The sequence below is a fragment of the Micromonospora rubida genome, from assembly GCF_009908295.1.
Classification (GTDB): Bacteria; Actinomycetota; Actinomycetes; order Mycobacteriales; family Micromonosporaceae; genus Micromonospora; species Micromonospora rubida.
Map to the genome: position 1 here is coordinate 169,764 of NZ_JAAALO010000004.1, position 115,343 is coordinate 285,106.

98 protein-coding genes and 2 tRNA genes (2 of these 100 cut by a window edge) are annotated in these 115,343 nt (G+C 72.7%); 58 read left to right on the forward strand and 42 right to left on the reverse strand.

What is annotated here, in order from left to right; translation table 11 throughout:
- Positions 1 to 1,238 carry the 3' end of a UvrD-helicase domain-containing protein gene (locus GVV04_RS15120; protein WP_161688688.1) on the forward strand. The gene continues 1,954 nt to the left of window position 1, outside the view, so the window shows 1,238 of its 3,192 coding nt (coding positions 1,955-3,192); the start codon falls outside the window, past its left edge; the stop codon is at positions 1,236 to 1,238.
- A gap of 60 nt (positions 1,239 to 1,298) precedes the next feature.
- Here the strand turns inward: GVV04_RS15120 and GVV04_RS15125 are convergent, their stop codons facing one another.
- A complete protein-coding gene (locus GVV04_RS15125; RefSeq protein WP_161688689.1) occupies positions 1,299 to 1,928 on the reverse strand; it encodes a prepilin peptidase in 630 nt (209 codons plus the stop codon).
- Positions 1,929 to 1,938: 10 nt separating this feature from the next.
- The gene (locus GVV04_RS15130; protein WP_328822400.1) at positions 1,939 to 2,886 is read right to left on the reverse strand and encodes an EamA family transporter; all 948 of its coding nucleotides are present in this window, start codon (positions 2,884 to 2,886) and stop codon (positions 1,939 to 1,941) included.
- A 493-nt stretch (positions 2,887 to 3,379) separates the two neighbouring features.
- On the opposite strand from GVV04_RS15130, the gene GVV04_RS33120 reads away from it, so the two are divergent.
- Both GVV04_RS33120 and GVV04_RS15140 read left to right on the forward strand, forming a co-directional pair.
- The gene (locus tag GVV04_RS33120; RefSeq protein ID WP_328822401.1) at positions 3,380 to 3,973 is read left to right on the forward strand and encodes an LppU/SCO3897 family protein; all 594 of its coding nucleotides are present in this window, start codon (positions 3,380 to 3,382) and stop codon (positions 3,971 to 3,973) included.
- A 176-nt stretch (positions 3,974 to 4,149) separates the two neighbouring features.
- Positions 4,150 to 5,385 (forward strand): AAA family ATPase, encoded by a 1,236-nt coding sequence (locus GVV04_RS15140; protein ID WP_161688692.1) that lies wholly within the window; start codon positions 4,150 to 4,152, stop codon positions 5,383 to 5,385.
- Positions 5,386 to 5,425: 40 nt separating this feature from the next.
- On the opposite strand, the gene GVV04_RS15145 is transcribed toward GVV04_RS15140, so the two are convergent.
- Positions 5,426 to 5,971, reverse strand: coding sequence for a GNAT family N-acetyltransferase (locus GVV04_RS15145; RefSeq protein WP_161689394.1), 546 nt, complete (start codon positions 5,969 to 5,971; stop codon positions 5,426 to 5,428).
- A 156-nt stretch (positions 5,972 to 6,127) separates the two neighbouring features.
- Between GVV04_RS15145 and GVV04_RS15150 the strand changes: the two genes are divergently transcribed.
- Both GVV04_RS15150 and GVV04_RS15155 read left to right on the forward strand, forming a co-directional pair.
- Positions 6,128 to 6,670, forward strand: a complete 543-nt coding sequence (locus GVV04_RS15150) for a DoxX family protein (RefSeq protein WP_161688693.1) — start codon at positions 6,128 to 6,130, stop codon at positions 6,668 to 6,670.
- Between the two features lie 215 nt (positions 6,671 to 6,885).
- On the forward strand, positions 6,886 to 8,340 hold the full coding sequence (locus GVV04_RS15155; protein ID WP_161688694.1) for a glycosyltransferase 87 family protein: 1,455 nt from the start codon (positions 6,886 to 6,888) through the stop codon (positions 8,338 to 8,340).
- 64 nt (positions 8,341 to 8,404) lie between these two features.
- Here the strand turns inward: GVV04_RS15155 and GVV04_RS15160 are convergent, their stop codons facing one another.
- The 4 genes from GVV04_RS15160 to moaC all read right to left on the reverse strand — a co-directional run bounded on the left by GVV04_RS15160 (position 8,405) and on the right by moaC (position 11,135).
- The gene (locus GVV04_RS15160; protein ID WP_161689395.1) at positions 8,405 to 8,833 is read right to left on the reverse strand and encodes a molybdenum cofactor biosynthesis protein MoaE; all 429 of its coding nucleotides are present in this window, start codon (positions 8,831 to 8,833) and stop codon (positions 8,405 to 8,407) included.
- A gap of 2 nt (positions 8,834 to 8,835) precedes the next feature.
- A complete protein-coding gene (locus tag GVV04_RS15165) occupies positions 8,836 to 10,092 on the reverse strand; it encodes a molybdopterin molybdotransferase MoeA (protein ID WP_161688695.1) in 1,257 nt (418 codons plus the stop codon).
- A gap of 84 nt (positions 10,093 to 10,176) precedes the next feature.
- Entirely contained in the window at positions 10,177 to 10,647 is a 471-nt protein-coding gene (locus GVV04_RS15170) for a MogA/MoaB family molybdenum cofactor biosynthesis protein (protein ID WP_161688696.1), read from the reverse strand.
- On the reverse strand, positions 10,644 to 11,135 hold the full coding sequence (gene moaC / locus GVV04_RS15175) for a cyclic pyranopterin monophosphate synthase MoaC (protein WP_161688697.1): 492 nt from the start codon (positions 11,133 to 11,135) through the stop codon (positions 10,644 to 10,646). Before moaC ends, GVV04_RS15170 begins: the two co-directional genes overlap by 4 nt.
- A gap of 799 nt (positions 11,136 to 11,934) precedes the next feature.
- Here moaC and GVV04_RS15180 point away from each other — a divergent pair.
- From GVV04_RS15180 to GVV04_RS15195, 4 genes are read left to right on the forward strand one after another with little or no spacing between them, the layout of a single operon-like run.
- Positions 11,935 to 14,358, forward strand: coding sequence for a putative bifunctional diguanylate cyclase/phosphodiesterase (locus tag GVV04_RS15180; RefSeq protein ID WP_407938814.1), 2,424 nt, complete (start codon positions 11,935 to 11,937; stop codon positions 14,356 to 14,358).
- Positions 14,355 to 15,734, forward strand: coding sequence for a glycosyltransferase 87 family protein (locus tag GVV04_RS15185; protein ID WP_161688698.1), 1,380 nt, complete (start codon positions 14,355 to 14,357; stop codon positions 15,732 to 15,734). The genes GVV04_RS15180 and GVV04_RS15185 overlap by 4 nt, the downstream gene beginning before the upstream one ends.
- Positions 15,731 to 16,366, forward strand: coding sequence for a phosphoribosyltransferase (locus tag GVV04_RS15190; protein WP_161688699.1), 636 nt, complete (start codon positions 15,731 to 15,733; stop codon positions 16,364 to 16,366). Before GVV04_RS15185 ends, GVV04_RS15190 begins: the two co-directional genes overlap by 4 nt.
- A 19-nt stretch (positions 16,367 to 16,385) precedes the next feature.
- The gene (locus tag GVV04_RS15195; RefSeq protein WP_161689397.1) at positions 16,386 to 16,784 is read left to right on the forward strand and encodes a TFIIB-type zinc ribbon-containing protein; all 399 of its coding nucleotides are present in this window, start codon (positions 16,386 to 16,388) and stop codon (positions 16,782 to 16,784) included.
- Positions 16,785 to 16,865: 81 nt separating this feature from the next.
- On the opposite strand, the gene dnaB is transcribed toward GVV04_RS15195, so the two are convergent.
- The 5 genes from dnaB to rpsF all read right to left on the reverse strand — a co-directional run bounded on the left by dnaB (position 16,866) and on the right by rpsF (position 22,144).
- The gene (gene dnaB / locus GVV04_RS15200) at positions 16,866 to 19,598 is read right to left on the reverse strand and encodes a replicative DNA helicase (RefSeq protein WP_161689398.1); all 2,733 of its coding nucleotides are present in this window, start codon (positions 19,596 to 19,598) and stop codon (positions 16,866 to 16,868) included.
- 879 nt (positions 19,599 to 20,477) lie between these two features.
- Positions 20,478 to 20,924 (reverse strand): 50S ribosomal protein L9, encoded by a 447-nt coding sequence (gene rplI, locus GVV04_RS15205; RefSeq protein ID WP_161688700.1) that lies wholly within the window; start codon positions 20,922 to 20,924, stop codon positions 20,478 to 20,480.
- Positions 20,925 to 20,938: 14 nt separating this feature from the next.
- Positions 20,939 to 21,178 (reverse strand): 30S ribosomal protein S18, encoded by a 240-nt coding sequence (gene rpsR / locus GVV04_RS15210; RefSeq protein ID WP_007073789.1) that lies wholly within the window; start codon positions 21,176 to 21,178, stop codon positions 20,939 to 20,941.
- 41 nt (positions 21,179 to 21,219) lie between these two features.
- Positions 21,220 to 21,765, reverse strand: a complete 546-nt coding sequence (locus GVV04_RS15215; protein ID WP_328822406.1) for a single-stranded DNA-binding protein — start codon at positions 21,763 to 21,765, stop codon at positions 21,220 to 21,222.
- 88 nt (positions 21,766 to 21,853) lie between these two features.
- A complete protein-coding gene (gene rpsF / locus GVV04_RS15220) occupies positions 21,854 to 22,144 on the reverse strand; it encodes a 30S ribosomal protein S6 (protein ID WP_120683045.1) in 291 nt (96 codons plus the stop codon).
- A gap of 642 nt (positions 22,145 to 22,786) precedes the next feature.
- Between rpsF and GVV04_RS15225 the strand changes: the two genes are divergently transcribed.
- Together GVV04_RS15225 and GVV04_RS15230 are read left to right on the forward strand one after the other, a co-directional pair.
- Entirely contained in the window at positions 22,787 to 23,578 is a 792-nt protein-coding gene (locus tag GVV04_RS15225; protein ID WP_161688701.1) for a deoxyribonuclease IV, read from the forward strand.
- Positions 23,575 to 25,806, forward strand: coding sequence for a hypothetical protein (locus GVV04_RS15230; protein WP_235966233.1), 2,232 nt, complete (start codon positions 23,575 to 23,577; stop codon positions 25,804 to 25,806). The genes GVV04_RS15225 and GVV04_RS15230 overlap by 4 nt, the downstream gene beginning before the upstream one ends.
- Positions 25,807 to 25,829: 23 nt before the next feature.
- On the opposite strand, the gene GVV04_RS15235 is transcribed toward GVV04_RS15230, so the two are convergent.
- From GVV04_RS15235 to GVV04_RS15245, 3 genes are all read right to left on the reverse strand, one after another.
- A complete protein-coding gene (locus tag GVV04_RS15235) occupies positions 25,830 to 27,344 on the reverse strand; it encodes a glycosyltransferase family 87 protein (protein WP_161688702.1) in 1,515 nt (504 codons plus the stop codon).
- 133 nt (positions 27,345 to 27,477) lie between these two features.
- The gene (locus GVV04_RS15240; protein ID WP_161688703.1) at positions 27,478 to 30,381 is read right to left on the reverse strand and encodes a transglycosylase domain-containing protein; all 2,904 of its coding nucleotides are present in this window, start codon (positions 30,379 to 30,381) and stop codon (positions 27,478 to 27,480) included.
- A gap of 181 nt (positions 30,382 to 30,562) precedes the next feature.
- Positions 30,563 to 31,036, reverse strand: coding sequence for a DUF5318 domain-containing protein (locus GVV04_RS15245; RefSeq protein ID WP_161688704.1), 474 nt, complete (start codon positions 31,034 to 31,036; stop codon positions 30,563 to 30,565).
- Positions 31,037 to 31,210: 174 nt separating this feature from the next.
- Here GVV04_RS15245 and GVV04_RS15250 point away from each other — a divergent pair, with 174 nt between their 5' ends.
- On the forward strand, positions 31,211 to 31,849 hold the full coding sequence (locus GVV04_RS15250; RefSeq protein WP_161688705.1) for a PadR family transcriptional regulator: 639 nt from the start codon (positions 31,211 to 31,213) through the stop codon (positions 31,847 to 31,849).
- A gap of 23 nt (positions 31,850 to 31,872) precedes the next feature.
- Complete coding sequence (locus GVV04_RS15255; protein ID WP_161688706.1) at positions 31,873 to 32,952, forward strand: inositol-3-phosphate synthase; 1,080 nt, start codon at positions 31,873 to 31,875, stop codon at positions 32,950 to 32,952.
- Between the two features lie 61 nt (positions 32,953 to 33,013).
- Here the strand turns inward: GVV04_RS15255 and GVV04_RS15260 are convergent, their stop codons facing one another.
- From GVV04_RS15260 to GVV04_RS15270, 3 genes are all read right to left on the reverse strand, one after another.
- Positions 33,014 to 33,400, reverse strand: coding sequence for a type II toxin-antitoxin system death-on-curing family toxin (locus GVV04_RS15260; RefSeq protein WP_161688707.1), 387 nt, complete (start codon positions 33,398 to 33,400; stop codon positions 33,014 to 33,016).
- Positions 33,397 to 33,603 (reverse strand): ribbon-helix-helix protein, CopG family, encoded by a 207-nt coding sequence (locus tag GVV04_RS15265; protein ID WP_161688708.1) that lies wholly within the window; start codon positions 33,601 to 33,603, stop codon positions 33,397 to 33,399. Before GVV04_RS15265 ends, GVV04_RS15260 begins: the two co-directional genes overlap by 4 nt.
- Positions 33,604 to 34,059: 456 nt before the next feature.
- On the reverse strand, positions 34,060 to 34,332 hold the full coding sequence (locus tag GVV04_RS15270; protein WP_161688709.1) for a hypothetical protein: 273 nt from the start codon (positions 34,330 to 34,332) through the stop codon (positions 34,060 to 34,062).
- A 458-nt stretch (positions 34,333 to 34,790) separates the two neighbouring features.
- On the opposite strand from GVV04_RS15270, the gene GVV04_RS15275 reads away from it, so the two are divergent.
- Both GVV04_RS15275 and GVV04_RS15280 read left to right on the forward strand, forming a co-directional pair.
- Complete coding sequence (locus tag GVV04_RS15275; protein ID WP_161688710.1) at positions 34,791 to 35,645, forward strand: helix-turn-helix domain-containing protein; 855 nt, start codon at positions 34,791 to 34,793, stop codon at positions 35,643 to 35,645.
- A 4-nt stretch (positions 35,646 to 35,649) separates the two neighbouring features.
- Positions 35,650 to 35,877, forward strand: coding sequence for a DUF397 domain-containing protein (locus GVV04_RS15280; RefSeq protein WP_161688711.1), 228 nt, complete (start codon positions 35,650 to 35,652; stop codon positions 35,875 to 35,877).
- Between the two features lie 40 nt (positions 35,878 to 35,917).
- On the opposite strand, the gene GVV04_RS15285 is transcribed toward GVV04_RS15280, so the two are convergent.
- Positions 35,918 to 36,397: a methylated-DNA--[protein]-cysteine S-methyltransferase gene (locus GVV04_RS15285; protein ID WP_161688712.1), complete on the reverse strand. Its 480-nt coding sequence runs from the start codon at positions 36,395 to 36,397 to the stop codon at positions 35,918 to 35,920.
- A 162-nt stretch (positions 36,398 to 36,559) separates the two neighbouring features.
- Here GVV04_RS15285 and GVV04_RS15290 point away from each other — a divergent pair, with 162 nt between their 5' ends.
- Together GVV04_RS15290 and GVV04_RS15295 are read left to right on the forward strand one after the other, a co-directional pair.
- Positions 36,560 to 37,072 (forward strand): NfeD family protein, encoded by a 513-nt coding sequence (locus tag GVV04_RS15290; RefSeq protein WP_161688713.1) that lies wholly within the window; start codon positions 36,560 to 36,562, stop codon positions 37,070 to 37,072.
- A 54-nt stretch (positions 37,073 to 37,126) separates the two neighbouring features.
- Positions 37,127 to 38,623: a flotillin family protein gene (locus GVV04_RS15295; protein ID WP_161688714.1), complete on the forward strand. Its 1,497-nt coding sequence runs from the start codon at positions 37,127 to 37,129 to the stop codon at positions 38,621 to 38,623.
- Between the two features lie 58 nt (positions 38,624 to 38,681).
- Here GVV04_RS15295 and GVV04_RS15300 read toward each other — a convergent pair whose 3' ends face one another.
- Positions 38,682 to 40,145, reverse strand: coding sequence for a CCA tRNA nucleotidyltransferase (locus GVV04_RS15300; protein WP_161688715.1), 1,464 nt, complete (start codon positions 40,143 to 40,145; stop codon positions 38,682 to 38,684).
- Positions 40,146 to 40,271: 126 nt separating this feature from the next.
- On the opposite strand from GVV04_RS15300, the gene murJ reads away from it, so the two are divergent.
- From murJ to GVV04_RS15335, 7 genes are all read left to right on the forward strand, one after another.
- Entirely contained in the window at positions 40,272 to 42,017 is a 1,746-nt protein-coding gene (murJ, locus tag GVV04_RS15305; protein WP_161688716.1) for a murein biosynthesis integral membrane protein MurJ, read from the forward strand.
- Between the two features lie 449 nt (positions 42,018 to 42,466).
- Complete coding sequence (locus GVV04_RS15310) at positions 42,467 to 44,068, forward strand: protein kinase family protein (RefSeq protein WP_161688717.1); 1,602 nt, start codon at positions 42,467 to 42,469, stop codon at positions 44,066 to 44,068.
- Positions 44,069 to 44,111: 43 nt separating this feature from the next.
- Complete coding sequence (gene sigM, locus GVV04_RS15315; protein ID WP_161688718.1) at positions 44,112 to 44,993, forward strand: RNA polymerase sigma factor SigM; 882 nt, start codon at positions 44,112 to 44,114, stop codon at positions 44,991 to 44,993.
- The gene (locus GVV04_RS15320; protein WP_161688719.1) at positions 44,990 to 45,994 is read left to right on the forward strand and encodes a hypothetical protein; all 1,005 of its coding nucleotides are present in this window, start codon (positions 44,990 to 44,992) and stop codon (positions 45,992 to 45,994) included. The genes sigM and GVV04_RS15320 overlap by 4 nt, the downstream gene beginning before the upstream one ends.
- Before the next feature lie 221 nt (positions 45,995 to 46,215).
- Positions 46,216 to 47,169, forward strand: a complete 954-nt coding sequence (trxB, locus tag GVV04_RS15325) for a thioredoxin-disulfide reductase (protein ID WP_161688720.1) — start codon at positions 46,216 to 46,218, stop codon at positions 47,167 to 47,169.
- 71 nt (positions 47,170 to 47,240) lie between these two features.
- Positions 47,241 to 47,564: a thioredoxin gene (gene trxA / locus GVV04_RS15330; RefSeq protein ID WP_161688721.1), complete on the forward strand. Its 324-nt coding sequence runs from the start codon at positions 47,241 to 47,243 to the stop codon at positions 47,562 to 47,564.
- A 220-nt stretch (positions 47,565 to 47,784) separates the two neighbouring features.
- Positions 47,785 to 48,954 (forward strand): N-acetylmuramoyl-L-alanine amidase, encoded by a 1,170-nt coding sequence (locus GVV04_RS15335; RefSeq protein WP_161688722.1) that lies wholly within the window; start codon positions 47,785 to 47,787, stop codon positions 48,952 to 48,954.
- Between the two features lie 89 nt (positions 48,955 to 49,043).
- Here the strand turns inward: GVV04_RS15335 and GVV04_RS15340 are convergent, their stop codons facing one another.
- Positions 49,044 to 49,709 carry a GNAT family N-acetyltransferase gene (locus GVV04_RS15340; protein WP_161688723.1) on the reverse strand — a complete coding sequence of 222 codons (666 nt, stop codon included), beginning with the start codon at positions 49,707 to 49,709 and terminating at the stop codon, positions 49,044 to 49,046.
- Positions 49,710 to 50,008: 299 nt separating this feature from the next.
- Here GVV04_RS15340 and GVV04_RS15345 point away from each other — a divergent pair, with 299 nt between their 5' ends.
- Complete coding sequence (locus GVV04_RS15345) at positions 50,009 to 51,322, forward strand: aminotransferase-like domain-containing protein (protein WP_161688724.1); 1,314 nt, start codon at positions 50,009 to 50,011, stop codon at positions 51,320 to 51,322.
- A gap of 7 nt (positions 51,323 to 51,329) precedes the next feature.
- Positions 51,330 to 52,322 (forward strand): D-alanine--D-alanine ligase family protein, encoded by a 993-nt coding sequence (locus tag GVV04_RS15350; protein WP_161688725.1) that lies wholly within the window; start codon positions 51,330 to 51,332, stop codon positions 52,320 to 52,322.
- A gap of 122 nt (positions 52,323 to 52,444) precedes the next feature.
- Here the strand turns inward: GVV04_RS15350 and GVV04_RS15360 are convergent, their stop codons facing one another.
- From GVV04_RS15360 to rpmH, 9 genes are all read right to left on the reverse strand, one after another.
- Positions 52,445 to 53,191, reverse strand: coding sequence for a hypothetical protein (locus tag GVV04_RS15360; protein ID WP_407938803.1), 747 nt, complete (start codon positions 53,189 to 53,191; stop codon positions 52,445 to 52,447).
- 2,241 nt (positions 53,192 to 55,432) lie between these two features.
- Complete coding sequence (locus tag GVV04_RS15365; protein WP_161688726.1) at positions 55,433 to 56,509, reverse strand: ParB/RepB/Spo0J family partition protein; 1,077 nt, start codon at positions 56,507 to 56,509, stop codon at positions 55,433 to 55,435.
- Positions 56,510 to 56,536: 27 nt separating this feature from the next.
- The gene (locus GVV04_RS34380; protein WP_328822408.1) at positions 56,537 to 57,892 is read right to left on the reverse strand and encodes a ParA family protein; all 1,356 of its coding nucleotides are present in this window, start codon (positions 57,890 to 57,892) and stop codon (positions 56,537 to 56,539) included.
- A 265-nt stretch (positions 57,893 to 58,157) separates the two neighbouring features.
- Positions 58,158 to 59,078, reverse strand: a complete 921-nt coding sequence (gene rsmG, locus GVV04_RS15375) for a 16S rRNA (guanine(527)-N(7))-methyltransferase RsmG (RefSeq protein ID WP_407938804.1) — start codon at positions 59,076 to 59,078, stop codon at positions 58,158 to 58,160.
- 4 nt (positions 59,079 to 59,082) lie between these two features.
- Positions 59,083 to 59,667, reverse strand: a complete 585-nt coding sequence (locus GVV04_RS15380) for a Jag family protein (protein WP_161688727.1) — start codon at positions 59,665 to 59,667, stop codon at positions 59,083 to 59,085.
- Positions 59,668 to 59,887: 220 nt separating this feature from the next.
- Complete coding sequence (yidC, locus tag GVV04_RS15385; RefSeq protein ID WP_161688728.1) at positions 59,888 to 60,883, reverse strand: membrane protein insertase YidC; 996 nt, start codon at positions 60,881 to 60,883, stop codon at positions 59,888 to 59,890.
- A 3-nt stretch (positions 60,884 to 60,886) separates the two neighbouring features.
- Entirely contained in the window at positions 60,887 to 61,174 is a 288-nt protein-coding gene (gene yidD / locus GVV04_RS15390) for a membrane protein insertion efficiency factor YidD (RefSeq protein ID WP_161688729.1), read from the reverse strand.
- Positions 61,171 to 61,587: a ribonuclease P protein component gene (gene rnpA / locus GVV04_RS15395; protein WP_161688730.1), complete on the reverse strand. Its 417-nt coding sequence runs from the start codon at positions 61,585 to 61,587 to the stop codon at positions 61,171 to 61,173. The genes yidD and rnpA overlap by 4 nt, the downstream gene beginning before the upstream one ends.
- A 36-nt stretch (positions 61,588 to 61,623) precedes the next feature.
- Positions 61,624 to 61,761: a 50S ribosomal protein L34 gene (gene rpmH, locus GVV04_RS15400; protein ID WP_088959667.1), complete on the reverse strand. Its 138-nt coding sequence runs from the start codon at positions 61,759 to 61,761 to the stop codon at positions 61,624 to 61,626.
- A 586-nt stretch (positions 61,762 to 62,347) separates the two neighbouring features.
- On the opposite strand from rpmH, the gene dnaA reads away from it, so the two are divergent.
- The 5 genes from dnaA (at position 62,348) to GVV04_RS15425 (ending at position 69,035) form a co-directional block, all read left to right on the forward strand.
- Entirely contained in the window at positions 62,348 to 64,213 is a 1,866-nt protein-coding gene (gene dnaA / locus GVV04_RS15405; RefSeq protein ID WP_161688731.1) for a chromosomal replication initiator protein DnaA, read from the forward strand.
- Between the two features lie 858 nt (positions 64,214 to 65,071).
- The gene (dnaN, locus tag GVV04_RS15410; RefSeq protein WP_161688732.1) at positions 65,072 to 66,205 is read left to right on the forward strand and encodes a DNA polymerase III subunit beta; all 1,134 of its coding nucleotides are present in this window, start codon (positions 65,072 to 65,074) and stop codon (positions 66,203 to 66,205) included.
- A gap of 41 nt (positions 66,206 to 66,246) precedes the next feature.
- Positions 66,247 to 67,119 (forward strand): phosphogluconate dehydrogenase (NAD(+)-dependent, decarboxylating), encoded by an 873-nt coding sequence (gene gnd / locus GVV04_RS15415; protein WP_161688733.1) that lies wholly within the window; start codon positions 66,247 to 66,249, stop codon positions 67,117 to 67,119.
- A 16-nt stretch (positions 67,120 to 67,135) separates the two neighbouring features.
- Entirely contained in the window at positions 67,136 to 68,269 is a 1,134-nt protein-coding gene (gene recF, locus GVV04_RS15420; RefSeq protein ID WP_161688734.1) for a DNA replication/repair protein RecF, read from the forward strand.
- Entirely contained in the window at positions 68,259 to 69,035 is a 777-nt protein-coding gene (locus GVV04_RS15425) for a DUF721 domain-containing protein (protein WP_328822410.1), read from the forward strand. Before recF ends, GVV04_RS15425 begins: the two co-directional genes overlap by 11 nt.
- A 3-nt stretch (positions 69,036 to 69,038) precedes the next feature.
- Here GVV04_RS15425 and GVV04_RS15430 read toward each other — a convergent pair whose 3' ends face one another.
- A complete protein-coding gene (locus GVV04_RS15430; RefSeq protein WP_161688735.1) occupies positions 69,039 to 69,266 on the reverse strand; it encodes a hypothetical protein in 228 nt (75 codons plus the stop codon).
- A 102-nt stretch (positions 69,267 to 69,368) separates the two neighbouring features.
- On the opposite strand from GVV04_RS15430, the gene GVV04_RS15435 reads away from it, so the two are divergent.
- On the forward strand, positions 69,369 to 69,851 hold the full coding sequence (locus GVV04_RS15435; protein WP_161688736.1) for a MarR family winged helix-turn-helix transcriptional regulator: 483 nt from the start codon (positions 69,369 to 69,371) through the stop codon (positions 69,849 to 69,851).
- On the opposite strand, the gene GVV04_RS15440 is transcribed toward GVV04_RS15435, so the two are convergent.
- Entirely contained in the window at positions 69,836 to 70,390 is a 555-nt protein-coding gene (locus tag GVV04_RS15440) for a hypothetical protein (RefSeq protein WP_161688737.1), read from the reverse strand. The genes GVV04_RS15435 and GVV04_RS15440 overlap by 16 nt on opposite strands.
- 530 nt (positions 70,391 to 70,920) lie before the next feature.
- Here GVV04_RS15440 and gyrB point away from each other — a divergent pair.
- From gyrB to GVV04_RS15465, 6 genes are all read left to right on the forward strand, one after another.
- Positions 70,921 to 72,867, forward strand: coding sequence for a DNA topoisomerase (ATP-hydrolyzing) subunit B (gene gyrB, locus GVV04_RS15445; protein WP_161688738.1), 1,947 nt, complete (start codon positions 70,921 to 70,923; stop codon positions 72,865 to 72,867).
- Between the two features lie 129 nt (positions 72,868 to 72,996).
- A complete protein-coding gene (gene gyrA, locus GVV04_RS15450) occupies positions 72,997 to 75,519 on the forward strand; it encodes a DNA gyrase subunit A (protein WP_161688739.1) in 2,523 nt (840 codons plus the stop codon).
- 3 nt (positions 75,520 to 75,522) lie between these two features.
- Complete coding sequence (locus tag GVV04_RS15455; protein WP_161688740.1) at positions 75,523 to 76,452, forward strand: DUF3566 domain-containing protein; 930 nt, start codon at positions 75,523 to 75,525, stop codon at positions 76,450 to 76,452.
- A 153-nt stretch (positions 76,453 to 76,605) separates the two neighbouring features.
- Positions 76,606 to 76,679: transfer RNA gene (locus GVV04_RS15460), tRNA-Ile, on the forward strand.
- Between the two features lie 43 nt (positions 76,680 to 76,722).
- Positions 76,723 to 76,851, forward strand: coding sequence for a DLW-39 family protein (locus tag GVV04_RS33125; protein WP_235966234.1), 129 nt, complete (start codon positions 76,723 to 76,725; stop codon positions 76,849 to 76,851).
- A gap of 43 nt (positions 76,852 to 76,894) precedes the next feature.
- Positions 76,895 to 76,970, forward strand: a tRNA-Ala gene (locus GVV04_RS15465).
- 157 nt (positions 76,971 to 77,127) lie between these two features.
- Here GVV04_RS15465 and GVV04_RS15470 read toward each other — a convergent pair.
- Both GVV04_RS15470 and GVV04_RS15475 read right to left on the reverse strand, forming a co-directional pair.
- Positions 77,128 to 77,460 (reverse strand): hypothetical protein, encoded by a 333-nt coding sequence (locus GVV04_RS15470; protein ID WP_161688741.1) that lies wholly within the window; start codon positions 77,458 to 77,460, stop codon positions 77,128 to 77,130.
- A 1,129-nt stretch (positions 77,461 to 78,589) separates the two neighbouring features.
- A complete protein-coding gene (locus GVV04_RS15475) occupies positions 78,590 to 78,748 on the reverse strand; it encodes a hypothetical protein (protein WP_201753566.1) in 159 nt (52 codons plus the stop codon).
- Positions 78,749 to 78,786: 38 nt separating this feature from the next.
- On the opposite strand from GVV04_RS15475, the gene GVV04_RS15480 reads away from it, so the two are divergent.
- Positions 78,787 to 79,776, forward strand: a complete 990-nt coding sequence (locus tag GVV04_RS15480) for an L-threonylcarbamoyladenylate synthase (RefSeq protein WP_407938805.1) — start codon at positions 78,787 to 78,789, stop codon at positions 79,774 to 79,776.
- 103 nt (positions 79,777 to 79,879) lie between these two features.
- On the opposite strand, the gene GVV04_RS15485 is transcribed toward GVV04_RS15480, so the two are convergent.
- On the reverse strand, positions 79,880 to 84,379 hold the full coding sequence (locus GVV04_RS15485; protein WP_161688742.1) for a cation-translocating P-type ATPase: 4,500 nt from the start codon (positions 84,377 to 84,379) through the stop codon (positions 79,880 to 79,882).
- A 305-nt stretch (positions 84,380 to 84,684) separates the two neighbouring features.
- Between GVV04_RS15485 and GVV04_RS15490 the strand changes: the two genes are divergently transcribed.
- The 3 genes from GVV04_RS15490 (at position 84,685) to GVV04_RS15500 (ending at position 87,151) form a co-directional block, all read left to right on the forward strand.
- A complete protein-coding gene (locus GVV04_RS15490; RefSeq protein WP_328822411.1) occupies positions 84,685 to 86,109 on the forward strand; it encodes an MFS transporter in 1,425 nt (474 codons plus the stop codon).
- 176 nt (positions 86,110 to 86,285) lie between these two features.
- Positions 86,286 to 86,480 carry a hypothetical protein gene (locus tag GVV04_RS15495; protein ID WP_161688743.1) on the forward strand — a complete coding sequence of 65 codons (195 nt, stop codon included), beginning with the start codon at positions 86,286 to 86,288 and terminating at the stop codon, positions 86,478 to 86,480.
- A 122-nt stretch (positions 86,481 to 86,602) separates the two neighbouring features.
- On the forward strand, positions 86,603 to 87,151 hold the full coding sequence (locus tag GVV04_RS15500) for a YbaK/EbsC family protein (RefSeq protein WP_161689405.1): 549 nt from the start codon (positions 86,603 to 86,605) through the stop codon (positions 87,149 to 87,151).
- A gap of 52 nt (positions 87,152 to 87,203) precedes the next feature.
- On the opposite strand, the gene GVV04_RS15505 is transcribed toward GVV04_RS15500, so the two are convergent.
- From GVV04_RS15505 to GVV04_RS15520, 4 genes are all read right to left on the reverse strand, one after another.
- On the reverse strand, positions 87,204 to 87,839 hold the full coding sequence (locus tag GVV04_RS15505; protein WP_161688744.1) for a DsbA family oxidoreductase: 636 nt from the start codon (positions 87,837 to 87,839) through the stop codon (positions 87,204 to 87,206).
- A 100-nt stretch (positions 87,840 to 87,939) separates the two neighbouring features.
- Entirely contained in the window at positions 87,940 to 88,371 is a 432-nt protein-coding gene (locus GVV04_RS15510; protein ID WP_161688745.1) for a SufE family protein, read from the reverse strand.
- Between the two features lie 68 nt (positions 88,372 to 88,439).
- The gene (locus tag GVV04_RS15515) at positions 88,440 to 88,865 is read right to left on the reverse strand and encodes a CBS domain-containing protein (RefSeq protein ID WP_161688746.1); all 426 of its coding nucleotides are present in this window, start codon (positions 88,863 to 88,865) and stop codon (positions 88,440 to 88,442) included.
- Between the two features lie 59 nt (positions 88,866 to 88,924).
- Entirely contained in the window at positions 88,925 to 90,721 is a 1,797-nt protein-coding gene (locus tag GVV04_RS15520) for a proline--tRNA ligase (protein ID WP_161688747.1), read from the reverse strand.
- 195 nt (positions 90,722 to 90,916) lie between these two features.
- Between GVV04_RS15520 and GVV04_RS15525 the strand changes: the two genes are divergently transcribed.
- From GVV04_RS15525 to GVV04_RS15555, 7 genes are all read left to right on the forward strand, one after another.
- Positions 90,917 to 91,684, forward strand: coding sequence for an SGNH/GDSL hydrolase family protein (locus tag GVV04_RS15525; protein ID WP_161688748.1), 768 nt, complete (start codon positions 90,917 to 90,919; stop codon positions 91,682 to 91,684).
- On the forward strand, positions 91,684 to 92,130 hold the full coding sequence (locus GVV04_RS15530; RefSeq protein WP_161688749.1) for an imidazolonepropionase-like domain-containing protein: 447 nt from the start codon (positions 91,684 to 91,686) through the stop codon (positions 92,128 to 92,130). The genes GVV04_RS15525 and GVV04_RS15530 overlap by 1 nt, the downstream gene beginning before the upstream one ends.
- A 52-nt stretch (positions 92,131 to 92,182) precedes the next feature.
- A complete protein-coding gene (locus GVV04_RS15535; protein WP_161688750.1) occupies positions 92,183 to 93,085 on the forward strand; it encodes a sulfurtransferase in 903 nt (300 codons plus the stop codon).
- A gap of 91 nt (positions 93,086 to 93,176) precedes the next feature.
- Entirely contained in the window at positions 93,177 to 94,964 is a 1,788-nt protein-coding gene (locus GVV04_RS15540) for an HSP90 family protein (RefSeq protein WP_161688751.1), read from the forward strand.
- 7 nt (positions 94,965 to 94,971) lie between these two features.
- Positions 94,972 to 97,821 carry a hypothetical protein gene (locus tag GVV04_RS33955; protein WP_161688752.1) on the forward strand — a complete coding sequence of 950 codons (2,850 nt, stop codon included), beginning with the start codon at positions 94,972 to 94,974 and terminating at the stop codon, positions 97,819 to 97,821.
- 71 nt (positions 97,822 to 97,892) lie between these two features.
- Positions 97,893 to 98,516 carry a TetR/AcrR family transcriptional regulator gene (locus tag GVV04_RS15550; RefSeq protein ID WP_161688753.1) on the forward strand — a complete coding sequence of 208 codons (624 nt, stop codon included), beginning with the start codon at positions 97,893 to 97,895 and terminating at the stop codon, positions 98,514 to 98,516.
- Between the two features lie 272 nt (positions 98,517 to 98,788).
- On the forward strand, positions 98,789 to 100,126 hold the full coding sequence (locus GVV04_RS15555) for an acetyl-CoA carboxylase biotin carboxylase subunit (RefSeq protein ID WP_161688754.1): 1,338 nt from the start codon (positions 98,789 to 98,791) through the stop codon (positions 100,124 to 100,126).
- Positions 100,127 to 100,177: 51 nt separating this feature from the next.
- Here GVV04_RS15555 and GVV04_RS15560 read toward each other — a convergent pair whose 3' ends face one another.
- Positions 100,178 to 101,119, reverse strand: a complete 942-nt coding sequence (locus GVV04_RS15560; protein WP_161688755.1) for a hypothetical protein — start codon at positions 101,117 to 101,119, stop codon at positions 100,178 to 100,180.
- Between the two features lie 447 nt (positions 101,120 to 101,566).
- Here GVV04_RS15560 and GVV04_RS33960 point away from each other — a divergent pair, with 447 nt between their 5' ends.
- The 5 genes from GVV04_RS33960 to GVV04_RS15580 all read left to right on the forward strand — a co-directional run bounded on the left by GVV04_RS33960 (position 101,567) and on the right by GVV04_RS15580 (position 108,842).
- Complete coding sequence (locus GVV04_RS33960) at positions 101,567 to 101,701, forward strand: hypothetical protein (RefSeq protein WP_268926281.1); 135 nt, start codon at positions 101,567 to 101,569, stop codon at positions 101,699 to 101,701.
- Positions 101,702 to 102,009: 308 nt separating this feature from the next.
- Complete coding sequence (locus GVV04_RS15565) at positions 102,010 to 102,921, forward strand: hydroxymethylglutaryl-CoA lyase (protein WP_201753567.1); 912 nt, start codon at positions 102,010 to 102,012, stop codon at positions 102,919 to 102,921.
- Between the two features lie 260 nt (positions 102,922 to 103,181).
- Positions 103,182 to 104,714 (forward strand): acyl-CoA carboxylase subunit beta, encoded by a 1,533-nt coding sequence (locus GVV04_RS15570; RefSeq protein WP_161688757.1) that lies wholly within the window; start codon positions 103,182 to 103,184, stop codon positions 104,712 to 104,714.
- Positions 104,715 to 104,804: 90 nt separating this feature from the next.
- Positions 104,805 to 105,959: an acyl-CoA dehydrogenase family protein gene (locus GVV04_RS15575; protein ID WP_161688758.1), complete on the forward strand. Its 1,155-nt coding sequence runs from the start codon at positions 104,805 to 104,807 to the stop codon at positions 105,957 to 105,959.
- 177 nt (positions 105,960 to 106,136) lie between these two features.
- Positions 106,137 to 108,842, forward strand: a complete 2,706-nt coding sequence (locus tag GVV04_RS15580) for an ATP-binding protein (protein ID WP_161688759.1) — start codon at positions 106,137 to 106,139, stop codon at positions 108,840 to 108,842.
- A 239-nt stretch (positions 108,843 to 109,081) separates the two neighbouring features.
- On the opposite strand, the gene GVV04_RS15585 is transcribed toward GVV04_RS15580, so the two are convergent.
- The gene (locus GVV04_RS15585) at positions 109,082 to 109,606 is read right to left on the reverse strand and encodes a MarR family winged helix-turn-helix transcriptional regulator (protein WP_161688760.1); all 525 of its coding nucleotides are present in this window, start codon (positions 109,604 to 109,606) and stop codon (positions 109,082 to 109,084) included.
- 101 nt (positions 109,607 to 109,707) lie between these two features.
- On the opposite strand from GVV04_RS15585, the gene GVV04_RS15590 reads away from it, so the two are divergent.
- On the forward strand, positions 109,708 to 110,289 hold the full coding sequence (locus GVV04_RS15590; RefSeq protein ID WP_161688761.1) for a YceI family protein: 582 nt from the start codon (positions 109,708 to 109,710) through the stop codon (positions 110,287 to 110,289).
- 367 nt (positions 110,290 to 110,656) lie between these two features.
- Positions 110,657 to 112,135 (forward strand): glutamate--cysteine ligase, encoded by a 1,479-nt coding sequence (locus tag GVV04_RS15595; protein WP_161688762.1) that lies wholly within the window; start codon positions 110,657 to 110,659, stop codon positions 112,133 to 112,135.
- 7 nt (positions 112,136 to 112,142) lie between these two features.
- On the opposite strand, the gene GVV04_RS33135 is transcribed toward GVV04_RS15595, so the two are convergent.
- Positions 112,143 to 113,678 carry a hypothetical protein gene (locus GVV04_RS33135; protein WP_235966235.1) on the reverse strand — a complete coding sequence of 512 codons (1,536 nt, stop codon included), beginning with the start codon at positions 113,676 to 113,678 and terminating at the stop codon, positions 112,143 to 112,145.
- 108 nt (positions 113,679 to 113,786) lie between these two features.
- Between GVV04_RS33135 and GVV04_RS15610 the strand changes: the two genes are divergently transcribed.
- Both GVV04_RS15610 and GVV04_RS15615 read left to right on the forward strand, forming a co-directional pair.
- Positions 113,787 to 114,488, forward strand: a complete 702-nt coding sequence (locus GVV04_RS15610; RefSeq protein WP_235966236.1) for a PASTA domain-containing protein — start codon at positions 113,787 to 113,789, stop codon at positions 114,486 to 114,488.
- Between the two features lie 131 nt (positions 114,489 to 114,619).
- Positions 114,620 to 115,343 carry the 5' portion of a PASTA domain-containing protein gene (locus GVV04_RS15615; protein ID WP_161688764.1) on the forward strand. It continues 11 nt past the right edge of the window, so only the first 724 of its 735 coding nucleotides appear in the window; its start codon is at positions 114,620 to 114,622; its stop codon lies beyond the right edge, outside the window.

Here is a 115,343-nt window from a genome sequence, read left to right on the forward strand (position 1 = left end):
TGCTCACCCTGCCGGTGGAGCTGCTGCGCGCCGACAAGAAGCTGGTACGGCGGTACCGGGACCAATGGCAGTGGATCTTCGTCGACGAGTACCAGGACGTCGACGCCGTCCAGTACGAGCTGCTGCGGCTGCTCAGCCCCGCCGACGGCAACCTGTGCGCGATCGGCGACCCGGACCAGGCGATCTACTCGTTCCGGGGCGCGGACGTCGGCTACTTTCTGCGCTTCTCGCAGGACTTCACCGACGCCCGGCTGGTCCGGCTCAACCGCAACTACCGCTCGTCGGCCCCGATCCTGGCCGCCGCCGTGCAGGCCATCGCGCCGTCGTCGCTGGTCCGGGGCCGCCGGCTCGACCCGGCCCGACTCGACCCGGAGGCCCCGCTGGTGGGCCGGTACGCCGCCGCGTCCGTCGCCGACGAGGCCGACTTCCTGGTACGCACCGTCGACGAGCTGGTCGGCGGCCTGTCCCACCGGTCGCTGGACTCGGGCCGGATCGACGGCCGGGCCACGAGCCTGTCGTTCTCCGACATCGCCGTGCTGTACCGGACCGACGCCCAGTCCGCGCCGATCGTGGACGCGCTGGCCCGGGCGAACATCCCGGTGCAGAAGCGCTCGCACGACCGGCTGCGGGACCGCCCCGGGGTGACCGCGATCGCCCGCGAGCTGCGGCACGCCGACGGCCTCGACGGCGACCTGCCGGCCCGGGTCCGACTCGCCGCCCGGGTGGTCGCCGACCGTTTCGCCGCCCCCACCCTCGACGGTTCCGGCTCGGTACGCCCCGAGGAGGCCCTCGCGGCGGCGGATCTGCTCACCCCGCTGGCCCGACGCTGCGGCGACGACCTGGAGCTGTTCCTGTCCCAGCTCGCCACGGGCGCCGAGGTGGACGCCCTCGACCCGCGCGCCGAGGCGGTCACCCTGCTCACCCTGCACGCCGCGAAGGGCCTGGAGTTCCCGGTGGTCTTCCTGGTCGGCTGCGAGGACGGCCTGCTCCCGCTGCGCTGGCCCGGCTCCACCCCGGGCGAGGACGAGGTCGCCGAGGAGCGGCGGCTCTTCTTCGTCGGCCTGACCCGGGCCCAGGACCGCCTCTACGTCAGCCACGCCGCCCGGCGCGCCCGGCACGGGTCGGAGCGGGACTGCCGGCCGTCGCCGTTCCTCGACGTGATCGACCCGGGCCTGTTCGAGCGCCTGGGCGAGACCGAACCCCGCCGGCCCAAGGACCGCCAGCTCCGCCTGCTGTAAGAGGCCCGCCCCGGGGAGGGCTTCAGCGGTAAGAGGCCCGTCGACCCGCCCCCGGGGGCTTCAGCCGAGCAGGGCGGCGAGCCAGGCGCCGGCGAGCAGGGCCGGCCCGAGCGGCAGCAGGGTGTCCCGGTGGACCCGGCGGGCGGCCAGCAGGCCGAGCACGGCCAGCCCGTGCAGCGCGTGCGGCAGGACCAGCCCGGTCAGCAGCGTCGGCCAGCCCAGCCAGCCGAGCGGCAGCCCCAGCACGGCGGCGAGCTTGACGTCGCCGAAGCCGAGCCGTGAGCCGGGCAGCAGGGCCAGCAGCGCGTACCCGGTGAACGACAGCGCCGCCCCCGCCAGCGGGCCGAGGAGCCGGTCCGGCCGGCCGGCGACCGACGCCGCCGCGACCAGACCGACCACTGCGGCGAGCGCCGCCGCGCCCACCAGCGGGTCGGGCAGCCGCAGGCAGGCCAGGTCGACCACGGCGAGCACCAGCCCGAGCGCGGCCACCGCTAGGAACGTCGGCAGCGCCGCCCCGACGCCCGGCGCGACGCCGAGCCCGCCGAAGACGACCGCCCCAACCGCCGCGCAGGCGGCGGGCGGCACGGCGGTCGCCGGCCGGGTGGTGATGAACCGGCCGGCCAGCCACGGTGTGCCGGCGCCGGCCGCCGCGCCGAGCGCCGCGAGCAGGACAGGCAGCCCGGCCGACACCGGCCGGACGTTACCGCCGGGGCACCCGGCCCGCCGCCCCGGTTCGCCGTCCGAGGCGTTCCGTGCTCACCACCAGCGCCACCCCGGCGACGATCACCGCGCCGCCGAGCAGCACCTGGCTGGTCACCGGTTCGGCGGCCAGCAGCGCGCCGAGCGCGACCGCGACCACCGGATTCACGTACGCGTACGTGGACACCAGCGAGATCGGCGCGTGGTGCAGCAGCCAGACGTACGCGGTGAAGGCGACCAGCGAGCCGGCGACCATCAGGTACGCCAGGGCGAGCCAGGACCGGCCGGTGACCTGCCCGGGGTCGAAGTCGCGCAGTTCGCCCCGGGCGGCGGCGACCACGGCCAGCGCCACGGCACCGGCGAGCATCTCGTAGACCGTGGCGACGAAGGGGTCGGTCGGCATCGTCAAGCGGTTGGACAGGAACGACCCCACCGACCAGCAGGTCGCCGCCGCGACGACGGTCAGCGCCCCGACCAGCGGCACGGCCGTCGACCCACCGGTCGGCAGCACCAGCAGGACCAGGCCGAGGAAGCCAAGGCTCACCCCGGCGAAGGTCCAGAAACGCGGCCGGTCCCCGACGGTCGTCCGGAGCAGGACGACCAGCAGCGGGACGGTGGCGACCAGCAGCGCGGCCACGCCCGAGGGCACGGCCGAACCGGGCGGGCCGGACTCGGCGAGCACCACCAGTCCGTTGCCGCCGGCCAGCAGCAGCACCCCGACCAGCGCGGCCGAGCCGAGCTGACGCCGGTCGACGCGCAGGGCACCCGGTCCCCGGCGTACCCGCAGGACGAGCGCGAGCACGGCGGCGGCCGCGGCGAACCGGAGGCCGGCCGAGGTGAGCGCCGGCAGCGACTCCACCGCGACCCGGATGCCGAGGTAGGTGGAGCCCCACAGCACGTAGACCACGGCCAACGCGGTCCAGATCAGGGCCGGTCGGACCGGGGGCACAGCGCTTCCGTGGGGCCCGCCCGGCGCGGCCGAGCCATCCGGTGCGGGCGGACCGGTCGATGTCGTCGCACGCGCAGAAGGTGATGTCATCGGTTGGCCACGCTACGGTGACGACGGCGTCGGCGTCCTGATTGGTGGCCGGCCTCACCGGTCGGGTAGGAGGGTGCACATGTCGAACTACGGACCACCGGGTGAGGGCCCTACAGGGCCGTGGCCCGGAAGACGACCGGGCGACGGGTACGACCCGCCGGGCGAGGCGTGGGCCCCCGACGGGTACGCCAGGTCCTCCGGGCCGCAGGCCGGCGAGGGGCGGGGGGAGTCGCAGCCGGCGTACCCGCCTCGGCAGCCTGGCCGCCACGAGCCTTCCGAGCGGGCCCCCCACCCGGCGGACCGGACGTCCTGGTCGGACGATCCGCGACGGTTCACGCAGCCGTCCGGGGAGCCGCAGCCCGACCCGTGGGACCGTCCCGAATCGTGGCCCCACGAACCCGAGGTGTACCGGCCGGGCGGCGGCGCACCGGGGTACCCGGCTGGCCGTCGGCCCGGCGACCCGTACGCCGCAGGGCCGTATCCGGGGCCCGGCCCGGGTCAGCCGGCGCACTTCGGGGCACCGACGCCGCCGCCGCGCCGAGGGCGCGGCCGGGGGCCGCTGATCGCCGTGCTCGCCACCCTGGTGGTGCTGCTGCTCGGCGGCGGCTCGCTGGTGTGGTACCTGCTCGACCGGGACGAAGCGCCTGAGGGCGCCGGTCAGGCCCGGCCGACCGCCGACGCGACGCCGGAGGAGCAACCGGCATCCCCGACGGCCCCCGCCCCGACCGCCGCGGCCCCCGAGTCGTCGGCCGATCCCCGCTTCGTCAAGGCCGGGCAGTGCGTCCGCAACACGGGGCCGGCGGGTGGCAAGCCCAAGCTGCTGATCGCCTCGTGCGCCCCGAAGACGTACGAGGTGCTGCGTCGATTCGACGGGCGGACCAGCGGCGAGAAGGATGCCGAGGCGAAGTGCGCCAAGGTCACCGGCTACACCAACTGGTACTTCTTCGACAGTCAGCTGGACACCCTCGACTTCGTGCTGTGCCTGAAGGCCCGCTGACGGCCCGCTGTGGCACCAGCCGCCCGCCGGTGGCTACTACCCCGATAGCTGAAACTAGGGCTGTCTAGCGTGCACGCTAGACAGCCCTAGTTTTGTCTCGACGACCGGCGACACGCCGGTAGCGTCCTCTACGGATGTCTAGGTTTCCGGCTAGACAGCCCGATATTGTGCGATTCGTGGATCCGGTCCGCAACCCGTACGCCCCGGGCGCCGGCCAGCGCCCGCCCGAGCTCGCCGGGCGGGGGCGGGAGCTGGACGTCTTCGACGTGGTGCTGGAGCGCATCGCGCGGGGCCGCCCCGAGCGCAGCCTGATGCTCACCGGCCTGCGCGGCGTCGGCAAGACCGTGCTGCTCAACACCCTCCGCTCGGAGGCCATCAACCACCTCTGGGGCAGCGGCAAGATCGAGGCCCGGCCGGACCAGTCGCTGCGCCGCCCGATCGCCGCCGCGCTGCACATGGCGGTCCGTGAGCTCGCGCCCCGGCACCGCGCCCCGGACCGCATCGACACGTTCCTCGGGGTGCTGAAGGCGTTCGCCCAGCGCTCCGCGCCCGCCGGCCGGGCCGGCGCCGCCCCGAAGCTGCGCGACCGCTGGCAGCCCGGCATCGACGTGCCGGCCGCCACCGGCCGGGCCGACTCCGGCGACATCGAGATCGACCTGGTGGAGCTGCTCAGCGACGCCGCCGCCGTGGCCGCCGACGTCGGCACCGGCATCGCGGTCTTCATCGACGAGATGCAGGACGTCGGAGCCGAGGACGTCTCGGCGCTCTGCGCCGCCTGCCACGAGCTGTCCCAGCTCGGGGCACCGCTGATCGTGGTCGGCGCGGGGCTGCCGCACCTGCCGGCGGTGCTGAGCGCCGCCAAGTCGTACTCGGAGCGGCTGTTCCGCTACCAGCGCATCGACCGGCTCGACCGGATCGCCGCCGACCGGGCGCTCTGCGCGCCGGCCGAGCGGGAGGAGGTCGAGTACGAGCCGAAGGCCCTCGACCTCCTCTACGAGAAGTCCGGCGGCTACCCGTACTTCGTCCAGGCGTACGGCAAGGCCACCTGGGACCATGCGCCGCGCTCCCCGATCACCGACGCGGACGTCCGGGTCGCCGCCCCCGAGGCGGAGGCGGAGCTGGCCGTGGGCTTCTTCGGCTCCCGGTTCGAGCGGGCCACCCCGGCCGAACGCGAGTACATGCGGGCGATGGCGACGCTGTCCCTGGTCGAGGGGGACGCCGGCGGCCGGGACGACATGGACGCTGCCGTGCCGACCGCCGAGATCGCCCGCGCGCTCGGTCGCAAGCCGGCCAGCCTCTCCCCGGCGCGGGACGCGCTGATCAAGAAGGGGCTGATCTACTCCGGGGAACGCGGGACGGTCGCCTTCACCGTGCCGCACTTCGGCCGCTACCTGCGCACCCAGCCGGCCTGACCCGGGCGCGAAGGGCGTTGGCCAGGTCTCGGGCCGGCGGTCAGACCCTGGACCAGGGCGGCGGGAAGAACACCTCGCCGTGGGGCACCGGCCCATCCCCGCTGGTGCTGGGCGGCAGGACCAGCGCCTGCCACGGGTCGCCCAGGCCGGACCACGGGCTGGTCAGCCCGATCCGGTCGGCGCGGGTGAAGCCGAACCGCCGGTAGAAGGCCGGGTCGCCGAGCACCACCACCAGCCGCTCGCCCAGCTCGGTGGCGGCGTCCAGGCCGGCCTGGACCACGGCCGTGCCGTGCCCGACCCGCTGTCGGTGCGGCGCGACCGCGACCGGGCCGAGGGCCAGCGCCGGGGCGATGTCGCCGTCGCGGTGGATCCGGACCCGGGTGAACAGGGCGTACCCGACCACCTCGCCGCCGTACTCTGCGACCATGGCCAGCTCGGGAATCCAGGCGTCGGTGTCGCGGAGCTCGTCGACCAGCCCCACCTCGGGCGGGGCCAGCACGTCCGGGCGGGCGAACGCCGCCGCCAGCACCCGGCGGACCGGGCCGGTGTCGGCCGGACCCTCGGGGCGGAGCCGCAGCGTGGTCACCCGGGCGAGATTACCGGCCGGAGCCCGTCCACCAGCGACGGTCGCCCCGATCGGCGTGGCGGTACGGATCATGGGGACGCCTCCGGCGTCCACGTCGGCCGATCGGATCGGGCCGTTGCAGGGGTAGCCGCCGCCGCGACGGGGTATGACTGATCCATGAAACCCGTGCGCTCCCTCGCCCGCGTCATGTTGAGCGGCGTCTTCGTGGTCAGCGGCGTCCGCAACTTTCAGAACCCGGGACGGCTGGTGCCGGCCGCGAAGCCGGTGACCGACCGGGTCGGCCCGCTGATCCAGCAGGTCTCCCCCCGTATCCCCACCGACACCGAGACGCTGGTCCGGATCAACTCGGCCACCCAGTTGATCGGCGGCCTCATGCTGGCCACCGGGAAGTTCACCCGCCCGGCCGCGCTGGTGCTCGCCGGCACGCTACTCCCGACCACCGTCGCCGGCCATCCCTTCTGGAAGGGCGAACCGGCCAAGCGGGCGCAGCACCAGACCCAGTTCATGAAGAATCTCGGCCTCCTCGGCGGGCTGCTGCTCGCCGCCGCCGACACCGAGGGGAAGCCGGGTCTGCGGTGGCGGGCCGGGCACCGGATCGGCCACTCGCGACGGTCGGTGCAGCGGGCCGTCCGGACCGCCCGCCGGGAGGCCCGGATCGCCGTACGCTCGGCCGCCACGGCACGCCGGCTGCCCGGCTGACCTGCGGCGCGACCTTCACCTCCCCCAACTCTTCCCCGCCAAGGCCGCGAATTACCTGAACCGCCCGGTAGGCGTTAACGCGGTGGAAATGTAAAAAATCAGTGTGGGATCGGACACGGTCGCATAACGCGGGAGGCATTAACGTGAGGCGCCGTTCTAGGCTCCGTGCTGGACCTGGACGGGTAGGACGATCTTGGTACGGGGGTGGCCACGCCATGCCGGCGACCGTCGGACGACGGATGGACCGCCTCACGCCGATCCGCCGCGTGACCCGGTTGACCCGTGGGGTCGACCGCAGGACCGCGGTGCGGGTCGGTGTCGTGGCCGCCGTCGCGTACGCCGCGTGGTTCGCCATCGGCGCCTTCGGGCGGCCGTACAACTTCTTCGACATGAAGATCTACCACGGCGCGGTGGCGTGGTGGATGAACGGCAACGAGCTGTACGACTTCATCGCCCCCTCCACGACGCTCGGCTTCACGTACCCACCCTTCGGCGGGCTGATCATGCTCCCGATGGCGTTGGTGCCGGTGCAGGTCGCCGGCTGGTTGAACGCGCTGGCCAGCATCGCCGCCCTCGCCCTCGTCCTGGCTGGCCTGCTGCGGCCGGTCGTGGACCGGCTCGGCTGGCCGCTCTGGTTCACCGTCGGCATCGCGACGCCGCTGGCGGTTGCCCTTGAGCCGGGCCGCGAGACCCTCGGCTACGGCCAGGTCAACCTGCTGCTCTTCGCGCTGATCATGGCCGACCTAATCGGTCTGCGCTGGCGGGCGAGGCGGGGCACCCGGTTCGACCCCGCCGACGGGCCGCTGCGGCGCTTCGTGTTCAGCGGGGCCTGGGCCGGGGTCGGCATCGGCCTGGCCACTGCCGTCAAGCTGACCCCCGCACTGTTCATCGCGTACCTCATGATCACCCGGCAGTGGCGGGCGGCGGCCACGGCGGTCGGCACCACGATCGGGGTCACCCTCGCCGGCTTCGCCCTCGTCGGCACCGAGTCCCGGGCCTACTTCGGCAGCGTGTTGTGGCAGACCGAGCGGGTGGGCGCGGCCGACATGACGCCCAACCAGTCCCTCGCGGGCCTACTGGCCCGGCTCTACGACTCGATCGAGACGCCCGGCCTGCTCTGGTTGTCGTTCTCGGTGCTGATCCTGGCCCTCGGGCTGTCCCGAGCCGTGAGCGCCCGCGCCGACGGCGACGAGCTGACCGCATTCACCCTGGTCGGGCTCACCGCCAACGTGATCAGCCCGATCTCCTGGTCGCACCACCTCGTCTGGGTCATTCCGGCGATCATCGTCCTGGCCGACGCGGCGGTACGCCGCCGGGAGGCAAGCCGGGGGTCGGTGCAGCGCACCGGCCAGGTGTCGTCGTACAGCGGGCTGCCCGGGGTCAACGCGCTGCGCCCACCGATCTGGTACCCGACGCTCACCGGGCTCCGGCACGGCGTGGCGGCGATCGGGCTCTACCTGCTGTTCCTAACCTCGCCGATCTGGCCGTACGAGCACCAGCTCCCCGAGGTGTCGCACTACCAGGACGGCCTGTTCGGGGCGCTGATGGAGAACTCCCTCGCCGTGGCCCTGATCGTGCTGGTCGCCGCGCTGCCGTGGCGGCCCGGTGCCGAGCCGGCCTTCTACGCCGACCGGTTCGGCCGCACCTCCCTGGTCAACGGCCGCCGCTGAGGCTCCGGCGGTCGCCGAGGGCACGGCTGCCCGCTGACCGGGGCACCACACCGGCCCGACGGCGTCAGGGACAGTTGACCCACTCCTCGGTGCCGTCGGCGAACACCTGTCGCTTCCAGATCGGCAGCCGCGCCTTGACCTCGTCCACCAGCCGGGCGCAGGCGGCGAACGCGGCGGCCCGGTGCGCGGTGCTCACCGCCACGACCAGCGCCACGTCGCCGATGTCGAGCGGGCCGACCCGGTGCGACACCGCGACCGCGTACACGTCCGGGTCGGCCGCCACCTCGGCGGCGACCTCCCGGAGCACGGCGACCGCGCTCGGGTGGCCCTCGTACTCCAGGCTGGTCACCACGTGGCCGTGGTCGTGGTCGCGGACCACGCCCTGGAACGACACCACCGCCCCGGCCCGCCGGTCGGCGACCGCCGCCTCGTGCGCAGCCAGGTCCAGCGGCTCCTCGGTGACCGTGCCGAAGACCGTCGACTCCTCGATCATCATCAGGCACGCTCCCCAGGAAGCAGGGGCAGCGGCACGACCGGCACCCGCGCGCCCGACTCGCCCGTGGTGCCGGGGCGGATGACCGCGAACCCGTCCGCGCCGGCCAGCCCGCGCAGCATCGCCGACCCGACGTGCCGGACCGGCTGGGCGGTGCCCGCCGCCCCGTCCAGCCGGACCAGGGCCAGGTGGGTGTGGTCGCCGCGACCGGGCACCGGCTCGACGAGCGTGGCGTGCGGCAGCGCCGGCATCGGCCGGCCCCGCAGCCCGGCGAGCAGCGGCGCGACCAGCGAGACCAGGGCGACGATCGCCGACTGCGGGTTGCCGGGCAGACCGGCGATGAAGCGCGCCCGGCCGTCCGGGCCGGTGAGCCGGGCCAGCAGCATCGGGAAGCCGGGGCGGACCGCGACCGTGTTCACCACGTAGTCCGCGCCGAGGGCCTCCAGGGCCGGGTGCAGGTGGTCGACGGGGCCGCGCATCGTCCCGCCCGTCGTGCAGACCAGGTCGGCGGTGGCCAGCGCCGCGCGCAGGGCCGCCACGTGCGCCGGCAGGGTGTCGGCCACCGGGCCGACCACGTCGGCCGGGCGCACCTGGCAGCCGTACCGGCGCAGCCAGGCCGGCACGGCCGGGCCGAGGGCGTCGCGGACCCGGCCGTCGGCCGGCGGGCCTGAGGTCAGCAGCTCGTCGCCGAAGACCAGCAGCGCGGCGCGGGGCGGGCGGCGCACCCGCAGGGCGTCGTGCCCGCAGGAGGCGGCCAGGCCGATCACCGCCGGGTCGACCGGGGTGCCGGCGGGGAGCAGTTCCTCCCCCGCGTACGCCTCCTCGCCCGGGCGGCGCCACTCCGGGCTCGGTCGGGGGGTGCCGGCGACCCGGCCGTCGGCCGTGCGGGTGGACTCCTCGACCCGCACGATCGCGGTGACGCCCTCGGGCACCATCGCGCCGGTGGCGATCTCGACGGTGGTGCCGTCCTCGGCCAACGGGGGCGGGTTGCCGCCGGCCAGCACCCGACCGACGATCCGCCACGGCCCGCCCCCGCGCACCGCCCAGCCGTCCACGCTGGAGGTGGGGAAGGCCGGCAGGTCGGTGCGGGTGGCCAACGGCTCGGCGAGGGTGTGCCCGTCGGCGTCGGCGAGCGGGCGGCTCACGGCGGGCAGCGCGGCGGCCAGGCCGACGGCGTACACCCGGGAGCGGGCCTCCTCCCAGCCCGCCGGCGGCGGTACGGCGACCTGCTCGGCGGCGGACGCGGTTTCCGTGCTCACCGGCCGAGCCTATCCCCGGGCGGTCCGGCCCGTCCCATCAGTGGCCCGGCCCTACGGGGCGGAACCACCCGGCCCGCCGGACCGTCAGTGGTCGCCGCCGCGCACCTGGTCGACGGCGTGGGCCAGGATCGGGCCGAGCACCGCGAGGCCGTCGCGGGCGCCGCCGGTGGAGCCGGGCAGGTTGACCACCAGCATCCGGCCGACCACCCCGGCGACGCCCCGGGAGAGCACCGCCGTGGGCACCTTGTCCCGGCTGTGTGCGCGGATCGCCTCGGCGATGCCGGGGATCTCGTGGTCGAGCAGCGCGCGGGTCACGTCCGGCGTCCGGTCGGTGGGGGTGATCCCGGTGCCGCCGCTGGTCAGCACGACGTCGACCCCGGCGGCCAGGGCGGCCCGCAGCGCCTCGCCGACCGGCTCGCCGTCGGGGACCACCACCGGGTCGTCCACCTGGCAGCCCAGCTCGCGCAGCCCGGCGGCGAGCAACGGGCCGCTGGTGTCGGCGTACACCCCGGCCGAGGCACGGTTGGACGCGACGACGACCCGGGCGCGGATCACGGCCGGCCCTCCGGCCGCAGCCACTGGCCGGTCTTGCCGCCCTCCTTGCGCAGGACCCGCACCGCGTCGACCGACGCCGCCGGGTCAACGGCCTTGACCATGTCGACCAGGGCGAGGCCGGCGACCGCGACCGCGGTCAGCGCCTCCATCTCCACGCCGGTGCGGTCGGCGGTCCGCGCCGTGGCGGTGATCTCGACGGTGTCGTCGGTCACGGTGAGGTCGACCGTCACCCCGTGCAGCGCGATCGGATGACAGAGCGGAATCAGGTCGGGGGTCCGTTTCGCACCCATGATGCCGGCGAGCCGGCCCACGGCGAGCGCGTCGCCCTTGGGCAGCCCGTCGCGGCGCAGCAACTCGACCACCTCGGGGGTGGTCCGCAGCCGGCCGGCGGCCACCGCGAGCCGGCCGGTCACCGCCTTGCCGGAGACATCGACCATGCGGGCCGCGCCCGCCGCGTCGACGTGGGTGAGCTGCGCGGGATCGGTCACGGTCGCGAGCCTAGCGTCCGGTACGCCCCGGGGCCCGGCCGAGGGCCGGGCCGCGCCGGCGGTCGGGCGTCGTCGGGGGATCGGTCGGGCGCCGACGAACCGGACCCGAACAGGCCGGGCACCGTTCTCGCGGGAGTGGGGTGCCGTCGCGGACCGGCCGAATGGGCAGGCCCGAGAATTGATTGCTGCGGCATTCGGCCGCGCATATGTATACAAACTTAAACAAAACCTTACAAAAGCGCGTCGAACCTCATACGCCGAACGGACACCGGACCGTCACCACAATTCACCGCCCCACTGAACGACCGCACCAGGGGGTACCAACACCAGCGCAAACGGCTGGACGGACCGGGGAGAGACGGGAAGGAAGCCCGCTCCGATAATTATGCCGAGAAACTCTCAGGAGTTACGCTGTGGGTTTTCGCGCCAGGACGGTGAGTGACCGGAACGGCACTCATTAGCGCATTCTGCGCATATGGACACGCAATACCACGAAGGCCCATCAAACGTCATAAGATTCTGCGTGTCAGCCAAGCCCGGGCAGGCATCGGTCGACGAAGTTTCTTGAGACGAAAGGCGGGACCATGAAGGCTCACGACTGGCTCTGATCGAACTCTTCACCCGAGACCTGACCGGCCGTAAAGTCCGAGATACGCACTGCCAGGAATCATCGGCGGCAGAGGGACTGGACGTGGCCGGGAGCGCAAGACGCGACAGTGAGACCGATCGGCGGCTTCTGCTGCTTGTCGGTCTCGTCGTGCTGTGTGCCGCCACCGCAGTCGTGCTCAGCCTGCGCGACATCGGGTTCGACGGCCCCCCGAGCGCCCGGGAGCTCACCGGCGCCGCGACCGTGGCCTTCCTCGTGGCGGTGGGCGCCACCGTGAACGTGCGAATCCGCATCCGGGCGACGACCCACGGCGTCTCCTGGACCGAGGTCGCTGTGCTCGTCGGGCTCGCGGTGGCACCCCTGCCCTGGGTGATCCTCGCGACCGGCCTGGGCGTCGGATTCGTCCGGGGCATCCTCCGGGTGGCGCCCCTCAAGCTGGCGTTCGGCGTGGCGAAGGACATGGTCACCGCAGCCGTCGGCGGGATGGTGCTGCTGACGGCCGGCTGGAGCTGGCCCATCGGCGGGTCCGTCGGCCGGTCGATCTGGGCGCTCGTCGCCGCGTATCTCGTGGTCGTCGTCCTCGACGAGGCGCTGACGTTCCCGGTCATCGCCCTCGCCACCCGCACCCGGGTCCGCGACCTGTTCCGCGAGCACTACGACCTGCGCATCGCCAGCGCCGCCGCCCGGTTCGCCGTCATCGTCTCCACCCTGCTGATCCTCAACAGCAACCCCAGCTTCCTGATCGTCGTGCCGCCGCTGGTGCTGAGCCTGCACCTTGCCTACTCCAGCCGGGTCCGCAACCGGGCGGAACGCGACGCCTGGCAGCGGCTCGCCCGGACCACCGACGCGCTCAACGTCGTCGACCTCGACAAGGTGCTCACCACCGCCGTCACCCAGGCCGCCGAACTGTTCTCCGCGGACGAGGTGGAGATCGCCCTGCGCGAGGGCACCCGGACCGTCCGGGGCGCCGCCGGCACCCTCACCTACGACGGGCCCGCCAATCAGGCCCCCGCAGTGGACGGGTCGGCCATCGAGGTGCCCCTCGAAGGGTCCGACCGGGCCGTCGACATCGGCGCGCTGCGGCTGCGGTTCCGGGGCCCGGTCCGGCTCTCCGAACGCGAGCAGTACACCCTGCGCACCTTCGCCTCCGCGCTGTGCACCGCCCTGCGCAACGCCCAGGCGTACGCCGAGTTGGCCCGCGTCGCCGACGAGCACGCGTATGCGGCGACCCACGACGCGCTGACCGGCCTGGCCAACCGGCGGCACCTGCTGGAGCAGGGCACCGAGCAGCTCAACGCCCGGCACGCCGGCGGGGTGACCGCGCTGGTGCTGATCGACCTCAACCACTTCAAGGAGGTCAACGACACCCTCGGCCACGCCGCCGGCGACCGGGTGCTCATGCAGGTCGCCGGCCGGCTGCGCGGGGCCGCCCACGGCGACGACCTGGTGGCCCGCCTCGGCGGCGACGAGTTCGCCGTGCTCCTGCGCGGCCTGCCCGCCCCGGCGGTGGCCGCCCACCGGGCGGAGGCGCTGCTCGCCGCGCTGCACGAGCCGCTCGACCTGGACGGCATGCGGATCAGCGTCGAGGCCAGCGGCGGCATCGCCGTCGCACCGGCCAGCGGCGGGGTCGCCGAGTTGCTGCGCCGCGCCGACGTGGCGATGTACCAGGCGAAGCGCGCCGGCCAGCGGATCTCCACGTACGCCCCGGCCCGGGACACCGCCGACCTCGGCCGGCTCACCCTCGGCGGGGAACTGCCCCGCGCGGTCGCCGACCACGAGTTCACCGTCAACTTCCAGCCGATCGTCGACCTCGGCACCGGCGAGGTGACCAGCGCCGAGGCCCTGGCCCGGTGGCACCACCCGGTGCACGGCATGATCGACCCGCTGCGCTTCCTGGAGGCGGTGGAACGCTCCGGGCTGCTCCCGGCGTTCGCCGAGGCGATCCTCGACCAGGCGCTGATCGCCGCCGACAGCTGGCGGGCGGCCGGCTTCGACCTGCCGGTAGCGGTCAACGTGTCGCCGCGCAGCCTGCTCGACGCCCGCTTCCCCGGCTCCGTGCTGGCCCGGCTGCGCGCCCACGACCTGCCGCCGGACCGGCTGGTCTTGGAGCTGACCGAGACGCTGACCCTCAGCCAGCTCGACGTGGTCGACCGGGTGCTCACCCGGCTGCGCGACGAGGGCGTCCGGCTGGCCCTGGACGACTTCGGCACCGGCTACTCCTCGCTCTCCCTGCTCTCCCGGATCCCGGTCCACGAGCTGAAGATCGACCGCAGCTTCGTGTCGGTCATGGAGGCGTCGGCGGAGGCCGTCGCCGTCATCCGGTCCACCCTCGACCTGGGCCGCAACCTCGGGCTCACCGTGGTCGCCGAGGGGGTGGAGAGCGAGCCGCAGCGCCGCGCGCTCTGGGAGCTGGGCTGCACCGCCGGGCAGGGCCACCTGTTCGGTCGGCCGGTGCCGGCCGGGACGCTGCTCTCCACGCTGCACCGGGGGTTCGGCGGTCGCCCCGGCATCCTCGCCCCGCCACTGCACGACGCGGGAGCCGTGCTCCGGCTCCCCTCCGGCCGCCGGCAGGGCGGCCGGGGCCGAGGGGAGCGTCTGCCACACTTGCCCGCGTGACCGCCGCCGACCGGACCACCCGCACCTCAGCGAGCTGGCGGAGGGTCGACCGGGCCGCCGGCGGCCTCGCCCTCGACATCGGCCTGTACGCCGTCTCCGCCGCGTTCGCGGCGGTCACCGCAGCCACCTCCACCCTGCCGCCGCACCGGGCCTGGGGAACCGTCGCCGCGTTCGGATACCTGCTCGCCGCCGTCGCCGTCGCAGGTCAGCTGGCCGCCCGGCGGCGGGACGCCGCCTCGTCCCTGGCCGGCCTACCCGGTCGGTGGGCGATCACCGGCCTCGCCTGGGCCGCCACCACCGTGCTGCCGCTGGTCCAGCAGGGTGTGCAGCGGGCGGGCGGGCGGGCCGACCGGGCACAGGAGGAGGTGGTGGTCGTCGAACACGCCGGCGCCCGCCTCGCCGAGACCGGCACCCCCTACCTCGGGCACGACGCGATCGCCGCGCTTCCCGCCGACGAGCGGCTGCTCGGCTACACCCCGTACCAGCCGGGAATGGCTCTGTTCGGCCTGCCCCGCGCGGTCGCGGACGGCTGGTGGACCGATGCCCGACTGTGGTTCGCGGTCGCCACCGTGCTGGCCCTCGCCCTGGCGGTGCGCGTCCTACGACAGACCGACCGAGGCATCCCGACCGACCGGGCCAACCCGAACGACCGGACCGGCCGGGCAGCGGCGGTGCTGCGGGGCGTCCAGGCGGCCACCGTGCTGCCGATCTGCGCGCTCACCCTGGCCACCGGCGGCGACGACCTGCCCGTCCTCGCCCTCTGCCTGCTGGCCCTCGCCCTCGCCGCCGCCGACCGGCCGGGCCGCGCGGGCCTGGCCGTCGGGCTGGCCGGCGCGCTGAAGCTCTTCGCCTGGCCGGTCGCCCTCGTCCTGATCGCCTGGGCCGCGACCCGGCGCTCCGCCGGGCGGCTCGCCGTCGGCGCGCTCGGCGTCCCGGCGCTCGCCCTGCTCCCCGCGCTGCTGGTCGACCGGGACGCGCTGGTCGAGAACGTGCTGCGCTTCCCGCTCGGCCACGGCCTGGTCACCAGCCCGGCGCAGTCCCCGTTCCCCGGGCAGTTGATCGCGACCGCCCTGCCCGCCGGCCGGGTGGTCGCCGCCGCCCTGCTGGTCGCGGTCGGCCTCGGGATCGCCGTCCGGCTGCTGCGCCGCCCGCCCCGCACGGCCGCCACCACCGCCCTCATCTGCGGGTACGGGCTGCTCGCCGCGATCCTGCTGATGCCGTCCACCCGCTTCGGGTACCTGCTCTACCCGGCCGCCCTGCTGGTCTGGGCACCCGCCCTCGCCCGCCCCGAGCCGGACGGTCTCCGCCTTCCGACCGGTCGTTCTCGCCGGACTGCCGGCGCGGGCCGGCCGGCAGGGCGTACACCTGAGGAATGACGACGACCTACCGCGACCGAGAGGACGCCGGCCGGGTCCTCGCCGACCGGCTCGCCGGGCTGGCCGACCGGCCCGATGTCACCGTGCTCGGGCTGGTCCGGGGCGGGGTGCCGGTGGCCCGGGTGGTCGCCGACCGGCTCCACGCACCCCTCGACGTGCTGGTGGTGCGCAAGCTCGGCATGCCGATGGCGCCCGAGGTCGCCTTCGGCGCGCTCGGCCCGAACGGGGTGCGGGTGCTCAACGAAGCGGTGGCCGCCCGGGTCGACCCGGGGGACGTCGCCGAGGTGCAGCGCCACGAACAGGTGGAACTGGAACGCCGGGAACGCCGCTACCGGGCCGGGCGACCCCCGCTCGACCTGACCGGGCGGACCGCCGTCATCGTCGACGACGGCCTGGCCACCGGGGCCACCGCCCGCGCCGCCGTCCAGGTGGCCCGGCGGCTCGACGCCCGCCGGGTGGTCGTCGCGATTCCGGTCGGCGCCGAGGAGGCGTACGAGATGCTGGCCGCCGAGGCCGACGAGGTGGTCTGCGTCCGGCGGCCCGCCGGCTTCGGCTCGGTCAGCAGCTACTACGAGGACTTCCACGAGGTCTCCGACGACGAAGTGACCGACATGCTCACGGCAATCGGATGACCTCACCAGGTACCTTCGGATAATGCAGCTCACCTGTCCCAAATGTCACGGAGACATGCGTCAGTACGAACGCAGCGGAGTCGTCATCGACCAGTGCGGCGAGTGCCGGGGAATCTTCCTCGACCGCGGCGAACTGGAGAAGCTGTTCGAGGCCGAGGCGAACTGGAACCGCCAGCAGACGCCGGGCGCCCCGAACCCGGCACAGCGCCCCCAGACGCCCGGTGCCTACCCGCCGCCCGCGCACCAGCCACAGCAGCCGGGGTACGGCGCGGTTCCCCCGCCGCCCCCGCCGCCCGTGCACGGCTACCCGCCGGCGGCCCCGGCCTACGGCGGGCACGGCCAGCAGCACTACGGCTACCACGGCCACTACCACCGCAAGAAGAAGCACGGCGGCTTCCTCGGCGAACTCTTCGACTAGAGCGGACTGCCGTTCACCCGTGGGCCGGGCCGGTTCCGTCACCGGTCCGGCCCACGGTCCGTCCCGCTCGCCGGCAGGGCTTCAAACGATCGCCATGTCCACGAAGCGGGAGAGGTGGAGCTGGGCGGCCACCGTGATGCTGTCGGTGGGGCCATTCCGGTGCTTGGCAACGATGAAGTCCGCCTCGCCCGCGCGTGGCGACTCCTTGTCGTAGTAGTCGTCTCGGTGCAAAAGGATCACAACGTCCGCATCCTGCTCGATTGAGCCAGACTCACGCAAATCGGACAGTTGGGGTCGCTTGTCGGTGCGCTGCTCCGGGCCACGGTTCAGCTGGCTGACCGCGATCACCGGGCACTCGACCTCCTTGGCGAGCAGCTTCAGGCCACGGGACAGGTCCGCGACCTCCTGCTGCCGGCTCTCGGTGCGCTTCGGCGAGGTCATCAGCTGGAGATAGTCGACCACGATCATCTTCAGGTCGTGCTTCTGCTTGAGCCGGCGCGCCTTCGCCCGGATCTCCATCAGGTTCATGCTCGGCGTGTCGTCGACGAAGAGCGGGGCCTCGCTGATCTCACCCATACACCGGGCCAGCTTGGTCCAGTCGTCGTCGGAGAGCTGGCCGCTGCGCAGCACGTGCAGCGGGACGCGGGCCTCGGCCGAGAGCAGTCGCATGACGATCTCGACCTTGCTCATCTCCAGCGAGAAGATCGCCGCAGCCTGGTTGGCCCGGATAGCCGCATGACGGGCAAAGTCCATGCTAGCGGTGCTGTTGTGCGTCGGGATCATGGACCGGCCGGCCAGGTAGAGGTGGTCCGGGTTGTCCACCGTCACGCAGCGGACAGGGACGCTCGGCACCGGCCGCACATCGACAATGAACCGGCTGTCAGTCCGAACGGTACTCTCGCTGCGCCTGCGTAGGCGATGAGTCTCCTGCTTCCGAGGTAGGTGGAACACCTCGTCAGTGGTCGTGAAGTTGAGGTTGTACGCGATGGAGGTTTCCGGCCTGCGACCCTTCACCACCTTGCGGCTGATTGAACAGCGATACCCGAGACTGACGACCAGTTCGTAGGCACCCTCGGCAAGCCTCGCCGAGGTTGTAGTGAGCTGAACAGTGCCAGCGTTGGTGATGGTGCCGTCGGTGTCGAGCAGGCCCGCGAGCAGCGCCCGGCGCTGCGTCTGCGATGCCCGCAGGTACGACTGCGGCACATGCTTGTTACCGAGCACGCCGATTGCCCGCAGCGACTGCGTCAGCGACGACGGAGAACTGGCGCAGAGGACGCAGCCCCTGCGGCCACGGCCACACATGGGGCATTCCGGAGGCCGGATTGAGTACAGCGTCGGCTCTGTCGCTGACTTTTTCGTCTCGAAGCCGTCCGCCTCGATCCGCCGCAGGATATCCGGGTCAACGGTGGTGAGCCGGTTACCGGCGCTGTGTCCGTCACCAAGCCAGGCGCCCAGCGTGTACGGGGGCACCGGCAGGTCCGCCTCCGGCAGTTGCAGTGCTTCGGCGTTTCGTACCGCGTGGTTCAACCTGCGGTCGGCGGTGGCGGTTCGCAGCGTTGCTCGGATCTCTTCGGTCGTAACGACATCGGAGTACCGGGCGGCGTCAACCGTATCCTGCCAGGCGCTTTCGCGATCCAGAAGGCGCCTGTAGACGGCGCGGGCCGGGTAGACACGGGCACGCGGGCCCCCGCGCCGCCCCTGCGCCAGCGGAGCAAATTGGTACGGGAGGTCTCGCACGACGCGGCGGGCGGTGTGGACGAACTCGTCGCCGATCACCGACGCCAGTTCAGCAACGCTGACATCCTCGGATGCCTCAGACGCCACCCGTCGCAGCCGCTCCACCGCAGAGGGGGACCAAGCGACCTCCCGGCGAACCGCGCCGGCACGCCGGGAAGCGCGTGTAGTCGTCTTCCACAGGTGCTCGGCATCCGCAACGATCACACTGCCGTCGGAGAACTCGACTTCGTAGCAGGGTCGACCCTCCATCACATCAAATGCGTGGGTGACCGTCGTCGGGCACCCGTCAGCACCGATAAGTTGGTCGCCGGCCTTAACTTCGCCCATCGTCGCCCAGCCGTTGGGCGTGGGCAGCGGGGTGTCGAGGGCGAGTGCCTTGCCGAGGCCGGGCCGCCCCGCCACGATGATGAGCTGCCCGGCGTGCAAACCGTTGAGCAGCCGGTCCAGGTCGGTAAAGCCGGTCGGCACGCCGGTCATCATGCCGCCCTGGGCGCCGACCGCCTCGATCTCGTCGAGCGTCGGCTGGAGCATGTCGGCCAGGACGGCGAAGTCCTCGTTGACCCGACGCTCGGTGATGTCGTAGACGGCCTGCTGGGCGAGGTCGACGATGTCGTCCACGTCCCGGCTGCCGTTGTTGCCGGTGCCGTACCCGAGCTGCACGATCTTCGTTCCGGCCTCGACCAGCCGGCGGAGCACCGCCCGCTCCCCGACGATCCGGGCGTAGTAGGCGGCGTTCGCGGCGGTCGGCACGCTCGCGATCATCGTGTGCAGGTACGGGGCCCCGCCGATTCGGGCCAGGTCGCCGGAGTCGGCCAGGGCGGCGGCCACGGTGATCGGGTCGGCGGGCTCGCCCCGTCCGTAGATGTCGAGGATGGCGTCGAAGACGGTGGCGTGCACCGGCCGGTAGAAGTCGTGGGACTTCAGGATCTCGACGACGTCTGCGATGGCGTCCTTGGACAGCAGCATGCCGCCGAGAACGCACTGCTCTGCGGCGACGTCCTGAGGCGGGGTCTTCTCGAACTGGCCATCCCGCTGGGATGGGGCTGGCTGGCCACCGCCTCGTGGCTCCGTCCGCATGTCGTCGGTGACCGACACGGGTCCCCCCTCCGCTGCGTCGGTTCGAACTACCGGTCCGCCGCCGGGCACGGCGACTTCCGATCAGACCGGTCGGGTCGATCGGGGGTCATCGCACCGTCGGTCGAGAGGCAACCATACGGAACCCGAGGTCAGCGACTCAACCACGCCGGTGGACGAGCCTTGGGACAACCTGTGGACGCCGGTGGACAACATGCGCTCAGGGTGTGCACAGCCTGTGGACAACCGCTGGGGAATTCTCTCCCACAACGCCCTGAGCTGGGAAAACTCTACCCACAGCCTGTGGATAAGAAATTCCCGGCGAATTTCGCCGATCCCCGCCCCGTACGACCCCCACCCCACCACCGACCCACCCCACTCCACCACCCCACCCACCCCGCCAACAGCCCGCAAATTCAGAGAAAGCGTGGTCATGGAGCACCGAAAGGCCACACATTCTCTGTTTTTGCGCCGGTCGGTCGCTGTTGGAGGAAGTTTGTCGTTCACGTACCCGGTCGGGTGATCCCGTGGTCTGCGGGCGGGGGGTGTCGCAACGGACGGTTACCCGGCCGCCGGTCCTGGTTCCGGGCAGAGGACTACGGGAGCGTGGCCCTCGCCAACCAGGAGAGCGCCCTGCCCGCTCTGGCGGCGCGACTGCTCAGCGCCATGCAGCAGCCTCTGCTCCCACAGACGGTCGCGCCACGCTCCGCTGGGCCCCTTCGGGCCGGGGCGAACCGGCCGGCGGGGGTGGTCGGGAGTGGGCTCTTCGACGGATCGGTGCCGTCACCGGTCAGCGGGTCGGCTGACCGGGCCCTACCCCCTACCACGGCGCAGGGCCCGCACCGGCGTACCGGTGCGGGCCCTGCGCGTGGTGCTTCGGTGTCAGCCCTGGACGACGTTCAGGTCGAACTTGGCGGTCACGTCGGGGTGCAGCTTGATGCTGACCGGGTACGCACCCAGCGACTTGATGTGGCTGGGCAGCTCCAGTCGCCGACGGTCGAGGGTCGGGCCGCCGGCCGCCTTGACGGCGTCGACGATCTCGGCCGGGGTGACCGAACCGAAGAGCCGCCCGCCGTCGCCGGCGCGGGCCTTCAGGTTGACCTTCAGGCTGTTGAGCCGGGCCTTGACCTCGTTGGCGTGGTCGAGGTCGCGGATCTCCCGGGCCGAGCGGGCCCGCTTGATAACCGTGACCTGCTTCTCCGCACCCTTGGTCCAGACGATCGCGAAGCCCTGCGGCAGCAGGTAGTTACGGCCGTAGCCGTCCTTCACCTCGACGATGTCGCCCGGGGCACCGAGGCCGGACACCTCCTGAGTAAGGATGATCTTCATGTCGGTGCCTCCTCTCAGCGGGCCGTGGCCGTGTACGGCAGGAGCGCCATCTCGCGGGCGTTCTTGACCGCGCGGGCGATCTGCCGCTGCTGCTGCGAGGTAACGCCGGTCACCCGTCGAGCGCGGATCTTGCCGCGGTCGGAGATGAACTTGCGCAGCAGCGCGGTGTCCTTGTAATCGATATAGGTGATCCCGTCCTTGTCTAGCGGGTTCACCTTCTTCTTTGGCTTGCGAAGGGCCGCAGCCTTAGCCATTGACCGTGCTCCTGGTTTGCGATCGCGGGCGCTCGGCGCCATTAGAACGGGGGCTCCTCATCAAAATTGCCGCCACCCGAGCCAGCGCGCGCGGGAGCTGGTGCGGCCGAGGCCCAAGGGTCGTCGAAGTTGCCTCCGCCGCCGCCCTGGGCGCCACCACCGCCGCCGCCACCGCCACCGAAGCCGCCGCCACCGCCGCCGGAGCGGGACATCTTCTGCACCTTCGCCGTGGCGTAGCGCAGCGACGGGCCGATCTCGTCGACCTCAAGCTCGATGACGGTGCGCTTCTCACCCTCGCGGGTCTCGTAGGACCGCTGACGCAGCCGGCCCGACACGATCACCCGGGCGCCGCGCTGCAACGACTCGGCGACGTGCTCGGCGGCCTGACGCCAGACCGTGCACGCGAGGAACAACGGCTCGCCGTCCTTCCATTCGCCGGACGCCTTGTCCATGAACCGGGGCGTCGAAGCGACCCGGAACTTGGCGACCGCGGCCCCCGAGGGGGTGAATCGCAACTCAGGGTCATCGGTCAGATTGCCGATGACCGTGATGGTGGTGTCTCCTGCCATGACCATCTCCTCGCGCACTCATCGTTCGCCGTACAGACTCTCAGAGCCCTACGACAGCGTCGATGAAGCTGATCCGGGTGAACCGGGTGAACCGGATTAAACGCTGTTAGCGCATCTCCGGACGGATGACCTTGGTGCGCAGCACGGACTCGTTGAGTCGCAGCTGACGGTCCAGCTCGGCCACCGCCGCAGGCGTCGCCTGCAGGTCGATGACGGCGTAGATGCCCTCGGCCTTCTTGTTGATCTCGTACGCGAGGCGCCTACGGCCCCACACGTCGGTCTTCTCCACCGAGCCACCCGCGGTCCGGATCACGTTCAGGTACGTGTCGAGCGACGGGGCGACGGTGCGTTCCTCGAGGCTGGAATCGAGGATCACCATGATCTCGTAATGACGCAAGACGTGCTCACCTCCTGTGGGCTAAGCGGCCACGGTCCTTCCGCGGCAGGAGGTCGTGCGTCTGCCCGCTCCGGACCGGGGGAACCCGGCCGGACGCGGACAACCGGACCAGAATACCCGGTCCGAACGATCATGCCCGGGCAGGTCGGCCGCTCCCGGCGGGTCGTCGGCGGGCACGGCCGACCGGACGGCGGATCCGGCGGCACGGACGCCCGTACAGGGCGGGGGCCCGGACCGACGCTGGCGTCGGTCCGGGCCCCCGTCACGAGGCCGCGGGGCGTCCCGTCCGCATTCCTTGGGTGGGACCTGGGGAGGAACGACCACACCGATGAGGTTGGATCGCGACGCCCCGCGGAGCTTCATCGTGTTGTTACCTGACCGTACAACGGCTATCGTCACCTGTGGGGCTTATTGGAGCTTTTGCCCCTGGTTCTGCGGATAGCTCCGGGCGGGATGGCACTGGCTGCACGGCCCGCGCCCCGCCCCCGAGAGCCGACCGTCGATCCCACCCGGACCAACGACCGCCCCCGCCCCGGGTGACGCCCCGCCCCCCCGGCGCCGTCCCCGGCGTCCCCCGCCGGATACCGCCACCCGGGCGCACCGTCACCCCACGCGTCGGTGCCGCGACGTAGGCTCGCCTCCATGCGTATCGGAGCTCACGTCGATTCCGCCGACCCGCTGTCGGAGGCGGCCGCCCGGTCCGCCGAGGCCGTGCAGTTCTTCCTCTCCGACCCACAGGGCTGGAAGGCCCCGCAACCACGGGAGGACGCCGACCGGTTGCGGGCCGCCGAGGTCGACCTCTACGTCCACGCGCCGTACGTCATCAACGTGGCGACGCTGAACAACCGGATCCGCATCCCGAGCCGGAAGCTACTGCTCGGCCACGCCACCGCGGCGGCGGAGATCGGCGCCAAGGGCCTGATCGTGCACGGGGGGCACGTCAGCGCGGGCGACGACCTGGCGGTCGGCTTCGACAACTGGCGCAAGACCTTCGCGTACGCGGCGGAATCCGGCGGCTTCGCCCTGCCGGTGCTGATCGAGAACACGGCCGGCGGCGACAACGCCTGCGCCCGTCGCCTCGACGCCCTGGCCCGGCTCTGGGACGCCGTCGGCGAGTACGAGGTGGGATTCTGCCTGGACACCTGCCACGCCCACGCCGGGGGTGAGGAGCTGCTGGACCTGGTCGACCGGGTCAAGGCGATCACCGGCCGGATCGATCTGGTCCACGCCAACAACTCCAAGGACGCGTTCGACTCGGGCCGGGACCGACACGACAACCTCGGTGGCGGCAGGATCGACCCGGAGTTGGTCGTGGCGGTGATCCGGGCGGCGGGAGCGCCGGCGATCGTGGAGACCCCGGGCGGGGTGGACGGCCAGGGCGCCGACATCGCGTTCCTGCGCGACCGGCTCGGCGCGGGAAGCCCGGCGGCATGACGACCGAGCGGGTCGACGCCACCGACGAGGACACGACCGGCGGGAGTCCGCTGGTGGACGGTGCTGCCGTGAAGAACCCGGACACCGCCACGAAGGGCACCGGGGGCAGCGAGGCGACCAACGGCGGGCAGGCAGCCGGCGGCGACCCGGCCGACGCCGGGCAGCCCGCCGAGTCCACAGCGGGGGACGGCGCCGCCGTCGGGAACGCCGGCATCGCGAAGAACGACGCCGCTCAGGACGACGCCGTCACCAAGTCCGCGGACACGGGCCCCGCCAAGGGCGGCGACACCAAGGCCGGCACCGCAGAGAACGCCGACAAGAAGGCGGCGGACAAGGACGGCGGCACCACAAAAGACGCCGACAAGAAGGCAGCGGACAACGACGCCGGAACGGCGAAGGACGCGGACAAGAAGAAGACGGACAAGGACGGCGGCACCGCGAAGGACGGCGACGGTGCGAAGCCGGACCGGTGGGAGGCGTTCGCCCCCGCTCCGGAGCCGGTGCCCGGGCGGGTGGGTCGCGTCCTGCGGGCGGTCGGCCGGTTCCTGGTCCACGAGTGGACCCTGGCCGTGCTCGCCTCGCTGGCTTTGGCCGTCGCGCTCACCTGGCCGACGCTGCGCTACCCCCCCTACACGCTGCCCCAGGACTACTGGGACCCGAGCCTTCAGGCCTGGCAGATGGCCTGGTCGGGGCACGTCCTGCTGACCGACCCGGCGCAGCTTTGGCAGTCCAACACGTTCTTCCCGGACCCGTGGAGCTTCGCGTTCTCCGACACCCTGCTCGGCTACGCGCCGGCCGGCATGATCGGCACTGGCCCCGAGGCCGCCCTGCTGCGGTACAACATCATGTTCGTGCTGGCCCACGCCCTGGCCACGCTCGGGGCGTACGCGCTGGCCCGGCAGCTCGGCTCGGGGCGGGCGGGCGCGGCGGTGGCCGGGGTCAGCTACACGTACGCCCCCTGGCTGCTCGCCCAGGCGGGTCACCTGCACATCGTGTCCAACGGCGGCATCCCGCTGGCCCTGGCCATGCTGGCCCGGGGGCACGGCTGGTCGCTGCGCCACGGCTACCGTCCCGAGCGGCGGCACGCCGGGTGGGCGTACGCCGGGTGGCTGGTGGCCGCCTGGCAGCTCAGCCTGGGCTTCGGCATCGGGCTGCCGTTCGCGTACGTGCTGGCGGGGGCGACGCTGGTCGCCGCCGTGACGTGGTTCGTCCGGCGGCGGTCGAACCCCCGGCCGTTCGGGGTCCGGCTGCTCGTCGCCGACGTGGTCGGCGCGCTGCTCTTCGCCGGGGTGGGCGGGCTGCTGGCCATCCCCTACTTCAAGGTCACCGAGCTGCACCCGAACGCGGCGCGGACGCTCGCCGACATCGGCGTCTACTCGCCGCCGTTCTCGGGCTTCTTCACCGCCCCGGCGGAGTCCCGGGTGTGGGGCGGCCTGCACGAGGGCGCGCGGTCGGTCCTGCCCTGGCATCCGGAGATGACCCTGCTGCCGGGCTTCGTGCTGTACGCGCTCGCCGCGGGCGGGCTGTTCTTCTCGGTGTGGCGGCTGCGGCACCGGCTGCTGCTGCTCGCCGGGGTGGTGGTGACGATGGTGCTGGCGATGGGCACCCGGTTCTTCGGCGGCACCTTCACCTACGGGCTGCTGTTCGAATATCTGCCGGGCTGGAACGGCCTGCGCACGCCCGGGCGGATGATGCTGTGGACGACGCTGCTGCTCGGGCTGCTCGCCGCGGGCGCGGTCAGCGCCTTCGCCGTCCGGGTGCGGGAGTGGGCGGCCGAGCGGGTCCCGCCGTGGCCGGGTCCATGGCTGCGGTTGGCCACGGTGCTGCCGCTGCTGCTGGTGGTCGCCGAGGGGCTGAACAGCACGCCGCATCCGGTGGTGCCGGCCCAGCCCGCCGCGATGCGGTCGGTGGACGGCCCGATGCTGGTGCTGCCGAGCAGCCAGAACCTCGACCAGCCGGTGATGCTGTGGTCGACCAGCAAATTCCAGGACATGGTCAACGGCGGCAGCGGCTTCACCCCCGTCCGGCAGGCCGAGATCCGGCAGGTCGCGGAGAGCTTCCCGGACCAGGCGAGCGTGACCTACCTGCGCGACCTGGGCGTCCGCAACGTGGTGGTGCTGCGCGACCAAATCGCGGGCACGCCGTGGGAGACGACGATCGACGTTCCGGTCGATGCACTCGGCATCACCCGGGAGGAGGTCGGCGGCGCGGTGGTCTACCGGCTCTGACAGCCGACCGGTGCCCGGTGGCGTCAGGTGCCCGCCGGGGCCGGTTCGGCGACGGCGTCGCTGTCGGCCCGCCGTCGCCGCCAACGACTCAGCCAGGGCGCGTCCGGTGCGCCGTCGAGCACTCCGCCGTCCGGGTCGTCGGCGTAGGTGGCCCGTACGGCGTCCCGGCCCGGGTCCAGGATCTCCTTGACGACCAACACGCAGAGCAGCACGACCGTGCCCAACCGCAGCGCGGAGGCCAGCACGAAGACCCCCTCGGGAAACACCGGGCGGCTGGTCGCAGTGCCGAGCAGCTCGCCGTAGAAGGCGGCGAAGTAGCCGATCTCGGCGACCTGCCAGGCGATGAACGCGCCCCACTTCGGCCGGGCGAGGACGACCAACGGCAGCAGCCAGAGCACGAACTGCTGTGACCAGACCTTGCTGAAGATCAGGAACGCGGCGACGACCAGGAAGGCGAGCTGGGCCAGCCGGGGCCGGCGCGGCGCCAGCAGCGCCAGCGCGGCAACCCCGAGGCAGGCCAGCCCGAAGAGGGCGTACGAGAGCCAGTTCAGGGTGGGAATGTTGGCGTTCAGCCACTCGAACGGCCCCGTCGAGCCGGGGCCGCCGGTGTTGACCTTGCCGTCGAGGTAGCGCCCGATGTACCACAGGGTGCCCCAGTCGATGGGCCGGGTGGTGTTCAGCTCGAAGAAGCGGCCCCAGTTGTCGCGGTAGGGCAGCGCCACCGGGAGGTTGACCACGACCAGGGCCACCAGCGCCGTCCCGACGGCGGTAAGGCCGGCGCGGAGCCGGTTGGCGCGCAGGGCGAGCACCAGGATCGGCCCGAGGACGAACAGCGGCCACATCTTGGCCGCCCCGGCCAGGCCGAGCAGCACCCCGGCCACCACCGGACGGCGGCGGGCCCAGGCGAACAGCCCGAACGCGGCCAGCCCGACGGCGAGCAGGTCCCAGTTGACGGTGGCGGTGAGGAAGAGTGCGGGGGCGAGCGCGAAGAGGGCGGCGTCCCACGGTCGTCGGCGGCGCAGGTTGAGGATGACCGCGACGGTGGCCACCGCGAGCGCGCCGAGCACCAGGACGTTGAGGTTGTAGAACCACTGCCCCTGGTTGATCTCGGGGTTGTCGACGCCGAGCGCGTGCACCGGCAGCCCGAGCGCGCCCATGAAGTACCCGGTCAGCACCGGGTACTCGACGGGGTGGTCCTGGTAGGGCACCTTGCCCTCGTTGAGCCCCTCGGCGTAGTAGAGCGCCAGCACGTCGGTGTAGCACATGCGGGTGTACTGCACGTTGTTCTGCCAGGCGCCGTCCTGGCAGGGCGACTTCTGCACCCAGTGCAGCGCGAGGGTCAGGCAGGCCAGGGCCAGCACGATCCGGGCGGCCGTCCAGAACCGACTCTCGCGGCCGGCGGGCCGGTCCAGCGCGACCGCGTGGTCGCCCAGCGGGCCGCCGATCAACTCCGAGGCGCCGCGGACGAAGCCGTCCGACCGGGACGGGTGGTCGCTGGACCCGGCGTCGTCGATGTCTGCCGTCGACTGGGTGCTCATGGACAGGAATCATCCCGTATCGGTGGCCTCCGCGTCCCACCCAGGCACGAACATTCCGGTACGCGAAACGCCGCCGGCGGCCGGACGTGATGTCCGGCCGCCGGCGGCGGCGGCGATGCTCAGCCCGGTCCGCTTACTCGCGGGTGCGGGGTGCGACGGTGGGCAACAGCCCGCCGCCGTTGCCGCCGTTCCCGCCGTTCCCGCCGTTGCCGTTCCCTGGCCGGGGGTCGGTCGGGCCGCCGGTAGCGCCCGGGTTGCCCGGGGTTCCCGGGTTGCCGGGGGTTCCCGGGTTGCCGGGGGTCTGCGGGCAGAGTGGGTTCAGCGGGTCGCAGTTGGGCTGCTCTGGCTGCGTCGGGGGCGGCGTCTCGGTGCCGTTGCCGGCGTCCTGGTCGCCCATCCCGGTGACCGAGGGCAGACTCTCCTTGTTCTTGCCGTCCAGCGCGGCGTTCATGTACCGCTGCCAGATGGCGCCGGGAAGCTTGGAGCCGCCGATGTCCGCGCCGTCCTTGTCAATGATCTTCGGCTTCTTCGGGTCCCGGCTGCCCACCCAGACGGCGGTGGCGAGCTGCGGGGTGTAGCCGACCATCCAGGCGTGCGCGTTGTGCTTGTTGTCGTACTCCCAGGTGCCGGTCTTGCCCGCCGCCTCGCGGCCGTTCTCCAGCGACCGGCTGTTGGGGCCGGGAATCTGCTTGAGGACGCCGGCGACCTCCTTGGCGACCTCCGCGCGGATCCGCTGCTGGGGCTTGAGCTTCTCCCCGTTGATCAGCTCCCACTTGCCGGTGTCCACGTTCTGCTTCTCGACCTTCAGCACGAAGTGGGCCTTGTTGTACTTGCCGTCGTTCGCGAGGGTGGCCAGGCCGTTGGCGTGATCGAGGACCGTCACCGGGTACTGGCCGTAGCCGATCACGTGGTAGAAGGGCGCGGGGGCGACATCCTCGCCCTTCTTCTTGATCAGGTCGACCGGCTTCGGCGGGTTGTCGGAGGTGGTCCACATGGTGGTGACGCCGGCCGCGCGGGCCATGTCGACCACCTTGGCCGGGCCGATCTTCTCGGTGACGTGGAAGAACGGAACGTTGTACGACTGGACTGTCGACTCCTCCAGGGTGCACCACTTGCCGCACTTCTTGCTGACGTCTCGGCCCGCGTTCTGCACCTGGTTCGCGAAGCCCTTCGGCTTGAACGGGGTGGCGTCCCAGTGCGACTTCACGGAGATGCCGGCGTTGATCGCGGCGGCCAGCGTGTAGACCTTGAACGACGAACCCGGGGCGTGGCCGCCGGTGAGGTTGCCGTTCGAGTCGGTGTTCTTGCCGGCGTAGTCGAAGTCCGCGCCGCTGTCGCCGCCGTAGTAGGCGAGCACCCGGCCGGTCTTCGGTTCGATCGAGACCACCGCCGCCATCAGGTTCTTCGGCTGATCGGCCAGCTCCGAGTTCTTCTTGCGCATCGCGGCGTTCTCCGCCGCGCCCTGGAGCTTCGGGTCGATCGTGGTCTGGATCCGGTAGCCGCCCTCACGCAGCGCGTCTCCGCAGCTGACCTTGCCGGCGGCCTCGGAGTTGGTACAGATGCCCCACTGCTCCATCTCCTCGCGGACGTAGTTGATCACGTTGCCGCGGGGGGTCTTCACGCCGAACGCGGCCGAGCCGGCGTTCTTCGGGCTGAGCGTCGTCGGGTACTGCGCGTCGGTCGGTCGCTGCGGCTTGTTGGGGGCGTTGATCCAGCCCTCGGCGGTCATGCCGTCGAGCACGTACGTCCACCGGGACTTCGCGTCGACCGGGTTGACCGCCGGGTCGTAGCCCATGTGGGTCTCGCTCTTGACCGGCTGCTTGATCAGCGCGGCGAGCACCGCGGCCTGGGCCACGGTGAGCTTCTTGGTCGGCACCCCGAAGTAGGTCTGCGACGCCGCCTCGATGCCGTACGCGCCGCGCCCGAAGTAGATCACGTTGAGGTAGTGCTCCATGATCTCGGGCTTGCTGTACTCGTCGCTCAGCTTGGAGGCGAGGATCGCCTCCTTGACCTTCCGGGCGTACGTGTCGTCCTTCAGGCTCGCGTAGGCGTTGCGGGCGTACTGCTGGGTGATGGTCGAGGCGCCCTGCTTGTCGCCGTTGGAGATGTTGTTCCACGCGGCCCGGGCGATGCCCTTGTAGTCGACGCCGGAGTGCCGGTAGAAGTTCCGGTCCTCCGCCGCGGCCACCGCGTCCTGCACGTGCTGCGGGATGTCGGCGATCTTGACGAGCTGCCGGTTCTGGTCGCCGAGCTTGGCCAGGACCGTCTTGCTGTCCTTGGCGTACACGGTGGTGGACAACGGCAGCGGCAACTGCTCGGGCAGCACGACGGTGGTGGAGTAGTACGTGAAGCCGACCACGCCGAGGCCGGCCAGCATGATGAAGATCGCGAGGCCGGCGATCAGCATGTTGATCCGGCGGCGCTTCTTCGCTCGCGCGACCGTGTTCGGGTCGCCCGCGCCACGACCGCCGCGACCGCCCCGCCCCGGCCCCGTGGGCCCGCCGGGGCCGCCCGGCCCGCCCGCACCGCCGCCGGAGACCGGGGCCACCCCGGCCCGGCCGACGGTCGCCCGGCCGGCGAGCCCGCCGACCGCAGCGGACCCGACACTCGCCCGCCCGGCGGAGCCGACCCCGACCGAGGCCCGCCCGGCCGGGGCGCCGCCGGGCGCCGGGGAGACGGGCACCGAGGCCCGACCCGCGCCGGCCCGTCCGGCCGCCGGTGCGCCGGGGGACGGCACCGAGGCCCGGCCCGCGCCCGCGCGCCCGACCGAGGCGGAGCCCACCGAGGCGGAGCCGGCGACACCGCCGCGCGGCGGCGGCACGGATGCCGAGCCGCCCACGGAAGCCCGGCCGCCAGCGGCCGCCCGGGGCGCGACCGAGGCGCGGCCGCCCTGTGCCGTACCCTCTGGTGACCAGCCGTTGCCGCGGGCGTCGCCGCCGTGGCCGTACGCGTCGGCCGAGCCCGTGTCCGGGTCGCCGTTGGCGCCCGGGATCTGGGACCGCCCGCGCGGGGAGCTGGGATCGCCGTACGAGTTCATTCCTCACACCCTGCCGGTCGCGGTGGGACGCGATCGCGCCGCCACCGGGTTGCCGTGAGCTGAAACACGCGACGTCCCCGCCCGAGCATCTCGGGTCGGGGCGTTATTTCCGAATCAATCAGGCCAAAAGGCTGTCGGTCGTCCCGTCTTCTCCACACCGGGCCAACCGAACCAGCTGGATTCACCGTTGCGCCTCTCGCCTCCGCCGAACGGCCGGACCGGCACCCGCGACCGAGGCGGCCGTGCCGCCCACCGCGCCCTGCTCCGCCCCGGCCTCCGTGTCACCGGCCAGCCCGTCCCGGCCGAGCAGGTACTGCTCGACGAGGTGGTTCCAGTCGCAGCCGAGGCACACCTCCACCACGAAGACCTGGAACTCACGCAACGTCATCGCCAGGACGGGCAACTCGGTCAGAGTACGCGCCTGCCCGGCGGACTGCTTGAGCTCGTCCCCGTAAATGTAGTGGACGTGGGTGAGGTTCTCGCTGCGGCAGATCGGGCAGCGATCCTCGGTCGGTTCCCCGTGGAACCGGGCGGCGTTCTTCAGGTACGGGGACGCGTCGCAGACGTCGTACGTGCCGACCCGGCCGGCGAGGAGTTCACGCAGCACCGCTCGCTTCCGGAGCGAGTAGTCAACCACCTGGCGCTGCGTACGCATGCGGAGAAGGGTACGCGGTCAGGCTCGACGAGGCGACCACCGTCACAGTCCGTTACCCCGGAAACTCGCTTCGAAGGGTTTGCCCTGATCCTGGGTAGGCGCTAACGTGCGATGTATCGGTCCGATACATCGCGGTGGTTACGCCCACGCGTCAGGGGTAAGAAGGGGTGGCCCGTGCTCGAGCTCGCCATCCTCGGCCTCCTCCAGGAGTCCCCGATGCACGGCTACGAGCTCCGCAAGGAGCTCGCGGCCAAGTTGGGCGCGATCCGGGCGGCGATCAGCTACGGCTCGCTCTACCCGACCCTGCGCAGGTTGCAGGCGGCGGGATGGATCACCGAAGCCGCCGAGACACCCGCGACCGCCGAGGAGGTTCCCGCGCTGACCAGCCGACGAGGTCGGGTGGTCTACAAGATCACTGCGGAGGGCAAGGAACGCTTCGCCCAGCTCATCGGGCAGGCCGGTCCCGAGACGTACGACGACACGGGCTTCGGTGTGCACTTCGCGTTCTTCGCCCGCACCGACCAGGCGACCCGACTCCGCATCCTGGAGGGTCGCCGCCGAAAGATCGAGGAGCGTCGCGAGGGTCTTCGCGACGTGCTGGGCCGGGCGGCCGAGCGCCTCGACGCGTACACCCTGGAACTACAGCGCCACGGTCTCGACGCCTGTGAGCGCGAGGTCCGCTGGCTGGAAGAGCTCATCGCCAACGAGCGCTCCGGCCGTGCCCCGACGATCCCGCGAGCCGGGATGGTCGGCGGCCGACGAGATAACGACAGCCCGCCTCCGCCTGGAGAGTCCAGGAAAGAGCGGCCGTGATGAAGAAGAAGGAGGCAGACGCTATGGGCTCCGTCCGCGTCGCCATCGTCGGTGTGGGAAACTGCGCCTCGTCCCTCGTGCAGGGCGTGGAGTACTACCGCAACGCCGACCCGAACGACCGCGTCCCGGGTCTCATGCACGTCACCTTCGGCGACTACCACGTTTCGGACGTGGAGTTCGTGGCGGCGTTCGACGTGGACGCCAAGAAGGTCGGCATGGACCTCGCGGAGGCGATCGTCGCCAGCGAGAACAACACCATCAAGCTCTGCGACGTGCCGCCGACCGGCATCAGCGTGCAGCGCGGCCCGACCTTCGACGGTCTGGGCCAGTACTACCGCGAGATCGTCGAGGAGTCGGACGCCACGCCGGTCGACGTCGCGCAGACGCTGCGCGACGCGCAGGTCGACGTCGTCGTCTGCTACCTGCCGGTCGGCTCCGAGCAGGCCGCCAAGTTCTACGCCACGGCTGCGATCGACGCCGGCTGCGCGTTCGTCAACGCCCTGCCGGTCTTCATCGCCTCCGACCCGGAGTGGGCGCAGAAGTTCACCGACGCGGGCCTGCCGATCGTCGGTGACGACATCAAGAGCCAGGTCGGCGCCACCATCGTGCACCGCGCCCTGGCGAAGCTCTTCGAGGACCGCGGCGTCGAGCTGCTGCGCACGTACCAGCTCAACTTCGGCGGCAACATGGACTTCATGAACATGCTGGAGCGCAAGCGGCTGGTCTCGAAGAAGATCTCGAAGACCCAGTCGGTCACCTCGCAGATCCCGCACGAGATGCAGAAGAGCGACGTGCACATCGGCCCGTCGGACCACGTGCCGTGGCTCGACGACCGCAAGTGGGCGTACATCCGCCTGGAGGGCCGCTCCTTCGGTGACACCCCGCTCAACGCCGAGCTCAAGCTCGAGGTGTGGGACTCGCCGAACTCGGCCGGCGTCATCATCGACGCCGTCCGGGCCGCGAAGATCGCCCTGGACCGGAAGATCGGCGGCCCGATCCTGTCGGCCTCGTCGTACTTCATGAAGTCCCCGCCCGTGCAGTACTCCGACCACGACGCGCACGCCGCCGTCGAGTCCTTCATCAAGGGCGAGGTCGAGCGCTGACCCGCTGACCACCAGCAACGCGTGAGGGCCGGGTCCGTCGGGACCCGGCCCTCGCCGTCGCTCAGGCCGACATCTCCAGGTACGGCGACAGCCGCAATGCCAACTCGTCGACCGAGTCCACCTCACCACTGGTCAACGCGTCGGTCAGCCCCATCCGCTCCTTGGCCGGCATGGTGAAGGTCAGCCCGCCGCGCTGCAGAAACACCCGCATCGCGGCCCAGGCCAACCCGGCGTTCCACATGTCCAGGGGCCGCCACATCATCAGCCCGTGCAGCAGCGCCGCCGCTTTGTCCAAGACGGTCGGGTAGGCCGGGCGAGTCATCATTCGAGCGTGCGGGCGGGCCGCTGCGGCGACCAGGATGCCCGCGTCCCGCACCCGACTCTGCGGACCGGTGTACTCAGCCAGAAGGGTCAGCAGATCCTCCGGCTCCGGCCAGGGCTGCCTCACCGGTCCCCCAACATCTCGAAGAACTCAGCGTCCTCCTCGAAGACCCGCCGGGCTGCCTGGCGGGTCCACTCGTTGCGTTCTTGACGTTCGAGGTACTCCTGGATCGCCACCTCGACGGTCTTGTGCATCGAGCGGTGCTCGGCTTCGGCCAGCTCACGGAGCCGCTGTTCGACTTCGGGCTTGAGCGTCAGGGTGAAGGCCATACCACTTTTGTATAGCTCCTCAGGGGCCACGTCAACCACGCTTGGCACTCTCTCTGCCTCCTCGCAAATTAGGTGGAGCGGGTCCTGTTGACCTGCTCGGATGTTGCTCCCGAGCGCCGCCCACAGGCCGCGTACCTGCCAACGGCCGGACATGAAAGTCGGGTGCGGCAACATGAGGATCGAATGCGTAACAGCCGTTACTTGTTCATTCACCGCGTGTCCGCCGGAGCGTCGGTGCGTCAGTGCGTCAGGCCCTCGGCAGCCCGGGTCACCTGGACCACGTCACCGGCCCTGATCTCGACGCTCACGACCCGTACCGCCGCCACGCCCTGATCCGGGCCCGCGCCACCTCGACGGCAGGACAACCCCCGACGCAGCACGCCCGACAACGGCGGTGCCGGTGGTACTCCAACACCTGCCAGGCAATTCGCACCAGTGCCGGCAGCCGCCGCCCGGTCACGACTCAAGCCAGTTCTTGCGGCCGGTAGGAATACAGGGACGCGCCCAGGCCCGCCAGCGTCGCAGGGCCGCCAGGCGGGATTCCGGCACCGCCGCTGGGCACACCGGCAGCCCCAATTCGACCAGCCGGTTCGCCGCCGCGTTGGCCGGCCGGCACGGCCCCGGGACCTGGCAGACCCGGCAGAGCCCGGCCGGATCGAGTACGTGCGCGGCGATGATCTCGTACGCGGCGCGGTTCTCCGACCGTTCCCCACTCTCGTGCAACCCCATCGGTGCGTACCCCTCGCCTGAAGGGGGCGGGCGCGCGGTCCGTCACCGCCGCGAGGGGGATTCGCGGCGGGGTCCGCACGCCCGCCCGGCTCGTGCCGAGGGGTGCGCTGTCGGGTCAGCGCACCCCTCGGCCGAAACCGAAGGGGTACGCACAACGCAGGCGCGCCGGTGTCCGCTCGCAGCGGGTACGGCGTGGTAGACAGTCGGGGAGTCGTTCCCCGGGACGCCATCCATCGCGATGTGTCTCCCGTTCGGCTTGTTCCCGGACCGGGGTGGGCATGCCGCCAAGCCAACCCACCCCGGTCCTTCCATCACCACAGCCACTGATCACCCTTGGTGACCGCAGCCATACGAAGGATGCACTCCAGTCATCGGTTACGCAAGCTTGCGTATCAACGCTTCTCGGCTCATGCTGTCCTGAACGCGGGAGTAGAAGTCGGCGAACATGGGAGCGCGGGATGATCAATGAGCAGGCGGTGACCCTGCGGGCACAGTGGATCGGCCAGCAACTCCGTGAGATGCGGGAAGGGGCCAGGCTGACCCTCAAGGAGGTGGGCGACTTCATCAACCGGAACGCGTCCACGGTGAGTCGAATGGAGTCCGGGATCATCCCGCCTCGGGTGCCCGAGGTCCTCGCCTACCTCGACCTGTGCGGGATCGACGACCAACGCTGCCGGGAAGACCTCAAGACCATGGCGCAGGACGCCTGGCAGAAGGGTTGGTGGGACGGGTTCAGCGCCAATGTCGCCGGGTCACTGATCGACTGGATCTGGTTGGAGAGCCGGGCCACCGAGATCAAGTCTTTCGAGATGGCGGTCGTCCCCGGGCTGCTCCAGACCCGGGCCTACGCCGAAGCCCTGATCCGGGCCTGGGACGACGCCGCCACCGACGAAGAGGTCGCCCGCTACGTCGAGGTACGGATGCAACGACAGCGGCGGCTGGAGGAGCCCGAGCCGGTCCGGTTCTCCACGGTGATCGACGAGGGTGCCCTCCGACGACTCGTCGGCGGGAACGAGGTGATGCGCGCCCAGCTCACCCACCTCCGCACGGTGGCCGGCTGGCCGAATGTCGAGATCATGATCCTGCCGGCCAGCGCGGGAGCCCACCCGAGCCCCGACGGCACCTTCGATGTCTTCCGGATGCGCCGCCCCTACCCGCCGACCGGTTGCGTCTCCACTGCCGTCGGGACGGTGGTGGTCGAAGGGGAAAAGGCCGATTCGCTGCACCAGCGCTACGATCGGCTATGCCGGGCGGCGCTGCGCAACGGTGCCGTGCAGCGGGTCCTCTTCGATCTGGAAGCACGTCTGGAGTGAGCACATGACGACGGTCCACCAACCCACCGGCACCGGGCTGCCGGTGGCCTGGCACGTCAGCACCCGCAGCGGTAGTGGCGGCGGCAACTGCGTCGAGGCGGGGCCGGTGCGCGACGGCAGCGGCCGGTTCGCCGTACGCGACAGCAAGGACCGCGGCGGACCCGTCCTGGTCTACGCCGCCGCCAACTGGGGCGTCTTCCTCACCGGCCTGCGCGCCGGGCGTCTCGCCTGACTCGCTGACCCGCCCCTCCCGCCGCGCGCCCCGGCAGCGGTCAGGACCAGGCGCGGCGCAGGGCGACGCCGGCCTCCAGCTCCAGCAGCTTCACCTTGCGGGGTAGGCCGCCGCCGAAGCCGACCAGCTTCGCCCCCGCGCCGACGATCCGGTGGCAGGGCACGATGACGGGGACCGGGTTGCGGTTGCAGGCCACCCCGACCGCCCGCGCCGCACCGGGGTCGCCGACTACCCGGGCCACCTCGCCGTAGGTCGACGTCTCCCCGTACGGGATGCGGGTCATCTCCCGCCACACCGCCCGCTCGAACTCCGAGCCCCGGCGTGCCACCACCGGCACCGTGAACTCGGTCAGCTCGCCGGCGAAGTACGCCCGCAGCTCCGCCACGGCCCGCCCGGACAACTCGTCGCCGGGCGTCTCGGCCGCTGCCGCCACCCGCCCGAAGTGCGCGCCGCACACCCCGGCGTCGTCGGTGGCCACGGAGAACTCGCCGATCGGCGAGTCGAGGACGGTCCAGCGCACACCCCATTGTCGCCTCCCGCTCCCCGGGCTCGGTCATCGGTGCCCGGATCGGGCAAACCTCCGGCTCCGGTGGGCGTCTTGACCATCGGAGCCCCACCGCCTCCACCGGGCGTGGGCCACGGCCGTCGGGTGACCTTGCGCGGCGGCGCTACCGTGCAGCTCATGGCCTCGGGGACGCTCATCTTCCTGATCATCGGCGGGGCGGGCGTCGCCGTTCTGGCGCTGGCCCTGCTCGGCGCGGAGCTGTTCCAGCTCAGCCATCCCGGCGTCGACGGGCCGGTGTCCGTCGAGGCGGTAGCCGGTTTCACCGGCGCGTTCGGCTTCGGCGCCGCGATCGTCAACGAGCTGGTCGGCGGGCGTACCCCGGGGATGATCGCGGCTGCGGTGGCCGGCGGCGCGGTGGCGGCGGTGCCCACGGCCTGGCTCGCGGTCCGGCTCAGCCGGGCGGCCCGCGCCATGCGGACCGATCCCACCCCCACCCGCAACGACCTGGTCGGCGCGCTCGGCCTGGTGGTCACCCCGGTGCCGGCGGGCGGGTACGGCGAGGTCCGGATCCGCGTCGCCGGCCAGCCGGTGAAGCTCAACGCCCGCGCCGACGAGCCGATCCCGGTCGGCGCCCAGGTTTTCGTGGTGGAGGCCCTGAGCGAGACCAGCGTGTACGTCGAGACCTACTGAACCCTGCCGCAGGGATCAACCGAACCCCCTCACACCCCTCGGAGTGGAAGTCGCATGCCCCTTCTCATCGCCATCGGCGGCGCGGTCCTCCTCGTCGTCTTCCTCCTTCTCTTCGTGCTCTCCCGGATCAAGGTCGCCGGGCCCAACGAGGCGTTCATCGTCACCGGCCGCAAGGGCCGGACCACGCAGAACGCCGACGGTGGCCGGTCCACCGACAACTCCGGGCAGAAGGTCGTCCTCGGCGCGTCGGTCTTCGTCCTGCCGGTGGTGCAGAAGATCCAGTCGCTGGACCTGTCCAGCCGCCGCATCGACGTCGGCATCAAGGGCGCGGTGAGCAAGCAGGGCATCCGGGCCGACCTGCACGGCGTCGCCATCGTCAAGGTGGGCGGCACCGAGGACGCGATCCGCGCCGCCGCCCAGCGCTTCCTGCACCAGCAGGACGAGATCGACAACTTCACCCGCGAGGTGCTGGCCGGCGCGCTGCGCTCGATCGTCGGCCGGCTCACCGTCGAGGAGGTCATCCGGGACCGGGCGGCCTTCGCCAGCGCGGTGGCCGAGGAAGCCGAGCACTCGATGACCAACCAGGGCCTGGTGCTGGACACCTTCCAGCTCCAGGACATCGTGGCCGAGGGGTCGTACCTGCAGGACCTGGGGCGCCCGGAGGCGGCCCGGGTGCTCAAGGACGCCTCGATCGCCGAGGCCCGGGCCCGGCAGCAGGCCGAGCAGGAGCGGCTGCTGGCCGAGGAGGCCATCGCCGAGGCGAACCGGAACCTGTCGCTGAAGCAGGCCGCCATCCAGGCCGAGATCGACGCCGCGAAGGCGAAGTCGGCGGCGGCCGGCCCGCTCGCCCAGGCCGAGCGGGACCAGGCGATCCTCTCCGAGCAGCAGAAGGTGGCCGAGCGCAACGCCGAGCTGAAGCAGCGCCAGCTCGACACCGAGGTGCGCAAGCCGGCCGACGCCGCCCGGTACAAGGTGGAGCAGGAGGCCGAGGCGGCCCGCAACGCGGCCGTGCTGAACGCCGACGCCCAGCGGCAGGCCACCATCGCCGCCGCGCAGGCCGTCGCCGAGCAGTCCCGGCTCACCGGTGAGGGCGAGCGGGCCCGTCGGGCCGCCCTGGCCGAGGCGAACGCGATCGAGGGCGCCAAGGAGGGCGAGGCCGAGCAGCGCCGGCGCTCCGCGATCGCCGAGGCGGTCGAGCGGGAGGGGCAGGCCGAGGCTGCGGCCATCCTGGCCAAGGGGCAGGCCGAGGCCGACGCGATGGCCCGCAAGGCCGAGGCGTTCGCCGCGTACGGCGAGGCGGCGGTGCTGGACCTGCTGGTCCGGGTGCTGCCGCAGGTGGTCGAGGCGGCCAGCGCGCCGATCGGCGCGATCGACAAGCTGACGGTGATCTCCACCGACGGGGCGTCCTCGCTGACGAAGTCGGTGGCGAGCAACGTGGCGCAGGGGCTCCAGCTCGGCACCGACCTGACCGGCATCGACCTGGCCAGTCTGCTCGGCAAGCTCGGGGCGGCCCAGTCCGGCGGCGGCGGCAAGCCCGCGGTCGACGCCTGAGCTGACAAAAGGGGCCCCGGCCGACGTCAATCCGTCGGCCGGGGCCCCTTTTCCATGCTCAGTTCGGCGTGATGCCCTGCTCGCGGGCCCAGCGCAGCAGCTCCGCCTCCGCCTCGTCGCGGTCCAGCGGGCCGCGCTCCAGGCGCAGCTCCTTCAGGTGCTTCCAGGCTCGGCCGACGACCGGCCCCGGCGGCACGCCGAGCAGCTCCATGATCGCGTTGCCGTCCAGGTCGGGGCGGACCCGGGCCAGGTCCTCCTCGGCCTCGATCCGGGCGATCCGCTCCTCCAGCGCGTCGTAGTCCGCCGCCAGGGCGGCGGCCTTGCGCCGGTTGCGGGTGGTGCAGTCCGAGCGGGTCAGCTTGTGCAGCCGGGGTAGCAGTTCCTCGGCGTCGGTGACGTAGCGGCGCACCGCCGAGTCCGTCCACTCGCCCCGGCCGTACCCGTAGAAGCGCAGGTGCAGGCCGACCAGCTTGACCACCTGCGTGGTGACGTCCTTCGGGTACTTCATGGCCTTCATCCGGGCCTTGGTCAGCCGGGCGCCGACCACCTCGTGGTGGTGGAAGCTGACCCGGCTGTCCGACCCGACCGCCTTGGTGGCCGGCTTGCCGACGTCGTGCATCAGCGCGGCCATCCGCAGGACGAAGTCGCAGCCGTCGGTCTCGTACGACACGGCGTTGCTCACCACGGTGAGGGTGTGCTCGTAGACGTCCTTGTGCTGGGCGTGCTCGTCGATCTCCAGCTTCAGCCCGGTCAGCTCGGGCAGGAAGCGGTCGGCCAGCCCGGTGTCGACCAGCAGCCGCAGCCCGGTGATCGGGTCCGCGCCGCAGAGCAGCTTGGTGAACTCGTCGCGGATCCGCTCGGCGGTGATCCGGTCGAGGTCGGCGGCCATCCGGGCCATCGCGGCGCGCACATCCGGGTGGACGGTGAAGCGGAGCTGGGCGGCGAACCGGGCCGCCCGCAGCATCCGCAGCGGGTCGTCGCCGAACGACTCGGCGGGGGTGCCGGGGGTACGGATCACCTTGGCGGCGAGGTCGTCGAGGCCGCCGTGCGGGTCGGCGAACCGGTGCCCGGGCAGACTGACCGCCATCGCGTTGATCGTGAAGTCGCGGCGCTTCAGGTCATCGGCGAGGTTGGTGCCGTACTCGACGACGGGGTTCCGACTGACCTGGTCGTACGCCTCGGCGCGGAAAGTGGTGATCTCCAGCCGCAACCCGTCGCGCTGGCAGCCGATGGTGCCGAACTCGCGGCCGGTCTCCCAGACCGACTCGGCCCAGCCCTTGATGATCCGCAGGGTCTGGTCGGGGTGGGCGTCGGTGCAGAAGTCCAGGTCGTCGCCGAGTCGACCGAGCAGGGCGTCGCGTACCGAACCCCCCACCAGGTGCAGCTCGTGGCCCGCCTTGGCGAACCGGCGGCCCAGCTCGTCGGCGACGGGGGAGACGCGGAGCAGTTCGGCGACGGCGTTGTGCTGCGCGGCGGTGAGCTCGCGGCGGTCAGCGGCGTGGGGAGCGGAGGCTTCGGACATGGGATCCCCAGCCTATCGGGCCGGCGGGGGAACTGATCCGCCGGGCGCGGGTCAACCGTGGGGTTGACTATGGTCATGGGGTGCGGGCCGGTGCCCGGCTCCGACGTACCCCTTGGAGGCTGGAAGATGAGCGGCGGTCTCTACCGCAGCGCGAACGCCGCGCAGGGCGGCGGACGGCCCCCGGGCGACGACGCCACCTTCATCTCGGCGGAGCCACTGAACCAGCCCGCCCTGGAGGCGACCGCGCCCCCGCAGGAGGTCGTCGCGGAGACCAGCGCCGCAACCAACAGCGCGGTGATGGCGATCGGCAGCCTGGTCAGCCGGGGCACCGGCTTCCTGCGCACGCTCGTGCTCACGGCCGCGCTGGGCGGGGCCCTGGTCGGCGACGCCTACACCACGGCGCAGATCTTCCCCGGCATGGTGTACGAATTCCTGCTCGGTGGCATCCTGACCAGCGTGCTGGTCCCGGTGCTGGTGCGCCGGCGCAAGACCGACGACGACCAGGGCCAGGCGTACGCCCAGCGGCTGCTCACCCTGGCGGTGATCGCGCTGGCCGTGGCGGCGGTGCTCGCGGTGGCGCTGGCGCCGGTGCTGACCTGGCTGTACGCCAGCGACCAGCAGACCGACGAGTACCGCGACCTGGTCAACGCGCTGTCCCGGCTGATGCTGCCGATGATCTTCTTTACCGGCCTGAGCGCGTTGATCAGTGCGGTGCTGAACACCCGGGGCCACTTCGCGGCTCCGATGTGGGCCCCCATCCTCAACAACATCGTGGTGATCGCGACCGGCGGGCTCTACATCGCGATCTTCGGAGCGAAGATCGTCGAGCCGGGCGAGATGTCGCTCGGGCGCGTCCTACTCATCGGCGGGGGGACCCTGCTGGGCGTGGCGATCCAGGCCGCCGGTCTGCTGCCGGCGCTGCGCAAGGTCGGCTTCCGCTGGCGGTTCCGCTTCGACTTCGGCAAGCTCGGCCTCGCCGAGCTGGGCCGCCTCGGCGCCTGGATGTTCTGCTACGTCGCGGTCAGCCAGCTCGGCCTGGTCGTGGTGTTCAACCTGCTGAGCCGGGCCAGTGGCGAGAAGGCCGCCGGCCCGCTGATCTACAACAACGTCTTCCTGCTGCTGATGATGGCGCACGGCATCATCGCCGTGTCGATCATCACCGCGCTGATGCCCCGGATGAGCGCCGCCGCGGCCGACGGCCGGTACGCCGACCTGGCCGCCGACCTGTCTCGGGGCACCCGGACGGTCACTGCGGTGCTGGCCCCGATCGGGGTCTGCTACGCCGTGTTGGCCAACCCGGTCGCGTTCGCCCTGTTCCAGCACGGCGCGTTCACCGAGCAGAACGCCCGGGACACCGTCCCGGTGCTGGTCGTGGCGGGCATCGCGCTGGTGCCGTTCGCGATCAGCCAGCTCTTCACCTTCGCCTTCTACGCGCTGCCGGACACCCGGACGCCGGCTCTGATCAACATCCCGGTGGTGGGGCTGCGGGTCGCCGTGCAGATCGGCCTCTTCTCACTCTTCGCGGCGAGCTTCGCCGCCGCCGGGATGATGCTCGGCAACGCCATCTCGTACGCGGCGGCGGCCTTCATCTCGGCGTGGCTGCTACGCAGCCGGGTGGGCCGGCTCGGGATGGGGCAGATCGCCGGCACGTTCGTGCGGGTGGCCGTCGCCGCCGCCGGGGCCACCGTCCTCGGGTTGCTGGTGGTGAAGCTGCTGCCGGGCGACGACGCGCCCACGCTGGTCCAGTCGGCGGTGCAGATCGTGGTCGGCGGCGCGGTCATCGGCGGGACGTACCTGGGGCTCGCCATGGTGCTGCGGATCAGGGAGATCACCGAGGTGATCGGGATGGTCCGCAGCCGCCTCGGGCGCTGACCCGGCATCGCGCCGGGAGCCGTGCGGCCCGCTGGCACGCAGGGTGACTGGGGATCACCAGGCTGGGGATACGCCTGTGGATAACTCAGCGATTCGCGGGTCAGCGACCATAAGTGCCTGTGGATAACCAGCCGAAAGGTTGAGCATGGCGGGCCGTTGGGTGGGGAATCCGGGCGGCGGAACCAGCCCGCCACACCGGCCCGGCCCCTGCGACGACTACTTGCGGTCAACCTCTAGATTGGCCAGTACATGTGCCAGCAACGTGGCCGACAACGGCCGTAACCGGGCGAGTCCGGCATGTCCCGGCACCTCCGCCAGGTACGGCGGGAAGATGACATGTCGGGGAGGCGGGCAACCCGGGTAAGGTCGCTCTCGACGGGTACGGCTGAGCCAGGCGTTCCGCGTCGGCGCCGTCGGCCGGTTCCTCAACAGGCAGAGCGGGAAGCCACATGCCCAGCAGCGCGGGTCCATCGATCGACACGATCACCGAGGGAGGACGGGTGACCCAGGTCGGCGAGGGTCAGGAGGCGGAGGAGAGCGCTCCGCCGGTCATGACCTTCGGTGCTCCCACGGCGGGTGAGATCCTCGCCGAGCGGTACGAGCTGGTCGAGCACATCAACAATGACAGCGCCGGCCGGCTGGTCTGGCGCGGAGTCGACGTCGTGCTGCGCCGTCCCGTCGCGGTCGTGCTGCGCTACCCGGGCGGCGACTCGGCCACCGAGATGCTCCAGGCCGCCGTCGCGGCCAGCCGGGTGATCCACCCGAATCTGGTCGGCGTCTACGACGCCATCGACGAGGCCGAGCGGGCGTACGTGGTCCGCGAGTGGGTGGACGGGCAGTCCCTGCGGGAGATGGTGGCGGACGGCCCCCTCGACCCGGGCCGGGCGACCGCGATCGGCAACGCGGCGGCCAGCGCGCTGGCCGCCGTGCACGCCACCGGCATGGTGCACGGCAACATGCACCCCGGCACCGTGATGATCAGCCAAGAGGGCCGGGTTGTGCTGGCCGACGCCCGCACCGACGGCGCCGACAGCCAGGAGAACGACGTCCGGGCAGTCGGCGGCATCCTCTACTTCGCCCTGACCGGGCACTGGCCGCACGCCGAGGCCCCGTTGCGCGGCGCCACCGCCGGGCACGGCCGGGCCGCCATCCCGGACGCCGTCCGGGATGCCAGCGGGGCGATCGCCGCACCGCGGCAGGTCCGCGCCGGAGTGCCGGCCTACCTCGACGACCTGACGATGGACCTGCTCGACGCCGGGATCGCCCCGCCCCCGTCGGACGTGCTTGCGGCCGAGCTGGGCCGGCTCGACATCCCGATCGAGGAAGAGCCGTACCTGGAGCCGGCCGGGCCGCTGCGGTTCGCCGCGGAGACCGGCGACGAGCCGTCCCCGCTGGCGTCGGTGGGCGGCCGGAAGGTCGCCATCGGCATCGCCGGCCTGCTGGCGGTCGCCCTGGTCGGCCTGCTCATCGGAATCAGCGCGCTGGGCGGGGACGACGAACCCCCGCAGACCGAGCCGGTGGCCCGGCCGTCCAGCAGCGCCCCGGCCAGCGAGGTGGCCCCCGCCGCCACACGCAAGCTCTCGGTGAGCGAAGTGCGCATCATCGACCCGGACAGCAAGCTCCGCGACGAGCTGGGCGGCGCCGAGAAGGTGATCGACGGCGACCGGGACAATGCCTGGGACACCGACACCTACACCCAGTCGAACTTCGGCAACCGCAAGAGCGGCATGGGGGTCTGGATCGACCTCGGCGAGGAGCGCACGGTCAAGTCGGTGCAGGTGAGCCTCTCCGCCACCGGGGCGTCCGCCCAGCTCTTCACCGGCAAGACCGACCCGCCCTCCACCTCGGCCGGCGACAAGTTGCTGTTCACGAGCTACCAGAAGAACCCGGTCGGGCAGCCGTTCGAGGAGCACGACGGCACCACCATGACCTTCAACGGCTTCGACGCCGACGCGAAGTACCGCTTCCTGCTGTTCTGGCTCACCGCGCTGCCCTCGAACGACCGGGGCTACCAGGTCGGGGTCCAGGAGATCACGGTCCAGGGGTCGTGAACCGGCGACCGTCGACGGGTCGCCACCCCGGGCGGGCGTGGTGATGGACGGCCACGACGAGCGGACCACAGACGTACCGGTGGACGGCCAGCGCCGTCCACCGGTGGCCGTTCCGACCGACTCCGTCCCGGGCATCGGGCCGAGCGACGTGGAGCTGCTCCGCGCCCACGTCGCCGGCGACCGGTACGCCTTCACCGAGCTCTTCCACCGACACCGGGACCGGCTCTGGGCGGTGGCCCTGCGGACAATCGGCGACCGCGAGGAGGCCGCCGACGCGCTCCAGGACGCGCTGCTCTCCGCCCACCGCGCGGCGGCCCGTTTCCGGGGCGACTCCGCCGTCACCACCTGGCTGCACCGGATCGTGGTGAACGCCTGCCTGGACCGGATCCGCCGCCGGCAGGCGCACCCGACCGTTCCGCTGCCGGACGGGACGCACGGCCCCGACGACGGCCCGTCGACCGGCGGGGTGGAGCCGGCCGCCCCCGTCCAGGACCACGACACCGCCCTGGTGGTCCGCCAGGCCCTCGCCGAGCTGCCGGTCGAGCAGCGGGCGGCGCTGGTGCTGGTGGACGTGCAGGGCTACCCCGTCGCCGAGGTGGCCCGGATCCTCGGCGTCGCCGAAGGGACGGTCAAGAGCCGCTGCGCCCGGGGTCGTGCCCGACTCGCCGTGGCCCTCGGCCACCTGCGCACGGGCGTCGTGCCCGGCAGGACGACCGACGAGGGCCCGAACCTCCGGTCCGGGCGGGTCGCCCCGCCGCAGGGCGCGCGGTCCGGGACACGCGGCCGGGGTGCCGCCGTACCCGACGGCGGGGCCGTGGCCGGTCTGGACGTGCCCGTCGTCACCCCGGGGAACCCCCGGCAGCCGGGGGGCGTCCGATCTGGGTCGGGGCACTCCCGGCGCGACGCCAACCTGGAGGAATCGTGACGGCCGGGGGGTTCAGGGAGGTCGACCACGACCTGCTCGCCGACTACCTCGGCGGCGCGCTCGCCGGCACGCCGGACGAGGCGGTCGTGGCCCGGCGGGTCGAGCAGGACCCGGCCTGGGCCGAGGCCCACGACGCGCTGGTGCCGGCCCTGGTCCGGGTCGGCGAGGACCTCGCGGCCTGGGCCGGTCCGGCCCCCGAGATGCCGCTGGCGGTCGTCGAACGGCTCGCCGCCGCGCTGGCCGGCGCCGGCCCGGGCACGCCCACCGGCTCCTCCGCCGTTCCGGACGCCACGGGCCGGATCGACCTCGACAGCGCGGCCGGCGTACCGGCCGCGCTGGTGCCGGCCCAGCCGTCGGGCGGGTCCCGCCGGCCGGCCGGCGAGTCCGGGCCGACGACCGGGCGTACCGGCACCGCCGGTCCCGGCCGGCGCGGACGACGCTGGGCCCGGATCGCCGGGCCGGTGGCGCTGGCCACGGCGTCGGTGTTCGCCGTCGGGCTGGGGATCAACCGGTTCGTCGCCGAGACCACACAGTCCGACAGCGCGTCGGCCACCACGGTGAACGAACCCGCCGGGGCGGCTAGGGATACGCAGGGCTCGTTCCGCGCGGCCGGCATGCCGCAGCACAGCGGCACCGACTGGACGCCGGAGACGCTGGCCGCCGGGGCCTCCGCCAGGCCGCCGAAAGGGCCGACCAAGCCGTTCGGGCAGGGATCGGCGGAACCGCCGGCTGTCGTGGGAGAACGCCTCCCGGCGGCCGGCGGCCTCTCCCGGCTCGCCACACCGGGTGCTCTGGCCCCCTGCCTCGCGGCGGTCAGCACCGAGCACGGGGCCGGTCCGCTGACCGTCGACCTGGTCGACTACGCCCGGTTCCGGGGCGACCCGGCGCTGGTCGTGCGCTTCGTCGACCCGTCCGGGGCGCACTGGGCCTGGGTCAGCGGCCCGGAGTGCGGCGTACCCGGATCCGGGGCCGACACCCGCTACCGGGCGCGGGTAGGGTGAGGTCGCGGTTCGCCGGTCGGGGGTGACCGGCCGGGCCCGGGCAAGGCGGAATCGGCGATGCCGTCCTTCCACGTGACCTGACCCACCGGATGACCGGCTCGGGAATCCCCACTTCGTACGATGACGTTCTGCAAGTCAGGAGTCGGCGTCCGCGTGGCGGCGGCACTCAGACCGGCATCGGTGCGTGCGCCGATGGCGACCACACACATCGGGAGACGGCAGTGGACGAGGTCCGCAACCTGATCATCATCGGCTCCGGGCCGGCCGGCTACACGGCGGCGGTCTATGCCGCGCGCGCCAACCTCAAGCCGCTGATCATCGAAGGCGTGCAGTCCGGTGGCGCACTGATGACGACGACCGAGGTGGAGAACTTCCCCGGGTTCGCCGACGGCATCCTCGGCCCCGAGCTGATGGACAACATGCGCAAGCAGGCCGAGCGGTTCGGTGCCGAGTTCCTCACCGACGACGTGACCCGGGTCGAGCTGAAGGACACCGGCAGCGTCGGCTCCGACGCGGTGAGCACCGTGTGGGTCGGCGAGACCGCGTACCGGGCCAAGGCGATCATCCTCTCCACCGGTTCGGCCTGGCGTCCCCTGGGCGTGCCCGGTGAGCAGGAATACCTCGGCCACGGCGTCTCGTCCTGTGCCACCTGTGACGGCTTCTTCTTCCGCAACCAGCACATCGTGGTCGTCGGCGGCGGTGACTCGGCGATGGAGGAGGCCAGCTTCCTCACCCGGTTCGCCGAGTCGGTCACCATCATCCACCGGCGCGACTCGTTCCGGGCCAGCAAGATCATGGCCGATCGGGCGCTGGGCAACGACAAGATCAAGGTCGAGTGGAACGCGGTGGTCGAGGAGGTCCTCGGCGCCGACGGCAAGGTCACCGGCGTACGGGTCCGCAACGTGCACAGCGGGGAGAGCAAAGTTCTCGACGTCACCGGTGTCTTCGTGGCGATCGGTCACGACCCGCGCAGCGAGCTGTTCCGCGACCAGGTCGAGCTGGACGACGAGGGCTACGTGAAGGTGCAGGCCCCGAGCACCCGGACCAGCATCCCGGGCGTGTTCGCGGCCGGCGACGTGGTCGACCACACCTACCGGCAGGCGATCACCGCCGCCGGCACGGGCTGCGCCGCCGCCCTGGACGCCGAGCGCTTCGTCGCCACGATCCAGCCCTGAGCCAGGTAGCAGCAGCGACGCCGCACGGCGTGTCACCGAACGACGACTGAGTTTTCTGGAGGAGAGTCATAGTGGGAGCGACAAAGGCGGTCACCGACGCGAGCTTCGCCGTCGACGTGCTGAAGTCCGACAAGCCGGTGCTCGTCGACTTCTGGGCCGAGTGGTGTGCACCGTGCCGCAAGGTTTCGCCGCTGCTGGAGGAGATCGCCGGCGAAATGGGCGACCAGATCAGCATCGTGAAGCTCAACATCGACGAGAACCCGGAGACGGCCCGCGCCTACCGGGTGATGTCCGTGCCGACCCTGACCGTCTTCAAGGACGGCGAGCCGGTCCGGTCCATCGCCGGCGCCAAGCCGAAGGGCGAGCTGGTCAAGCTGATCCAGTCCGCGCTCTGACCGACGCGACCCGGAGCCCCCGCATCCCTCCCGGGTGCGGGGGTTCCGGGTTTCCGGCCCTTGACCTGGGCGGACATCGCACCTCGGCGGGCGGGAACGCATAGCCTCAACCGAGGGGCGTCCGGTGGTCGGCCACGCCGCGCCCCGTCGCCGTGCGGGTCGTGGCCCGCCTCCGGCGTCGCGGGACGACCGGCCGGCAACCGTTCGAAGGGGGTCGAGCGTGCGTCCGATCCGACCCGGCGACCGGGGACCGGCGGTGACCGAGATCCGCGGCGTACTGACCGGCCTCGACCTGCTCCCCTCGGCACCCACGGGCGACGACGACGAGTTCGACGCCGCGACCGAGCGCGCGGTCCGGGCGTTCCAGCAGTCCCGAGGGCTCAGCGTGGACGGGCGGGTCGGCACGGAGACGTGGTGCGCCCTGGACGCCGCCCGCTGGCGGCTCGGCGCGCGGACCCTGTACCACGCGGTGCCGGAGCCGCTGATCGGCGAGGACGTCCGGTCGCTGCAGGAACGCCTGCTGGAGATGGGGTACGACGTGGGTCGCGCCGACGCCATCTACGGCCTACGCACCTCCCGGGCGGTGGCCCAGTTCCAGCGGGAGATGGGGCTCAAGCCCGACGGCTCCTGCGGCCCGTGCACGATGGGGGCGCTGCGTCGCCTGGGACGCAAGGTGGTGGGCGGCCGGCCGCAGTGGCTGCGCGAGTCCGACGCGATCCGGCAGGCCGGCCCGGCCCTGGTCGGCCGGACCGTGGTCATCGACCCGGGGCACGGCGGCACCGATCCGGGGGTGGTGGTGCCGGACGGGCCGCTGCGCTGGACCGAGTCCGACCTGGTGCACGACCTGGCCAGCAGGCTGGAGGGGCGGTTCGCCGCTTCCGGGGTGCGGGTGCAGCTGACCCGAGGGCCGGCGCCGGGAAGCTGCCTGCCGGACGTGGAGCGGGCGCAGCTGGCCAACTCCCTGGGCGCGGACGTGTTCATCTCGCTGCACACCGACGGGCACGCCAATCCGGAGGCCGACGGCGTGGCGACCTACCACTACGGGACCGACAACGGGGTCACCTCGGCCACCGGTGAGCGGCTGGCCGGGTTGGTCCAGCGGGAGATCGTGGCCCGGACCGGGCTACGGGACTGCCGGACCCACGCCAAGACGTGGGACCTGCTCCGGCTGACCCGGATGCCGGCGGTACGGGTGGAGGTGGGCTACCTGACCTCCCCGGCGGACCGTGGGCTGTTGGTCGACCCGCGCTTCCGGGACCGGATCGTCGAGGCGATCGTGGCCGCCGTCCAGCGGATGTACTTCCCGGTCGAGCGGGACGTGCCCACCGGCTCGATCGACGTCAGCGAGTTGCGTGCGGCGGTCGCGGCGGGTCGGGTGGCGACCGCCTGAGCCCGGTCGGCCCGTTGCCCGAGCTCCTGAGCGGGTTCGGGCCGGGCCACAGACGTGCCGCCGCTCCGTACGGCGGTGACGGTGTGGGGTCAGCCGCTGGTGGAACGGGTGGCCGGGGCGGGCCGGACCGGCCGGAGCAGGGTCTCCGGGCTCATCGAGCCGAGCAGCTTCTCCAGGGCGTACTCGACGTCGGACTTCCAGCTCAGCGCGGTCCGCAGCTCCAATCGCAGCCGGGGATAGCGCGGGTGCGCCCGGACCGTCTTGAAGCCCACCGAGAGGAAGTAGTCGGCGGGGGCGACACAGCTGCCGGGCGGGTCGCCGTCGTCGCCGAACTTCGCGTCGCCGAACGCCTCGATCGCCTTGATCCCCCGCTTGGTGAGGTCCCGGGCCACGCCCTGCACGAGCATCCGACCGAGCCCGCCACCGGCAAAAGGGGCCACCACGTGCGCGGTCATCAGCAGCGCGGCGTCGGCGGAGACGGGCGAGGTGGGGAACGCCATCGCGCGGGGCACATACGCCGGCGGTGCGTACATGACGAAGCCGGCGGGCATCCCGTCGACGTAAGCGAGCTTGCCGCAGGAGCCCCACTCCAGCAGTGTCTGGGAGACCCAGGCCTCCTTCTCCAGCCCCGGGTCGCCAGCCGCGCAGGCCCGGTCGGCGGACACCGGATCAAGCTCCCAGTAGACGCACTGCCGGCAGGGACGGGGCAGGTCTTCGAGGGTGTCGAGGGTCAAGCTGACCAGACGTCGCGACATTGGCGCATCCCCACAATAGGCTCAGAGGCGAGACCGGCGCGCAACGCCGCCGCCTCGGCCCCCGACGAGCGATCGTACGCCGACTGGCGACGCTACGGGAGGGGACGCGCGAATGCACCCGGGGTACCCCGCCGTCCGGTTCACCGGTCCGGGATGTGGACCCGGGGGTCACGTCGTGGCCCCGGTCGCCGCCGACCGGACTACCATCGGGGCATCTGCGTCCCGTACCGCCATGGTCTGCGGCGTCCCGGGTATCCCGGGCAGGCGGGAGCCGCCCGACACGCGATCGAGGTGATGTCATGACCGGCACGACGCTCGACGACTACACCGACCGGTACGCCCGGCGCGTCCGGGGTATGACCGCCTCGGAGATCCGCGCGCTGTTCGCGGTGGCCAGCCGGCCGGAGGTTGTCTCCCTCGCCGGAGGCGCACCCTACATCGCCGCCCTGCCGCTGGACGCGGTGGGCGAAATGCTCGGCCGGCTCGGCTCCGAGCACGGGGCCACCACCCTCCAGTACGGCATCGGCCAGGGCACCCTGGAGCTGCGCGAGCGGATCTGCGAGGTAATGGCCCTCTCCGGCATCGACGCGGCCTGCGGGGCGTCGCCGGAGGACGTGGTGGTCACCGTCGGCGGCCAGCAGGCGCTCGACCTGGTGGCCCGGCTCTTCCTCGACCCGGGTGACGTGGTGCTCGCCGAGGGGCCGACCTACGTCGGCGCGCTCGGGGTGTTCCAGGCCGCCCAGGCCCAGGTCGTGCACGTGCCGATGGACGACGAAGGGCTGATCCCGGAGGCGCTGGAGGCGGCCGTCGCGGAGCTGGCCCGCGCCGGCCGGCGGGTGAAGTTCCTGTACACGATCCCGACGTACCAGAACCCGACGGGCGTGACGCTCAGCGAGGAGCGGCGCGAACGGGTGCTCGACATCTGCGAGCGCGCGGGCCTGCTGGTGGTCGAGGACGACCCGTACGGTCAGCTCGGTTTCGAGGGTGACGCCCCGCGCCCGTTGCGGGCCCGCCGCCGCGACGGCGTGTTCTACCTGAGCACCTTCTCCAAGACCTTCGCCCCGGGGCTGCGGGTGGGCTGGATCCTGGCCCCGCACGCGGTGCGCGACAAGCTGGTGATCGCCAGCGAGGCGCAGATCCTCTGCCCCAGCGGGTACGCCCAGGCCGCCGTCTCGACCTACCTGGGCACGATGCCGTGGCGGGAGCAGCTCAAGGTCTACCGGGAGGTCTATCGGGAGCGCCGGGACGCGATGCTGGCGGCGCTGGACGACCTGATGCCCGCCGGCACCACCTGGACCAACCCCGCCGGCGGCCTGTTCGTCTGGGCGACGCTGCCCGACGGCCTGGACTCGAAGGCGATGATGCCGCGGGCCATCGCGGCGCGGGTGGCGTACGTGCCCGGCACCGGCTTTTACGCCGACGGCACCGGCACCGGCAACATGCGGCTGAACTTCTCCTTCCCGTCGCCCGAGCGGATCCGGGAGGGCGTGCGCCGGCTGGCCGGCGTGATGGAGCAGGACATCGCCATGCGCCGGGTGTTCGGCACGGTCAGCCGTCCCGAGGTGCGGCGCGGGCAGGCCGGCGCGGACACGCCGGGACCCGACTTGGCATGATTCCGGCATGGCTTCGACCCCTGCCGAGCGCATCACCGTGACCGCCCTCGCCGCCGAGTTGCACGTGCTGGTGCTCGCCGGCGGGCTCTCCTACGAGCGGGACGTCTCGCTCCGGTCCGGCCGCCGGGTGCTCGACGCGCTCCGGGCCGTCGGGGTGGAGGCGGAGCTGCGGGACGCCGACATCGCCCTGCTGCCGGCGCTGGTCGCCGACCCGCCCGACGCCGTGGTGATCGCCCTGCACGGCGCCACCGGCGAGGACGGCTCGCTGCGCGGTGTGCTCGACCTCTGCGACGTCCCGTACGTCGGCTGCGATGCCCGCGCGTCCCGGCTGGCGTGGGACAAGCCGTCGGCCAAGGCGGTGTTGCGGGAGGCCCGCATCCCCACCCCCGACTGGGTGGCGCTACCGCACGACCGATTCTCCGAGCTGGGCGCGGTGGCGGTGCTGGACCGGATCGTCGACCGGCTGGGCCTGCCGCTGATGGTGAAGCCGGCGCAGGGCGGTTCCGGGCTGGGCGCCGCCGTGGTCCGGGAGGCGGCGTCGCTGCCGGCCGCGATGGTCGGCTGTTTCGCGTACGACTCGACGGCGCTCGTCGAGCGCTACGTTCCCGGCATGGACGTGGCCGTCTCGGTGGTCGACCTCGGGGAGGGGCCGCAGGCGCTGCCCGCCGTGGAGATCGTGCCCCGCAACGGCGTGTACGACTATGCGGCCAGGTACACCGCCGGCCGGACCACCTGGCACGCGCCGGCCCGCCTGGATCCGGAGGTGGCGGACACGGTGGCCGAGGTGGCCGTGGCCGCACACACCGCGCTCGGGCTGCGCGACATCTCCCGGGTCGACCTGATCGTGGACGCGGACGGCCGGCCGCACGTGCTGGAGGCCAACGTCTCGCCGGGGATGACGGAGACGTCGCTGCTGCCGCTCGCCGTGCAGGCAGCCGGTCTGGACTTCGGCCGGGTGCTCGGATCGCTGGTGACCCGGGCCGCAGCCCGCCCCGTCTGACCTTCCCGCCCCGTCTGACCTTCCCGCCCCGTCTGACCTTCCCGCCCCGTCTGACCTTCCCGCCCCGTCTGACCTTCCCGCCCCGTCTGACCTTCCCGCGCGTCGGCCCGCTGCGCGTGGGGTCAGTGGCGTCCCGGCTCGCCCGTCGGCTCATCGGTCGGCGGGGCTGCGGTGTCCTCCCCGCCGACTGGTTCCGGGATCTCCTCGGCCGCTTCGATCACCCCGATGGCGTCGTCCTCCTCCTGAACGGCGGCGGACGCGGACGACTGCGCGGCGATACTCGACGGCGCCTGCCACTGGATGCGGGGCGGCTCGGCCAGTGGACGGCCGCCGAACTCGGCCAGCCAGGCGGCCACCAGGGCCAGGTTCTCCCGCCACTGCTCCTCGGAGATGGGCGGGAGGATCGAGTCCCACAGCGACAGGAACGTGCCGCGGAGCTGGAGTCGCCCGTATGGGCGGGCCAGGAACCACAGGTGCAGGTGAGCCGACCCGTCACCCCAGCGGTTGACGTGGACCCGTGCGACGCCGTCGAGGGAGCGGATCGCCCGTTCCAGCCGGACCGTCATCACGCCCAGTTCGGCGGCGAGAAGATTGGGTAGGTCGCCGAGGTCGAGGTGGGTACGGGACTCCAGGATCAGCACCATCGGCAGCCCGGTCGGCCGATCCATGGCGCGAACCCGCCAGCGCTCGCCGACCCAGATGTACGCGTCGTCCGGCGCGCTGCACGCCGTGCATTCCCGAGCTCCCTCGCCCTTGCGTGAGGGCTCCACCGCGACCGGGTCGTCGAGGTGCTTGACCTGAAGGTCGCCTTCGAAGGGGAACGAGGGCCAGGAGGTGAAATCGGGGACTGAGGGAGGGGTGTCGTGCACGACGCTGACCCTAACCGAGCGGGCCAGGACTGTCCCTACCTGATTCGCCCACCCTCGGGTCCGCCGGGCCGGCCGCAGCCGCCCGCCCCGCTCCGGGTCAGGCCACCCCGGCTTGGCCACGAATCGATTATCCACACGTTATCCACAGGCCCTCGGGGCCATCACCACCCCGCGTCATCCACAGGCTGGCACCGCGTTTCACGCGGGGTTTCACGTGAAACGGGGGGTGCCTGTGGAAAACCGCTGTGGATAACTTTGGCGGCTCGGCTGCTGAGTTGTACACAGGCCTCCGGTTCCCCCGTACCTAACGACCTGGCGAGTGATGGGTCGCTGGCCCCGCCGCCAGAATGTGAGCGCTTTGAGGCCCCGACAGGGGCGGGCGCGGGACGAACCGAGGGGCGCGTTTCGCGCCGCCGCGATCCTGCACCCTGCCGGGCGAGCCTCGGCGGGCGAAGTCCTGCGGTTACCTGCGGCCAACGTGGGAGCACGCAGCCGCGACGCCATCCCGCGACCGGTCGGCCCTGGACGCCTCCCACTGTGATCCACTTCGCCCCAGCCCACTGGCTTCCCTGACTGTCAACGCCGCCTCATCCTTGCTGCCGCAGGACCAGCTCCAGCGGGTCCTCCCGGCCTCTCCCGGCCTCTCCCGGCCCTCTCTGGGCGCGAGGCGGGCGTCGTCGGGCTCCGCTTCGGCCTAACCGGCGGCCAGCCGCGCCCGCTGGGCGAGATCGCCCGGCTCTCCCGACTCGCTGGCCGCTACGCGGGGAACAGGTTCCCGCAGCGGGAGGGCAGGGTCGACCGGGGATGCCGCCACGTCGCCTCCGAAGGGGGCGGAGTCCGGCACGGGTGCCGAGCCGGTAGGAGCTCGAGCGGGCCCGGGAAGCGACCCCGCCCTGGTACGCCCATCCGGCCTCGCGCCCCAGGGACCGGACCGGCTGGATGCCGCCCGACACGCGCCGGGCGTGCCGACGCTTCTCGCCCCGGACCTGCTCCCCACTACATCGGCCCCGTTGGTTCCACGTGAAACCGACAGCGGCAATCGGCCTCCCGGAGCGAAACCGGGCCCTCTGCTCTGGTGCCCGGTCTCCGCTCCGCCGCCTGCGGCCGGCCCGGTTCCTCGGCGCAACCCCACGCCCCGGCTCCGTCCCGCTCCCTGGCGTACGCGCGTGCCCGGTCCTCGCCCCCGGCCTATCCGTCCCCCGAACCACTGTGGCGCGGGCCCCACTCGCCTCCGGTCGTCTCCGCCGAGCGGGCCGGGCCGCGCGGCCCCCCGCGCCGTCGTCAACGTGATGTGGCTCGACGGTCGCCGGTCCGCGCCGTCCTCGACCGATGCGGCTCGACGGTCGCCTGGCCGTGTCGTAGGGCGGCAAAGGCAGGACAGGCCGTTTCACGTGGAACCGGCACCCGCCTTCGCGGGTGTCGCTCTGCCCCGCAGGCGACCCTGCAGAGGCAGAGCCTGGGCGGGGTGCGCAGCGGATGCCATCCCGTACATGGCTCGTCGTGAACGGGATGGCGTGGAACGAGGCGTTGCAGGCCGGCTATCGCCACGCCCATTCGTGCCCTTCGGCCCGCACACCGGCTGGCACCGGAGCCACGAGTGTGGGGGCGTTGCCGGCGCGGCCTGCATGCCTCACTTGGAGGCCGCCATGGCGGCGTGGATCGCAGCGCCCCGGGCGGCTGGGCTTCCCCGGGCTGGGGCACCTGACGGCAGTTGCCTGGTAGTCGCCCGCCGGTGCTGGCGGCCGAGGTTTCACGTGGAACGTGCGGCCCCGGTGCCGCCGGGAACGCGCGACTGGTTCCGAGTCGACGCCTCGCTCCTACCCCCACCCTCAGGGCGCCTCCTGCCGGTCCTGGAGGCGCTTGATCGAGCCCAGCCACCCCCAGGGCCGTTCACACCGGCCATGCCCGCAGAAGTCCGCACAGCGGGCCGGGCCGCCGTCCGCGTTCGGGATCCCGTGCCGCCCGGTTCGCCGGCCACAGGCCCCGCCATCGCGAAACTCAGCCGCGCCACACGCGCCGGCCTCTCCCCGCATATCCACGCGCTCGCCCCAGGCGACGCCGAGCGCCCCGGGCGGGGGCAGGCTTCGAGTCGACCCGCAGCGCGCCTGTTCGTAGCCGGCCTGCTGCGACGGTTTGCCGGCCTGGGGTTGCGGCCGGCAGTTTCCGTACCGGCGGAGGGGCCGGAAGACGGTTCGGCCGCGTCGCCCTGCACGGACGGCGCGGCCTGGATCCGATTCGGGATCAGTCCTCGGCTTCCTCCTGGCCGACCCCGATGATGCCGACGATCCTTTCAAGGTCGTCGACCGTGGCGAACTCGATCGTGATCTTGCCCTTGCTGCGGCCGATGTCCACCTTCACGCGGGTGTCGAACCGGTCGGAGAGCCGGTCCGCGAGATCGGTCAGGGCGGGAGCGTGCGGCTTGGTCCGTCGCTTCGCGGTGGGGCTCTTGGCCGGACCGTCCGCCAACGCGAGCGCGACGATCTCTTCGGTTGCCCGGACGGACAGCCCTTCGGCGACGATGCGCAGCGCCAACTGCTCCTGGGCCTCCGCCTCGTCCAGACTCAGCAGCGCGCGGGCGTGACCGGCGGAAAGCACCCCGGCGGCGACCCGCCGCTGCACCGGGGCGGGCAGGTTCAGCAGCCGGATGGTGTTGGAGATCTGCGGTCGGCTGCGGCCGATCCGCCGGGCCAGCTCCTCGTGGGTCGCGCCGAACTCTTCCAGCAGCTGCTGGTAGGCGGCGGCCTCCTCCAGGGGGTTGAGGTTGGCCCGGTGGATGTTCTCCAGCAGCGCGTCCCGGAGCATGGCGTCGTCGCGGGTGTCCCGAATGATTGCCGGGATGTTCTCCCGACCTACCGCCTGCGCGGCTCGCCACCGGCGCTCGCCCATGACGAGTTCGTACTTCTCGCCGTCCAGCGCCCGTACCACGATCGGCTGGAGGAAACCGACCTCCTGGATCGAGGTCTTCAGTTCCTCCAGCGCCTCCTCGTCGAAGACCTGGCGGGGCTGTTTCGGGTTGGGCATGATCGCGTCGACCGGGATCTCGGCGAACCGGGCGCCCGGCACTGGGCTCAGCTGAAGCTCGGGCTCCGTCGACTCCGGCTCCGTCGGTTCGGACTCGGTCGCCGCCGACCCGGTCGCCACCGGCTCCGGCACCGCCATCGGTTCGGTCGCCGCGGACGAGACGATCGCTGGCGGAACCTGGGCGGCGCGTTCACCGCCCTCAGGCGTCGCCGTCATCGTTCCGGCGGGCTGGACCGGACCGGTGGGGATCAGGGCACCGAGCCCTCGCCCCAGACCGCCCCGAGGACGGTTCTTCATACGACGCCTCCCAGCGACTCATCCGCACTACGCATTCCGGCTCACCGGCTCCTTGACCCCACGCTCGGCGATTTCCTGGGCGGCCTCGAAGTAGCTCGTTGCCCCCCGCGAACCGGGATCGTAGGTCACCACCGACTGGCCGTAGCTCGGAGCCTCCGAGACGCGGACGTTCCGGGGGATGACCGCCTGGAGCACCTTGTCGCCGAAGTGGTTCCGGACATCCTGCTCCACCGCGTCGGCCAGCCGGGTACGCCGGTCGTACATGGTGAGCAGGATGGTGGAGACCTCCAGCCTCGGGTTGAGGTGCTGACGGACCAGGTTGATGTTGTTGATCAGCTGGTTGAGCCCTTCCAGCGCGTAGTACTCGCACTGGATCGGGATCAGCACCTCTTGCGCGGCCACCAGCGCGTTGACGGTGAGCAGGCCGAGCGACGGCGGGCAGTCGATGAAGATGTAGTCGAAGTGGCCGGGGTAGGCGGCGATTGCCCGGACCAGGCGAGACTCCCGGGCAACCACCGACACCAACTCGATCTCGGCGCCGGCCAGGTCGATCGTGGCCGGCACGCACCACAGATTGGGGATGCCCTCGACGCCCTGGGCCACCTCCTCCAGCGGCACGCTGTTGATCAGGCAGTCGTAGACGTCCGGGATCCCCGTATGGTGCGGGACGTTGAGCCCGGTCGACGCGTTGCCCTGCGGGTCGAGGTCGACCACGAGGACCCGGTTTCCGTGCAGGGCGAGCGCCACCGCCAGGTTCACCGTGGTCGTGGTCTTACCCACGCCGCCCTTCTGGTTGGCGACGCACATCACCCTGGTCCGCTCGGGGCGGGGCATGGTGACCTCGCCACTCGGATTAAGGATCTGCACGGCGCGCATAGCCTCCATAGCCAACGGTGGGTCATCCTCTTCGCGCGTCGGGGTTTCACGTGAAACGTACGCGGCATCCGCCGGATCGGCCCCGTAGGCCCCGGCCGGCGGTGCCGGCGTGTCGACAGGAACAGCGACTCCGGAGGCCGCATCGGGCACCGCTCGAGGTGCGGGTTGTCGGGGAACGGCGACCACCGCCGAGGGTGTCGGCTCGAACCGGACGGGCGCGGCGGTATCGCGCTGTTCCGCAGCGGCGCGCTCGGCGGCCAGGCCATCATCGAGGCGGGTCGCGCCGTAGACCGTGCCGGCTCTTCCCGCGGAACGCGACGCGTCATCCGGGCCGTTCGGCGCTTCGCGGTGAACCGCCCGGTCGCGGTCGGCGGGCAGCGAGTCCGCGCCCGGGGCCTCGGCTACCCGGTCGCGCTGGTCGGTTTCACGTGAAACGGGGTCGGCCGCGGAGTGTCCTCCGCGGCCGGTCGTCACCCGTGGATCGTCGTACCTGCCGTCGTCATGCACCTGTCATCCCTGCCCGCTCCGGATGGTCGGTCCGCACCCCGTCGTCTTGGTCACGCTCGTCGCACCACGGAGCGTACGGCCCGGCGGAAGCGGCCGGGGTCCCCTGGGGCGCGGATGCCGCCCGCTCCACACTATCGGCGCGCGGCCAGCCTACGGCGGACAGGCGTGGCGGGTCCACGTCGGGTTCTCAGACCTCCGCGCACCCGCATCACTATCAACGACGCGGCCTGCGGTGGGAAGCCGGCGGGACTGGGGAGAAGTCGGATCAGCGACCCCGACGCCGCCCACCGCGCGTCCGCTTCGACGCGGACTTGACCCGCGGCGGGTTCACGACCCGCTCCCGGACGATCTCTACCACCGTCGCGGGCGGCTCGATCACCCCGACCCCGCAGTGGTGCACCTTGGGCTCGCCCCCGCCCAGCTTGGCAACCGCCTCGGCGTGCTCGGCGATCTCTTCGCCGGCGGACGATCCCTTCATCGCCAACAGGCGCCCGCCCGGTACCACCAGCGGTAGGCACCAGGCGGAAAGCCGGTCGAGGGGGGCCACCGCTCGCGCGGTGACGATCTCCGCACTGAACGGCCCGACACCGGTGGACCCGGTCGCCGCCTCATCGGCCCGGCCCCGGAACACCCGGACCATCTTCGTCAGACTCAACCGCTCCACGACCTCGACGAGGAACGAGGTACGCCGGGCCAGCGGCTCGACCAGCGTCACGGTCAGGTCGGGGCGCGCGATCGCGAGCACCAGGCCGGGTAGGCCCGCGCCGGAACCGACGTCCAGCACCGACGCGCCCTCCGGGATGCGCTCCGCCAACGCGGCGCAGTTCAGCAGGTGCCGCTCCCAGATCCGTGGTGCCTCGCGCGGCCCGATCAGGCCCCGGAGCACCCCGTCGGTGGCGAGCACCTCCGCGTACGCGGCGGCGAGGTCGAGCCGCTCGCCGAAGAGGGAACGGGCCGCCTCGGCCAACTCCGGCGGCAGCACCGCTACGGCCGGATCCGGCCTGTCGTTGAGGTCCAGCCCATCGGCGAATTCGGGCTCAACGGCCGGGCCCGACCCTTCGGTAAGCTCCGGCCCGACGGCCGGGTCCGACTCGTCAACGAGTCGCCGGGACCCGACAGGCGACGGCCCGGGCGGCGTGCCACCCGGGCCGGTCACGGCGTCCGCCGTGGTGTCGTCGTGGTTCACCCGGTCAGTCCGCCGGCCGGACGATGATGCGGCGGCTCGGCTCGACGCCCTCGGACTCGCTCTCCACCCCGCTCATCGCGTTGACGACGTCGTGGACGCACTTGCGCTCGAACGCGGACATCGGCTCCAGCCGCACCGGCTCGCCGTACTCCTTGACCTTCTCCACCGCGTTCTTGGCGACGGCGGCGAGTTCCTTTCGGCGGTTGGCCCGGTAGCCACCGACGTCGAGCAGCAGCCGGCTCGGGGTGCCGGTCTGCCGGAACACCGCCAGCCGGGTCAGCTCCTGGAGCGCCTCCAGGGTGGCGCCACGCTGACCGACCAGGTTCTGCAGCCCGTCGCCGACCACCTCGACGACCGGGCGGCCACCGGACACCAGCTCGTCGATGTCGCCGTCGTAGTCGAGGACGTCGAGCAGCCCCTCGACGTAGTCGGCCGCGATCTCGCTCTGCCGGAACAGCTCGCTCTCGGCCGGCGCCTTCTTCTCCCGCGCGCCCGAGCTGGCCTCGACCTCGGTGTCGTCGGTGGCCTCGATCGGCGCGCTCTCCTCGTCCACGGACTGGTCAGCGCTGGGGATGCTGGTCTCGGTCACGGTCTCATCTCCGTACTCGCTCGGCCGGACCGTCGGGTCCGCTGGTTTCCCGGGCCCAGCGGGAGATCGCCGGTGCCCTGGGCACGTCTGCACGGGCCAGTCTCGCCCGTCTCCGCGCGGGGGCGCGGTGGTTCCGGCCCGGCGCCTGCCCTGCGGGGGCGGCTGCCAGGGGGCCGGGTCCGTCCGTCGCCGGCCGGGCCGGCGACGGACGGCGGGAGGGTCAGCCCTGACGCTTGGCCGGGCCGCTCTTCTTCGGGTTGACCGGCTTGGCGCCCGGCTTGGGGCCGGCGACCTTCGGGGCGGACGGGGCCTGCTTGACCGGGGACGGGGCGGCCTTGCGGCCGAGCAGCCCGCCGGTCTTCTTGGCCGGCTGGACCGGCCCGCGGGACGCGGCGGCACCGGTGCGGCCCGGGGTGGGCGGCGGCGGGTACTTGCGCAGCACCCACTGCTGCTGGCCGAGGGTGAACATGTTGTTGGTGACCCAGTAGATGATCACACCGATCGGGAAGATCGCACCCGAGACGAGCAGCGACAGCGGGATGCCGTAGAGCATCAGGCGCTGAATCATCCGCTGCTGCGGGTCCTCCGCCCAGCCGGTCTTGAGGATCATCTGGCGGCTGGTGAGGTAGGTGGTGCCCATCATCATCAGGACCAGGACGCCGGCGATCACCTTCACGGTGGTGCCGTTGGCGCCGAGGCGGGCCAGTTCGTCGGCGGTCGAGCCGAACTTACCGGCGATCGGGGCGGTGAAGATCTTGGCGCTGGAGGCGCTGTTGAACTGGTCGACGGTCCAGCCGTAGATGGTCTTGTATTTTTCTTCCTTCCCCGGGTCGAGGCGGCGCAGCACGTGGAAGAGACCGAGGAAGACGGGGATCTGGAGGAACATCGGAAGGCAGCCCATGAGCGGGTTGGCCTTTTCCTTCCGGTAGAGCTCCATCATCTCTTTCTGGAGCGTCTCCCGGTCACCCTTGTGCTTCTCCTGGAGCTCCTTCACCTTGGGCTGGAGCGCCTGCATGGCCCGCTGGGACTTGATCTGCTTGACGAAGACCGGGAACAGGATCACCCGGACGGTGACCACCAGGAAGACGATGGCCAGGATCCAGGACCAGTTCGTCCCGAGCGCAGCGCCGACCGGCACCCCAATGGCATCCCAGGCCGAGTGCCAGGTCAGCAGGATCCACGAGATCGCGTAGTAGATCCAGTCCAGACTGAACAATTCTCAGGCTCCAGTCACATCGGCACGGGGGCGACCGCCCGGCTCGGGCACCGGGTCGTATCCACCTGGGTGAAAGGGGTGGCAGCGCGACAACCGCCGGACCGTCAGGCCGACTCCCCGGAGCGCACCGTGCCGGGACACCGCCTCAAGGGCGTACGCACTGCACGACGGGTAGAACCGACAGCGGGCCGGCAGAGCCGGGCTTATCCAACGACGGTACGCGACGATGGGCCAGGTCAGCACCCGGGCACCCGGGCTCAGCGGCCGTGACGCGCCGCAATCGCTGCTCATCGGGACCGCCGCCCCCGGGGTGTGCGGGCGGCGGCGAGCGCCCCGTCGAGGTCGGCCCCGAGCCGGGCGTACGACGCCTCGGCGGCAGCCGGCAGCGCGCGTACCACCAGGATGCTGCCGGCCGGCAGGGCTTCCAGCCGCTCGCGGACCAGATGCCGCAGCCGACGCCGAACCGTGTTACGGACCACGGCGGGGCCGACGGCCTTGGACACGACGAAGCCGGCGCGGGTCGATACGGAGGTTTCCTCCGCACCGGGGGTCCGCGCCGGCTTCGGCGAGGTGTCGGTCGTGGGGTCGGGTGTGGCGGGCAGTGTCAGGTGAACGACGAGCACGCCTCGGCTGGCTCGACGGCCAGCCCGGACCGCTGCGGCGAAGTCGCTGCTGCGCCGCAGTCGTTGCGCGGCCGCCAGCACGACTGCCCACGTCCCCCGGACCGGACCCGGTCGGCCTCAGGCCGACAGGCGGGTGCGGCCCTTGGAGCGACGGGTCGAGAGGATGGCGCGACCGGCCCGGGTGCGCATGCGCAGCCGGAAGCCGTGGGTCTTCGCGCGCCGGCGGTTGTTCGGCTGGTAGGTGCGCTTGCTCACGTCAGGCTCTCCGTTTTCATACGCCCCGGGCGTAGGACCGCAGGGGTCGTGTGGTGGTCCAGGCCACCCTCGGCGGTGGCCCCGATCGGTGCTGCCCGGGGCGTGGGACCCCGACCATGCGGGGAAGACGACCGCGGACAGCAAGCACGCACCACCCTAGCAGAGGGCGGCAGAGCAGCCGCTCCAGCCTACGCAGGGGGACAATGACCGTCAAACACCCCGTACGACGGCCGCGCCGGGCCACGAGCGCGACCGAAGCGGTGGTTTTCACTGATGCCGACAAGGGTGCCACGCGGCGACGGTTGATGGCCCCCGCCCCCCGCTGTTAGCGTGCGCGTTTGCGGTCGGCGTCGGCAGCCGATTGGCGTCGGCAGGCAAGACCGGACAAGGTAGTGAATCGTTCGGCACGGTGAAACCCGCTTCAGCGCCCGCCCAGACAGGGGGCAGGTCCGACCCGCGTTTGGCGGGAGGCCACAATCGGTCGGTACACACAGGCTGTGGATAACTTGTGGATAACGACGACCGGTCAGCCGTTCGGGCTGGACCAGCGGCGGTCGGGAGCAGAGGCGAGGGGGGTGGCACGACGGTGGCCGGTACGACCGACCTTGCCGCGGTGTGGACGGCTACCACGGACGAGCTCGCCGATGAGATCATCTCCGCGCAGCAACGCGCGTACCTGCGGCTCACCCGCCTCCGCGCGATCGTGGAGGACACCGCACTGCTCTCCGTCCCGGACGCGTTCACCCGCGACGTGATCGAGTCCCGGCTGCGGCCCGCCATCACCGAGGCGCTGACCCGGCGACTCGGCCGGCCGATCCAGGTGGCCGTCACCGTTCGGGTGGCCGAGGACGCGGCCGGACGCCCGGCCGGCACGGTCTACCGCAGCGTCCCCGACGCCGACGGGCCGCCCGGCTTCGACGGGCCCTCCGGTTTCGACGCCCCGCCCGGCTTCGACGCCCGCGGCTACGACGGGCCGGGAGCGGACCAGCACGAGCCGGAGCCCGGCTTCCCCGCCCCCGGGTACCCGGACCGGGGCGAGCAGGCCCACGTCGACCACGGCCGGCCGGCCGGTTCCGGGCGCGAGGACGCCGGCTATCCGGAGCGTGGCACGTCGGAACACCCGTCGGCGGATGACGCCCCCGCGCGCTCCGACGGCCACCGGCCGGGGCAGGTGCCGGCCAGCCGGGACGCCCAGGAGCCGCTGTTCAGCGCCGCCTTCGCCGAACCGCCTCCGCCGGGCCGACGCGGCTACGAGGGGCGCGCCGACAGCCGGTCCTACGAGCCCCGGTACCGCGACGCCGGGCCGGCGACCGGCCCTCGGCTGCCCCGCGACGGCGGGACGGACAGCGGTCCGGGGCGCAGTGGCCCGGACCATCGGTCCGGCGGCCGGGACGACCGGCGCCCCGGCGGTGCGGAGTCCGGCGGGAACCGCCTCAACCCGAAGTACATGTTCGAGACGTTCGTCATCGGCTCGTCCAACCGGTTCGCCCACGCCGCCTCGGTCGCGGTGGCCGAGTCGCCCGCGAAGGCGTACAACCCGCTGTTCATCTACGGCAGCTCCGGGCTGGGCAAGACCCACCTGCTGCACGCCATCGGCCACTACGCCACGACGCTGGGCAACGCCCGCTCGGTCCGGTACGTCTCGACCGAGGAATTCACCAATGACTTCATCAACTCGCTGCGGGACGACAAGACCAGCGCGTTCCAGCGCCGCTACCGCGACGTCGACATCCTGCTGATCGACGACATCCAGTTCCTGGAGAACCGCGAGCGGACCCAGGAGGAGTTCTTCCACACCTTCAACACCCTGCACAACGCCAACAAGCAGATCGTGATCACCTCGGACCGGTCGCCGAAGCAGCTCGCCACGCTGGAGGACCGGCTGCGGACCCGGTTCGAGTGGGGGCTGCTGGCCGACATCCAGCCGCCGGACCTGGAGACCCGGATCGCGATCCTGCAGAAGAAGGCGGCCCAGGAGCGGCTGTACGCCCCGCCGGACGTGCTGGAGTTCATCGCCTCGCGGGTGTCGAACTCGATCCGGGAGTTGGAGGGGGCGCTGATCCGGGTCACCGCGTTCGCCAGCCTCACCCGGTCGACCGTGGAGCTGTCGCTGGCCGAGGAGGTGCTGCGGGACTTCATCCCCGACGGCGCCGGCCCCGAGATCACCGCCGACCAGATCATGGTCTCCACCGCCGACTACTTCGGGGTCAGCCTGGAGGACCTGCGGGGGCACTCCCGGTCCCGGGTGCTGGTCAACGCCCGCCAGGTGGCCATGTACCTGTGCCGTGAGCTGACCGACCTGTCGCTGCCCCGGATCGGGCAGGCCTTCGGCGGGCGGGACCACACCACCGTCATGCACGCCGACCGGAAGATCCGTCAGCAGATGGCGGAGCGCCGCTCGCTCTACAACCAGATCGCCGAGCTGACCAACCGGATCAAGCAGACCACCTGAGCCGTACGCCCGCCGCCTACCCGCAGCGCGAGAACCCGACGCCCGGCCGGATTCGGCCGGGCGTCCGCGCGTTCCGAGGAGGGTGACCCCGGACACATCCCGCCCGCCGATCCGTCGTCCACAGGCTGTCCCGGGGGGTCGGGTTTGACCCTCGACCGGGTCGAGCCCGCAGGATCGGGCCGGTTTCCGTCCACCGCCGCTGCTCGTTGTCCACATCCGCCGCCAGTTATCCACAGCCGGTTATCCACCGTCGGTGGATAACTACGGTCCGTCTACCGCCAGTTACCCACAGGCTGTGGATAAACCCTGGGGATGAGCCTGTGGACGGCTGTGGACAGAGCAGGCGTTGTCCACGGATCCGAGGGGTCCTGTGGATTTCCTGTTGAAGGTTCTGGGGACAACGGAGCCCCGGGCGGGTCCGCTTGTCCACAGGTCTGGGGAGAAAGTCGGTGGATAACCGGTGGATAACCAGTGGACGGCGGTGGACAACTCGGCCGGTCCGGGGAGCCTGTGGACAACGGGGGCGGTTGTACCCGTGGTTCTCCACAGGCAATCCACCGGTGGATAACCTGTCTGGCCTGCGCAGACTCCGGTTTTCCACAGTTTCCACAGGTGCGATGAAGACGATGAGTTTCTTCTTCTAAGAGAACAAAAACCAATCATCACCGTTGGGCTTCCTGTGGATCGGGTTCGGAACGGCCGGGGACAGTCAGCCCGGCACCGACGCGATCCGCGGGGTCGGGCGCACAGCCGATGCCCCCGCGCCCTAAGGTGCGATGGGTACCCGCACGGTCGGGCGGGACGGTAGGCAGCGGTCGGCATGAGAGAGTTGTTGCTGACGTCGACGCGGAGGCATTGATGAAGTTCCGAGTGGAGCGCGACGCGCTCGCCGAGGCCGTGGCGTGGACCGCGAAGAGCCTGCCCAGCAGGCCTTCCGTGCCGGTGCTGGCCGGCGTGATGCTGAGGGTGACCGACGGCAACCTGCAGGTCTCCGGTTTCGACTACGAGGTCTCCAGCCAGGTGACCGTCGAGGTGCACGGCGACGCCGACGGTGCCGCGCTGGTCTCCGGGCGGCTGCTGGCCGAGATCACCAAGGCGCTTCCGGCCAAGCCGGTCGACATCGCCGCGGTCGGCGCGCATCTGGAGCTGGTCTGCGGCAGTGCCCGGTTTACCCTGCCCACCATGCCGGTGGAGGACTACCCCGCCCTGCCGGAGATGCCGGAGAGCGCCGGCACCGTCGACGCCGCAGCGTTCGCCGCAGCCGTCGCCCAGGTCGCCGTGGCCGCCGGCCGGGACGAGACCCTGCCGATGATGACCGGCGTCCGGATCGAGCTCTCCGGTGGCAACCTGGCCATGCTCGCCACCGACCGGTACCGTCTCGCCCTGCGCGAGATGGAGTGGAACCCGGACGACCCCGAGGTGAGCATCAACGCCCTCGTGCCGGCCCGGACCCTGCACGACACCGCCAAGGCCCTCGGCCCGCTCGGCGGCCAGGTGACCATGGCGCTCTCCCAGGGCGCAGCCGGCGAGGGCATGATCGGTTTCTCCGGCGGCACCCGACGCACCACCAGCCGGCTGCTCGACGGCGCGAACTACCCGCCGGTCCGCTCGCTGTTCCCGAGCAGCCACAACGCCGAGGCCAGGGTGGCGGTGAGCACCCTGATCGAGGTCGTGAAGCGGGTCGCCCTGGTCGCCGAGCGCACCACCCCGGTGCTGCTCAGCTTCAGCTCCGACGGGCTCGTCGTCGAGGCCGGCGGCACCGAGGAGGCCCGGGCCAGCGAGGCCATGGACGCCACCTTCACCGGTGAGGCGCTGACCATCGGCTTCAACCCGCAGTACCTGATCGACGGCCTGAACAACCTGGGCGCCCAGTTCGCGCTGCTCACGTTCGTCGACGCGTTCAAGCCGGCGGTGATTTCCCCCGCAGGCGAGGACGGTGAGGTCGTCTCGGGATACCGGTACCTGATCATGCCGATCCGCGTCTCCCGCTGATCGCACATTCCTTGATCCAGACGCAGCGGAGGTAGAAACAGATGCAGCTCGGCCTGGTAGGACTCGGCCGGATGGGCGGCAACATGCGTGAGCGGTTGCGCGCTGCCGGGCACGAGGTGGTCGGCTACGACCGCAACGCGGAGCTGAGCGACGCCGCGAGCCTGGCCGAGCTGGTCGACAAGCTCGACGCGCCCCGCGCCGTCTGGGTGATGGTCCCGGCCGGCGTCACCGACACGACCATCGACGACCTCGCCGGCGTGCTCGGTGCGGGCGACATCATCATCGACGGCGGCAACTCCCGGTTCAGCGACGACGCGCCCCGCGCCGAGCGTCTCGCCGAGCAGGGCATCGGCTACCTCGACGTCGGCGTCTCCGGCGGCGTCTGGGGCAAGCAGAACGGGTACGGCCTGATGGTCGGCGGCGCGCAGGAGCACGTCGACCGCCTGCTGCCGATCTTCGAGGCGCTCAAGCCGGCCGGGGAGTTCGGCTTCGTGCACGCCGGCCCGGTCGGTGCCGGCCACTACGCCAAGATGGTGCACAACGGCATCGAGTACGGCCTGATGCACGCCTACGCCGAGGGCTACGAGCTGCTCGCCAAGTCGGAGATCGTGACCAACGTGCCGGGCGTTTTCAAGTCCTGGCGCGAGGGCACCGTCGTCCGTTCCTGGCTGCTCGACCTGCTCGACCGGGCCCTCGACGAGGACCCGGAGCTGGCCGAGCTGAGCGGCTACACCGAGGACACGGGCGAGGGTCGGTGGACGGTCGACGAGGCAGTCCGGCTGGCCGTGCCGCTGAACGTCATCACCGCGTCGCTGTTCGCCCGGTTCGCCTCCCGGCAGGACGACTCGCCCGCGATGAAGGCCGTCGCCGCGCTGCGCCAGCAGTTCGGCGGCCACGCCGTCCACAAGCGCTGAGCGGTATCCACAACCTGTGTACGTCCGCCGGCTCGAACTGGTCGACTTCCGCTCGTACGAGCGGGTCGGCGTCGATCTGGAGCCGGGGCCGAACGTCCTGACCGGCGCCAACGGCGTCGGCAAGACCAACCTGGCCGAGGCGCTGGGCTACGTGGCGACCCTGGACTCGCACCGGGTCGCCACGGACGCCCCCCTGGTCCGGATGGGGGCCTCCTCCGCGGTGATCCGGTGCGCTGTGGTGCACGACGGGCGTGAGCTGCTGATCGAGCTGGAGATCGTCCCGGGCAAGGCCAACCGGGCCCGGTTGGGGCGCTCGCCGGCCCGGCGGGCCCGCGACGTCCTCGGCGCGCTGCGGCTGGTGCTGTTCGCTCCGGAGGACCTGGAACTCGTCCGCGGTGACCCGGCCGAGCGCCGCCGCTACCTCGATGACCTGTTGGTCAGCCGCCAGCCCCGGTACGCCGGGGTGCGCGCCGACTACGAGCGGGTGGTCAAGCAGCGCAACGCCCTGTTGCGTACCGCTTACCTGGCCCGCAAGACCGGCGGGTCGCGGGGCGGGGACCTGTCCACCCTCGCGGTCTGGGACACCCACCTGGCCCGGCACGGTGCCGAGCTGCTCGCCGGCCGGCTGGAGCTGGTCGCCGCGCTCGGCCCGCATGTCACCAAGGCGTACGACACGGTGGCGGCGGGCCGGGGCGCGGCCGGTGTCGCGTATCGGCCGTCGGTGGAGCTGACCGACCCGGCGCCGGACCGGGCGGCGCTGGTCGAGGCGTTGACGGCGGCGCTGGCCGAGTCCCGGTCGGCGGAGGTCGAGCGGGGCACCACCCTGGTCGGCCCGCATCGCGACGACCTGGTGCTCAACCTCGGCCCGCTGCCCGCGAAGGGGTACGCCAGCCACGGCGAGTCCTGGTCGTTCGCGCTGGCGCTGCGGCTGGCCGGGTACGACCTGCTCCGTTCCGACGGCATCGAGCCGGTGCTGGTGCTCGACGACGTCTTCGCCGAGCTGGACGCGGGTCGCCGGGAGCGGCTGGCGGAGCTGGTCGGCGGGGCCAGCCAGGTGCTGGTGACCTGCGCCGTGGACGACGACGTGCCGACCGGCCTCCGGGGCGCCCGGTATCAGGTCGGCGAGGGGAATGTGCGTCGTGTCGGCTGAGCGGGAACTACCACCGGCCCGCCTCGGGCCGTCGGGCGCGGGACGTACCCCGACCGGCGCGGCGGCCGGGCGTGACGCGGCCGCGCGTGAGGGTGCCGCGCGTGAGGGTGCGCCGCGCCGGGCCGGGCGGCGCGACGGTGGCCAGCCGGCACCGCCGGCCGACGGTGCCGGGCGGCCCGACGGCTCGGCGGCCGCCGGCGCCAGCGGTGGCGCCAGCGGTGGCGGTGGCGGTGGCGGTGGTAAAGACGTACCCGACGGGGGTGGGTCGGGGCCGGAGCTGGCCCGGGCGGTGCTGGACGCCGCGAAGGCCCGCCGCGACTCGGCGGCCCGGACCCGTCGGCGCAGCGTGGTGTCCGGCGACGGCGAGGGCGGTCGGCGGCTGCGCGGCTACTCGGGGCCGGGGCCGGATCCGCGCGACCCGCAGCCGCTGGGCGCGGTGCTCAACCGGCTGGTCAAGTCGCGCGGCTGGGAGCAGCCGGCCGCCGAGGCGACGGTCTTCGGCGCGTGGGAACGAGTGGTCGGCTCCGAGGTGGCCCAGAACAGCCGCCCGGTGAAGCTGGAGAACGGCGAGCTGACCGTGGAGGCCCGGTCCACCGCGTGGGCGACCCAACTGCGGCTGCTCGCCGGTTCCCTGCTGAAGAAGATCGCCAGCGAGGTGGGCCACAACGTGGTGCGCAGGCTGCACATTCACGGCCCGGCTGCGCCGTCCTGGTCGCGTGGGCCGCGCAGGGTCCGGGGACGGGGCCCCCGCGACACCTACGGCTGACGGTCAGTGGCCGGGGCGCTGGGCCTCTCGCTCGGCGCGCTTGCGCTCCCGCTGCTCACGGCTCCACTGCTTACGCCTCTCCAGGTCCTGCTTCCACGCCTCCCGGGCATGACGCGAGCCGCCCTGCACCGCCCCCTGCACCTGGGAAGGGCCGGCGAGGTTGCGGAACACCCAGCCCATGAGGCGGCCGCCCCCGCCCGAGGAGTCGCCCACCTGCTTGTCGTCGCTCATCCGCCTGGCCTCTCCCGCACCGCGCCCGAAAATACTTCGTGTACCAATTATTGGTACACCAATCGTTGCTAGGATCGCAACGGCGACGACGAGGAGGCCCAGGTGTCCGACCAGCTTGAGGGCGACCCCCTGGCCCTGGAGGAGCAGGTGTGCTTCGCGCTGTCCGTGGCGGCGCGGGGCGTGGTCGCCGTCTATCGCCCGCTGCTGGAGCCGATGGGGCTGACCCATCCGCAGTACCTGGTCATGCTCGCGCTGTGGCAGCACGCGCCGCTTTCCGTACGGGAGCTCAGCCGCCTGTTGCAACTCGACCCGGGGACGCTGTCGCCGCTGCTGAAGCGCCTGGAAGCCAACGGGTACGTCCGGCGGGAGCGCGACCCCGCCGACGAGCGCAGCCTGGCCGTGACGCTCACCGCCGGCGGCCAGGCGCTGCGTGCCCGAGCCGAGGAGATCCCGCCGGCGATCGTGCGGCGGCTCGGGATGCCGATCGAGGAACTGCGGGACCTGCACGCCGTCCTGACCCGGGTGATCGCGGCGACGAACCGGGCCGGCGCGGGCGGTGCGAACCCCGGTCAGGCGTCGGCGTAGACCGCGAAGCCGCGGTCGGCGCAGCGGCGGTAGAAGGCCGCCAGCACGCCCAGCTCGGCGCAGGTGAAGTCCCACTGCGGCGGGTCGCCGTTGTCGTCGCGCAGCGCGTCCAGCCGGCTGCCCAGCCAGCGCAGCTGCTGTTCGGCGAGGCGGCCGTCGCCGAGCAGGCCGCGCAGCACGGTGCTCACCGAGTCGAAGTCGACCGTCTCCCCGTGCGGGCGGTGCCCGGCCACGAAGCGTTCGACCCCGCCGGCGACCCAGGCGCAGCCGTCCGGGTCGATCACCGGGTCCTCGTCCTCGGCGGCGGCGTCCGTGGCGTAGAGCACATTTTCCAGCCCGAGCAGGAGGTCGACCAGCTCGGTGTACACGGTGGCCCGGACGGTCCCGGTCTTGGCGATGTGTTCCGCGAGGGCCGCCGTCGGCGCGGAGATCCGCGGTAGGTCGACGATCTCGCCGAAATCAACGAACTCGGCCGGTGCGACCGGGTCGTAGAAGCGGCCGGTCCGCGGCCAGTGCACCGCGACGTTGTCCAGCCCCATCTGGTGTCACCCCTTGAGAGCACGTGTCGGATCGTTCGGGTCGATCGTCCGGTTCCGACCGGAAAAGATCAAGACCAGCCACGCTGGGCGACGCAAACGTACGCCCGTCGTGGGCCCCGCCGCGACCCCGGCCCCTGAACGTCCCGGGCCCGATCGGCGGCGGCGTCGCCCGCCGATCCGAGCTTGGCGTGTAGGGGGAGTCGCGGGTGGCGCGGTTCGGCCGGCTACGGAGGTCTCAGCCGCCGCGAAAGGGGTGCCGAGTGGCGGTTCTGTCGTCCGCGCACAGTAAGATTGAGGCGAGACGAAGACCCGACACGGAGCAACGGACACGGGCCCACCCAAAGGTCCGAGATCATTGTCCCACGTCGGGTTGAGCCGATCGCGATCCGCGGGCAACCGCGGCGACCGGCGTTCCGGCCCGTACCCCGGTTTCCACCGGTCTCGGTCCGCGCGCCGACGTCGCGTCCTGTCCGCCGAACCCGCGTCCGACGCGCCGCTTGCGGCTCGGGGGCGCGAGAAAGTGGCCGAGGGTGGCAGCGCAGGACAAGCAGGAGTACGGCGCCGAGTCGATCACCGTCCTCGAAGGGCTGGAGGCGGTCCGTAAGCGGCCCGGCATGTACATCGGGTCGACCGGTGAGCGCGGTCTGCACCACCTGGTGTGGGAGGTCGTCGACAACGCCGTCGACGAGGCGCTGGCCGGACACTGCGACACCATCGACGTGGTGCTGCTGGCCGACGGCGGGGTCCAGGTCACCGACAACGGCCGGGGCTTCCCGGTCGACCTGCACCCCAAGTTGAAGAAGCCGGGCGTCGAGGTGGCGCTGACCGTGCTGCACGCCGGCGGCAAGTTCGACGGCAAGGCGTACGCCGTGTCCGGCGGTCTGCACGGCGTCGGCGTGTCCGTCGTGAACGCCCTCTCCAGCCGGATGGCGGTGGAGATCCACAAGTCCGGCTTCGTCTGGCGGCAGAAGTACACCAACTCCAAGCCGGGCCCGCTGGACAAGGGCGAGACCACCGACCGCACCGGCTCCACGGTCGCGTTCTGGCCCGACCCCGACGTGTTCGAGACCGTCGAATTCGACTTCCAGACCATCTACCGCCGCATCCAGGAGATGGCCTTCCTCAACCGCGGCCTCACCATCCACCTGCTCGACGAGCGGGTCCCGGAGGGCGAGGAGGGCAAGCCGCGCGAGGTCACCTTCTGCTACAAGGGCGGCATCGCCGACTTCGTTCGACACCTCAACGCCTCGAAGACCCCGATCCACAAGACGGTGGTCGAGTTCGGTGCCGAGGAGGAGGGCATGTCGCTCGAGATCGCCATGCAGTGGAACGAGTCGTACGGCGAGTCGGTCTACACCTTCGCCAACACGATCAACACGCACGAGGGCGGCACCCACGAGGAGGGCTTCCGGTCCGCGCTGACCGGCGTGGTCAACCGGTACGGCACCGACAAGAAGCTGCTCAAGGGCGACGAGAAGCTTTCCGGCGAGGACATCCGGGAGGGCCTGGCCGCGATCATCTCGGTCAAGCTGGCAAACCCGCAGTTCGAGGGCCAGACCAAGACCAAGCTCGGCAACACCCCGGTGAAGAGCTTCGTGCAGCGGGTCTGCAACGACCGGCTGGTCGACTGGTTCGACCGCAACCCGGCCGAAGCCAAGATGATCATTACCAAGGCGTCCCAGGCGGCCCGGGCCCGGATTGCCGCGCAGCAGGCGCGCAAGCTGGCCCGACGCAAGTCGCTGCTGGAGTCCGGCTCGATGCCCGGCAAGCTGGCCGACTGCCAGTCCACCGACCCGCGCGAGTCCGAGGTGTTCATCGTCGAGGGCGACTCGGCCGGCGGCTCGGCCAAGCAGGGCCGGGACCCGCGCACCCAGGCGATCCTGCCGATTCGCGGCAAGATCCTCAACGTGGAGAAGGCCCGGATCGACCGGGTGCTGAAGAACGCCGAGGTCCAGGCGCTGATCACCGCGCTGGGCACCGGCATCCACGACGACTTCGACATCGAGAAGCTGCGGTACCACAAGACCGTGCTGATGGCCGACGCCGACGTCGACGGGCAGCACATCCAGACCCTGCTGCTCACCCTGCTGTTCCGCTTCATGCGGCCGCTGGTCGAGCTGGGCCACGTCTACCTGGCCGCCCCGCCGCTCTACAAGATCAAGTGGAACAAGAAGGGCGACGACGCGCAGTACGCGTACTCGGACCGGGAGCGGGACGGGCTGATCGCGCTGCGCCAGCAGAAGAAGCCGAACGCCAAGCCGGACGACATCCAGCGGTTCAAGGGTCTCGGCGAGATGAACTATCCCGAGCTCTGGGAGACCACGATGAACCCGGGCACCCGCACCCTGCGGCAGGTCACGCTCGACGACGCGGCGACGGCGGACGAGCTGTTCAGCGTGCTGATGGGCGAGAACGTCGAGGCGCGTCGCTCGTTCATCCAGCGCAACGCCAAGGACGTCCGCTTCCTGGACATCTGACGGACCGGTCGGGCCGCCCCGGTCGTCCACCGAGCGGCCCGCCGATCCACAGGGTTATCCACAGCCTGGCCGGTTTCCACAGGGTTATCCACAGCACGAAACCGACTCTGATTCTGATAAGGGTTAACAGTGACCGATACCCCCGAGTCCACCCCGAGCGAGCCCGAGGTCCCCGAGACCGCTGCCGCCGCAGTCGTGGCGCATGACCGCATCGAGCCGGTCGGGCTCGAGGTGGAGATGCAGCGCTCCTACCTCGACTACGCGATGAGCGTCATCGTCGGGCGGGCGCTGCCGGACGTCCGGGACGGGCTCAAGCCGGTCCACCGCAAGATCCTCTACGCCATGTTCGACTCCGGCTACCGGCCGGACCGTGGCTACGTCAAGTGCTCCCGGGTCGTCGGCGACGTGATGGGTCAGTTCCACCCGCACGGCGACTCGGCCATCTACGACGCGCTGGTCCGGATGGCGCAGCCCTGGTCGCTGCGGTACCCGCTGGTCGACGGCAACGGCAACTTCGGCTCGCCCGGTAACGATCCGGCTGCGGCGATGCGCTACACCGAGTGCAAGCTCGACCCGCTGGCGATGGAGATGCTGCGGGACATCGACGAGGACACCGTCGACCTCCAGGACAACTACGACGGCCGGGCCAAGGAGCCCACCATCCTGCCGTCGCGGATCCCGAACCTGTTGATCAACGGCTCCGAGGGCATCGCGGTCGGCATGGCCACCAAGATCCCGCCGCACAACCTGCGCGAGATCGGCGCGGCCGTGCAGTGGTGCCTGGAGAACCCGGAGGTCGACGAGGCGACCACCCTCGACGCGCTCATCGAGATCGTCAAGGGTCCGGACTTCCCCACCTACGGCCTGATCGTCGGCACCCAGGCCATCCAGGACGCGTACCGGACGGGCCGTGGGTCGATCCGGATGCGGGCCGTGGTGGAGGTCGAGGAGGACAAGCGGGGCCGCCCCTGCCTGGTGGTCAGCGAGCTGCCCTACCAGGTCAACCCGGACAATCTGGCCGAGCGGATCGCCGAGCTGATCAAGGAGGGCAAGCTCGCCGGCATCGCCGACATCCGGGACGAGTCGTCCGGGCGTACGGGCATGCGGATCGTGCTCGTGCTCAAGCGCGACGCGGTCGCCAAGGTGGTGCTCAACAACCTCTACAAGCACACCCAACTCCAGGAGACCTTCGGCGCCAACATGCTGGCGCTGGTCGACGGTGTGCCGCGCACGCTGAACCTGGCCCAGTTCCTGCGGTATTACGTCGCGCACCAGATCGAGGTGATCCGGCGGCGGACCGCGTTCCGGCTGCGCAAGGCCGAGGAGCGGGCGCACATCCTGCGTGGTCTGTCCAAGGCGCTGGACGCCCTCGACGAGGTGATCGCCCTGATCCGGCGCTCGCCCACGGTGGAGGACGCCCGGCAGGGCCTGATCCGGCTGCTGGAGATCGACGAGATCCAGGCCACCGCGATCCTGGACATGCAGCTGCGTCGGCTCGCCGCCCTGGAACGGCAGCGGATCCTCGACGACCTGGCCAAGCTCGAGATCGAGATCGCCGACCTCAAGGACATCCTGGCCAAGCCGGAGCGGCAGCGGCAGATCGTCTCGGAGGAGCTCGGCGAGATCATCGCGAAGTGGGGCGACGAGCGGCGGACGAAGATCATGCCGTTCGACGGCGAGGTCTCGATGGAGGACCTCATCGCCCGCGAGGACGTGGTGGTCACCATCACCCGTACCGGATACGCGAAGCGGACCAAGGTCGATCTGTACCGCTCGCAGCGGCGCGGCGGCAAGGGCGTCAGCGGGGCCACGCTGCGGCAGGACGACATCGTCAGCCACTTCTTCGTCTGCTCCACACACGACTGGATGCTGTTCTTCACGAACAAGGGCCGGGTGTACCGGGCCAAGGCGTACGAGCTTCCGGAAGCCAGTAGGGTAGCCAAGGGCCAGCACGTGGCCAATCTGCTCGCGTTCCAACCGGACGAGCAGATCGCGCAGATCATCGAAATCCCGAATTACCAGGTGGCGCCCTACCTGGTACTGGCCACGAAGAACGGCCTGGTGAAGAAGACGCGGCTCGAGGAGTTCGACTCCAACCGTTCCGGCGGAGTCATCGCGATCAACCTGCGCGATGAGGACGAGCTGGTCGGTGCTGCCCTCGTCGCCCCGTCCGACGACCTGCTGCTGGTCTCCAAGAACGCCCAGGCGATCCGCTTCAACGCCACCGACGAGGCGCTGCGGCCGATGGGCCGGGCTACGTCGGGCGTGATCGGCATGCGGTTCACCGACGACGACGTCCTGCTCGCGATGGAGGTCGTCCGCGAGGGGCTGGACGTGCTGGTGGCCACGAACGGGGGATACGCGAAACGTACCCCGATCGAGGAATACCCGGTCCAGGGCCGGGGAGGTAAAGGCGTGTTGACTGCGAAGATCACCGAGCGACGCGGTGGTCTGGTCGGCGCTGTGGTGATCGACCCGGACGACGAGCTGTTCGCGATCACCAGCAACGGTGGCGTCATCCGGACTCCGGTGAAGCCTGTACGCCGTACGCGTGACCGGAACACAATGGGGGTCAAGCTGATGGACCTCCCGGACGGCGTGACTATCGTGGCGATTGCTCGCAATGCCGACGAGCCTGACGAACAGGACTAGTTGATGACGGAGACACAGGCGAAGTCGGGGAACAAGGGGACCTCGGCCAACCCGGTCGACGAGGAGGCCGCCGCGAAGGGCGGCGCACCAGCGACCGGCCGCGCGGCCGTGGGCCGGGCAACGGTCCCCGCCGACGCGCCTGCCCCGAAGTTCACCCGGGCTCCCGGTATGGCACCGCCGCCGGAGACACCCGGCGACGACTCGGGGGCCGGTGACAAGGCGGAGACATCCGGCATCGACGCGCCAACCTCCGCGGCTGCTCCGGCCGCTCCGGCTGCCCCGGCCGCGGGGGCGGGCAGCACCGCCCGTCCGGGGACGACAGCGCCGATCCGGACAGGAAGCGGCCAGTCGACTGGCAGCGCCGCCACCGGCACGCTGCCGCGCGTCGGTGGCGGCACGACAAATCCGCGCCCGGACGGCACCCGTCCGGGCGCGGGGGGTCGCCCCGCCAACGGCGGAGGGCTGCCGCCGGGGGTCGCCGGGTCGTCGGCCTCGGCCGTCGGGGCCGCCCGGGTCGGTGAAGCGGTACGTGCCGCGCGTACCTCGGTCAGCTCCGCCGCGTCCCGCGGGCCGCGGCGGGCCCGGCTGAACCTGAAGCGGATCGACCCCTGGTCCGTGATGAAGTTCGCCTTCGCCGTCTCCGTGGTGCTCTTCATCGTGGTGGTCGTCGCCACCTCGGTGCTCTACCTGGCGCTGGACGCGATGGGTGTGTTCCAGAGCGTCAACGAGAGCCTGAGCGACCTGGTCAACGCCGGCGGGCAGAGCTCCAGCGGCTTCCAGATCACCGCCAAGGGCGTGATCCTCAGCTCCGCCCTGATCGGCCTGGTCAACGTCGTTCTGTTCACCGCGCTCGCCACCCTCGGCGCGTTCGTCTACAACGTCTGCGCCGACCTGGTCGGCGGGATCGAGCTGACGCTCGCCGAGCGGGACTGATCGCACCGACGCCGGGGCGCCCGCCGCGTAAAGCGGTCGCCCCGGCGTCGTGCGTCCGGGTAGTTTCAGGGGGTACGGCGAGCAGCGGGCCGATCGCCGGCCCCCGATTTGGGGCGCGGCGGGCGGATGCGTTAACCTTGGCCGTCGCTACGCGGGGCTATAGCTCAGTCGGTTAGAGCGCAGAGCTGATAACTCTGAGGTCGCTGGTTCGATTCCAGCTAGCCCCACCGCACATGGTTCCGACGGCTGTCGAGCGCGAGGGGTCACCCCATGTTCAAGAAGCTTCTGATTCTGGCCGGCGTAGTCGGCGTTGCCGCCGTGGTGGTCAGGAAGATCAAGCTTTCGAACGACGAGCGCGCCCTGTGGCACGAGGCGACCACCGCCCCTGACCTGCGCTGATCGTTTCGCCGACTCTCAGCTCCCGGCGGCTTCGCCCGCCCTCGGGGCCCTAGCTCAACTGGCAGAGCACTGCCTTTGCAAGGCAGGGGTTAGGGGTTCGAGTCCCCTGGGCTCCACCATCGTCGCCTCTGAACAGGCGTTTCATCGGAACAAGATCAACGGGCACAAGCAGGGCACAGGCGCTGCGCCTCCTGCGGTTCGACGTTGCTGGTGATCAGCGTTGTGGCGAAGAAGTGCGGCGCGGCAGCGATCGCCCCGCCCCTAGCGGCCACCGCACTAGCGGGCGGCCTTGTTACGGATGGGCCGCGCGTACTGGAAGGCACCCAGCAGGGCGGTGACAAGGCCAGCCACCAGCAGGATCCTTATCACGTTGAACAGCACCGTGTCGCCCGTTGAGTGGGGCGGGAAGATGTCCTTGACGAGCCAGCCCACGCCCATCCCCAGCCCCAGGCAGGCGTGCATCGCGGCCCGTAGGCGCGGCAAGGGCTGCGGGCGGCCGAAGATCCGGGGCACCGCCGTGCCGCCACGGCTCCTGGCAAGCAGCACGGCGGCGACGGCCAGGCTGGCCGCAGCGACCACGACGGCCAAGACCAGGTCCACGAATCCCATGGGGCCACACGCTATCGCACGGATATCCACGGCCGGGATCAGCTGAAGTTGAACTCCTCGTAGTGGATCGATGCGGCCGGCAAGCCCATCCGGCGGAAGGCTCGGAGGTCAGATCAAACCCTGCGCATGGGAAGGTGGTGGTCGCCGCCGGTCGGGGTCATCGTCCAGGAGCCGACTCCGTAGCCGGTCCCGATCAGATCAAGGTCGCTGCTGTGGCGGTGTCCGCCGGATGTCGGGCCGTGACACGAAAGCCGAGTCCGACCCCGGGTACCCCAGGGCCCCGGCAAAGTCGTGGGGCGCCGATTCCCGCCCGAAGTTCATCCACCCTCCGGGATTCCTGTTCCGCTGCTTGAGGATGATCCGAGATCCTGGCCAGGGCCTTGGTCACGGTCTCGCCGGTCCTGCGCTGTCTCTGTCTCCGCTCCCGCGAATGCCCCGGAAGGTCGCCGCCACGCTGCCCTCTGCCGCCCCGCGCATCGGGCAGTCCGGGTGGCGGCCGGACGATTGCCTCCCGCATCCGGTCGGGGACCTGCCTGTCGGCCCCCTTTGGGGCTGCCCCGTTTACGCGCCCGCTTCACCGGTAGCACAAACGGGGCAGCTCCAAAGGGGGCCGACGGAGGGTGGACCGACCCGACGGCGCGCACCCCGGCCGCGCACACCATCCTCGACCGGCTCGCCCACGGGGCCGACCCGGCGGAGACCGACCCGGCAGGGGCCGACGATGTCGGTAGCGCACGTATCCCCTGGAACCTGCCAAGCCGAATTACCCTCAAGACTTTGCCGAGGCCCTGGGAAGCGGGTGTAGAACGTCGACAGGCGTTGAGGGTCGCCGCCCTGCTCAGGTGCCGGATCCGTCCGATCCGAGATAATCGATTAGGCGCTTACGGCATTTAGGGGTTCGAGTCCCCTGGGCTCCACTCGAAACGGATACCCGAACGGAAGCGCCCAGGGCCGCAGAAGCGCAGGCCACGGCCGATACCCTGAAGTGGGCGGCGGTCAAGCGTTGTAGACGTGGTGCGCCTGGTGGAGACCAGCGGCACATCGTCGTGGTTGTTGAGCCAGGAGACAAGGTCAGCGCTGCATGCCTCCTGCCGGACCAGCTTGACGACGGCGACGGAATCGAGGTAGATCACCAGCGCTCCCCGTCTCGCATTGCGGCGAGCGTGGCGGCCACGTCCACATCCTCGTCGCCGAGCTTCGGCGGAAGCGGAACAGGCCCGCCGCCGGTCGGGGCGACGGCCCGCCCCGCAGCTACCAGCTTGGCCAGCGTTGACCTATCGTCACCCACCAGCCGTGCCCTTCCGGCGGGCAGGTTAGCGTCGGGGCGTGAGCACCGGATACCCGCGCGTCCTGCCCGTCGAGGGTGGCATCGCCGAAGCCGCCTCCGTCCTGCGCGCCGGAGGGCTGGTGGCGTTTCCCACCGAGACCGTCTACGGGCTGGGCGCCGACGCCCTGGACGCCCGCGCGGTGGCCCGGATCTTCGAGGCTAAGCGGCGGCCGAGCTTCGATCCGCTGATCACCCACCTGGCCGACGCGGCCGACCTGGCCGGTCTGGTGGGGCGGGTGCCGGCGGCAGTGGAGGCGCTGGCCGAACGGTTCTGGCCGGGTCCGCTGACGTTGATCGTGGACCGGCCCGCCGTGATTCCGCCGATCGTCACGTCGGGGCTGGACACGATGGCCGTCCGGGTGCCGGACGAGCCGTCCGCCCGGGCGTTGATCGCTGCGGCCGGGGTGCCGGTGGCCGCGCCCAGCGCCAACCGGTTCGGCCAGCTCAGCCCCACCCGGGCCGAGCACGTGGTGGCCGGGCTGGGCGCGGCGGTGGACGTGGTGCTCGACGGCGGGCCGACCCGGTGCGGCATCGAGTCCACCATCGTGGACGCCCGGGGCGGGCACCCGGTGGTGCTCCGACTCGGTGCGCTGCCGTTGGAGGCCCTGGTCGAGGCGGTCGGGCCGGTGACCGTACGGTCGGGCAGCTCCGGCCAGCCGGTGGCGCCCGGCACGCTGGCCGCGCACTACGCCCCGCGTACCCCGTTGCGGGTGGTCGGGGCGGCGGAGTCGGCGGCCGGCGACGGCGGCCGGCGAGGGCTGCTGGCCTTCCGGGAGCGCCCGGCGGGCGGTGACTGGGCGGCGGTCGAGGTGCTGTCGCCTGCGGGGGACCTGACGGTGGCGGCGGCCCGACTCTTCGACGCGCTGCACCGGCTCGACGCGGCCGGGGTGACCGAGATCGTCGCGGAGCGGGTCCCGGACATGGGCGTGGGCCGGGCGATCAACGACCGGCTGGGCCGGGCGGCCGCGACCTGGCACCAGGGCGGCTGACGCGCGGTGCTCAGGCGGGTCACGGGTCGCGGGTGACAGACCCGGGCGGGTTGGTGCGGCACGAGACCAACGACCGGCCGGCGGCCACGTGCGCCATCCGCCCTCACCTGTCGGAGGGAGCACTCTCGCCACCGGGCACGTCCGCCCCTCCGGTGTCGGCCGGGGCGCCCTCCTCGCTGTTGAGTAGGCGGGTGAGGGCGCCGTTGGCCAGGGTGGCGCCGACGGCCGAGCCGGCGGCGATGCTCCAGCCGACCGGCCCGAGCGGGGTGCAGCCGAAGAACTGGCTGACCCCCGGGGTCTGCACCACGAAGACCAGCGCCCCGACCGACGCGGCGGTCGAGGCGAGCACCGTCGGGCTGGTCCCGCCGGCGAGCACGGTCTGCCCGAGCTGGGTGCCGATCAGTGAGGCGAGCGCGACCGTACCGGCCCGGCGCTGCCGTCCGGTGTACCGGGCGAGTGTCCAGCCCACCGTCGCGCCCAGCGTGGTGGACGCCGCGCGCAGCGCGATCTCCCGGGTGAGGGTCGCGCCGAGCGAGGTGTCCGGGCCCTCCCGCAGCAGGTGGTCGGCGTGGTCGGAGGCGGGCGGCCGGACCGCGATGGCCAGCGCCGGCGCGAGGTCGGTGAGCAGGTTGACCAGGAGCAGTTGCCGCCCGGTGAGCGCCGAACGGCCGGTGCTGGCCGCGCTCAGCACGCTGAACGCGATCTCGCCGAGGTTGCCGCCGACCAGGATGCTCAGCGCGTGCCGGACCGACGACCACATGGCTCGCCCCTCGACCAGGGTGGCGATGATCGTCTCCAGCCGGTCGTCGGTCACCACCAGGTCGGCGGCGGCCCGCGCGGCGGGGGTGCCGCGCTGGCCGAGGGCGATGCCGACGTCGGCCAGCCGGATCGCCGGGGCGTCGTTGGCCCCGTCCCCGGTCATCGCCACGGTCCGGCCGCACTTCTGCAACGCCTGAATGATCCGGACCTTGTGGGCGGGGGTGCAGCGGGCCACCACGTCGGTGCGGGTGAGCCGCTCGGCGAGTGCGTCGTCGTCGAGCCGGTCCAGCTCCGTGCCGGTCGCCACCCGCTGCTCGCCGTGGTCGGGGCTGATGGTCGACGCGATCGCCGAGGCGGTCGCCGGATGGTCACCGGTGATCATGATGGTGTGCACCCCGGCCTGTCGGATCCGGTGGACGGCGGGCGCGGCCGATTCGCGTATCCCGTCGGCGAGGGCCAGGAAGCCGACGAAGACCAGGTCGTCGACCTCCTCGTCGGTGACCGTCTCCCCGGCGACCCGCCGCTCGGCGACGGCCAGGATGCGGTGCCCGGCGCCGGCCCGGCCGGCGAGCATCCGGTGCAGCTCGTCCCGGCCGGCGTCGTCCAGCGGTGCGTCGCCTCCGTCGGCGGTACGCCGGTCGGCGCACCGTGGCACCACGGTCTCCGGTGCGCCCTTGACGCTGAGCAGCAGGCTGTCGCCGGTTCTGCCGACCGTGGCGTGGTAGCCGCGGGACGGCTCGAAAGGCAGGCCGCCCACCGCCCGCCAGCCGTCCGCGCCGGCCCGCTCGTCGACCCCTGCCGCCCCGGCCCCCCGGCGGACCGCCCGGTCGGTCTGCTGTGGCAGCTCGTCCGGGTCGCCGGCCGGGGTGGCCCGCAGCGCGGCGGCCAGGGTCAGCCGCAGCGGATCGTCCAGCCGGTCCGGCGGGGCGTACCGGGTGCCGTCGCTGTCGCCCACGCCGGCGAGCAGCAACTGTCCCTCGGTGAGGGTGCCGGTCTTGTCGAAGCAGAGCACGTCGACGCGGCCCAGCGCCTCGATCGTGCGCGGGTTGCGGACCAGCGCGCCGTGCTCGGCCAGCCGTCGGGCCGCGGCGAGCTGGGCGGCGCTGACCAGGAAAGGCAGCCCCTCCGGCACCGACGCCACGGCCAGGTTCGCGGCGGTCGCCGCCGTCTCCGCCAGGGGTACGCCGCGCAGCAGTCCCGCCCCGGCCACCGCCACCGCCGAGCCGGCGGCCAGCGGGATCGCCGCGCGCGTCAGCCGGCCGAGCCGGGCCTCCACCCCGCTCGCCGGGGGCGACTGCCGGGCCAGCGCCAGGCTCCGCCCGGCCTCGGTGCCCGCGCCGGTGGCCACCACCACGGCCGTGCCGTGACCGGTGGCGATGGTGGTGCCCTCGTACAGCATGGAGCGTCGGTCCGCGACTGCGGCGGCGACCACCGGGTCGACGGTCTTCCCCACCGGCAGCGACTCGCCGGTCAGCGACGACTCGTCGGCCTCCAGGCCGTCCGTCGCCAGCACCCGGCAGTCCGCCGGTACGGCGTCGCCGGGCCCGAGCACGATCACGTCCCCCGGGACCAGGTCGTCGGCGGGCACCGGCCGTTCCTCGCCGTCCCGGCGGACCCGGGCGGTGACCGCCGAGCGGGACAGCAGCTCGGCCAGCGCCCGTTCGGTGTTGCGCTGGTGCACCGCCCCGACCAGGGCTGATCCGGCCACCACCCCGCCGACGAGGGCCGCGTCGACCAGCGAGCCGAAGCTCGCGGAGAGCACCGCGCCGGCGGCAAGCACCGGCGTGAGCGGGTTGGCCAACTCGTCGACGAAGGCGCGGAGCAGCCCGGACGGGCCGGTCTCCTCCCCGGCCCTGCCACCGGAGCGGCGCTCCGCCTCGGCGGAGTCCAGGCCATCGGCGTCGGTGTCGAGCTGGCGGAGCACGGCGTCGGCCGGCATGAGGTGCCAGGCGGTCACAGCCGGGACCGGTGAGTCGGCGCGGTCCCGCAGCCGACCCGCCCGCCACACCCCGTGCAGGAAGGCCAGGGCGGCGGTCCCGTTGACGGTGTTCAGCGACCGCCTCGGCAGCCGTCGGGGGTCGGCCGTGAACGCCCCCAGCGCGGCCAGGCCGGTGCCGGCCATGGACAGCCGGATGTTCTGTTGGGTCATCCGGCGGGCCACCCCGGCCGCCTCGATGATCAGCGCGGCGATCCGCAGGTCGGTGCCGACCAGCAGGTGCGCGCCCCAGGGCGGCAGGTCATCCGGCCCGGCCAGCCCCAGCCCGCAGTCGGCCGCGCCCAGCGCCGCCCGGTCGGCGGAGAGCAGCATCACCACCGCGCCGTCGCGCTGCAACTGGCGGACGGTCTCGGTGATCCGGGCGCCGCCGGGCAGTACGGCGTCGGCGAAGGCGTACCGGCCGTCGTCGTCGCCGGCCACCACGAGGCGCAGGCCGGCCAGCCGGGTGGCGGTGGGCAGCGCATCCATGGCCGGGGCGGGCTCGGGCTCCACCCGGAGCAGGGCGGCCAGGCGGTCCCCCTCGGCGAGTCCGAGCAGGGTGCCCCCGTCCGCCCGCATCCGTCGGCTGTCGTCGGTGTCGCCCGGGTCGGTGGCGTCGAGCTCGTCCAGCGGGCCGAGCCGCCACCCGTCCGCCTCCCGCATTCGGTCCGGAGCGGCCGGGTCGAAAAGGGCGAAGGCGCGGGCCGCCACCTGCCCGGTGTCCGCCCCGGACAGCGGGGCCAGATCGGCCAGCACACCCCGGTCCGAGCCGAGCACCGCGGCGTCCAGCACGACCGTGTCGATCCGGTCGAGTTCCCGCAGCACGCTGCGGTCCATGGCGATCACGCCGCGCCGGGCGAGCATCCGGCCGAGTTGGGCGGCGTACCCCTCGCGGCCGCTGCCCGGGGCCTTGGGCAGGCTGGACAGCGCCACCGCGGCGGCCCGCTTCCGGCCGACCACCGGAACCGCCGCCGCCCCGGCAGCCGCCCCCGCTGCCAGCATCCGTTCGGCGAACCGCTCGACGAGTCCGGGCGGCTTCGGGTTCGGCCGCCCGGCCGTGGGCGCCCGGGCGACGGCCCGCTCCGGGTCGCCGGTGAGCCGGGGCTCGGCCTTCGTCCAGGCCACGAGCTGGGCGTGCGCCTCGCCCCACCGCACGATCCGCTGGGTGCCGTCCAGCACGATCCCGGTCCAGCCGCCGGTCAGCCCCTGGACGACCGCCTCGGCGAACGGGAAGAGCAGTTCGGCGCGGGGATCGGCGCGCAGCCCTCGACCGGCCAGGGCGTGCAGCTTCGGGTGCAGGTCGACGGCGGCGAGCACCCCGGCCACCTCGGCGGGGACCGGGGTGAACGGCAGGATCCGGGTGGCCGCCGACAGGGTCAGGCCGAGGGCGTCCGAGGCGAGTGCGCCGAGGGTGCGGGGCGTGCGCGGCCCTTCCTCCGGCGGGTGCGGCGGGGGGATGTCGGGGTCCGGTTCGTGCTCGCAGGTGTGTTCGCACCGGGCGATCGTGGCGATCAGGTCGCGCAACCTCGGCTCCGGCTCCCCGACCTCCACCACCACCCGGCCGGAGGGGGCGTTGACCCTGGCCCACCGCACGCCGGGCAGCTGCTCCAGCTCCCGCTCCACCTGCCGGGCCAGCCTGTCGCCGCCCTCCTGGCAGACGCCGTGCACCTCGATGTGGTACCGCCCGGGCCGGGACCAGACCCGGCGTCTGGCCAGGCCCGTCAGCCGGGCCAGCCGGGCTGCGGCGCTGCCGGCCGTACGTGACGCGTCGCCGACCATGTGCGGGACGGCCCGGGACGCGTCGCTGACGAGGTTTGGCACCGCCACCGACGGCAGGAGGCGGCCGGCCACCCGGCCCAGCAACGTCATCGAGCGGTACGGCCGGAGATCGGCCAGCCGGGCGTACCGTTGCCGCCGCTGCCCCCGCCGTGCCCCATTTCGCCTCCAACGCTCGGTCCCGGCGGGCTGCCTTCCCTTCCGTGAGCCCGTTATGCCCCGATGGCGGGTAAGTTTCGCCGTCGGCCTTGACTTCAATCGGGCTTCAAGGGGGAGGCTGGCCGCATGTCGTGGGAACTGTTCAGGCCGCAGGTCGGCCGGGGGCGGCCGGTGGGCGGGCGCCGTCGGGATGCGTCAAGGAGGGCCCCGGTCCGGGCGTCCGGTACGGCCGGGCACCGGTGACCGCTACGGCCACGCGCCCGGTCGCGCCGGAGCGCCTGTTCGCCCCGCGCCTGCGGGCCATGACGGTGGGCGTGGTGGCCCTGGTCTCGCTGATCGCGTTCGAGGCGCTCGCCGTCGGCACCGCGATGCCCACGGTCGCCCGCGACCTCGACGGGCTGTCCTGGTACGGGCTGGCGTTCGGCGGCCCCTTTGCCTCCGGCGTGGTGGCCATGGTGGTCTCCGGCATTTGGTGCGACGCCCGAGGTCCCCGGGCACCGGTGTGGCACGGGGTTGGCTGGTTCGTCGCCGGGCTCCTGCTCGCCGGCACCGCGTCGACGATGGGCGTGCTGGTGGCGGGGCGGCTGCTGCAGGGCTTCGGCTCCGGCCTGCTCTCGGTGGCGTTGTACGTGGTGGTGGGGCGGGCGTACCCGGAGGTGCTGCACCGGCGGATCTTCGCCGCGTTCGCGGCGGCCTGGGTCGTACCGTCGCTGGTCGGGCCGGCGCTGGCCGGGCTGATCGTCGAGCACCTCGGCTGGCGCTGGGTCTTCCTGGCGGTGCCGGCGGTGGCGGTGCCGGCGGCGCTGCTCATCCAGCCGAGCCTGCGGGCCGTTGTCTCGCCCGTGGTACGGCTGGCGGGGGGCGCGGCGGCCCGGGTCGGTTGGGCCTGCGGGGCGGGGGTGAGCGCCGCGCTGCTGCACTACGGGGGGCAGCAGCGCGGCGCGTCGGCGGTCGGCCTGGTGGCGGCGGCGCTCGCCGGCCTGCTGTGCTGCGCCCCGCGCCTGCTGCCGGCCGGCTTCCTGCGGGCCGGCCGGGGCCTGCCGATGGTGATCGGGCTGCGCGGCCTGGCCTCCGCCGCGTTCGCCAGCGCGGAGGTGGTGATTCCGCTGATGCTCTCCCGGGAGCGCGGGCTGTCGCCGACCGAGGCGGGCCTGATGCTCACCGTCGGGGCGCTCTCCTGGTCGGCCGGGTCCTGGTTGCAGGGCCGGCTGCCCGCGCCGGGCAGTGACCCGGGGAGCGGGGGCCGGGCGCGGCTGCCCGTGCCCGGTTCGCCGGCCACCCTCGTGCGCGCCGGACTGGTCTGCATCGCCGTCGGGACGGCGACGGTGGCGCTCGCGGTGTGGCCGGCGGTGCCGTTGCCGGTCGGCGTGCTCGGCTGGGCCGTCGCCGGGCTCGGAATGGGGCTGCTCTACCCGTCGCTGTCGGTGCTCACCCTGGAGCTGTCGGCCCCCGGCGAGCAGGGGCGCAACAGTTCCTCCCTGCAACTGGGCGACTCGCTGTTCGCGGCGTCGGTGCTGGCGCTGACCGGCGCGGTGCTCGCAGTCGGTTCGGCACCGGGCCCGGGCAGCTACACGGCCATTCTCGTGCTGGCCGCCGCCCTGGCCACGCTGGGCGTCGTCCTTGCCGGCCGGGTGGTGCCGGCTCCGGCCGGGTCGCCCGGATGACGGAGCCGTTCCGCCGCTGCGGTGCTCCCCGAGGCGGCGGGCCGGCCCTCCGGGCTGGATCTTCCTCGGCGACCCCGGCAGCAGCCGGAGCCTGATCGACCACCTGGTCGACACCTCCGGGGGAACCGGCCGGAGATGAGAAGTCCACTCGTTCGCCGGCTGCCTATGGTGACCTCATGCTGGTTCTCGTCACCATCGTGACCCTTTACGTCTGCGGATTCGTGTTCCTCTACGGGGTGATCCGGATCGCCGTCCGGCACGCCTTCGAGGACCTGGAGGCCCGCCGGCCCGGCCTGCTGCGCGCCGAGGAGGTCGCCGCCGCTGCGGACCGGACGTTCGTCCGGGACAACCGGTTCGTCGCCAACGGCTGACGGGTCGCCCGTTCCGACCGGGGCGGAACGGGTCCGGTTGGTCGGCCCGGCCACGGGGTCGGGCCGAGCCCCGAGGGTCGCCGTGAGCGGGCGGGACGGCGGGGTGCGAGGATCCACCCGTGATGGGGACGCTGAAGACCGAGCCCGCCCGGACCCGCCTGGACCTGCTGGCGCCCCCGGTGGCCGCCGCGATCGGGCGGTGGGCCGCCGACGCCCCGGTGGACGTCGACGACGTGCTGGTAGCGCCGATCGACGCCGACCTCGCCGACACCGCCGCGTTCTGCGCCGCGTACGGGGTGGGGCTGGACGTGTCGGCGAACTGCGTGGTGATCGCGGGCCGGCGCGAGGGCGAGATGCGGTACGCCGCCTGCATCGTGCTCGCCACGACGCGCGTGGACGTGAACGGGACGGCCCGCCGGATGCTCGACGTGCGCAAGGCGAGCTTCGCCCCGATGGCCGACGCGGTCGAGGCGACCGGGATGGAGTACGGCGGGATCACCCCGATCGGGTTGCCCGAGGAGTGGCCGATCCTGGTCGACGCGCGGGTCGTCGCCGCCCCGCACGTCATCGTCGGGTCGGGCGTGCGGCACAGCAAGATCGCACTGCCGGGGCCGGCCCTCGGCGCGTTGCCCGGCGCGCGGGTGGTGGAGGGCCTGGCCAAGCCGGCGTGAGCCTCAACTGTGTCGATGTTGTTGCACGTGAAACATCGTGATCTTCGATGGGCTAGCTGGCGCTCGACTCGCGCTGCTCCACCTCGGCCAGGGCTGCCAGCAGGGTCTGCGGCTCCTGCGCCCCCGTGACCGCGTACTTCCCGGCCAGCACGAACGTTGGGACGCTGGTCACGCCCAGCTCCCGCGCGGCGGCCAGCTCGGCGGCGACCTCCGACGACCCCTCCCCGGAGTCGAGGAAGGTCTGCGCCTCGGCCTCGTCGAGCCCCGCCCCGGCGGCGAGCCGGGCCAGCGCCGCGCGCGATCCGATGTCCACGCCGTCGGTGAAGTGGGCCCGGTACAGGGCGTCCACGGTCTCGGCGGCGAGCCCCCGCCCGGTGGCGTACCAAACGAGCCGGTGGGCGTCGAAGGTGTTGGCGGAGACGGCCCGGTCGAAGTCCAGCCGTAGCCCCGCGTCCGCCGCGACTTCGGTCACCTGGGCGAACATCTGCTCGACGCGTTCCCGGCTGCCGAACTTCGTGGCCAGCCCCGCCAGGAGTGGCTGCGGGGTCGTCACCGGCGACGGGTCGAGCTGGAACGGCCGGTACCGGACCGTCGCCTCACCGTCGTACGACTCCAGGGCCTGCTCCAGCCGGCGCTTGCCGATGTAGCACCAGGGGCAGGCCACGTCGGCGTAAATCTCGATCTCCATGACCGGAGACAACCCGCCGACCGGTGCGGCTGTTCCCGGACGTGACGCGAAAGGGCCGGACGGAGGCGCCCGCCGGGGCGGTCGGTCGAGGTTTGCGGCGTCAGGCGGCGGTCTGCTCCCGGACCTGGCGCTTGAGCCGGGCCAGGATCGCCGTGCCGCCCCGGACCCGCAACGGGCTGATCACCTGGGCCAGCCCCATCCGCTGGTAGAGGTCGTCCGGCACGGCGAGCACCTCTTCGGCGCTCAGCCCGGCCAACCCCTCGGCGAGGATGCCCGCGAAGGCGCGGGTGGTCGGCGCCTCCGGCGGGCAGTCGAACCAGGTGGTCACCGCGCCGTCCGGCGTGACCTGGGCGCGCAGGAAGAACGCCGTCTGACACTCGGGGACCTGTTCCATGCCCTCCCGGCCGGCCAGTTCCTCGGGCAGCGGCGGGATGACGTCGGCGTACTCCAGCAGCATCTCCAGCACCACGTCGCGGGGTGCGGAGGCGAACTCGTCGACGATCTCGGCCAGCTTGGTCGGCATCTCGGGCATCCAGTCAGGCTACCGGTGCGGAGAGCGGGCCCTCCTCTACCTGAGGCGTTGAGATTGGACCCTTCCGTTCAGACGGTCGGGGCCTGCTCGCTGATGTCGCTGAGGGCGGAGGCGGGGTCGAGCTGCATGGCGAGGTCGCCGAGGGAGACGATGCCGACGAGCTTGCGCTCGCTGTCGCAGACGAGGATGCGGCGGACACCACGCTCGCGCATCAGCGAGGCCGCCTCCCCGGCGGTCGAATGCTGCTCGATCATCACCACCTCCCGGGTGACGATCGAGCCGATGGTGGTGCTGGCCGGATCGCGGCGCTCGGCCACCGCCCGGACCACGATGTCGCGGTCGGTCAGCATGCCGGCGAGGCTGGCGCCGTCGGTGACCACCACGTCGCCGATGTCCGCCTCCCGCATCACTCTGGCCGCCTCGTCCAAGGTGGTCTCCGCGGACAGGTAGACCACCTGCTTGGTCATTACGTCGCTGACCCGGTAACCGGTCATGAGAGCCTCCGAATGCGAACCTGTGTCGATTCGGTAACCGGTACCCAATGCGGCGTTCGCTACACCATCTCTCCCTGCGGTCGCCGCCACACCAGCTCTCCCCGGGCGCGCAGCGCCTCGTCCCGCAGCCGGTCGACCAGCCCCTCCACCGGCAGCTCGGCCCGCTCGCCGGTGGCCCGGTCGCGCAGCTCGACGTACCCGTCGGCGAGGCGGCGGCCGACCACGACGGCCCGTGGGATGCCGATCAGCTCGGCGTCGGTGAACTTCACCCCGGCCGAGACGTGGGTGCGGTCGTCGACCAGCACCCGCAGCCCGGCGGCGGCGAGGCGACCGCCGAGGTCGAGCGCCGCGTCGAGCTGCGGCCCCTTCCCTGCCGCCACCAGGTGTACGTCGCACGGGGCGACCGCCGCCGGCCAGACCAGCCCCCGGTCGTCGTGGTGCTGCTCGGCGATCACGGCGACCGCCCGGGACACCCCGATGCCGTAGCAGCCCATGGTGGGGCGGACCGGCTTGCCGGCCGGGCCGAGCACGTTGACGGCGAACGCGTCGGTGTACCGGCGGCCGAGCTGGAAGATGTGCCCGATCTCGACGCCCCGCCGCATGGTGAGGGTCCCGGCGTCGCAGGACGGGCAGGGGTCCCCCGGGCGCACCTCGGCCGCCTCGATCGTGCCGGCCGGGGTGAAGTCCCGGCCGTGGACCACGTCGGTGGCATGCCGGTCCGGCTCGTTGGCGCCGGTCAGCCAGGCGCTGCCGACGACCACCCGGGGGTCGACGAGGTACCGGATCCCCAGCTTGCCGAGCAGCTGCGGGCCGATGTACCCGCGTACCAGCTCCGGGTGGTCGGCCCAGCCGTCGAAGACCGCCACGGTGGCCGGGGCGAGCGCCGCCGCCACCCGCTTCAGATCCACCTCGCGGTCGCCGGGCAGGCCGATCACCAGCAGCTCGGACTTGTCCGCGCCCGGCCGGCGGACGGTCAGCACGATGTTCTTCAGGGTGTCGGCGGCCGTCCAGTCGGCGCGGTCGGCGAGCCGGCGGGCGTTGGCCAGCTCGACCAGCGCGGCGATGGTCGGGGTCTCCGGGGTGTCGTGCACGGCCGACGCCGGATGCGCGGACGGGTTGCCGGCGGCCGGGGCCCGGGTCACCACCGCCTCGGTGTTGGCGGCGTGGGCGCAGGCGGTGCAGCCGACGAAGGTGTCCTCGCCGACTTCGGTGGTGGCCAGGAACTCCTCCGACGCCGACCCGCCCATCGCTCCCGACGTCGCGTGCACCACCGTGTGGTCGAGCCCGATTCGGTCGAAGATCCGCTGGTACGCCGCCCGGTGCCGGTCGTACGCTGCCTGGAGGCCCGCGTCGTCCAGGTCGAACGAGTACGCGTCCTTCATGAGGAACTCGCGTCCGCGCAGCAGCCCGGCCCGGGGGCGGGCCTCGTCGCGGAACTTCGTCTGGATCTGGAACAGCGTCACCGGGAAGTCCCGGTACGAGGTGAACAGGTCCTTCACCAGCAGCGCGGCCAGCTCCTCGTGGGTCGGGGCGAGCAGGTGCTCGGCGCCCTTGCGGTCGGCCAGGGTGAAGATGTCGTCGCCGTACTCCGTCCACCGGCCGCTGGTGCGGTAGGGCTCGGCCGGCAGCAGCGCCGGGAAGTGCACCTCTTGGTCGCCGATCGCGGTCATCTCCTGCCGGACGACCTCGGTCACCCGGTCCAGCACCAGTTTGCCCAGCGGCAGCCACGTGTAGCCGCCCGGCGCGGCGCGGCGGACGTAGCCGGCGCGCAGCAGGAGCCGGTGGCTCGGCACCTCCGCGTCCGCCGGGTCCTCGCGCAGGGTCCGGAGCAGCAGGGTCGACATGCGCAGCAGCATCAGCGCAGCGTACGGCCAGCGCGGGAGGGGCGAACGTCATTTTCGTACCGGAGAGGGATGGCCGATCCGTCGACGGGCCATCGGTCGATTTAGTGCTGGGAGGTGGGACACGTCGGACCGGTCCGGTTCACCGGGTCCCGACGGCAGTGCCAGACTGATCGTCGCTGGGCGATCCGAGGAGTGCGGGAGGGCGCGTTGCGCTGGCGCAGTTTTGTGGCGGTGGGGGACAGCTTCACCGAGGGCATGGACGACGCGTACCCGGACGGCAGCTACCGCGGCTGGGCGGACCTGGTGGCCATCCGGCTCGCGGCCGAGGCCGGCCCCGACTTCCGGTACGCGAACCTGGCGATCCGGGGCCGACTCTTCCCCAATGTCGTGGCCGAGCAGGTGCCGGCGGCGCTGGCGATGAGGCCCGACCTGGTCAGTTTCGCGGCCGGCGGCAACGACGTGCTGCGCCGCACCTTCGACCCGGGCGCCCTGGCGGCCCGCTTCGACGCCGTGGTCGGCCGACTGCGCTCGGGCGGCGGGGACGTGGTGCTGTTCCGGTTCGCCGACGTGATGGCCCGGCTGCCCGGCCAGCGCCTGGTCGCCCCCCGGGTCCAACTGCTCAACCAGGCCGTCGGGGAGACCGCCGAGCGGCACGGCGCGATCCTGGTCGACCTGTACGCCGATGACACCTTCCTCAACCCGATGCTGTGGAGCACCGACCGGCTGCACCTGTCGGCGGCCGGGCACCGGCGGGTCGCCGCGCAGGTGTTGACCGCGCTCGGGATCGGCTGCGACGAGGAGTGGCTCATGGTCCCGCCGCACCCCGCGCCGACGCCCTGGCTGGCCGCCCGCGCCGCCGACCTCCGTTGGGCGGGCCAGCATCTGGCCCCGTGGATCAAACGCCGGCTGACCGGCCAGTCGTCCGGGGACACGGTCACCGCGAAGCGGCCCCGACTCGGCCCGTTCGCCGACTGATGCCCACCCTGCACGCCGGGCGGCTGCTGCGGCGCACCCTCGACGACCCACCGGGGCCCGGCGGGGCCGTGCTGGTGGCCGGGAGCCGGATCGAGGCGGTCGCGCCGCTGGACGAGCTGCTGGCCGCGTACCCCGGGGTGCGGGTGCGGCGGTGGGCCGGGACCCTCGGGCCGGCGCTGGTGCACGACGGGCCGCTGCCGGATGCCCCCACTCCGCGCGAGCGGGTGTACGCGCTGTTCCGCGCCGGGGCGGCGGCGGTTCCGGCCGCGCACCTCACCGACCCGGAGCTGCGGGCGGCGGCGGTCCGTGGCGACGTCGCGGTCCTCGACCGGGTACGGCCGCCCGCGCTGGACGTCGGCGGCCGGGCCGACCTGGCCGTCTTCGCCGACGACGGGACCTGCCTCGCGACGGTGGTGGCCGGCCGGCTCGTGCACCGCCGCGCCTGACCGTCCCCCGCCCATCCCGCGTGGCCCGCGGATCGGGCGTACCTTGGGGCTTATGCCTGTTCCGAGTGATCCGGACCCTCGCCTCCAGTCGTACGCCGACCCGCAGCGGCTGGTCACCACCGAGTGGCTGGCCGAGCACCTGGGCGACGAGGGGCTGGTGGTGGTCGAGTCCGACGAGGACGTGCTGCTCTACGACACCGGGCACATCCCGGGTGCCGTGAAGGTCGACTGGCACACCGAGCTGAACGACCAGGTGACCCGGGACTACCTGGACGCGAAGAGCTTCGCCGAGCTGTGTGCCGCCAAGGGCATCGGCCGCGACGACACCGTCGTCTTCTACGGCGACAACTTCAACTGGTGGGCCGCGTACGCGCTCTGGGTCTTCTCGCTCTTCGGGCACGCCGACGTGCGGCTGCTCGACGGCGGCCGGCAGAAGTGGGCCGCCGAGGGGCGCGAGCTGACCCGGGAGAAGGCCGCCCGGCCCCGGGCGGAGTACCCGGTGCCGCAGCGCAACGACGCGCCGCTGCGGGCCTACCGGGAGCAGGTGTTGGCGCATGTGGCCGCCGGCCGGCCGCTGGTCGACGTGCGCTCGCCGGGCGAGTACACCGGCGAGATGCTGCACATGCCGGACTATCCGCAGGAGGGCGCGCTGCGCGGCGGGCACATCCCGGGCGCGCTGAACAAGCCGTGGAAGTCCGCCGCCAACGACGACGGCACGTTCCGGTCGGCGGGCGAGCTGCGCGCGATCTACGCCGACCAGCTCGGGCTGAGCCCGTCCGACGACGTGGTGGCATATTGCCGGATCGGGGAACGGTCGAGTCACACCTGGTTCGTGCTGCGGCACCTGCTGGGCTATCCGCAGGTGCGCAACTACGACGGCTCGTGGACCGAGTGGGGCAACCTGGTCCGGGCCCCCGTCGTGCGGGGCGACCAGCCGGGCGGCCTCGCCGGCTGACCTCCGGCTCCCGTTCCGGGGGGCGGGGGCAGCCGGCCGTCGGTGATCACCGGTACGGTGAGCGCCGGCACCGGACCGGGGAGCAGCAGGCGTGGACCGCACCTTCCAGGTCGACCTCCGAGGCGTGGTCGATCTGCTCAGTCACCATCTCTACGGCAGCCCACGGGTCTACGTCCGTGAGCTCATGCAGAACGCGGTTGACGCGATCACCGCGCGCCGGGCCACCGAGCCCGACGCCCCGGCGTTGGTCCGCATCGAGCCGCCCGACCTGACCGGCGACGGCACGCTGCGGGTGCACGACACCGGCATTGGCCTCACCGAGGCGCAGGTGCACGAGCTGCTGGCCACCATCGGCCGCAGCTCGAAGCGGGACGAGCTGGGCTTCTCCCGCCACGAGTTCCTCGGCCAGTTCGGCATCGGGCTGCTCTCCTGCTTCCTGGTCGCCGACGAGATCCGGGTGGTCACCCGGCACGCCGACGAGCCGACGGTGCTCTGGACGGGGTACTCCGACGGCCGGTACGCCGTCGCGAGCGCCCCCGCCGGGCAGCGGCGGGCCGAGCCGGGGACGACCGTGACCCTGGTGCCGCGCCGCGACGCCGGCCAGTGGTTCGCCACCTCGACGGTCACCGACCTGGCCCGGCTCTACGGCTCGCTGCTGCCGGTCACCGTCCGGGTCGGCGACGTGGTCACCACCGCCGGGGAGCCACCCTGGCCGACCGCGCCCGGCATGCCCGCCGACCGTCCGGCCCTGCTCCGGTACGCCCGGCAGCACCTCGGCGTCGACCCGTTCGACGTGGTGCCGCTGTCGGTGCCGGAGGCGGGGCTGACCGGCGTCGCATTCGTCCTGCCGACCCCGGTGAACCCGGCCGCCCGTGCCGGTCACCGGGTGTACCTGAAGCGGATGCTGCTCACTGAGCACGCCGACGGGCTGCTGCCCGACTGGGCGTTCTTCGCCCACTGCGTGGTGGACGCCAGCGAGCTGCGCCCCACCGCCAGCCGCGAGGCGCTCTACGAGGACACCCTGCTGACCGCGACCCGGGAGGCGCTGGGCGCGCAGGTGCGCGGCTGGCTGGTCCGGCTGGCCCGGCACGACCCGCGCCGGCTCGCCGAGTTCCTCCAGGTGCACCACCTGGGGGTCAAGGCGCTCGCCCTGCACGACGACGAGATGCTCCGCCTGGTCGACCAGTGGTGGCCGATGGACACCAACGTCGGCACGCTCACCCTGGCGGAGTTCCGCCAGCAGTACGGCCTGATCCGGTACGCCGCGAGCCTGGACGAGTTCCGTCAGCTCGCCGCCGTCGCCGCCGCGCAGGACCTGGCCGTGGTCAACGCCGGCTACACGTACGACACCGAGCTGATCGAGCGGCTGCCGACGGTGGACCGGTCGGCGCTCATCGAACGGCTGGAGCCCAGCGACCTGACCACCCGCTTCGAGGCCCTCGAACCGCAGGTGGAGCTGGCCCTGCGGCCGTTCCTCGCCGGGGCGCAGCGGGCCCTGGAACGCCTCGGCTGCGAGGTGGTGATCCGGGCGTACGACCCGGTGTCGCTGCCGGCGCTCTACCTGGTCAGCCGGTCGGCGGCGTTCAACGACCAGCTCGCGGCGACCCGGGACCGGGCCGACGAGCTGTGGGGCGGGGTGCTCGACGCGCTCGCCGCGTCCGCCCCACCGGACCGCCCGCAGCTCGTGCTCAACCACCGCAACCCGCTGGTCCGCCGGGTCACCACCCTCGACGACCCGGAGCTGGTCGGGCTCGCCGTCGAGGCGCTGTACGGGCAGGCCCTGCTGCTCGGGCACCATCCCATCCGCGCTGCCGACGCCGCGCTGCTGAACAGTTCCTTCCTCGGCCTGCTCGGCCGGGCCGTACCGGGACGGGAGTGAGGCCGCGATGAGCGAGGACGACCTGTGGCGGATGCTGCACGGGACCACCGACATGCCGTACGGGGCGGGGCGGACGGCCGCCCTGGAGCAGCTGCTGCGCCGGGCCGACACCGGGGACGACCGACACCTGGCGTTCGCCGTCCGGATGCAGGCCACCACGGGGTACGTCTACGGCGGTGAGGCGGGCAAGTCCTTCGTCACCTTCTCCTGGTGCCTGGCCGAGTTCGACCGGGACCCGCAGCCGTACCACCAGGGCTACACCCACCAGCTCCTCTGGCACTTCAAGTACATGGTCAACGCCATGCTGAAGTTCCCCGAGCTTCCGCTGGACCGCACGTACGCGGTGCTCGACGACATGGAGCGCCGGTATCGGGACGCCGGGCACAGCCTCCAGGCCGTGCACAAGCACCGTTATCTGGTCGCCGACCACGTGGGTGACGCCGAGGCCGCCGAGCGGTGGTACCGGGAGTGGCTGACCGCGCCGCGCGACGACCTGTCCGACTGCGCCGGCTGCGACCCCACCACCCAGGTCGCCCACCTCGCCCACGTCGGCCGGTACGACGAGGCGGTGGCGCTGGCCGAGCCGGTCCTCGCCGGCCGGCTGACCTGCACGGAGCAGCCGCAGGCGATCCTCACCGCGCTGCTCGTGCCGTACCTGCGCACGGGGCGGGGCGACGCGGCGCGGGACGCGCACCGGGAGGCGTACCGGCGGCTGCGAGGCAACCTGTCGGACCTGTGGGACATCGGGGACCATGTCGAGTTCTGCACGTTGACCGGCAACGAGGCCCGGGCCGTGGAGATCGTCGAGCGGCACCTGGACTGGCTGGACCGGGCGCCCACCCCGGCCGCTGCGATGCACTTCGCGGCCACTGCCGCCGCCGCGCTGCGCCGGGCCGCCGGGGCCGGCGACGTCACGCTGCACCGGCGGGCGGCCGGCGACCGGCCGGCGGGCGAGGTGTCCGCCGCCGCGCTGGCCGCCGAGCTGACCGACACGGCGACGGCGCTGGCCGCCCGGTTCGACGCCCGCAACGGCACCTCGCACCAGTCGGAGTGGATCGCCCGGCGGCTGGCCACCGGGCCCGCCGGGGAGCACCTGCCGCTCTCGGCCAGCCTGCGCCGCTACCCGGCCGACCCGGCCCGGTCCCCGCAGCCGGCGGTGCCCCCGGCCGAGGAGCCGGCCGTCCCGGCCGACGCCACCGCCGACGAGCTGCTCGACCTGGCCGACGAGTGCCTGCGCACCCACCGCCGGTCGGGGCTGGTCGCCGCGCTGGCGGCGTACGACGAGCGGTTCGGCGCCGCCGAGGCGTCGCCTGGGACGGCGGCCCGCCGGCTGGAGCTGCGGGCGGCCGAGCTGACCGAGACCGGCGGCTCGGAGGCGGCGCTGGACGCGAGCCGGGCGGCGCTGGCCGCGTACCGGGAGCTGGGCGACCAGGCCCGGGCGCAGGTGATGGCCGGCCGGCTCGGGGTGCTGCTCTGCATGAGCGGGGAGGGCGAGGAGGGGCTGGTGCTGGTCCGGGAGGCCGCCGACTTCCTCGCCGCGCACGCCGACGCCCGGGAGCGGGCCGCCGCGCACGACCGGCTCGCGCTGGCGCTGGCGCACCTCGAACGCTGGGCGGAGGCGCTGGCCGCAGCGGACCGGGCAGCCGCCGAGGCGTACGACGATCCGTGGCTGGCCGCCCGGTCGGCGCTGCACCGCGCGCACGTGCTGGAGGAGTTGGACCGGCCGGACGAGTTCCGGGCGGCGGCCGGACAGGCCCGCCTGCTGGCCCGGGAGGTGGGCGTCGGCGAGCTGGTCACCGCCGCCGCGCTCGCGTACGCCCGGGCGGTGGACGACCACGCCGAGACGGTGGCGGCCTGCGACGAGGCGCTGCGCGCCGCCCCGCCGGGCGCCCGGCTCCCGGTCCGGGTGTTCCGGGCCCGGGCGTTGCTGGCCGCGGAGCGGGCGGCCGAGGCGGTGGAGGACTTCGCCGAGGCGGTGACCCTCTGCGTGGAACAGGGCGCCGACGGGGACGCCTTCCTGCGCTGGGAGCTGGCGAACGCGTACCGGGTCGCCGGGCGGCCCGCCGAGGCGGCCGAGGTGGCCGAGGAGGCGGTGCTCGGGCTGGACCGGCTCGGGGCCCAGGCCGAGGCGGACCGCTGCCGGCACCTGCTGGTCGGGATCTACGTCGACCTGGGCGAGCTGGAGCCGGCGCTGGCCCTGCTGGCTCTGCTGGCCCGCAACCTCGACGGGCCGGACAACCTGCCGCACCGGGCGCAGGTTCTGGAGGAGGCCGGGGGCCTGCTCTACGACGCCGACCGGGACGCGCTGGCCGGGCAGCGGTTCGCCGAGGCCGCGACGGCGTACCGGCTGGCCGGGGCGCCGGTCGATGAGCTGCGCGCCCGTCGCCGGGAGACGGACGCGCTCTTCTGGGCGGGCGACGGGCCGGCGGCGGTCAGCGCGGTCGAGGTCTGCGACGGGCTCGCGACCGCGCTGACCGGTCAGCCGGAGCAGCCGCCGGTGGTGACGTACGAGGTGGCGCTGGCCGCCGAGGTGGCGGCCCGGGTGCTGGCCGGCGTCGGCCGAACGGACGAGGCGCTGGACCGGCTGGCTGGTGTCCCGGCCCGGCTGAGGTCGATCGAGGCTTTCGGCGAGGCGGCCCGGGTGGAGCTGCTCACCGGCGAGACCCTGCTGCACGCCGGCCGCCCCGGCGAGGCCGAGCCGCTGCTGCGCGAGGTGCTGGGCGGGCTGCCCGCCGGCTCCCGGTCGGCGGCGCGGGCCGCCTGGCTGCTGGCCGGGGCGCTCGACGAGATGGGCCGCCCGGACGATGCGGCGGCGGTCCGCGCGGAGCACGGGCTGACCACCGACGAGGAGGACTGACCGGTCCCGGCGGATGCGACCGCCGGGTAACCGAGCCCCACCCCGTCCGGGGGCGGGTCTAGGCTTGCCCGGTGAGCGTGGAGCAGCGGGCACGGGGGACGGCGGGCGGCGTGACGGGCACGGGTCGGCGGCGGTCCCGGCGGGACGAGATTCTGGAGATCGCCGTCGGGCTCTTCGCCACACGGGGTTACCACGGCGTCTCGATGGACGACATCGGCGCTGCGGCGGGCGTCACCGGCCCGGCCCTCTACCACCACTTCGCCGGCAAGGAGGCGATGCTGGCAGCCGCGCTGATCCCGGTCAGCGAGGGGCTGCTCGACGGCGGGCGGGCGCGGGCCGCCGGCCACCCGGAGGACCCGCGCGGCACTCTGGAGTCGCTGATCGACTTCCACGTCGAGTTCGCGCTGGCCAACCCGGCGGTGATCGCCCTGCACCTGCACGAGCTGGATCGGCTGCCGGACGAGCCGCGTCGCCGCATCCGCCGGCTCCAGCGGCTTTACGTCGAGGAGTGGGTGACCGTGCTGACCGCGCTGCACCCGGGCCTGCCCGCCGGCGAGGCGCGGGTGCTGGCGCACGCCGCGTTCGGCCTGATGAACTCGACGCTGTTCCTCGGCGGCGAGGTGGACCGGCGGCGCCGCGCCGCCCTGCTGCGCGCCGCCACCCTGGCCGCCCTGCTGGCCGAGACGGCTGCCTGAGCCCCGCACCGGAACTGCCTCGGCGCACGCGTCCGCAGGCGTTACGACGATGAGTGGAGATCGGGCAGATCTTGGAAGATTTCGGCCCCTGGAAGGGCCGTTTGCTTCCAAGATCTACCAATTTCGGGGTCGGGCGGCCTTCCTGGAATCGTTGGTGGGGCGTGGGGTGTGCTCCCTGAAACTCCTCCGGTGCTGCGGCGCTCGACTCGTGGGCGACGGGTCACTCGTGGTTTCCTTGCCTCCGTCCCATCTTTTGGACGCTGGAGGAGAGCATGATCGAGTCGCTGTTGGTCGCCAACCGGGGTGAGATCGCCCGCCGGATCATCCGTACCGCGAAGCGGCTCGGGATCCGCGCGATCGCGGTGCACTCGGAGGCGGACGCCGACCTGCCGTTCGTCACCGAGGCCGACGAGGCGGTCTGTGTCGGCCCGGCCAACCCGGCCCAGAGCTACCGCAACGTCGAGGCGATCCTCGCCGCCGCCAAGTCGACCGGCGCGCAGGCGATCCACCCCGGCTACGGTTTCCTGTCGGAGAACGCCGAGTTCGCCCGTACCGTCGAGGCCAGCGGGCTGGTCTGGGTCGGGCCCGGCGCGGACGCGATCACCGCGATGGGCGACAAGATCAACGCTCGGAACCTGATGGCCGAGGCCGGGGTCCCGGTCGCACCGGGCACCACGGACCCGGCGGCCGACGTGGAGGCGGCGGTCGCCGCCGCCACCGGGATTGGCTACCCGGTGATGGTCAAGGCGGCGGCCGGCGGTGGCGGCATGGGCATGGGCGTGGCCACCGACGAGGCCGCGCTGCGCACCGAGTACGACAAGGTGCGCTCGTTCGCCGAGCGGATGTTCGGCGACGGTTCGGTGCTGATCGAGCGGTACTTCCCCCGGGTACGCCACGTCGAGGTGCAGATCCTCGGCCTGGCCGACGGGCGGGTGGTGGCGCTCGGCGAGCGGGAGTGCTCGGTGCAGCGGCGCAACCAGAAGTTGGTCGAGGAGTCCCCGTCCCCGGCGGTCTCGCCGGAGCTGCGCGAGCGCATCCTCGCCGCCGCGGTACGTGCGGGCGAGGCTGTCGGCTACCGCAACGCGGGCACCGTCGAGTGTCTGCTCGACCCCGCGACGCAGGAGTTCTTCTTCCTGGAGATGAACACGCGGCTCCAGGTGGAGCACCCGGTGACCGAGTACGTCTACGGCGTCGACCTGGTCGAGGAGCAGCTACGGGTGGCCTCCGGCCTGGCCCCGACGTTCGACCCGGACGCGCTCGTCCCGCGCGGGCACGCCTTCGAGCTGCGGATCAACGCCGAGGACCCGAAGCGGTTCCTCCCCGGCCCTGGCGTGATCAGGACCTGGAACGAGCCGACGGGCGAGGGCGTCCGGGTCGACTCCGGCTATGTCGTCGGCAACACGGTGACCCCGTTCTACGACAGCCTGATGGCGAAGCTGATCGTCAGCGGCAGCGACCGGGCGGAGGCGATCGAGCGGGCCCGGGCGGCGGTGGCGGCCTTCGAGATCGCCGGCCCGAAGTGCAACCTCCCGTTCCACGCCGAACTCCTGGAGAACGAGGAGTTCCTCTCCGGCGACTACGACACTGGCATTGTCGGCCGGATGCGCTGACCGTTCCGGCCCGCCGGTCGGGAGGTCCGCGTCGGAGCCGTGACCCGCGCCCTACGCAGGGCCTCCCGATCGCCCCGGACGGACGCCGCCGGGGGCGTGCGGGAGCATGTCGATCTGGTACGCGGGGAGCGGGCCGGCGGACCGGGGCGTGGGCCACACCTGGTCGAGCCGGGGCGACCGGTGCCGACCGGCAGGGGCGTCGTTGGTCGTGGCCGGGGTGGCGGGGAGTTGCCCGGCTGCGGGCGGGACGGCGGGGAAGCGGCCGGTGTTCCACCCCCCGCGGGGCGGCCCGACCGGGGGCACGGACCCCCGCTGCCGTGGTACGTCCTCCGGGCGGGCCTCGCTACCGAGCGGGCGGTGCCGTGAGCTGCCCCGAACCGCCTGTCGAGCCGGCGCGTTGAGGGCGTGGCGCAGCAGCTCGTTCTCGGCCTGGTTGGCGGCCAGCTTCTTCCGCAGCAAGGCGTTCTCGCGCACCAGGTGGGCGATCGTCGTGCGGGTGCGCTCGTCGGGCCGGTCGGCGCCCGCCTCCGCGTCGAGGGCATCAAGGGCGTCGGGGTGCGCCGGGTCGGCCGTCCCGTGGCGCAGGCCCGACGGCGGGCGCTCGCCCCGGGCCGCCTCGTACAGCCGCGCGAAGTCACTGAACGTGGTCTCCCGGTCGGCCTCCGGAACGATGCACTCGACGACCAGGACCACGGTCAGCCATGGGGGTCCCTTCGTCTCGGCCGTGAAGTGCCGGGAGAGCCGCTTGCGCCAGGCATCCCGGTCGAGGCGGGGTCTGTCCCGGCAGATCCGCTCGGCCAGCCTGCTCCAGGTGTCGACCGCCCCGATCTCCGGGCAGCCCTCGACGAGGTCGCGCACCGCCAACCCGTACGCGGAGACCGCCGCTGACCCGTATCGGGCCTCGTACTCATCGGCCAGCCGCTCGCGCGAGACGAGCGAGTGCCGCCGATGCCACCCCTGGGGCGGAGGTGACGTGCTGGTGTCGGAGGTCATGCCGAACCTTTCGCAGAGCTGCCTGACTTGGGAACCGTCTTTCTACCCCCTCCCGTCAAACGGCGGACGCCGTGATGTGTGCCCACGGTCAGTTTCTGGCCGGGTCGTTGTCCGGGTAGGACGGTCGGTTTCCAGGCGGCAATTATCTCACGGACGCCGTGCGGGGCAACCGATCCGCGAGTATCCGATCCAGCCTCCACTTTGGCCGGCCGCCCGGGGTGACACCCGGCCAGAAGCGCGCGCGGACACCCGCGACCGGTCGTTGTTCCCGTCGTGGCCGGCCGCCGTCGAACTGCCAGGCGGCGTTTATCGGACGCGCATTTCTTCCGGTGGAAATCCCATCGGTGCAACTTGCATAACCGGGATGGAGAAATGGGAAGAGGAAGAGCGAACAATGGCGTGCCGCCGCGCCTGGACCGTCGTCGCCTGGTCCGGTGCCTGCGGTCGGTGTCCCTGTTCACGGAGGGGGCGGTGGCGATGGCGCTGGCGCTGGGTCGAGAGGAGGCCGTCGCCTGCGCCGGGGCCCTCTCGGCCACGCTCCGCAGCGCTGCGGAGCTCCTGGAAGGGCCGGGGCAACGCTGACCCTGACGAAGGCGCGTGGGCACGTGGGCGAGGGGGCGAGGGGCGAGCCGACGCTGACTCCCTCGCCCCCTCGACACCTCGCCGCGCGTCGGCTCCGGCCTGCGCTGCCGTTCGTCGGCTCCGGCCCCGCCGTCGTCGCTCGTCGGCCGACAGGTGTTGCGCGGTGGGCTGGCGTCCGATGCCGGCATTCTGGTTCCCTGGGGGACCGCCGGTCGGCGGCACCGGCCGACCGGCCGCCTTCACGAGAGGCGGCGCCGCGCGCCGGCACTCCGGTAACCCGATGTCATAGCGAGGTGACCATGAGCCAGATGCCCACAGCCGTGTCGATCCGCGAGGTCGGGCCGCGCGACGGGCTCCAGAACGAGGAGCCGGTCCCGGCCGAGGCCAAGGTCCGGCTGATCGACGCGCTCTCCCGCACCGGCGTACGCCGGATCGAGGCGGTGTCGTTCGTGCACCCCAAGGCCATCCCGCAGATGGCCGACGCGGACGAGGTGTGGCAGCGGGCCGCGAGGGTCGACGGGGTGCGCTACTCGGCGCTGGTGCCGAACACCCGGGGCGCCCAGCGCGCCCTCGCGGCCGGGTTCACCGAGGTCGAGGTGGTGGTCTCGGCCAGCGACACGCACAACCGGCGCAACGTCAACCGGTCCACCGACGAGTCGCTCGACGACATCGCGGAGCTGATCGACCTGCTGCACGGCGCCGGAGCGACCGCCGAGGTGATCGTGGCGACCAGCTTCGGCTGCCCGTACGAGGGGGACGTCGACCCCCTGCGGGTCGCCGGCATCGTCGACCGGGTGGTCCGCGACGGCGCGGACCGGGTCGCGTTCGGCGACACCACGGGCATGGGTACGCCGCGTCGGGTCCGCGAGCTGCTGACCGCGGTACGTGACCGCAACGCCCATGTTCCGGTGCTGCTGCACTTCCACAACACCCGGGGCGCCGCGTTGGCGAACCTGCTGACCGCACTGGAGCTCGGGATCACCGAGTTCGACGCCAGCGTCGGCGGCCTCGGCGGCTGCCCGTACGCCCCGGGGGCCAGCGGCAACCTGGCCACCGAGGAGGCGGTGCACATGCTGCACGACATGGGCATCGACACGGGCATCGACCTGGACGCCCTGATCGAGGCAGCCGAGCTGGCGGAGCGCCTGCTCAACAAGAAGCTCCCCTCCGGCGTCCTCCGCGCCGGCCCCCGCACCCGCCTGACCCCCCTCCCCACCTAACCCCCTAACCCCCACCCAACCCGGCCCCCGGCCGCCCCCCAGCCCCCGGCCGACCCCGATGATCAAGAGGTTTGCGTCAGGATTCCCGCCCATCCTGACGCAAACCTCTTGATCACCGCCTCAGTGGAGGGCGGAGGGGTGGGGTGGGGTGGTGGGTCGCGGGGGGTGGGGGGATGCGCTAGCCTAACGATCGTTCAGGTTGGATGTCGGGCGGTTGTTCACAAGGCCGCGCGGCCGGGGCAGGCGGCGAGGGAGTCGGCGTGACGCTCGACGGTGAGGCACTGGAGCAGCTGCGCAAGCGCGCCCGGTCCGGCGGTGCGGACAAGTACCACGCGGCGAACGCCGCCAAGGGAAAGCTCTTCGCCCGCGAGCGGGTGGCGCTCCTGGTCGACGAGGGCTCCTTCGTCGAGGACGGCCTGTACGCCAACGCGCTGGCCGAGGGCCTGCCCGCCGACGGCGTGGTCACCGGCACCGCCACCATCGACGGCCGGCAGGTCTGCCTGATGGCCAACGACTCCACGGTCAAGGCCGGAAGCTGGGGCGCGCGTACCGTCGAGAAGATCATCCGGATCATCGAGCGGGCGTACTCGACCGGGGTGCCGATGGTCTACCTGGTCGACTCGGCCGGCGCCCGGATCACCGACCAGGTCGACCTGTTCCCCGGCCGGCGCGGCGCCGGGAAGATCTTCTGGAACCAGGTCCGCGCGTCCGGCTCGATTCCGCAGGTGTGCGCCCTGTTCGGGCCGAGCGCGGCCGGCGGGGCGTACATTCCGGCGTTCTGCGACGTGGTGGCGATGGTGGACGGCAACGCCAGCATGTATCTCGGCTCCGACCGGATGGTCGAGATGGTCACCGGGGAGAAGACCACCCTGGAGGCGATGGGCGGGGCCAAGGTGCACTGCGCCGAGTCGGGCGTCGGGCACTTCCTCTGCAAGACGGAGGCGGACGCGCTCGACGTGGTCCGGCGCTACCTGTCGTACCTGCCGGCGAACTGGACGCAGCAGCCGCCGGCCGCCGAGGCGCTGCCCGCCCCGGAGAAGGCCGACCTGGCCGCGCTCGTCCCGGCCAGCGAGCGGCAGGCGTTCGACATGCGCCGGTACGTCCGGGGCCTGCTCGACGACGGTTCCTTCTTCGAGATCCAGGCGCTCTGGGCCAGGGAGCTGACCATCGGCTTCGGCCGGTTGAACGGCGAGGTCGTCGGCGTGGTCGCCAACAACTCGATGTTCAAGGGCGGGGTGCTCTTCGTCGACTCGGCCGACAAGGCGACCCGGTTCGTGCAGCTCTGCGACGCGTTCAACGTGCCGCTGCTGTTCCTGTCCGACGTGCCCGGGTTCATGGTCGGCAGCGCGGTGGAGAAGCAGGGCATCATCCGGCACGGGGCGAAGATGATCACCGCGATCTCCGAGGCGACCGTACCCAAGATCTGCGTGGTGGTGCGCAAGGCGTACGGCGCGGGCCTGTACGCGATGGCCGGCCCCGGCTTCGAGCCGGACGCCACGATCGCCCTGCCCACCGCGAAGATCGCGGTGATGGGCGCGGAGGCCGCGGTCAACGCCGTCTACGCCAACAAGATCGCCGCCATCGCCGACGAGGCCGAGCGGGCCGCCTTCGTCGCCGCGAAGCGCGAGGAGTACGAGCGGGACATCGACATCGTCCGGCTCGCCAGCGAGCTGGTGGTCGACGCGATCGTGGAGCCGCACGAGCTGCGCGCCGAACTGGTCCGCCGGTTTACCGCCGCCCGCACCAAGGACCGGCACTTCTCCCGCCGCAGGCACGGCGTCACCCCGGTCTGACTGCCCCAGGGCGCCGCCACCGCGGCCAAGGATCGTCCCACCCGTCAGCGTCACGAGCGTCCGGCGGAGGAACCCGTACAGGAGGAACCGATGGACTTCCGGCTCACCGACGAGCAAGAGGCGCTGCGGGAGAGCGTGCGGGACTTCGCCCGCGAGGCGGTCGCCCCGGTCATCGCCGAGCACTACGAGAAGCACACCTTCCCGTACGAGGTGGTCCGGCAGATGGGCAAGATGGGCCTGTTCGGCCTGCCCTTCCCGGAGGAGCACGGCGGGATGGGTGGCGACTACTTCGCGCTCTGCCTCGCCCTGGAGGAGCTGGCCCGGGTCGATTCCAGCGTGGCGATCACCCTGGAGGCGGCGGTCTCCCTCGGCGTGATGCCGATCTTCCGGTTCGGCACCGCCGAGCAGAAGGCGCGGTGGCTGCCGAAGCTGGTCAGCGGCGAGGCCCTCGCGGGCTTCGGCCTCACCGAGCCCGGCACCGGCTCCGACGCCGCTGGCACCCAGACCCGGGCCGTCCTGGACGAGTCCACCGACGAGTGGGTGATCAACGGCTCGAAGGCGTTCATCACCAACTCGGGCACCGACATCACCGCCCTGGTGACGGTCACCGCCGTCACCGGCATCCGGCCGGACGGCGCCAAGGAGCTGTCCACGATCATCGTCCCGTCCGGCACCCCTGGCTTCACGGTCGCCCCGGGCTACTCCAAGGTCGGCTGGAACGCCTCGGACACCCACGAGCTGACCTTCGACGACTGCCGGGTCCCGGCGGCCAACCTGCTCGGCGAGCGCGGCCGGGGCTTCGCCCAGTTCCTGCGCATCCTCGACGAGGGCCGGATCGCGATCGCCGCCCTCGCCGTCGGCCTCGCCCAGGGCTGCGTCGACGAGTCGCTGAAGTACGCGAAGGAGCGCCAGGCGTTCGGCCAGCCGATCGGCAACTACCAGGCCATCCAGTTCAAGATCGCCGACATGGAGCTGAAGGCGCACACCGCCCGCCTCGCGTACTACGACGCGGCGGCCCGGATGCTGGCCGGCGAGCCGTTCAAGCGGCAGGCGGCGATCGCCAAGCTGCACGCCAGCACGATCGCCGTGGACAACGCCCGCGAGGCCACCCAGATCCACGGCGGCTACGGCTTCATGAACGAATATCCGGTGGCCCGGTTCTGGCGGGACTCCAAGATCCTGGAGATCGGCGAGGGCACCAGCGAGGTCCAGCGCATGATCATCGCCCGCGACCTCGGCCTGTGAACGGAACGGCCCCTCGCTGACGCCTGTCTGCGCGGCCCTTCGCTGACGCCTGTGGCACGGGCGGGAACACGGCCGGCCGCAGCCGGCGGCGGGACTGTCGGATATCCGTGCCCCGAGGCGTCGGCAGGGCGACGGTTGCCTGCCGACCGTCACACCCGATCCGTACCCTTCCTGCCCATGGCGCCCGATCATGATCGTCCGCCGGGTGTGGACGGTCGTACCGGCCTGTCGGACCTGCTGCGCACGTACCGGCGCGCGGCCGGTCTCACCCAGGCCGAGCTGGCGTCCCGGGCGGGCATCGGCGTGCGCACGGTCCGTGACCTGGAACGCGGTCGGTCCGCACGACCGCAGCGGACCACCGTCGAGCTGCTCACCGGCGCGCTCGACCTGGCCGGTCCGGCGCTCGCGGAGTTCACCGCCGCCGCCCGGGGTGCGGCCCCGGCCACGTCCGCCCCCGCCCCGCCCGACAGCTCCGCCGCCGGGCCGTCGTGGCACCCGCCCTCGCCCGACGGCGCCGGGCCGTCGTCGGCCGCCCAATCCGCCGGTACGCCGATCGCGCTGCCGCCCCCGGTCGAGCTGATCGGTCGGGAGCGGGACGTGGCCGAGCTCGTCGAGCTGCTGACCGCCGGCCACGGCCCACCGGTGGTCAGCCTTGTCGGGCTGGCCGGGGTGGGGAAGACGGCACTGGCCCTGGCGGTGGCCCACGCCGTCGCCGGCCGGGCACCGGGGGGCGCGGCCGGGGTGCTCGTCGGGGAGGGCTCGGACGCCGCCGACGTGCTCTCGGCGGTGGCGGCCGTGTTCGGCGGCGCCCGCCCCCAGGACCTTGCCGTCCGGCTCGCCGGCCGACAGGCGCTGCTGCTGATCGACGCGGTGGAACGTGCGCCGGACGCGGTGGCCGAGGCGCTGCACCGGCTCGCCCGGGCGGTGCCCACGCTGCGGATCCTGGTGACCGGCCGGCATCCCGTCGGCGTGCCCGGCGAACGGGTCTGGCCGGTGCCGCCGCTGGACGTGCCCCCGCCCGAGCTCGACCCGGCGGAGCCCGACGTCCTCGCCGGCTACCCGGCGGTGGCGCTGTTCACCGCGCGCCTGGCCCGGGTGCGGCGGGAGCCGCCGGACCCGGCCGAGCTGCCGGCCCTCGCCGCGCTCGCTCGCAGGCTGGGCGGGCTGCCGCTGGCCATCGAGCTGATGGCCGCCCGGGGGCGCATCCTCGACCTCAACGAGCTGCTCGACCGGTACGGCGACCGCGTCCTCGACCTCGCCGCCTCGCCGGCGCCGGCCCCTGGGCCGGGGTGGGCGGCGTCCGAGCCCGGCGGGGCGGTGGGCGGGGTGCCGGTCACCGTGCGGGACGCGGTGGCGGCCAGTTACCGCCTGCTCGCGCCGGACGAGCGGGCGGCGCTGCGTCGGCTCTCCGCGTTCCGTAACCGGTGGTCGGTGGAGCTGGCCGAGGAGATGCTCGCCGACGACGCCGACCCGGAGGGCACCGCGTCGGTCGACCCGGTGCCGCTGCTGGACCGGCTGCTCCAGCTCGGCCTGCTCAGCGTGCGCGGTGTCGGGCCGTTCCGGTTCCGGCTGCTCGACGCGGTGCGGGAGTTCGCCGCCGAGCAGGTTGTCGGCGCCGGCGAGCTGAGCGTCGTCCGGCGGCGGCACGCCGAGGTCTTCGCGCGGCTGGTGGCCCGCAACGCCGCCGAACTGGCCGGTTCCGAGCTCACCTCGGCGGTGCGCCGGCTCGACGAGGCGGCCGGCGACATCACCGCCGCACTGGCCCACGCGGCGGTCGACGACCCGGTCACCGCGCTGCGGCTGGCCGGCGGGCTGGCCCGCTGGTGGCGGTTCCGGGGGCGCAACGTCGTCGGGCGGCAGTGGCTGCGCCGGCTGCTGGCCGACCCGCGGACCGCCGACGCCGACCCGATGTTGCGCGCCTGGGCGGTGCTCGGAGTGGCCCGGCTGGCCGCCGAGCACGGGGCGGCGGAGCAGGAACTGCCGGCGACGCGGGGCGCCTGGGCGGTGTTCCACCGGGTCGGCGACGTGACCGGCGAACTTGAGGCGCGTACGGTGCTCGGCTCGCTGCTGGTCGCCACAGACGCGCACGACGAGGCGCGGGAGCAGGCGCTCGCGGTCCTGGCCCTGGCCACCCGGCACAACCGGGTACGCGACATGGCCGTGGCGCAGAACAACCTGGCCTGGCACGAGACCCGGCTGGGCGCCCTGGCCGGGGCCCGGCGCCGGCTGGCCGCGGTGGACCGGCTGGCCGCCCAGTGCGGCGAGCGGCGACTGCGGGTGTTGGCCCGGGCGAACCTGGCGGAGGTGTCCCGGTTGGAGGGTCGGTACGCCGATGCCGTGGCGCAGGGCCGGCGGGTGCTCGCCGGGGTGGCGGAGCTCGGTGATCCGGGGCACCGCCGGCGGGCCCTCGGCACCGTCGGACTGGCGCTGGCCCAGGACGGGCGTTCGGACGAGGCGACCGAGGTGCTGGCCGGCCTCCGCTCGTGCGTGGCCGGCGACGCGGCGCTCGGCGCGGGTCCGGCCGGGGTCCGGTCGGTCCTCGGCCGGGACGCCTGTGGCCGGGGCGGGGAGGCCCGGGGCGAGGACGCGGCCTGTGCGCTGATCGAGGCGAACATCGCCCTGCACCGGGGGGACCGGGACCTGGCGGCGGAGTGGTTCGCCGCCGCAGTCGACGCGGGCGCCGGCGGACGGTACCGCCGGGACGTGGTGGAGGCCCTGGTCGGGCTGGCGGCGAGTGCCGGTGACGCCGACGTGTTTGACCGGCTGGACCTGGTCTGCCGGGAGAGCGGCATCAGTCTGCTGCCCCGGGAGATCGCCCAGCTCGCACCCCTGCGGTCGGCCGCCGGCCACGGTCTCGGACGCTGCGGAGCGGCGGAAGGGTGACGCGGAGGGTGGCGCGAGCGAAGAAGCCCCCTTGGTGTTACCCCTCGCTCATCGCTCGCGCCAGCACCCCCCGGTGCGCCCCCGCGTCAGAGCACAGTAGCCACCACAGGTGGGCCGCTTCGTCCGTTCCGCCCGGATAGCTACCGCTGGCTCCACGGATTCTGCCGGTCTTTCTGCCGGTGTCACCGCCGGAGCCGCCCGACCGGCGTTCCCGCATCCGGCCGCGAGCGCCGGTCGGATCAGCAGCCGAGCGGATCAGCAGCCGAGTGGGCGGCCGGCTCCCCAGGGTTCGGGTTGGTGCTGCCCGCCGTCGCCCCCGGGTGCACGGCGTCGCGTACCTGCCGGAGGCCGTCGAGGAGGACGTGCAGCGTGTCGGGCGTCAACTGGCCGGTGAACCACTGCTCGATGATGCGCAGGTGCCCCGGGAGGGTCTGGTCCAGCCGTTCCAGGCCGGCCACGGTGACCACGGCGTACGAGCTGCGCCGGTCGGACGGGCAGGCCCGGCGGCGGACGAGCCGGTCGCGTTCCATCCGGTCCACCACCCGGGTCACCCCGCTGGTGGAGAGTGAGGTCTGTGCGGCCAGGTCCGTCATCCGGAGCTGGTTGCCGGGCGAGCGGGCGAGGCGGGTCAGCACCTCGAACTCGACCGGGGACAGCCCGTGCTCCTCGAACTGGGCGGCGAACCGGGCCGAAAGCCCGGCGTGCGCCTCGACGAGCAGGCCGACGGCGGTGATCCTGGGGTCGTCGAACACGTTCTGGTCCACCCGGCCATCGTAGCAGTACTTGACATGAGGAATATTGCTGTGACTATAGTTGCTCAGTCAGTCGTCAGGCTACTAAACAATCTTCCCTGGAGGACAGGACCATGACCAGCAGCACCGGATCGGTTACCCGCGAGTGGGACGGCCTCACGATCCCGGCCGCCGGCACCTATCTGCTGGACGCGGCGCACAAGCGGGTCGGCTTCGTCGCCCGGCACATGATGGTCAGCAAGGTCCGTGGTGAGTTCGCCGAGGCGACCGCCACGATCACGATCGCCGAGGACCCGCTGCAGTCCTCGGTCGCCACGACCATCCAGGCCGCGAGCATCAGCACCGCCCAGGCCGACCGGGACGCCCACCTGCGCAGCCCCGAGTTCCTGGACACCGAGACCTTCCCGACCCTGGAGTACCGCAGCACCGGCGTGAAGTCCCGGGACGGCAACGAGTTCGTGCTCTCCGGCGAGCTGACCATCAAGGGCGTCACCCGTCCGGTTGAGCTGAAGGTCGAGTTCGAGGGCGTGGGCCGCAGCCCGTTCGGCCAGGACATCTTCGGCTTCTCCGCGAGCACCGAGATCGACCGCGAGGACTTCGGCCTGACGTGGAACGTCGCCCTGGAGACCGGTGGCGTGCTGGTCGGCAAGAAGATCAAGATCGAGATCGAGGGCGAGGCCGTCCGCCAGGCCTGATCTTCCTTGACTCGAGAGGACCATGCACCTCCGCGTCCCGTACCGGAAGACCCCACAGGCCCGCGTCGCACCAGTCGACGCGGGCCTGCGGCCGTGCCGGCCCACGAGCCCCTGGCGGGGCGGAGCCGGCGTCCCGGGCGGTGACGGTGTGGATCGTCACGTGTTGTCGTGCGTCCTGAGCGGTGGCGGGGGCGCCCACCTGGGTAGAGATCCGTCGGGAGCGCTCTTCGTTCCGGTCGCGGTCGTCCGTCGCGGGGATCGCCCGGCGCTGGCCTCTGGCCCGACGCGGTGAGCACTTTTACCGTAGAAGGTTCACAATGCGTTGCGGGGCGGCACCGTTCCGCAGCGCCTCGCGCCGGGAGGGCACATGGGTAGGGACGTCGAGCAGGGCGCCTTCTCCCGAGAGGACAGGGTCCGCTACCGGCAGAAGGTCCGGCGGTGTCTGGACGTCTTCGCGTTGATGCTGGACGACTTCGGGTTCGACGCCGACCGGCCGATGACCGGGCTGGAGATCGAACTCAACCTGATGGACCCGGCGGCCGAGCCGGCCATGCGTAACGAGCAGATCCTCGCGGACATCGCCGACCCGCTCTTCCAGACCGAGCTGGGGCAGTTCAACCTGGAGCTGAACGCCAAACCCCGGCTGATCGAGGGCGGCGGATTCGCCGACTACGAGCAGGATCTGAGCAGCAGCCTGACCCGGGCCGACGAGCGGGCGGCGAGGTCCGAGGCCCAGATCGTGCTGGTCGGCATCCTGCCCACCCTCACCGAGCGCCACCTGGTCGTCGACAACCTCTCCACCGCAGCCCGGTACCGGGTGCTCAACGACCAGATCGTGGGCGCCCGAGGCGAGGACATCGAGCTGGACATCCGCGGTGTCGAGCGGTTGCAGACCCACACCGACTCCATCGCGCCGGAGGCCGCCTGCACCAGCCTCCAGTTCCACCTCCAGGTCGCCCCGGACAGCTTCGCCGACTACTGGAACGCCTCCCAGGCCATCGCGGGCGTCCAGGTGGCGGTCGGGGCGAACTCGCCCTTCCTGTACGGCAGGCAGCTCTGGGCGGAGACCCGGATCGCCCTGTTCCAGCAGGCCACCGACACCCGCCCCGACGAGCTGAAGGCCCAGGGCGTACGCCCCCGGGTCTGGTTCGGGGAGCGCTGGATCACCTCGATCTTCGATTTGTTCGAAGAGAACGTCCGCTACTTCCCGCCGCTGCTGCCGATCTGCGAGGACGAGGACCCGGTCGAGGTGCTGCACGCCGGCGGCGTGCCCGAGCTGGCGGAGCTGCGGCTGCACAACGGCACGGTCTACCGCTGGAACCGGCCGGTCTACGACATCATGAACGGCCGTCCGCACCTGCGGGTGGAGAACCGGGTGCTGCCGGCCGGTCCCACCGTGGTCGACATGCTGGCGAACGCCGCCTTCTACTTCGGGCTGGCCCGGGGCCTGGCCGAGTCGGACCGGCCGATCTGGAGCCAGTTGACGTTCAGCTCGGCGGAGGAGAACTTCCACACCGCCGCCCGGCGCGGCATGGACGCCGTCCTGCACTGGCCCCGCCTCGGGGACGTGCCGGTGACCAAGCTGGTGCTCGACACCCTGCTGCCGACAGCGGCCGTCGGGCTGGACCGCTTCGGCGTCACGCCGGCCGAGCGCGACCGCCTGCTCGGCATCATCGAGCAGCGGTGCCGCACCGGCCGCAACGGCGCGGTGTGGCAGACCGAGGCGGTCTGGGCCGCCGAGCGGCACCGGGGGATGGACCGTGGCGCGGCGCTGCACGACATGGTGCAGCGCTACGTGGCGCTCCAGCGCAGCAACGAGCCGGTGCACACCTGGCCGGTCGACTGACCAGGCGTTATCGGGTGCGCCGGCCGCCGCGGGGCTTCGCCGCCTTCGGCGGCCGGGCCTCCACATTCCCGCCGGGTGCGCCGTCGTCCTCGGCGGTCCCTACTCCCTCGGCAGTCCCGACCGTCCCGACTTCTTCGACCGTCCCGACAGTCCCAGCTTTTCCGGCGGTCCCGGATCCGGCGGCCGTTCCGACGGCGGGTGTGAGCGGGCCGGCCCGGCCGGCAGCGGGCGTTTCCGGCTCGGCGTCGGCCAGGCCGGTGCGCTGTCGGGGCACCAGCACCGCGGCGCCGGACCCGGGCAGGGCCGCAGGCGGCCCCGGTACGCCGACGCGGCGGGCCGCCGCCCGCTGGGCCAGCGTCGCGGTCAGCATCGACCCGGCCAGACCGGCGAGCACCGCGTACGGCGCGACGAGGTGGGCCGACATCTGTTCCCGCCCGATCGTGGCGAGGCCGGGCACTGCCAGCAGGTAGGCCAGCGCGACGAGCAGTGGACCCGCCGCGCCGGAGGCCGCCGCCCCGAGCCGGTGCTCCGGCGACCGGGCGGTACGCCGCGCGGCCAGCGCGCCGATCAGCAGCGCCGAGCCGAGTGCCAGGAGGGCGCCGGGCCAGTAGAACCAGTCCCGGATCCAGAGGCCCGGCCGGTCCGCGCTGAGCTGCCAGATGCCGAGCTGGGCGGTGGTCAGCCCGCGCCCCGAGAACACCCCGTCCGCCACGGCGACGATCGCGAGCAGCCAGAGCCAGCCGATGGTGGCGATCACGCCGGCCGCCGCAGCCGGCGAGCGCAGCGCCCACCTGGCCACCAGCATCCCGATCAGCACCCCGGCCCCGGCGTACGCGGCTGCCACGGCCTGCGGTGCGGAGACGTCCGGGACGCTCGCCGCCCGGGCCGGCACGGCCACCAGCAGCATGGTGACCAGCGCGCCGACGCCCCCGGCGAGCGCCAGGACCGTCGACCCGAGCCCGCCGCCCTCGCCCCGCCCGGAACCGCCAGGGGCCGGGGCGGGAACGGCCACCCCGGAGGAGCCGACCGGGCCCACCCCGGGCACACCGACCGGCTCGGGCGCGACCGGCACACCGACCGGCTCGGGCGCGACCAGCGTGCCGACCGGCTCGGGCGCGACCGGCGTGCCGACCGGCTCGGGCGCGACCGGCGTGCCGACCGGCTCCGCCCAGGCGGGCGTGTCGACCGGGTCCGGGCCGTCGGGGGAGCCGCTACCCGCCGGGACCGCAGGCGCGTCGGTGGCGGCGACTGACTCCGGGCGCTGCTCGGCGACGGGAGGAGTGCCCGGGGCGAGGGCCGCCGGTGCCGGGACGCGTTGCCGCAGCCGCAGCCGTTGGGCGCAGACCGCCCCGGCGATCGTCGAGGTGCTCGCGATCCAGGTCGCCCAGGCCAGGCTGGCCACCCAGGCCGTACCGCCACCGGCGTCCGCCGCCGCCCAGTCGATGATGCCCAGCCCGTAGCCGAAGCCCAGTTGGGCCGCGCCCGCGCCGGCAGCGACGCCGACCGCCGTGGCGATCGATCCTCCCCAGCCCCGTCTGGCCATGCCGGGGAGCGTAACGTCCCGAGGTCGGCCCGGCGAGTCGTGGCGAAGGGCGGGCCCCGACATTTGGCGCGGCCCGGTACGGTCGCCGGTGATGAGATGGTGGGCGCGATGACGGACGGGAACACCGCTCGGGAGACGTATCCCGGCGAGCCGGACGGGTCCGGGTCGGGCCGGTTGGCCAAACTGCTCGGCGGTGGCCTCGCCGTCGTGCTCCTGGCGGCCGTCGGTGCGACCGGCGGCTGGCTGCTGGCCGCCGAGGACGACCCGCCGTCTGGCCGGAATGCGGACGCCGGCGCGACGGTCCCGGCCACCCCCTCCGAGACCCCGTCGCCGACGGTCCGGACGACTGCGCCGTCCGCGCCCCGGCCCAGCGCGTCCACCCCGTCCACCCCGTCCGGCGGGCTGACCGTCCCGCCGGTGGTGGGCACGGACTTCGAGGACGCCCGGGACGAGCTGCGGGACCTCCGTCTCGGCTGGCGGCTGGTCTTCGGCACCGGTTCGGGGCGGGACGTGCGCAGCGCCGAGCCCCCGGTCGGCTCGGCCGTGCGCCGGGGCACCACCGTCGCGCTGTACGTCGCGGGTCCGGCACCGGAGGTCAGCGTCCCGGATCTGCTCGACGACGACTGCTCCGAGGCGGCCGACGACCTGGTGGAGGAGGGTCTCTACCCGCGCTACCGCACCGGCCGGGCCGGCATCGTCACCGCACAGGACCCGGAGCCCGACAGCACGTCGTACTGGAACGCCACGGTGACCCTGACCTGCGGCGAGGAGTCGGCGGAGCCGAGCGGGGAGCCGGCACCGGCCCCGTGACCCTTGGCCGGCGCACCGACCGGCCCCTCCCACCCCGGCGGCTCGCCGCGTTGATGCCGGCCGATGCGCGCGGCAGCGGTTAGCGTGGACGCCGAGGGCCAGGCGCCCGCCCGATGGGGAGAGGACGTGCGATGAGCGACGACCGTGAGGCCCCGCCACCCGCCGACGACGCCGACGCCCCCACCCGTCCGCTGGCCGGCCCGGGCGACGAGACCGGGCCGCAATCCCGCGCCGGTGACGAGACCCGTCCGCTGCCCCGTTCCGGGGACACCGGTCGGCAGCCGCCGGCCACCCCCGAGGTCTGGTCCGGGCGGGCCGGGGTCCCGCCGCCGCGCCCGGCGGACTACCGCGACCCGGCTGGCGAGGACTGGTACGCCGAGGAGCAGCCCGGCCGGCGCTGGTGGACGCCGATCCTGCTCGGCGTCCTGGCGCTGCTGCTGGCCGGCGTGCTCGGGGCCGGCCTCTGGCTGCTCACGTCGGCCGGCGACTCCCCCGGTCCCGGGGACACCCCCTCGGCGCGGCCGACCACCGCCCCGGCGACGACCGGTGCTCCGACGACCGAGGCGACGACCGCTGGGCCGTCCACCACCCCGACGTCGACCACCCGCCCCGCGGTGCCGATGCCGCCGCTGGTCGGGCTGTCCCGGGCGACGGCCGAACAGGTCCTGGACCAGCTCGGCATCGAGCACCGGGTCGAGGCCCGGGAGTCCGACCAGCCGGCCGGCACGGTGATCGAGACCGACCCCGGCCCCGGCGAGATGGTGCCCGCCGGGGAGGAGGTCACGTTGGTGGTCGCGGCGGCCCCGGCACCCACCACCAGCGCGGTCGCGCCGTCGGCGACCACGGCTGCCAGTC

Excerpts from the sequence above, each read along its gene's own strand:
- GVV04_RS15150 (WP_161688693.1), top strand. The coding sequence starts at position 6,128 with ATGAAACCCGTGCGCTCCCTCGCCCGCGTCATGTTGAGCGGCGTCTTC.
- GVV04_RS15155 (WP_161688694.1), top strand. The coding sequence starts at position 6,886 with ATGCCGGCGACCGTCGGACGACGGATGGACCGCCTCACGCCGATCCGC.
- GVV04_RS15160 (WP_161689395.1), bottom strand. The coding sequence starts at position 8,833 with ATGATCGAGGAGTCGACGGTCTTCGGCACGGTCACCGAGGAGCCGCTG.
- GVV04_RS15190 (WP_161688699.1), top strand. The coding sequence starts at position 15,731 with ATGACGACGACCTACCGCGACCGAGAGGACGCCGGCCGGGTCCTCGCC.
- dnaB (WP_161689398.1), bottom strand. The coding sequence starts at position 19,598 with ATGCGGACGGAGCCACGAGGCGGTGGCCAGCCAGCCCCATCCCAGCGG.
- rplI (WP_161688700.1), bottom strand. The coding sequence starts at position 20,924 with ATGAAGATCATCCTTACTCAGGAGGTGTCCGGCCTCGGTGCCCCGGGC.
- rpsR (WP_007073789.1), bottom strand. The coding sequence starts at position 21,178 with ATGGCTAAGGCTGCGGCCCTTCGCAAGCCAAAGAAGAAGGTGAACCCG.
- GVV04_RS15225 (WP_161688701.1), top strand. The coding sequence starts at position 22,787 with ATGCGTATCGGAGCTCACGTCGATTCCGCCGACCCGCTGTCGGAGGCG.
- GVV04_RS15230 (WP_235966233.1), top strand. The coding sequence starts at position 23,575 with ATGACGACCGAGCGGGTCGACGCCACCGACGAGGACACGACCGGCGGG.
- GVV04_RS15235 (WP_161688702.1), bottom strand. The coding sequence starts at position 27,344 with ATGAGCACCCAGTCGACGGCAGACATCGACGACGCCGGGTCCAGCGAC.
- GVV04_RS15240 (WP_161688703.1), bottom strand. The coding sequence starts at position 30,381 with ATGAACTCGTACGGCGATCCCAGCTCCCCGCGCGGGCGGTCCCAGATC.
- GVV04_RS15245 (WP_161688704.1), bottom strand. The coding sequence starts at position 31,036 with ATGCGTACGCAGCGCCAGGTGGTTGACTACTCGCTCCGGAAGCGAGCG.
- GVV04_RS15255 (WP_161688706.1), top strand. The coding sequence starts at position 31,873 with ATGGGCTCCGTCCGCGTCGCCATCGTCGGTGTGGGAAACTGCGCCTCG.
- GVV04_RS15265 (WP_161688708.1), bottom strand. The coding sequence starts at position 33,603 with ATGGCCTTCACCCTGACGCTCAAGCCCGAAGTCGAACAGCGGCTCCGT.
- GVV04_RS15270 (WP_161688709.1), bottom strand. The coding sequence starts at position 34,332 with ATGGGGTTGCACGAGAGTGGGGAACGGTCGGAGAACCGCGCCGCGTAC.
- GVV04_RS15275 (WP_161688710.1), top strand. The coding sequence starts at position 34,791 with ATGATCAATGAGCAGGCGGTGACCCTGCGGGCACAGTGGATCGGCCAG.
- GVV04_RS15280 (WP_161688711.1), top strand. The coding sequence starts at position 35,650 with ATGACGACGGTCCACCAACCCACCGGCACCGGGCTGCCGGTGGCCTGG.
- GVV04_RS15290 (WP_161688713.1), top strand. The coding sequence starts at position 36,560 with ATGGCCTCGGGGACGCTCATCTTCCTGATCATCGGCGGGGCGGGCGTC.
- GVV04_RS15295 (WP_161688714.1), top strand. The coding sequence starts at position 37,127 with ATGCCCCTTCTCATCGCCATCGGCGGCGCGGTCCTCCTCGTCGTCTTC.
- GVV04_RS15300 (WP_161688715.1), bottom strand. The coding sequence starts at position 40,145 with ATGTCCGAAGCCTCCGCTCCCCACGCCGCTGACCGCCGCGAGCTCACC.
- murJ (WP_161688716.1), top strand. The coding sequence starts at position 40,272 with ATGAGCGGCGGTCTCTACCGCAGCGCGAACGCCGCGCAGGGCGGCGGA.
- GVV04_RS15310 (WP_161688717.1), top strand. The coding sequence starts at position 42,467 with ATGCCCAGCAGCGCGGGTCCATCGATCGACACGATCACCGAGGGAGGA.
- sigM (WP_161688718.1), top strand. The coding sequence starts at position 44,112 with ATGGACGGCCACGACGAGCGGACCACAGACGTACCGGTGGACGGCCAG.
- GVV04_RS15340 (WP_161688723.1), bottom strand. The coding sequence starts at position 49,709 with ATGTCGCGACGTCTGGTCAGCTTGACCCTCGACACCCTCGAAGACCTG.
- GVV04_RS15345 (WP_161688724.1), top strand. The coding sequence starts at position 50,009 with ATGACCGGCACGACGCTCGACGACTACACCGACCGGTACGCCCGGCGC.
- GVV04_RS15350 (WP_161688725.1), top strand. The coding sequence starts at position 51,330 with ATGGCTTCGACCCCTGCCGAGCGCATCACCGTGACCGCCCTCGCCGCC.
- GVV04_RS15365 (WP_161688726.1), bottom strand. The coding sequence starts at position 56,509 with ATGAAGAACCGTCCTCGGGGCGGTCTGGGGCGAGGGCTCGGTGCCCTG.
- yidD (WP_161688729.1), bottom strand. The coding sequence starts at position 61,174 with ATGAGCAGCGATTGCGGCGCGTCACGGCCGCTGAGCCCGGGTGCCCGG.
- dnaN (WP_161688732.1), top strand. The coding sequence starts at position 65,072 with ATGAAGTTCCGAGTGGAGCGCGACGCGCTCGCCGAGGCCGTGGCGTGG.
- gnd (WP_161688733.1), top strand. The coding sequence starts at position 66,247 with ATGCAGCTCGGCCTGGTAGGACTCGGCCGGATGGGCGGCAACATGCGT.
- GVV04_RS15430 (WP_161688735.1), bottom strand. The coding sequence starts at position 69,266 with ATGAGCGACGACAAGCAGGTGGGCGACTCCTCGGGCGGGGGCGGCCGC.
- GVV04_RS15440 (WP_161688737.1), bottom strand. The coding sequence starts at position 70,390 with ATGGGGCTGGACAACGTCGCGGTGCACTGGCCGCGGACCGGCCGCTTC.
- GVV04_RS15455 (WP_161688740.1), top strand. The coding sequence starts at position 75,523 with ATGACGGAGACACAGGCGAAGTCGGGGAACAAGGGGACCTCGGCCAAC.
- GVV04_RS33125 (WP_235966234.1), top strand. The coding sequence starts at position 76,723 with ATGTTCAAGAAGCTTCTGATTCTGGCCGGCGTAGTCGGCGTTGCCGCC.
- GVV04_RS15470 (WP_161688741.1), bottom strand. The coding sequence starts at position 77,460 with ATGGGATTCGTGGACCTGGTCTTGGCCGTCGTGGTCGCTGCGGCCAGC.
- GVV04_RS15485 (WP_161688742.1), bottom strand. The coding sequence starts at position 84,379 with ATGACGTTGCTGGGCCGGGTGGCCGGCCGCCTCCTGCCGTCGGTGGCG.
- GVV04_RS15495 (WP_161688743.1), top strand. The coding sequence starts at position 86,286 with ATGCTGGTTCTCGTCACCATCGTGACCCTTTACGTCTGCGGATTCGTG.
- GVV04_RS15500 (WP_161689405.1), top strand. The coding sequence starts at position 86,603 with ATGGGGACGCTGAAGACCGAGCCCGCCCGGACCCGCCTGGACCTGCTG.
- GVV04_RS15505 (WP_161688744.1), bottom strand. The coding sequence starts at position 87,839 with ATGGAGATCGAGATTTACGCCGACGTGGCCTGCCCCTGGTGCTACATC.
- GVV04_RS15510 (WP_161688745.1), bottom strand. The coding sequence starts at position 88,371 with ATGCCCGAGATGCCGACCAAGCTGGCCGAGATCGTCGACGAGTTCGCC.
- GVV04_RS15515 (WP_161688746.1), bottom strand. The coding sequence starts at position 88,865 with ATGACCGGTTACCGGGTCAGCGACGTAATGACCAAGCAGGTGGTCTAC.
- GVV04_RS15520 (WP_161688747.1), bottom strand. The coding sequence starts at position 90,721 with ATGCTGCTGCGCATGTCGACCCTGCTGCTCCGGACCCTGCGCGAGGAC.
- GVV04_RS15530 (WP_161688749.1), top strand. The coding sequence starts at position 91,684 with ATGCCCACCCTGCACGCCGGGCGGCTGCTGCGGCGCACCCTCGACGAC.
- GVV04_RS15535 (WP_161688750.1), top strand. The coding sequence starts at position 92,183 with ATGCCTGTTCCGAGTGATCCGGACCCTCGCCTCCAGTCGTACGCCGAC.
- GVV04_RS33955 (WP_161688752.1), top strand. The coding sequence starts at position 94,972 with ATGAGCGAGGACGACCTGTGGCGGATGCTGCACGGGACCACCGACATG.
- GVV04_RS15555 (WP_161688754.1), top strand. The coding sequence starts at position 98,789 with ATGATCGAGTCGCTGTTGGTCGCCAACCGGGGTGAGATCGCCCGCCGG.
- GVV04_RS15560 (WP_161688755.1), bottom strand. The coding sequence starts at position 101,119 with ATGACCTCCGACACCAGCACGTCACCTCCGCCCCAGGGGTGGCATCGG.
- GVV04_RS15565 (WP_201753567.1), top strand. The coding sequence starts at position 102,010 with ATGCCCACAGCCGTGTCGATCCGCGAGGTCGGGCCGCGCGACGGGCTC.
- GVV04_RS15575 (WP_161688758.1), top strand. The coding sequence starts at position 104,805 with ATGGACTTCCGGCTCACCGACGAGCAAGAGGCGCTGCGGGAGAGCGTG.
- GVV04_RS15580 (WP_161688759.1), top strand. The coding sequence starts at position 106,137 with ATGGCGCCCGATCATGATCGTCCGCCGGGTGTGGACGGTCGTACCGGC.
- GVV04_RS15590 (WP_161688761.1), top strand. The coding sequence starts at position 109,708 with ATGACCAGCAGCACCGGATCGGTTACCCGCGAGTGGGACGGCCTCACG.
- GVV04_RS15595 (WP_161688762.1), top strand. The coding sequence starts at position 110,657 with ATGGGTAGGGACGTCGAGCAGGGCGCCTTCTCCCGAGAGGACAGGGTC.
- GVV04_RS33135 (WP_235966235.1), bottom strand. The coding sequence starts at position 113,678 with ATGGCCAGACGGGGCTGGGGAGGATCGATCGCCACGGCGGTCGGCGTC.
- GVV04_RS15610 (WP_235966236.1), top strand. The coding sequence starts at position 113,787 with ATGACGGACGGGAACACCGCTCGGGAGACGTATCCCGGCGAGCCGGAC.